Source organism: Amycolatopsis alkalitolerans (assembly GCF_006152065.1).
Classification (GTDB): domain Bacteria; phylum Actinomycetota; class Actinomycetes; order Mycobacteriales; family Pseudonocardiaceae; genus Amycolatopsis_E; species Amycolatopsis_E alkalitolerans.
In genome coordinates, this window is the sequence record NZ_VDFW01000006.1 from 1 (window position 1) to 112,476 (window position 112,476).

The following is a 112,476-nucleotide window of genomic DNA, read 5'->3' on the forward strand; positions in this document are numbered from 1 at the left end:
TGTCTCATTGTCAGACACGCAGGCGCCACACAGACCCACTTGACATCAACTCGCAAGCCCTAACTACGCGGCATTGGGGTTAACCGCTGCCGGTTGGTCCGAATGCAGTAGCGTGAGCGCGGTCTGGAGGGGGAATGAATGCGGAAGGTCGCCGGCCGGGCGCTCGTGCTCGGCTTCTTCGCCACGGTTTCAGTCGGTCTGGCACTGCCGGGCACCGCCGTCGCGGACACCGATCCCGCGCTCTCGGGTGACTGCGCGACCACCCTCGGCGCGAATTCCGGCCAGGCTCTCACCCTCGACGCGGGCGCGCCGCTCAACCAGCCCCACGTGCTGACCCTGGGCACGGGCTCGAACGCGGCGAACTCCCCGGCGCTGCATCTCGACGTCGCCGATCTGGCCAAGACGGTCAACCTCGGCCACGTGCCCGCCACGCGCGCCGTCGCCGACGCCTGCACCGGCGCGCAGGGGCTGGTCAACTCGCTGTCCGCCACGACACAGACCCTGCTCGGCGGTGGTGGGAAGGTCGCGCCGCCACCGGCACCGCCGGGCGGGTCACCGAAGCCGCCGTCGCGCCAGCCGCCCGTTGGTGCGGCGAGCCCGGCCGATCTCGGCGCCGTGCCGCTGCCGCTGAACGCGACTTCCCCGGCCGCCGCGGCCGACCTGTCCTCGGTCATCGCCCCGCTCTCGATCGCGCCGGTGGCGCAGGGCGTCATCCCGCCCACCGGGGCCGTCCCCGGCCAGGTGCCGCCGGATTCCGGCAGCGCGCAGGCCCTGCCCGCGGCCGCGACCGCCCCGGCCAAGCTGCCGCTGCTACTGGCGGCCATCGCGCTGGCGCTGGCCGCGGCCGCGCTCGCGCACTACTGGCTGCGCCGCCGGCCGGGCTGAATTAGTCCGCCGGAATCCCGTCACTCCGTTCGGTCATCGTCGTTGTTCCAGTGAGTGATGCCGTCACCGGAGGGCACGGATGCAGGGTCGAACGCGTAAAGCCGCCGCGGTCGGGGCGGCGGCATTCGTACTGGCCGGCTCCGCGTTGCTGGCCACCCCCGGCACCGCGAGCGCGGCCACCATCACGGCGAAATGCGGTGACACGGTCACAGCGCACCCCGGTGACACCATCCAGAGCCCGCTCGGCCTGACGACCGTGACCGACGGCCTCACCTCGCTCGTCGGCGGCCTCCTGTCCGGGCTGTGCAAGATCACCGTCAACGTGGTCGACACCGTGGTCGCGCCCGTTCCCGTCGTCGGCCCGCCGGTCGCCGGCGCCGTGGACAGCACCGTCTCCGGTGCGACGAACACGGTCAGCGGCGCGGTCGGCACGGCCGGGAAAGCACTGACGGGTGGCAGTCAGCCCGCGCAGCAGAACCCGCCGAGCGATGGTTCGTCGCAGTCCGGCCCGAGCGGTGGCAGCAACGGCAACCAGAGCACCGGCCTGGCGAGCATGATTCCCGGATCCAGCAGCCCGGTCCTGGGCGGTGGCGACCCGGCGATGTTCACCATGCTGCCCTTCGGGGCCTCGGGTTACGCGCCGATGCGCGACTACAGCGGCATCCCGTACGCGCTCGCCGGGCTGTTCGCCCCCTCGCCCGGAGTCCGTTACGGCGGGCAGATCCCCGGTTACGCCCCGGAGGTCGGCTCGCTCGGTGACGGGTCGAGCCAGCAGAGCCGGCCGGTGCAGAACGCCGGGCAGGCACAGGCCCTTCCGGCCGATCACGGTCCCGTGCCCGGCGGCTCGACGCTGCCGATGCTGATCGCGGTACTCGCGCTTTCCGGTGTCAGCGCGGCGCTTGTGCGGACCTGGGTGCTGCGCCCGACCGCTACTCGTTAGTATCTCCGTGGCCTGCCGATCGTTGTCCCGACTTGAACGGCGTCCACCGGAGGGAAAGCACCTGTGCGCATGAACCTGTTCAGGACGACGCGCCGGGTGCTCGTCGCCGGTGCGCTCGCGGTCATGTTCGGTGGCGCGGTGTTCACCGGGACGGCGTCCGCCAGCACAGTGCTCGCACAGGGCTGCACGGGCAGTGTCGTCGGCAATATCGGTGACGAGATCGCCGTGCAGGGCAAGGACGTCGCGGACCTGGTGCGTGCCGGCGCGAAGGAGCAGGAGATCTTCCTGCACCTCAACGGGGTCAACCCGGACGGGCTGGCCGACACGATCACCAAGGCGGGCGCGCTGCCCGTCGGTTCGGTGCCCAACGCCGCGAACGGCAGCATCACCGGGGACAACGTCGCCACCGCCGTGGCCGATGCGCTCAAGAACGCCGACGGGCTCGGGTTCTCCGCCGACCAGAGGCAGAAGACGCTGAACTCGATCAGCACCAAGGTCGCCGGCAACTGCGGGATGACCGTGTACGCGGGCAACTACTCCTCGCCGACGACGCTGCCTTCGAGCGGCGCGGTGCCGCCGCCTGCCACGACGCTGCCCACGAGCTCGCCGAGCACGGCGATCGCGCCGCCCCGCGACTACGGCAACATTCCCGCGGCCGTGCCCGGGGTCGCCGTCTCGCCCGGCGCGCGGTACCCGACCAGTGCCCCGATCGCCGGCCTGCCGACGCCGGAGGTCCTGCCCGGCAGCCCGACCGGCCAGACCGACGTCCGCAACGCCGGGGAAGCCGACGCGATCGCGGCCCCGCCCTCCTCCGGCACGGTGCAGTTGCCCATGCTGCTCGCGGTCGTCGCGCTCGCCGGAGTCAGCGCCGCGCTCGTCCGAACCTGGGTGCTGCGAAAACTGTCATAGCCGCCCGTTACTCTGGTACGCGGCAAACCCTCCTGCCACGGACAGTCCGTGGCCGCGAAGCCCACAGGAGGTGAGTGGTTGTGTCGCGCCATTACGAGGTAATGGTCATCCTCGATCCGACGCTCGACGAGCGCAACGTCGGCCCCATGCTGGACACGTTCCTCAACGTGATCCGCACGTCCGGCGGCAGCGTGGAGAAGGTCGACGTCTGGGGTCGCCGCCGGCTGGCCTACGAGATCAAGAAGCACGCCGAGGGCATCTACGCCCTGCTCGACGTGAACGCCGAGCCCGACGCGGTCAAGGAACTCGACCGGCAGCTGTCGCTGCAGGAGAACGTCCTGCGGACCAAGGTCGTGCGCAAGGTCGCGCCGCGCAAGGCCGCCAAGATCGCGGCGAAGGCCTGAGGCGATCATGGCCGGAGACACCGTGATCACCGTGGTCGGCAACCTGACCGCCGACCCGGAGCTGCGCTTCACCCCGTCCGGAGCAGCGGTCGCGAACTTCACCGTGGCCTCGACCCCGCGCACCTTCGACCGCCAGAGCGGTGAGTGGAAGGACGGCGAGGCGCTGTTCATGCGCTGCAACATCTGGCGCCAGGCGGCGGAGAACGTGGCCGAAAGCCTCACCCGCGGCGCGCGCGTCGTGGTGCAGGGCCGGCTCAAGCAGCGTTCGTTCGAGACCAAGGAAGGCGAGAAGCGCACCGTCGTCGAACTCGAGGTCGACGAAATCGGTCCGTCGCTTCGCTACGCCACCGCCAAGGTGAACAAGGTCAGCCGGGGCACCGGTGGCGGCGGCGGATACGGCGGTGGCGGTGGCGGCAGCAGCAGCGCGCCCGCCGACGATCCGTGGGGTTCGGCCCCGCCTGCCGGGGGCGGCGGCGGTTTCTCGGAAGAGCCCCCCTTCTAACCAACCACTCTTTTCGATTTCACCAGGAGCACCACCGTGGCCAAGCCACCCGTTCGCAAGCCCAAGAAGAAGGTCTGTGTGTTCTGCAAGGCCGAGCAGAAGGGCCGCCCGGAATTCATCGACTACAAGGACACCAACCTGCTGCGGAAGTACATCTCCGACCGGCTCAAGATCCGTGCCCGGCGGGTCACCGGCAACTGCAGCCAGCACCAGCGTGACATCGCCATCGCGGTCAAGAACGCCCGCGAGATGGCGCTGCTGCCCTACACCTCGACCGCACGCTAAGGAGGCACGTCAATGGCGAAGATCATTCTGACCACCGACGTGACCAACCTCGGCGGTCCCGGCGACATCGTCGAGGTCAAGGACGGGTACGCGCGCAACTACCTGCTCCCGCGGGGCTACGCCATCGTGGCCACCAAGGGCGCGGAGAAGAACATCCAGACCATCCGCCGCACCCAGGACGCGCGCCGGATCCGGGACCTGGACCACGCCAAGGAGATCAAGAACCAGCTCGAGCAGCTGGGCACCGTCGAGCTCACCGCCAAGGCGGCCGAGGGCTCGCGGAAGCTGTTCGGCTCGGTCACCACCGCCGACATCGCCGCGGCGATCAAGGCCGCCGGTGGCCCGCTGCTGGACAAGCGCATCCTGGACACCCAGGGGCACATCAAGACCGTCGGCAAGCACCAGGTCAGCGCGAAACTGCACCCGAGCGTGCAGGCGGCCGTGCGGATCGAGATCAAGGCCGGTCAGTAACCCGGTCACCAGCGACGAGAAGCCCCCTTTTCAGCCGGAAAGGGGGCTTCTCGCTTTCGCGCACGGGAACCGCGGGGGCTGCGCTAGCATCCAAGATGCTGATCTCGCCCGCAGTGGGATGTGAAGGGGATTCGCCGCCATGACGCAGCCAAACCCGGCCAATATGCCGGTGGACACGCTGACCTCGGTGCCGCCACCGGCCCCGATCCAGGTCGGCAAGAACGGTAGCCCTGGCGGATACAAGTTCGACCCCGATCAGGTCCAGGACGTCATCAACAAGTGGCAGACGCTGCTGGACGACGTCAACGAAGACATCAGGGAAGCCAAGACCATCGCACAGGTTCAGGCGCCCGGGAAAGAGTTCGCCAGCGGCGACTTCATCCAGAAGGGCGCGGGTCCGTCTGGTGACACGCTGCTGCAGCAGCACGAGCGCATGCAGGAGTACATCACCAACTACATCAATGCGCTCGAGAAGGCCAGCGGCAAGATCGCTCAGTCTGATGACGAAGCGCGGCAGAAGGCCGCGCAGCAGGGACGGGAACTCACATGAGCAAGACCCGGGCCATCCAGCTCGGTGCGGCCGCGCTCGCGGCCGCCGGTGCGCTGTCGGCCTGCTCCGGCGGCACCGACGTCGGCAGCATTCCCCCAGCCACCTCGGGCGCTGCCGCGTCGAGCAGCTCGGCCGAACAGCTCGCGCCTCGGGTGCCCAGCCCACTGCCCACGGACGCGCTGGTGACCAACCCGTGCACCGGCGCGCTGTCCGTGGATCAGGTCTACAAGCAAGGCCTCAACAGCCCGGGCACTCCGCGTCAGAACCAGCAAACCGGCCCCAGCTGCACGTGGAAATCAGCCGCCTATGACGTCAACTCCGTCTCGATCACAGCGGTCACGCCCAACAAGAACGGGCTCAGCGACATCTACGCGAACAAGCCGAAGGACAAGTACTTCGAGCCAACGACCATCGCCGGATATCCGGCTGTCTACGCCGATGTCCAGGACGGTCGCTCGGACGGCGAATGTTCGCTCTGGGTCGGCGTGACCGACCAGCTCGCCGTGTATGTGCTGACCCAGCTCGGTGCTGGTCCGAACAAATCGAACCCGTGTCCGGTGGCCGAACGGGTGGCCACCGCGATGGTGCAGCACCTGCAGGGCTCATAGGAGGGGATGGGCGAAATGGGTAATCTCGCGGGAGAGGGTATGGCCATCGGTACGGTGATCATGCCCGGAGCGGGCACCGTGATCGGTGGGATGACCGGGGGGCTCATCAGCCTGTTCTCCAGCCCGGAAGCGCAGCAGCAGCAGGCCAATGTCGGCGGCCGCTCGATCGACGCGCGGCAGATCTGGGAGCAGATCCATCCCGGCAGCTCGGATTCGCTGCACGACGGGGCCAAGGCCGCGGGCACGCTCCAGTCGGTGCACGACAATCGGGCGAGCCAGATCGACGCGATCAACAAGGCGATGGATGCCGCCTGGCAAGGTGACGCTTCGCAGCAGGTGCAGGCCGGTGCGCACCCGCTCGGCGTCTGGCTGCGCGACTCGTCGGCCAACCTGCAGAAGAGCGGCACCTACCTGACCGACCAGGGCCACGCCTTCGACAGCGCGAAGTCCCAGGTGCAGGAGATCGCCGCGACGCCGCCGCATGAGAGCTTGCTGGACCATGTGAACCCGTTCAGCGACAAAGAAGACGAGATCAACAAGTACAACCAGCAGGGCCAGACGAACGTCCAGGCGTTCCAGAACTACTACAACGCCAGTGCGCAGAACGCGGCGGGGATGCCGCAGTACAGCGCGTGGACGGGCAACAACTTCTCCAGCAACAACCCGAACAATCCGAACAACCCCAGCAACAACCCGAACATCGGCACCACGCCGCCGCCGAGCGCTAGCCTCCCGCCGAGCGGTCTCGGCAACCCGCCCAACATCGGGAACACGCCGCCGCGTTACAACACGAAACTGCCCAGCACAACCGACCCGAACCAGGGCAAGTACCAGACGAGCCTGCCCAACACCGACAGCTACAAGCCGCCGGCCTGGAACGACGCCACCACGGCGGCCGGGTACACCCCGAGCACCACGAACCCGGACTTCAGCAGCGGCTTCGGCCCCTCCGGGTCCGGGTCGGGTTCCGGCTCCGGCGCCGGCTCTGGCGGGTACGGCGGTGGTTCGCTCGCCGGCGCGGGCTTCGGTCCGGCCGGTTCGCTCGGCGGCGGTGCGAGCACCGGAGCCGGTGCCAGCGGTGCGGCCGATGGCGCCGCGGGTGCGGGCCGTGGTGGCGTTGGCGGCGGGGCCGGGGCGAGCGGTCGCGCCGGCTCTCCGGGTATGGGCGGGATGGGTCGCGGCGCCGGCGGTAAGGGCGGCGACGACGAGGAGCACCAGACCAAGTACCTCGTCGGCGACGACCCCAACGAACTGTTCGGCACCGACGAGCTGACCGCGCCACCGGTGATCGGCGAGTGAAGTGCTGAACGCTCCGATCAAGCTCGCCACCCCGATCCTGCTCAACCTGATCCGCCGTCGCGGCGGCGAGCCGCATCCGACGCTGTCGGGCATGGCCGTCTGGTACGACGAGGACGCGCAACGCGCGGCGGACCAGGAGGTCAACGCGCTGCTCACCCAGCACGGGCTGATGGGCGCCCGCGGGATGGACCGCGGGCTGCTCGACGCGATCGAGTCGATCTCGCGCCCTCAACTGGAGTACTACGGCTGGTTCGAAGGCGCGTTCTCCGACGCACCGAGGAAGTTCGCGGTGCTCGCCGGTAGCGGAGCAGGCGGCGCGTTCGTGCTGGTACGCGATATCGGCGAGGAAGCGGTGGTCCTCGTGGCCCAGCGCCCCGAGGGAGTGCTGGCGGGATTCATCGACCAGATCCCGGCCGCCCGCCCGGCGCCCGGCCAGCCGCTCGTCACCACCAAGGCGGAGTTCCTCGCCGGCCGCGACGCGCAGCCCGAGGGCGAGTACACCGTCATGCGCTCGGCACGCGACACCTCTCGGCCCGCGCCCGCCAAGGAGATGAAGCGGCTCATGGAGGCGCCCCGCACGGGCGCCGGGACGCTCTACGTGGCCGCGCGGAGCCGCAGCGGCAGCAGGCGCCGGTGTGAACGGCCGCTGAACTTCGTGGATACGGCCGAAGGCCGCTGGTTGATGGAGGAGCGTCCTGCTCGCGGGGACGCTCTCGTCGTGTTCACGCCCGCATCGCCGCAGGTCCTCGGCGAGCGGTTACGGAACGCACAGAGTGCGCTCGGCTGAACGTCGAACCGGCCACCCACATAGCCCATCCGGTTGACTGCCTACCGTCGGTAGCATCCATCCACAGGCAGGCCGCGCCGGATCGGCCGCGCGCCGGCACGACACGCCGAGCGACCGTACTCCCACGACACGCCGACGAGTTTTCCGCGAAGTTTTCCACAGCTTTCCCACAGGCCGTGAGCTGGGGAAATAGCGAAAGACCCGCTGGGTATCCCCAGGTTGTACACAGCCAACGGCCAACTTGTGATTCATTGCGGCCACCCTTCCACAAGTTGTCCACAGGCTGTCCCCAGACGATCAACAGGCAGGTTTGCCTTGCTCCTTCCGGGCGATCTAGCGTGCCCGCGAAGTGGTAGCGCACAGTGCGCGACACGCCCGCCGTCCGGGGTGGGCACCGGGCCGGAAGATCCGGCATAATCGAACTGGTGTTCGTTTGACGAGGAGGTGTCCGCGCGGTGGCGCTGACGGACGACCGCGGTCCCGCCTACCCGTCCGACCCCGGGCCGGAGGATCCCGGACCGCGGAGCGGGGAGTTCGACCGGCAACCGCCCCAGGACGTGACTGCCGAGCAGTCCGTGCTGGGGGGCATGCTGCTGTCCAAGGACGCGATCGCCGACGTCGTCGAAGAACTGCGCCCCGGCGACTTCTACCTGCCGAAGCATCAGGCGGTCTACGACTGCGTCCTCGATCTCTACGGCCGCGGCGAACCGGCCGACCCGATCACCGTGTCCGCGGAGCTGGAACGGCGCGGCGAGCTGGCGCGCGTCGGCGGCGCGCCGTACCTGCACACGCTGATCGCGACCGTGCCGACGGCGGCCAATGCCGGGTACTACGCGGAGATCGTGGCCGAGAAGGCGATCCTGCGGCGGCTTGTCGAGGCCGGCACCCGGATCGTGCAGTACGGCTACGGCGCGGCGAACGAAGGCGGCGAGATCAACGAGGTCGTCGACCGCGCGCAGGCCGCCATCTACGAGGTCACTGAGCGACGGACCAGTGAGGACTACGTCGCGCTGGAGGAACTGCTCCAGCCGACCATGGACGAGATCGACGCGATCGCGTCCCGCGGGGGCACCGCGCAGGGTGTGCCCACCGGGTTCCTGGACCTCGACGAGGTGACCAACGGGCTGCACCCGGGCCAGATGATCATCGTCGCCGCCCGGCCCGGTGTCGGCAAGTCGACACTGGGCCTGGACTTCGCGCGCTCGTGCTCGATCAAGCACGGTATGTCCAGCGTCATCTTCTCGCTGGAAATGAGCCGCATCGAGATCGTGATGCGCATGCTCTCGGCCGAGGCCAGGATCCGGCTCGCCGACATGCGTGGCGGCCGCATGTCCGACGACGACTGGACGAGGCTGGCGCGGCGGATGAGCGAGATCAGCGAAGCGCCGCTGTTCATCGACGACTCGCCGAACATGACCATGATGGAGATCCGCGCGAAGGCCCGGCGGCTCAAGCAGCGCAACGATCTCAAGCTCGTGGTCGTGGACTACATGCAGCTGATGACCTCCGGCAAGCGCGTCGAATCGCGGCAGCAGGAGGTCTCGGAGTTCTCGCGGCAGCTGAAGCTGCTGGCGAAGGAGCTCGAGGTACCGGTGGTGGCGATCAGCCAGTTGAACCGTGGTCCCGAACAGCGCACCGACAAGCGCCCGATGCTGTCGGACCTGCGCGAGTCCGGTTCGCTCGAGCAGGACGCCGACATGGTGCTGCTGATCAACCGGCCGGACGCGTGGGAGCGGGACGACCCGCGCGCCGGCGAGGCGGACCTGATCCTCGCGAAGCATCGTGCCGGCCCGACGAGCACGATCGTCGTGGCGCACCAGTTGCACTACAGCCGGTTCACCGATCTCGCGCAGGGTTGATTCGCCGAAGGTGAGGCCCTACGACGGCACCGCGAGCCCGCGGCGGCGGAGGCTTTCCTCGACGCGGAGCCGTTCGATCTCACGCTCCAGCCCCTCGGGCACGGTGTCGAGCCAGTGCTGTTCGCCGACGGCGTGGCACGCCTGGGCGAGCAGCGCGTCGTAGGCCTGGTTCGTCGCGCGGCGGCGTAACTCCGGAGAGTTCGGCGGCAATTGCTCCAGCACCCGGTGCACGCGACGCAGATCCGCGGCGAGCCGTTCGATGGGCGGCCCCTCCGGAAGGGGCCGGCGGCCGCGGTGCCGCTCCCCGATCGAGTCGACGAGCCGGGGGACCTTGGACCCCAGCCAGAACACGACGGGCGGTACGGCGCAGACCGCCAGGTAGATGAGCACGTTCCCGATCGGGACTGCCATGGCTCAGGATAGGCGCCGCCACCCGGTCCCTCGCCACACTTGACCGGTTCCGTGGAATATCGACCGCTCCCCGTGCGTCCGGTACAGTGTTGTTGAAGATTCAAACACATGGAGGCTGCGATGGGTGCGACTCCCGTGCTCTACCTGAGCCATGGCGCGCCACCGCTCGCCGACGACGCGACGTGGACCCGGCAGCTCGCCGGCTGGTCGGCGAAACTGCCACGGCCCAAGGCGATCCTGGTCGTCTCGGCGCACTGGGAAGAGGCGCCGGTGACGCTCGGCGCCACCACGACCGTGCCGCTGGTCTACGACTTCTGGGGCTTCCCCGAGCACTACTACCGGGTGACCTACCCGGCGCCCGGCGCTCCGGAGCTGGCCGACGAAGTGCGCAAGCTGCTGAACGGTCCCGGCACCCCGGTGCACGACGCGCCAGATCGCGGTCTGGACCATGGCGCGTACGTACCGCTGGTCGAAATGTATCCGGATGCGGACATCCCGGTACTCCAGCTGTCGATGCCGTCGCTCGACCCGCGGGAACTGTTCGAGCTGGGCCGGAAGCTGGCGCCCCTTCGCGATGACGGGGTACTGATCATCGGCAGCGGATTCTTCACGCACAATCTCTCGGCGATGCGTCAGGTCCGCGACACCGATGGGCAGCCGCCGCGCTGGTCCGCCGAGTTCGATCACTGGGGTGACGAGATGCTGCGCGCCGGGAATGTCGACGCGCTTCTGGACTTCCAGCGCAAGGCACCCGCCGCCACACTCGCGCATCCCCGGATCGAGCATTTCGCGCCGTTGTTCGTCTCGCTCGGCGCCGGTGACGGGGACGCCAGGCCCGAGACCGTGATCGACGGCTACTGGTACGGCCTCGCGAAACGCTCGATCCAGCTGGGCTGACAGCGAAACGGGTCCGGGAGCGCCGTTGCTCCCGGACCCGCGATTCATGCCAGCCAGATCACGCCTGGATGTGCATCCCCTTGCCGCTGACCGCGTCGGTCACCTTGGACAGCACCGCGGTGGGGTTCGCGGCGTCCAGGCTCGGCATGGCGGGCAGGTCGCCCTGCAGGGCGGGCAACTCGGCCTGCGGCAGCAGTTCGCCGATGGTCGGCGAAGGCAGGTTCGCACCGGGCAGGGTGCCCGGCGTCACCGGCAGCGAGGGAAGCGCACCGCTCAGACCGCCCACGGCGGGCACCGACGGCAGTGAGGGCAGGCCGCCGGTGGGCAGTGCGGGCAGGTCCGCCCGCTCGGACTTCTGCATCGCCGGGAGCTTGGGCAGGCTCGTGGCCCCCAGCTCCGAGGTGGTGATCGGCAGGTCGATCTGCGGCTCGTGACCCGCGACCGAGATGTCGGTCGCGTTGTGGGTCACCGAGGTCACCACGCCGAGCAGACCGACCGGCACGTCGAAGACCTGCGCCACGACACCGATCGGGAACTGCTTCTTCAGCCCGGACAGCGCCTTGACCGAGGTGGGGCTGGTGGTGTCGGTCCCGCCCACCGTGCCGGTGGTGGTGTTGTCCGCCACCGCGTGCGCGACCCCGCCCAGCGAAGCCGCGACGCCGAACACCTGGGCCACCGCGGCCACCGGCACATCGAAGATGTCGCCGGAGATCGCGCCACCCACACCCGAGGTCGTGATGTCGCCGCCCGAGGTGGTCTGGGTGCTGTTGATCCCGGTGCCGTGGGTGACCCCGGTCAGGCTCGCCGCGTCACCGAAGACCTGCGCGATCGGCATCAACTGGCCACTGATCACGTTGCCCGCGATCGAGCCGCCGTCGCCGTTGGTCTGCGAGTTGCCACCGGCGGTGGAGGAGACGTCGTTGGTGGCGTCGCCACCGGTGACGCCACCCCACACCGCGCCGACGCCGAACGCGTCGGCCGCGGCGGCCGCGGGCACCTGGATGATGTTGCCGGCCACCGAGCCGCCCTCACCGGTCGCGGAGGCGTCGCCACCGGCGGTCGAGTCGCTCATGTTCTGGCTCTCGCCGAACCCGTTGCCGATCCACGCGCCACCGATACCGTGCAGCGCGGTGGGCAGGGACACCGGCACCTCGCCGATGTTGCCGGCCGCGAAGCCCTTCTTGCCGTTGGCGTTGAGGTGGCCGCCCGCGGTCGAGGTGGTGTCGGTGTCGGCCGAGCCGTGGCCCTGGCCGATCCACGCGCCCCCGATACCGAACGCCTGCACCGGCGCCGAAACCGGGACGGAGACCAGGTTCGCGCTGCCGGCGCCGTGGTCGTCCTGGGTGTTGCCGCCGCCGCCGGCGGTGACGTCCTTGGTCTCGCTCGCGGTGCCGCTGCCCTGGCCGATCCAGGAGCCGCCGACGCCGAACACCTCGGCAGGCACGGACGTCGGGACCTGCACGACGTTGCCGCCGCCGGTCGAGTCGTTGCCCTGGCTGCCGTTGTAACCACCGGCCTTGACCGTCTTGTTCTCGGTGGCCGAACCGGACGCGTTACCGATCCACGACCCGCCGACGCCGAACACCTCGGCGGTGCCGGCCGGCTGCGCGCTCGCGCTGTTGCCGCCGAGGAAGCTGCCGTTGCCGTTGGTGTAGGTGCCGGAGCCCGCGGTCGCGTTGACGGTGTTGTCGCAGCCGCCCGCGTTGGCGTTGCCGATCCAGGTGCCACCGACGCAGAACACCTCGACGGGCACGGCGGCCGGGGCGTCGGCGATGTTGCCGGATCCGGCCGAGTTCTGGCCGCTGGTCGAGGAGAAGCCTCCAGCCGTCGCGGTGCTGCCCATGTTCGTAGCCTGGCGGTCGGCACCGCTGCCGGCGGTCGAGTTGCCGACCCAGGCCGCCGCGTTGCCGACGACCGTGCCCGGCGCGGCGGGCTGCGGCTGCGCGATGTTGCCCGACAGGAACGACGTGTCGCCGTCGGTCTGGATGTAGCTCGGGATGTCGTTCATCCCGGGCCGGGTTCCGCCCGCGTACGCGTCGGCGTTGGCGCTACCGGCCGAGTCCGCGTCGCCGCCCCACGAGACGGCGTTGTTCGAGGCCTTGAGCGGCAGGGCGACCGGCGCACCGCCGACGTTCCCGCTGCCCGCGCCCTTCGACCCGTGGCTCTCGATCGAGCCGCCGGAGCAGGCCTGGCTGTTGCCGCTGAAGTCCGTCTCGGCGTGACCGAGGAACCAGCCGAGCGCGTTGCCGGACACCTGCACCGGGGTGGCGCCCTGCGGGGCGACCACGTTTCCGGCCAGCCCGCCGTTGGTGCCGTCGGTGGTCGTCTCGCTGCCGGTGGTCGCGGACTGGGTCGCGCTGCCGGAGGTCTTGCCGCTGCCGCCGAGGCCGAGCGCGTTGCCCGAGATCTGCACCGGCAGGGCCCAGTCGAGGTTGACCACGTTGCCGGCGAGGCCGCCGCCCGCACCGCTGGTGTTCACATCGGACTGGTGCTCGTAGGTCTGGGTCTCGTCGGAGTCGACCGACGCGTTGCCCAGCACGCCCAGTGCGTTACCGGTGATCTGGATCGGCAGCGCGACGTTGCCGACGACCTTGTTGCCCATCATCGGGTCGCCGTTCGAGGTGACCGACGGCTGGGCGTCCGCGCGCTGGCCGGCCTTGCCGAGTGACTGGCCGAGCTGCTGGGTGGCCGCGGTGGCCTTCGAGGTGACCTGGTTCGCCGTGTTCACCGCCGGGGCGGCCGCCTTGTACGCCTCGGTCTTCGTGACCGGGGCGAGCGCCTTGTTGACCTTGTCGGTGACCGGCTTGGTGCTGATCTCCTTGTGCATTTCCGGCAGGTTGACCTGCTTGCCGAGGGTCCCGATCGCGTTGTGCGAGATGTCGACCGGAACGCTCGCGGTGACGTCGAGCGGGCCGGCCGGCATGTCGGGGTTGACATTCTCGTCGGCAGACGCGATGCCGGTGCCCAGCATCATCAGGCCACCCGTGACCAGCGCGGTCTGAAGTCCGCGCTTTGCCCAGGTCTGCATTGAGACTTTCTCCTTTTCCTTGGGTTCCCTTGCGGGGCTTGTGGAATGGGTGAACTCACCCGGGTCGCGAACGTCGGTTCGCGAGGGACAAGCGGGGTGCGGGGAACGCGCTGCCGGCAAAGGAGGCACGGCGGACAGGGCGCGTTCAGCTACCCCGCCGTGTGTCAGTCAGGCGTGACGCCGGGCTGAGCGCCCGGCTGAACCGGCGTGTGCCGGAGGCCGAAGCGGACGGCACGCAGGCCGCTCGCGTCGACAACGGTGACCGCGTTGGCGGGAACGCCGAAGAGCGGACCGTCGAGATGACCGCCGGCGGCGGAACCGCCGGGCGTCGAGGGGACTCCGGACGGGGCCAGCGGGCCACGCGCCGGGTCGAACGGGAACGGGTCGGGCTGTGCGCCGCCCGGCCTCTTGGGCTCGTTCCGGGAACCGAGATGGCCCGCGGGGAATTGCTCCCGGGGCAGTGTGGTCGCGACCGGACCCATCGGGCCGGCGGGCGCCGGAGCACTCGCGACCGCGACCGGCGGCTCCACCTGCGTGTGCTGGTGGCCACCACCGTGTGTGCCGGGCAGGGCCGGCAAGTTGATCAGCGCTGAACCGTCCGGGCGCAGGAAGTTCCAGAAGCCCGGCGGCGGGGTCAGCGCCTGGCTGATCACGCGCGGCGCGTCCTGCGGCTCGCGGGTGATCTGCTCCGCGGAGCCGAGCAGGCGGTCGGCCGGGTTGAGCACCGCATACTGGGTGAACTGGTGCATGGCGTCCCGGACATCGCCGGCGGCCTCTGCGCCACGGGCGATGCTGTCGGGGGACTGGACACCGGTGCCGAGGCGGACGGCTGCTCCTGCCGAGTCGCCCGCCAACTGCTCGGTGCCGAGCAGGACGTCGTCACCGGTGCCGAGCACGGCGTCGGTGACCGGGGTGGCCTGCTCGCTCGTCACGTCTTGAGCCGGGGCGGGGGGCGCGGTCGCGGCGGAGGCCGACGCGGTGCCGATCGCCCACGCCGCGGCCGTGCCGGCGACGGCGCCGCCGACCACGAGCAGCGCACGTCCGAGCCAGCGGCCGGCGCGTGCCGGACCCCGCTCCACGGACGTGTGTTGCTGCTTCACCGATCTCCTGCCGAGAAAATTCACTACCGTATCTGAAACGAATTCGAATGGGTTCGCCTCGATACGAAACGGCCTTGCACCGAAGACATAACCAAAACTCGGGACGCGCGTGCACGTTCGACACGACTTGATCGCACGATCGTGTGAAGAACTCCGCGTGTGGTCCAACCTGACCGACCGTGCCCGACGGTCGGATCGATAGAAATGGCCCGCCCGGGTGGATCCTGCCCGGGCGGGCCATTGTCAGCGGGAGAGGATTCAGCCGAGCGAGCCGGCGGCACCCTGGATGATCGACGGGATGGCACCAGCCCACGCGGAGCTGAGCAGGCCCGCGGCACCGGCGCCAAGGAGCGCGCCGGACTGGTTCCAGGCGTTCACGTAGTCGGCACCGGTCGGGTGCGACGGCACGGCCACCGGAGCGGTCAGTTCGTCGGCCGAGGCGACACCGCCGGCGAGGCCCAGAGCACCCGCCGAGAGGGCGAGGACGGCGACGGTGCGGGTGAGGGTCTTGCGCATGGAACTGTTCCCTTCTGTTGGTGTTACTTCGTGGTGATGGCGACGATTCAGCCGACTGAGCCGGTGGCGCCCTGGATGATGGACGGGATGGCTCCCGCCCACGCGGAGCTGATCAGGCCTGCCGCGCCGGCGCCGAGGCAGGTGCCGGACTGGTTCCAGGCGTTGACGTAGTCGGCACCGGTCGAGTTGTCCGGGACGACCGCAGGGCAGCCGATGCCACCCGTGCCGGGCTCGGATGGGGCCGGCTGCTCGGGCGCCGGTGCGGGCTGCTCAGGCGCCGGTGCGGGCTTTTCGGGGGCAGGTGCGGGCTTTTCGGGGGCCGGCTGCGGCGCCGGGAAGCAACCGCACCGCGGGTCGAACTGAACCGCTCCCGACGCCTCGTGCGCGGTGTTCGTGGCCGCCAGCGCCGGGGAGCCCGCGGCCCCCAGTGCCAGCACACCGGCCGCGGCCGCCACCGTCGTGACGACTACCTTACGGGCCTTGCTGAACTTCACGAGTTCTCCTCGAATTGCTACACCGGCTTCTGATTCGCTCGTGTTCTCGAATTAGCCACCGGCGGGTTGGCTGCGGGAATCCGTGCCTCCCACGCCGAGAACGTTAAACATCCTCGCAATCCTTTTTCCACCCCGCTTACCTGATCGTGTGGCACCTGATAGGAGGAATGATCCGGACGGTCAAAGGGCATGACAAAATACGTACTCACCCATATCGGAAGTACGCCGAGAATGCTGCGAATTACGAAAAGGAATCGGGTTACGGCGCCGTTCGGCCGCCTCTGGCGGGCATCTGTCGCGTCATGTCGCGCACTGGCTCCCGTGAAGTCTGGATCATGCTGTCTGTGGAAGATTCGCAGACAACCCGGCCAGCCCGCACATCGTGCACGGGTAGTTGGCCTGATCGGGTGATCTCGACACCTCCGCCGGGGTAGCCGGCTTCCCGGCTCGTCCGAAACGCCCAACTCGCTAGGGTGAGCGAGTGACCGACCGCGAGGTGCCCCCGTTCCCCGGCGAAGACTCCGTCGCCACCAGCGCCGTGCCGAAGGGGCTCCGGGTCGCCGCCGCGCTGGCCTGGCGGTTCCTGCTGGTGATCGCGGCGCTGTACGTGATCATGTGGCTGCTCGGCCGGCTGTCGGTCGTCGTGATCCCGGTTTCGATCGCCCTGCTGCTGTCCGCGCTGCTGGCGCCGGCCGTCGCGCACCTGGTCAAGGTCAGGGTGCCACGCGGGCTGGCCACCGCGATCGTGCTGATCGGCGGGCTCGCGGTGCTCGGCGGGCTGCTCGCGTTCGTCGTCATCCAGTTCACCGACGGCCTGCCCCAACTGCAGCAACAGCTCAACAACAGCCTTGGCCAAGTCCGCGACTGGCTGATCAACGATCTGCACCTGCGCCAGGAGCAGATCCAGCAGTTCATCGACAATGTGATCGGCTTCCTGCAGAACAACCAGGCGACGATCACGACCGGCGCGCTGACCACGGCAGGCACCGTCGGCGAGATCCTCACCGGGTTCCTGCTGACGCTGTTCGTGACCATCTTCTTCCTCGCCAGCGGCAGCCAGATCTGGACGTTCCTGATGAAGGCCGTTCCGCAGCAGGTCCGCGCCCGCGCCGATGTGGCTGGCCGCCGCGGGTTCGCGTCCCTGGTCGCGTTCGTGCGGGCGACGGCCGCGGTCGCCGTCGTGGACGCGGTCGGGATCGGCATCGGGCTGTGGATCGTGCGGGTGCCGCTGGTCGTGCCGCTCGCGACACTCGTGTTCCTCGCCGCGTTCGTCCCGATCATCGGTTCGGTGGTCGCCGGCACGGTCGCCGTGCTGGTCGCGCTCGTGACGAACGGTTTCGTCACCGCGCTGATCGTGCTCGGCATCGTGATCCTGGTGATGCAGTTGGAAAGCCATATCCTGCAACCGCTGCTGCTCGGCCGCGCGGTCAAGCTGCACCCGCTCGCGGTGGTGCTCGCGATCGCGGTCGGGCTGGTGGTCGCGGGGATCGCGGGTGCGCTGCTCGCCGTGCCGCTGCTCGCGGTGCTCAACGCGGGCATCCGTTCCCTGCTGCACGAGACGGATCCGCATCCGGAGGAGGTGGACGTGCTGCACGATAGGGATGTGCCAGCGGCGGCCACATCCACGGACGATCCGGCCGAAGTCGTGGACGAGCCCGAGAAGTCATGACCAAGCGGTTCGGGCCGACCGCGGTCGAACCGGCCACCCCGCTGTGGTGGGGCGGGATCGCGTTGCGGGTGCTGACCTGGTTGTTCGCGCTCGGCGCGGTGATCGTGCACCAGAACGACTTCCAGCGCCCGGCGCTCGCGTGGATCGTGCTCGGCGCCATGGCCGTGTGGACGGTCCTGACCGGCCTCGTCTACTCGCGCGAGGCGTTGCGCTGGCGGTGGCGCTGGTTCGTGGTCCTCGACGTCGTGGTCGTGTGCGGGCTGATGCTGACCTCGCCACTGATCCTCAGCCACACCCAGCTGTCCGGGGTGGACCCGCTGATCACCACGGTGTGGGTGGCCGGGGTGCCGGTGGCCGCCGGCACCCGGTTCGGCGGCTACGGCGGGATGGCCGCGGGTCTGGTCGTCGGCGCCGCGACGGCCGTGGCGCGGCAGGCGTTCACCCTCGACGTCGCCCGCGACGGGGTCCTGCTGGTCGCGACCGGCCTGCTGATCGGGATGAGCGCCACGACCGCGCGCCGGTCGGCCGCCGCACTGGCCGAGGCCTGGCGCAGGGAGGTGGCGAACGCCGAACGGGAACGGCTCGCGCGCTCGATCCACGACAGTGTGCTCCAGGTACTCGCCCGCGTCCGCCGGCGCGGCGCGGAGGTCGGCGGGGAAGCGGCGGAACTGGCGGCGCTGGCCGGTGAACAGGAGATCGCGTTGCGAGCGCTGGTGTCCACCGAACCGAGCGGCGCGGGCACCGGCGAAGCAGACCTGCGAAGGGCACTGCAACTGCTCGCGTCGCCGAAGGTGCAGGTCGCGGCGCCCGCCGGGGACGTGCTGTTGCCCGCCGCCATGACGGCCGAACTGGTCGCCGTCGCACGCGAGGCCCTGTCCAATGTGGACAAGCACGCGCCCCGCGCGCGGGTGTGGATCCTGCTGGAGAACCTCGCGACGGAGATCGTGCTCACCATCCGCGACAACGGACCGGGCATTCCCGAAGGCAGGCTCGCGGCGGCGGAAGCCGCGGGACATCTCGGGGTGGCCCGGTCCATGCGTGGCCGGGTGGCCGAGCTGGGTGGGACGATCTCGCTGGAAACCGGTCCCGATCGCGGGACCGAATGGGAGGTTCGGGTGCCGAAGGCGGGAACGAAACGATGATCTCGGTGATGGTCGTCGACGATCACCCCATCTGGCGTGACGGCGTCGCGCGGGATCTGACCGAGAACGGGTTCGACGTCCGCGCGACGGCGCCCGATGCCACCGCCGCGGTGCGCATCGCCACCGCCGTGCGTCCCGACGTGGTGCTGATGGACATCAACCTCGGCGGGACCTCGGGCGTGGACGCGACGCGCGAGATCACGATGGCGCTGCCGGACACCCGGGTTCTCGTGCTGTCGGCGAGCGGCGAGCACACCGATGTCCTCGAAGCGGTGAAGGCGGGCGCGTCCGGTTATCTGGTGAAGTCGGCGTCGGCGCGGGAGCTCGTCGAGGCGGTCGAACGCACCGCCGAGGGCGATCCCGTGTTCACCCCTGGCCTGGCCGGACTCGTGCTCGGCGAGTACCGGCGAATGGCCGACACTCCGGACGACGGGGCGCCCCCGCCACGGCTGACCGACCGCGAGACCGACGTCCTGCGCCTGGTCGCGAAAGGGCTCACGTCACGGCAGATCGCGGAACGGCTCGTGCTCTCGCACCGGACGGTGGAGAATCACGTGCAGTCGACGCTGCGCAAGCTCCAGTTACACAACCGGGTCGAGCTCGCGCGCTACGCGATCGAGCACGGCCTGGACGCCGACGAGGGGTAAGTCGGGGTTTTTCCCGGATCCGTCCCCGGCTTCGCGCTTCTACCCTCGAAGCCATGGGCGAAGAATCCGAGGCGACGGCCGACCCCCGCAACCTGCGAGTCTCCGATGAGGAGCGCGAGCACGTCGTCGGGGTGCTGCAGAAGGCGATCGGCCGTGGCATGCTCGATCTCGACGAGTTCACCGAGCGCACCGACGTCGTGCTCGCCGCCCGCACGCGCGGCGAGCTGAACGCGGTGCTGGTGGACATCCCGGGGCTGGTGAACCGTGAGCTGGGGGCACCGCCGCCGATGGTGAGCTCCGACCGGCGGCTCGTGCTGTCCGCGAAGTACTCCTCGCTCGTCCGCCGCGGCCGCTGGCTCGTGCCGCCGGAAGTGATCGTGCAGAACAAGTACGGCTCGACGAAGCTCGACTTCACCGAGGCCCAGGTGTCGAGCCCGACGGTGCACATCGAGCTCGACAGCAAATGGGGTTCGGTCGAGGTGACCATCCCCGAGCAGGCCGCGGTCGACCTCAACGCGATCACCGAGATCAAGTACGGCTCGCTCGAGGACAAGACCGGGACGGACGGCCGACCCGGCACGCCGCGGCTGGTGTTCTCCGGGCGCGTACACGGGGGCTCGCTCGTTATCCGGAATCCCCGTCGCGGGCTGTTCTCCTAGCCTCAGCCGGATCCGCGGTTTCGAGTACCCGGGCCGCGATCGCCTCGCACTGGGCGAGAGTGACGCCCGCGAGGCTCGCCCCGACGGCACGGATCGCGGGCACGTTCATCGAAAGGCTGGTCAGGCCGAGGCCGGTGAACACGCGCGCCAGCACCGGGTCGGCCGCCGCCTCGCCGCAGACGCCCGCGGGTTTGCCAGCCGCCTTCGCGGCGGAGCCGATCAGCTCGAGTAACCGCAGCAGCGCGGGCTGCCACGGGTCGTTGAGCTTCGCGACCGCGCCCAGCTGCCGGTCCGCGGCGAAGGTGTACTGGGCGAGATCGTTGGTGCCGACCGAAACGAAGTCGACCGCGGCCAGGATCTCCGTGGCCGACAGTGCCGCGGCGGGTATCTCGATCATCACGCCGGCCCGCGCGATCCCGGCCGCGCGCACGCGCTCGGCGAACCAGGCGGCCTCCGCCGCGGTCGCCACCATCGGTGCCATCACCGAGACCTCGGCCCCGGAATCCTGCGCCGCACCGGCGATCGCCTCGAGCTGACGGTCGAGGACCTCGGGCCGGTCGAACGCGACGCGCAGGCCCCGCACACCGAGCGCGGGGTTGGGTTCGGCTGCCGGGGAGAGGAAGGCGAGCGGTTTGTCGGCTCCGGCGTCGAGCGTGCGCACGATGACGGGCTTCCCGGCGAACGGGGTGAGCACGGCGGCGTAGGCGGCCCGCTGCTCGGCGACGGGCGGTTCGGCTTCCGCGTCCAGGTAGCAGAATTCGGTGCGAAAGAGCCCGACGCCTTCGGCACCCGCGTCCGCCGCTGCCTGCGCGTCGGCGGGCGAGCCGACGTTGCCGAGGACCTTGACGTGATGACCGTCCGAAGTGGTCCCGACGCCGTTCCACTCCGCCGGGCCGGCCGCGACCGCGGTGAGGACCGGCGCGCTGGCCTCGGCCACCTCGACCACGCCCGTGTCGCCGTCGACGAGCAGGGCGTCCGCCTCGAGTGAGAGCAGGCCGCGCACCGCGACGACGGCCGGGATTCCCAATGCCCTGGCGAGGATCGCGGTATGACTCGTCGGGCCGCCCTCCTCCGTCGCGAGCGCGAGCACCTTGGCCGGGTCGAGCCCCGCCGTGTCCGCCGGGGCCAGATCGCGGGCGACGAGCACGCTGGGCGTGGCGAACTCGGGCACCCCCGGGGGCTCGACGCTGAGCAGTTCGGCGACGACCCGGTCCCGCACGTCCTCGATGTCGCGCACTCGCTCGGCGAGGTACCCGCCTGCGGCGGCGAGCGTCTTGGCGAAGCCGTTGGCCGATTCGTAGATCGCGCGCGGGGCGGGCAGCCCTTCGGCAGTCACCAGCCGCTCAGCCTCGCTGATCAGCGCGGGGTCGCCGGCCATCGCCGCCGTGGTGAGCAGGATCGTGGCGGCCTCACCGGAAGCGCCCTCGGAAAGCGCCTCCAGGCGAGCGGCGACGGCCTGCGTGGCCGGGGCGATCCGGGCCGCCTCGGCCTGCGGATCGGCGGGGGCCGGGGCCTTCGCGGGCTCACCGAGCGGTTCGGCGACGCGGACGACGGGGCCGCGCGCGCGACCCGGGCTCACGGCGACTCCGGACAGTGGGGTCATGGTATGAACCTATCTGCAGCGCCTCGCGCTTCCGTTGAGGTGGTGGTGGGGAAGCGGCTGGCGCATATCTTGGTTGGCGAGCGCACGGACATAGGCTTCCACGTCACGGGGAGGCAGGCACACCCCGCGCGCCCTCAGTTTCGTCACCACGGGTAGCACCTCCTGCTCCCACCAGCGCTGGGCCAGCGCGCAGCGATCCCTCAGGTCGTTGCGAAACCCCCACGCCTCCGCGGATTCCGCCAGGCGCAGCCACTGGGCGGGTTCGTCCAGCCACAGCCCGGTACGCACGTCGTCGGGCAGCGGCACACGTTCCAGGAACATCCGCTCCGCGGTCTTCGACGGGAGATCGGCGAGGGTGAGGCAACGGTGCGCGCACGCGATCGTGCAGATCGCGTGCACCTTGGCCCGGATCGTGTCCTGATCCCTCGCCCTGGCCACGGACACGCGGTGGTGCCCGTCCATGACGAAATACAGTTCGCCGAGCCGCACCAGGGACACCGGCGGCAGTTCGCGGCACAGCGCGGCGAGTGCGTCCCAGCGCTCCCGCAGCTTCCGGTTGCGCGGGCGGAACTCGCGGTCGAAGTCGCCGGCCCTGGCGACCGTGCCCACGATCCCGGCGACGGGGACCTCGCGGTAGCCCTCGTCGTGCTCGCTTTGCTTGCCCAGCGCGGCGACCGCCTCGTCGAGCGGGATGATCTCCAGCTCACCCGGTCTGCGTGCGGCCAGCAGCGATTTCAGCTGCGCGAGGTAGCCCTGTCGCCGGAGCGCGTCGAACGTCGCTGGGCTCATGTGCGTCACAACACGGCTCACCCCGCGGACAATTCCTCCGCGGCAGGATAGGAGGGCTGCGCGCCCTGCCGGGTCACCGAGATCGCCGCGACCCGGACCGCCTTGCGGGCCGCGGTTTCGAGCGTGACGCCGGTCGCGAGCGAGGCGGCCAACGCCCCCGTGAACGCGTCACCGGCGCCGGTCGTGTCGACGGCCTCGACCTTGGGGGAGGCGACCTCGGTCAGGCCGTCCCCGGTGATCACGAGTGCGCCACGGGCGCCGAGCGTCACGACCGCGGACCGCGGTCCGAGTTCGAGCAACTTCGCCGGCTCCGCGCCGGATCCCAGCAGCCACGCGGCTTCATGCTCGTTGACCAGCAGTACGTCGAGCGCGGCGAGCGTCCGCGCAGACACCGCGGCGGCCGGCGAGAGGTTCAGCAGCGCGCAGGCCCCGGCCTCGGCGGCGGCCGCGACGGCGCGCTCCACCGTGGGCAGCGGGATCTCCATCGACGCCACCATGACCTTCACTCCGGTCAAGGCGCCCTCGACCGCCGACGGCTCGAGCGCGGCGTTGGCGCCGGGCGAGACGAGGATCGAGTTCTCGCCGTCGGGCGTGACCGTGATGTACGCGATCCCGGTCGGACGGGCGACGGTGGCGAGCAGGTCGGTGCGCACACCCGCGGCGAGGAGCGATTCGGTGAGCATGCGGCCGTACGCGTCATCGCCGACCGCGCCCAGCAACGCGACGTCCGCGCCGAGTTTCGCGGCGGCGACCGCCGTGTTCGCACCCTTGCCACCAGGCAGCACGGTGGTGTCGCCACCCAGGACGGTCTCCCCACCGGACGGGCGCCGTTCGGCGGCCACGACGAGGTCGGCGTTCGCGGACCCGACCACTAAAACTTCTCGCATGGCCGACAGTCTCCACTATTGGCGAATGTGAAGAAGTTTGTAACTTCCGCACCCGAGAATGCGACACTAGAGTGAGCGTCCGGTCAGCGTCACCCGTTTGGGGGAACCTGGCCGCCGGGCCGTCCCGGCGGCCCGGCATCGGACTCTCCTCAGCTGTCCGTTCCCGGTCCCACCGGCGGCGGGCATCGGGTCGCCGGTACCGATCGCGTAGCCCCCCGAGTGATCGGTACCGGCGGCGCCCACGCCGGGCAAACCGAGCTGATCTCGCGTTATCCGCGAATCGGGCGCGCGGAACTTCTAGAATGCTCGAATGGACAAGCCGACGCGCAGGGGCCGCGTGCGCGTGGCGACCGACCAGGACATCCGGCGGACAGCGCGCACTCTGCTCGTCGAGCGCGGGCCGGAGGCGGTGACGCTGCGGGCGATCGCGCGTGAACTCGGCATCACGGCCCCCGCCCTGTACCGGTACTACGGATCCCGCGACGACCTGATCGAGCACCTGCGGCTCGACGTGATCGCCGACCTCGGCGCCGAGTTGAGCGAGGAGGTCGCCGGCCTCACCGACAACGGCGCGCAGCAACTGTTCGCGATCTGCCGCGGGTTCCGGCGCTGGGCGCTGACCCATACCAGGGAGTTCACGCTCGTCTTCGCCTCGCCGACGGGCGAGGTCGGATCCGCGGCAGGCAGCGCGCTGCACCGGGTCGGCGAACCGTTCGGGCGGATCTTCCTCATCGCGGCGGGGCGCATCCTCGCGACCCACCGGCTGACGATCCCGCCGCCGGACGCGGTCCCGCCCGAACTGCGCGAGGATCTCGCCACGTTCCAGTCCGAACTGACGGCGGTGCTGAACGAGTCCGGCGCCGAATTGCCGCCGGACAAGCTGAACCTCGGCACGACGTACGTGATGATCCAGTTCTGGGCACGGCTCTACGGCCACATCACGCTCGAGGTCTTCGGGAACTACCCGATCCCGCTGTCCAAACCGGACGCGGTATTCGACGCCCTGCTAGCCGATCTCGCGCAGCAGATCGGCCTGGAGAGCCCGTACTAGACCACGACGTTGACGAGGCGGCCGGGAACGACGATCACCTTGCGGGGCGCACCGCCGCCCAGCATGGCCGCGATCTTCTCCTCCGCCAGCGCCGCCGACCGCACCGCGTCCTGGCCGGCGTCGGCCGCGACGACGACGCGCGCGCGCACCTTCCCGTTGACCTGGATCGGGTACTCGATCGTGTCTTCGACCAGGTACTGCTCGTCGGCCACCGGGAACGGCCCGTGCACCAGCGAGTCCTCATGGCCCAGCCGGCGCCACAGCTCCTCGGCGATATGCGGGCACAGCGGCGCCAGCATCAGCACCAGCGGCTCGGCCAGCTCGCGCGGGGCGCCCTCGCTCGCGCCGTACACCTTCGTCAGGTGGTTGTTCAGCTCGATCAGCTTGGCGCCCGCGGTGTTGAACCGCAGCTCCGCGTAGTCCTCGCGGACCCCGGCGATGGTCCTGTGCAGCTGCTTGCGGTCCTCGGTCGACGCCTCCGCCTGCGAAACCCGCAGCTCACCGGTCTGCTCGTCGACCACCAAGCGCCACAGCCGCTGCAGGAACCTCTGCGCGCCGACGACGTCCTTGGTCGCCCACGGGCGGGAATCGGCCAGCGGGCCCATCGCCATCTCGTAGAAGCGGAACGTGTCGGCCCCGTAGTCCGCCGACATCTGGTCGGGCGTGACCACGTTCTTCAGGCTCTTGCCCATCTTCCCGTATTCCTGCTTGACCTCTTCGCCGCGGTGGAAGAACTTTCCGTCCTTCTCCTCGACTTCTTCGGCAGGAACGTAGATACCGCGCGAGTCGGTGTACGCGTACGCCTGGATGTAGCCCTGGTTGAACAGGCGCCGGTACGGCTCCTTCGCGGACACGTGGCCCAGGTCGTACAGCACCTTCTGCCAGAACCGCGAGTACAGCAGGTGCAGCACCGCGTGCTCCACCCCGCCGACGTACAGGTCCAGACCACCTGGGTCATGCACACCGTGTTCGGCCGGGCGCGGGCCCATCCAGTACTGCTCGTTCTCGGGCGCGACGAACTCTTCGGAGTTGGTCGGGTCGATGTAGCGCAGCTGGTACCAGCACGAACCCGCCCACTGCGGCATCACGTTGGTGTCGCGGCGGTACTGCTTCGGCCCGTCGCCGAGGTCCAGCGTCACGTTGACCCACTCGGTCGCCTTGGCCAGCGGCGGCGACGGCTCGGAGTCCGCGTCGTCCGGGTCGAACGTCTGCGGCGAGTAGTCGTCGACCTCGGGCAGTTCGACCGGCAGTTCGCTGTCCGGCAACGGGATGGGCGTGCCTTCTTCGTCGTAGACGATCGGGAACGGCTCGCCCCAGTACCGCTGCCGCGCGAACAGCCAGTCACGCAGCTTGTACTGGGTGGTGCCGACCCCGTGGCCGTGTTCCTCCAGCCACTCGATGATCGTCTTCTTGGCCTCGTCGACGGCCATCCCGTCCAGGAAGCCAGAGTTGATCGCCGGGCCCTCGCCGGTGTACGCCTCGCCGTCGAAGTCTTCCGACGGCCGCACGGTGCGGACTATGTCCAGGTCGAACTTCTTCGCGAAGTCCCAGTCGCGCTGGTCCTGCCCGGGCACCGCCATGATCGCGCCGGTGCCGTAGCCCATCAGCACGTAGTCGGCGATGAAGACCGGGATCTCCTTGCCGTTGGCCGGATTTACCGCGGTGACGCCGATGAACACGCCCGTCTTCTCGCGGTTTTCCTGACGGTCCAGTTCGGACTTGCGCGAGGCAGCCAGCCGGTAGGCCTTGACCGCGTCCGCCGGGGTGGCCGCGCCACCCGTCCATGACTGGTCCACAGTGGACGGCCAGGTGGCCGCGGTCAGCTCGTCCACCAGCGGGTGTTCCGGCGCCAGCACCAGGTACGTCGCGCCGAACAGCGTGTCGGGCCGGGTGGTGAAGACCTCGACCTTCTCGTCGCCGGCGGCGAACTTCACGCGCGCACCCCGCGAGCGACCGATCCAGTTCCGCTGCATCGACTTGACCTTCTCGGGCCAGTCCAGCAACTCCAGGTCGTCCAGCAGGCGGTCGGCGTACGCGGTGATCCGCATCATCCACTGGCGCAGGTTCTTGCGGAACACCGGGAAGTTGCCGCGATCGCTCCGGCCGTCGGCGGTGACCTCCTCGTTCGCGACCACGGTGCCAAGGCCGGGGGCCCAGTTCACCGGCGCCTCGGAGATGTACACCAGGCGATGCGAGTCGATGATCTCGCGCTGCTCCTTGCGAGTCAGCTCACACCAGTTGCGGCCGTCCGGAGTGCGGCGCTTGTCCTGCGCGTACTCCTTCTCCAGCTCGAGCACCGGGCGGGCCTTGCCCTGCTTCTCGTCGTACCAGGAGTTGTAGATCTGCAGGAAGATCCACTGTGTCCACCGGTAGTACTCGGGGTCGATCGTGGCGATCCGACGCCGCTCGTCGTGGCCGAGGCCCAGCCTGCGAATCTGGCGCAGGTAGGTTTCGATGTTCTCCTCGGTGGTCTTGCGCGGATGCTGCCCGGTCTGCACCGCGTACTGCTCGGCGGGCAGGCCGAACGCGTCGAAGCCCATGGTGTGCAGCACGTTCCGCCCGATCATCCGGTGGTAGCGGGCGTACACGTCGGTGCCGATGAAGCCCAGCGGATGGCCGACGTGCAGGCCGGAACCCGACGGGTACGGGAACATGTCCTGCACGAACAACTTGTCCGAGGGGAGCGGGGTTTCGGCGAGCGGGCCGACCGGGTTCGGCGCGTTGTAGGAGCCGTGATCGGCCCAGTAGTTCTGCCAGCGCAGCTCGATCCGCCCGGCCAGCTCCGCGTTGTAGCGGTGGCCGGGTGTCTCCTCGGTTGCCTCACTCACACACCAATGGTAGGCCGGGGGTCGAAACGGATAATGACCCGTATCCTGTGCGGGTGTTCGCCATCGCGTTGATACCCGTCGTACTCGGTCTCGTCGTGGCCTGGGGCGGCCTGCTCGGCTGGCGCGAGAAGCTCGCCGACCGCGGCGCCGGCGTCCGCACGGAGGCGACCCTGCGGTCCGAGGACGCGTTCCGGATCGGCAACAAGATCGCCGGCCTGCCGACGATCGTGGCCGGGGTCGTGGGGATCTTCGCGGGCGTCGCCGGGCTCGTCATGCCCACGACGGCGGGCACCATCACCGCGACCGTCGTCGGCGTGGTCGGGATGTTCGCGCTCGTCGTGGCCGGCGGGCTACTCGGGCACCGCGCGGCGCTCACCGTCCCCGAGCCCGTGCCGGCCGGATGTGCCGGCTGCTCGTGCGGGACCTGCGGCGGCTAGTTCCGTTGCAGGTCGCCGGGGTGGGTGGCGAGTAGCGCGGTCGGCACGCCCTGGCGGCGCAGCACCTGACCCCACAGATCCCGGTCCGGCAGCGCGAGGACGTCCGAGGGCAGTGCGGGCACGATGAGCCAGTCCCCCCGGTCGATCTCGCCGTCGAGTTGCCCGGCGTCCCAGCCCGCGTAGCCGGCGAACACCCGCAACCCGCGCACCTTCGGCACCAGCAGGTCCGGATCGGCGTCGAGATCGACCAGCGCTACCGGGCCCCGTACCCCGATCAGGCCGGGCACCGCGGCCGCCGTCTCACCCGCCCGGAGCGCGGCAAGGCACAGCGCGGTCTTCTTCTCCACCGGACCGCCGACGAAGACCGACTGCGGTTCGACCACATGGCGGCCCCAGCTGGGCAGCACGTCGTCGACCGGCACGTCGCTCGGCCGGTTCAGGACGACACCGAGGGTGCCCTCGTCCCGGTGGTCGATGACGAAGACGACCGTCCGGCGGAAATTGGGATCGAACATCGTGGGTGCGGCAACCAGGAGCGAGCCCGGTTCAACCTCGGCGTCCGCTGGCACGCCAGCCATGATCCCACCCCCCGCGCGGAGGACTCGACCGGAGCGGGAACAACACGCCGCCGCGGCCCGTTGGAGTGAGTGGCCGGCGCACTCCGTGTCCCCCGGGCCCACTTGAGAAGAGCCTTTGTGGAATACCGTTCGGCTGGAGCCGCACTGCGCCACGCCGCCGAGAGGCGAGATGGAGTGGGCCGGCCACCTATGTTCGGTGTCCTTTCGGGCCACCTTCCCCACTGCCCCCTCCGTCATCATGTTGGGGGGCCGAGCCCCCCATGCCCCCCGCGGTGCGAGCTTCTCGCCGGGGCGGACGCTGGGCACGTTTCGCTGTGACCAGCATCGGTTTCGTGTGCTTTGGTCCTTGCTCGACACCGTATGCTTTCGTGTTGTGACAGCGAGCGCGGAAGCTGGGGTGAGGCGACTCGGCCCGCGCGCTTACTTCTCGATGCCGGGCTTCCGGCGGCTGCTGTACTCCCGCTTCTCCGCGCAGTGGTCCGATGGCGTCTTCCGCGCCGGGCTGGCCGGTGCGGTGCTGTTCAATCCCGAGCGCGGCGCCGATCCGCTGACCATCGCCGGCGGTTTCGCCGTGCTGCTGCTGCCCTATTCGCTGATCGGCCCGTTCGCGGGTGCGCTGCTGGACCGGTGGGACCGGCGCCGCGTGCTCGTGCTGGCGAACCTGTTGCGGGCACTCGCGGTGATCGCCGCGTCCGCCGCCGTCGGATTCGGCGTGGCGGGCATGGAACTGTTCGTGATCGCACTGATCGTCGAGGGCATCTCACGGTTCGTGGGCTCGGGTATGTCCGCTTCGCTGCCCCATGTCGTGCCGTCGTCCGCGCTGGTGACGGCGAACGCGCTGGCCACGACGCTCGGCGCGATCGTCGCCGTGATCGGCGGTGGTTGCGCGATCCTGCTGCGCTCGCTGTTCGGCGCGGGCAACACGGGTTCGGCGTGGACGACCTCGTTCGCGGTGCTCGGCGCGATTGTCGCCGCGTTGATCGCGTCGCGGTTCGCCCGGGGCAGCCTCGGCCCCGACTCGGTCGACGAACCGGAGGACGCGTTCGTCGCGGTCGCCCGTGGTCTCGCCGACGGTGGCCGGGCCGCGCTCGCGGTGCCGACGGTCACCGCGGGATTCATCGCGCTGTTCGCGCACCGCGCGTCCTACGGGATCTCGTTGCTCCTGACCGTATTGCTGCTGCGGTACTCCTTCCACGACGTGGGTTTCGTCAAGGCCGGCCTGCCCGGGCTCGGGCAACTCGCGGTGATGGCGGCCGCGGGCATCCTGCTCGCCGGCTTCAGCACCCCGCGCCTGGTCCGGAGGTTCGGGCAGCGTCGCGTCGTGACCTGCTCGTTGCTGCTGGCGGCCGCGAGCCAGGCCGGGCTCGGGCTGCCGATGCGGCTGCCGACCGCGCTCGCCGCGGCGTTCCTCATCACCGGTGCCGGGCAGGTGCTCAAGCTGTGCGTCGATTCCGCCGTGCAGCGCGATGTCGGCGACGAGTCCCGAGGGCGGGTGTTCGCCCTCTACGACACTCTCTTCAACGTCACCCAGGTGGTCGCCGTCGCGGTCGCCGCCGCGTTCGTGCCGCTCGATGGCCACTCGCCCGCGCTGCTGATCGTCGCCACCGTCGTGTACCTGCTCGGCGGAGCCGGGTATCTCCTTGCCGTCAAGCGCAATCCGCGAGTCTGAGCGCCCGTTCTCGCTTAGAGTGATCGCGATGGACGCCAGACCCGGTCAACCCCTCGCCGTCACCTTCCGGCACGCACGAGTGGTCGATGCGCATCGCGCGGGCGAGGTCCCGGTCGTGGACCGGGCGCAGGTGCCCGAAGAGGAGATCCCGCGGGTGCTGCGGTACCTGGAACGGCAGCCTGCGGTCCTGGTCGGCAGCGGGCTGGGGCCGGACATCTTCAGCGGCGGCACGGAGTCCGACGTGCCGGAGAGCTACCACACCGACGGCACGTGGGTCTGGCACGCGTCGGTGCCGCATTACCTGCGCAAGTACGGCACCCCGCCGGAGCCGGCGTTCCTCGAGCACATCCGTGCGCAGGAGTTCCAGCCCCCGTATGTCGACAAGTTGCTCAGACGCACCGCGGCCGCCGATCTGCTCGGCAGGCCACGGCCCCGCGCCGACCCACGGGATCTCGGCCCCACCAGCGGGGACGTCGCCGCCGCACTCGAAACGCGGGTGGATCCGGACCTCGACGATCCGGCGCTGCTCGTCGTGCTGGCGCAGCGCCTGGGCGAGCAGGGGGTCTGGCCGGACGCGTACCGGATCGCGGCGCGGGCAGACCAGGCGTGGTGCCTCAACGCGACGGAGAGGGGGTGGGAGGTCGCCTGGCACGAGGATTCCGCGCCGGCCGAACCTCGCTACTTCGACCACGTTCAGGATGCGGCCCAGTTCCTGCTCGGCGCGCTGTTGCTGCACCCGGCCCGGAGAACCGGCGGCCTCGAGACACCGCTGGAGACCGCCGCCGAACTCGCCGACTGGCCGATCCAGCCGACCGAGGGGGAGCCACCGCTGACGCTGCTGCGCAACAAGCGCCTCGTTCGTCTGGGCGCGGGCACGGTGGTGCTGCGGTTCGGCGGCGACGGCGGGAACCTGGTGCACCACGACGAAGCCCGCTTCCCGACCACCTCGCTCCCGATCGAGCGGGAACGGCAGGAACGCAAGTACCGGCTGTGCCGGCCACTGTCGGTGATCCTCGGCATCGCGGTGCCGTGGGCGAAACTGCCCGGTGGGGCCGTGAGCTATGTCCTGCCGAAGGCAATTCGCGACCACGTCGCCGAAGGCGCCATCGAGCGCGTTGTCGGCTAGGTTTGACTGGTCTTTCACAAGGGGGAGTAGTGCGGTATCGAGTCGAGCTCACCGGCCAACCGGACGGGCTGTACGGGGTGTGGCAGGGCCGCGCCTTCCAGGCGGAACGGTCCACGGCGGACGGCACGCTCCTGCTCGCCGCCGCCCCCGACGAGGAACCGCCCGAGGATTTCGACACCGAGTGGCAGTCCCGCCCGGCGAAGGTGATCGCGCAGGACCAGGCCGAGGCCACCTTCAGCCTGCACACCCACTGCCTGTTCGACGACGAGGTCTTCGAGGTGGCCGCCGACCGCGACCCGCGATCGCTCACGCTGCGCTGGGCAGGTCGCGACGAGGTGCGCGCACGCCAACTGGGCCTGGCGGACCTGACCGCGACGGCGACGCTCGACGAGATCAGCGCCTTGTGGCAGGAGCGGCACGACTTCCCGGGCACGGCCGGGCCCGAACCCGGCACGGGGGAGCCGGAGGCCCTGGTCCGGGCGATCGCGCGCTCGGTGCGCACGATCCTGCCCGACGGCTGGGAGCGCGTGGCGGCGCAGTTCCGGCAGGTGGGTGAGTACGCCGAGATCGAGATCAGGGCGGTCGGCGACGGCGAGTCGGTGTCGCTGTGCGCGCCGCCGCGGCTGGGGCAACTGTTCGCGCAACTGCGGTCGGCGATGTACCGGCCGGAGACCGGCACCTGGTTCAAGGGCACTCTCACGCTCGAAGCACCGTCGTCGTTCCAGTTCGACTACGACACCACGAACGAGCCCACCTGGCGCCAGTCCCCGGTGGGCCGGCTGACCGCCCGCGTCTACGAGGCGGAGCTGGAGCGGTACCCGCGGGATCGCAAGCAGGTGCCCGACTGGCTGGCGGCCAAGGCCGGCCTGCCGGTGGACGTGACGTTCCGGCAGGCACGGTTGCCCGAGCGGCCGCAGGCGTTGCCGCAGGAGGAGATCCGCCCGGTGCTCGACTACCTGTATCGCGCGTCGGTGGTGGTGAGCAGGCCGGGACGGCTGCCGGACACGGTCAACCCGGGTGGACCCGCCGACGTGCCGGACGCGTTCCACACCGACGGCGCGTGGATCTGGCCGGCCGCGGTGCCACATTACCTGCGCAAGTACGGGATCCCACCGGAGCCGGAGCTGCTGGAGCGGATCCGCGCGAGTTCCTACCGGGTGCCGTACCTGTCCACCGAACTGCGGACGGCGGCGGAGGCCGAGGTGCTCGGACAGCCGCATCCGCCGGCCGTCGCGGCGCCCGAACCCGACGCGGTCACGCTCATCGACCGCGGTGCCGAACCGCCGCTGGGGCTGCGGGCTTCGGAAGTGCTCGCGGTGCTGGAGCGGCGCCTGGCGGAGTACGGGATCCCGCCGTCGGCGTATTCGATCGGCGAACGGGTGGAGGGCGTGTGGAGCCTGCACCGGACGAAGACGAGCTGGGAGGTGCTGGGACCGGACGCCGGTGAGCCGGCGGCGTTCGCGCATGTCGAGGAGGCGGCGCGGTTCCTGCTGGGCTCGTTGCTGCTTTACCCCGCGAGGACACCGGAGCAGGAATCGCTGGAGTGGCCGATCGCGCCGCTGCGCGGCGAGCCCCCGCTCACCTTCTTCCGCGCCAAGCGGATGATCGTGCTCCCGGCCGGGACGACGTTGGTGCGCTTCGGGAACGAAGGGGGCAACCTCCTGCACGACCCGTCGACGCGGTTCCCGGAGGCTTCGCTGGCGCCGGAACGCGAGGGGCTGCGGCAGCTGTACCGCCTGGTCAGGGGCCTGCTGACGCTGACCGGCGTGACCTTGCCGTGGGGCCCGATGCCGGGCGGCGCGGTCGGGTACCTGCTACCGCTCGCCATCGGACAGCACCTGGAGGCGGGGGCGCTGGAGCGGGTTTAGCCGCGCTTGCTACCGCGGCATCCACAACGTCACCCTCGTCCCGCTGCCCGGGCTCGACTCCACCGTCGCCCGGCCGCCCGCCTCGGCCAGCCGCGCCGTGATCGACTCACTGATGCCGAAGCCCGCGGGCCGGTTGGACTCGTCGAAACCCTTGCCGTGATCGCGGATCACCACGGTGATCCCGCCGTCCTCCTCGTCCACCCGCACCACGACCTGATCGGTGCCCGCATGCTTCAGCGTGTTCCGCATCGCCTCTCGCGCGGCGTCGCGGATGGCCAGCTGCCGCACCTCCGACAGCGTTTCCTCGTCGAGTTCCGCCATCACCAGCTGTGCCCGCAGTCCCTCGCGCGCCATCTCCGCCGCCAGCGCGGTGAGCTTCTCACCCAGCGGGCGCGCCGCTTCCTCGTCGGACTCGCGTTGCGCCGTCTCGATCAGCTGCCGCACCTCGATCGCCTGCGCGCGAGCGATCCGGCGCACCTCCTCGAGTTGCCGTTCCGGTTCGCCTTGCCGGGGCAGCGCCAGCAGCTCCAGCGTCTGCAGCACCGAGTCGTGCAGGGCACGGTGCTGCCGTGCCCGCTCGGCGAGCCGGCCGTTCCGGATCCCGTACGCGAGCGCCAGCCGTGTACCGAGGCCGAGCAGCACGAGTGCGCCGGTCGCGGTCAGCACGACCCCGAGCATCGTACCGAGATCGGCGAACCCTTGTTTCACGTTGAACATGCCCGTGCTGGCCCACCACGCGAGCATCCGCAACGGGATGCTCAGCACCATCAGCCCGGCGCCGTAGCCGAGTCCGAGCACGAGGGTGAGCAGGGCGATCCCGCCGAGCAGTTCCTTGCCGGGCACCTGCATCGCCGCGTCGAAGGACGAAGCCGGCACCGAGATCGCGACCACCAGGTACGCGATCAGCGTGAAGGCCACGTCGAACGCCAGCAGGCGCATCATCGCGCCACCGTGGAACGGCGCCGTCCGCACCAGCCACCGCAGGCCGAGCACGTTGAGCAGCACGCACAGCGCCGCCACCACGACGACCGCGGCGGAGTCACCGCCGCCGGCCAGGAACTCGCCCAGCGCGCCGAGCACCGCGACGATCCGGTACGCGAGCGGCACCATCGCGACGTACCGTGTCGCGCGCAGCAGCAGGTTGTCGCGCACCGCCGGGTCCACCTGACCCGCCATGGTGCGCATCCGCCGCAAGGCGCTGACCGGCGCCGGGTCGGCCATCCCCTCGTCGAGGTCGCTCGTCGCGGTCGCCATCGCGGGCGCACCGCGGCGCAACAAAGTCACCAGGAACCCGGCTCGTTGGGAGGTCACGTCACTAGAGTCCCCCGAAGGTCCGCGGGGGTTACGGGATGCCGTTCTCCTCGGCCCACCTCCGCAGTTCGGCCACCGCCTCGTCATGCGTGAGGGGACCGCGGTCGAGCCTCAGCTCCTTGAGGTACCGCCAGGCCTTGCCGACGAGCGGACCGGGCGGCAGCCCGAGCAGCTTCATGATCTCGTTGCCGTCGAGGTCCGGGCGGACGCGCGCGAGGTCCTCCTCCTCGGCGATCCGGGCGATCCGCTCCTCCAGCTCGTCATAGGTGCGCTGCAGCGCGGCGGCCTTGCGCTTGTTGCGGGTCGTGCAGTCGGCCCGCACCAGCTTGTGCAACCGCTGGAGCAGCGGGCCCGCGTCGGTGGCGTACCGGCGGACCGCCGAGTCCGTCCACTCGCCCCTGCCGTACCCGTGGAACCGCAGGTGCAGGAACACCAACTGGCTCACGTCGTCGATGATCTGCTTCGAGTACCTCAGCGCACGCAGGCGCTTTCGCACCATCTTCGCGCCGACGACCTCGTGGTGATGGAAGCTCACCCCGCCGCCCGCCTCGAACCGGCGGGTTGCGGGCTTGCCGATGTCGTGCAGCAGCGCGGCCAGGCGCAGCACCAGGTCCGGACCGTCCTGTTCGAGCGCGATCGCCTGCTCCAGGACGGTGAGCGAATGCTGGTAGACGTCCTTGTGCTGATGGTGCTCGTCGATGGCCAGCCGCATGCCGGGCAGTTCGGGCAGCACCCGTTCGGCGAGCCCGGTGCCGACCACCAGCTCCAGCCCGCGGCGCGGATGCTCGCCGAGCAGGAGCTTCGACAGCTCCGCCTGCACGCGTTCGGCGGTGATCCGCTCGATCTCACCCGCCATCGCGGTCATCGCCTCGGTCACCCGGGGCGCCGGCGAGAAGTCCAGCTGCGAGACGAACCGCGCGGCCCGCAGCATGCGCAGCGGGTCGTCGGCGAAGGACTCCTGCGGCGTGGCGGGCGTGTCCAGGACCCGTTGTGCGAGGGTGTCCAGCCCGTTGTGCGGGTCGACGAACTCCTTTGTCGAGATGTCGATCGCCATCGCGTTGACGGTGAAGTCGCGGCGCAGCAGGTCGCCTTCGATGGTGTCGCCGAAGGTCACCTCCGGGTTGCGGCTCACGCGGTCGTAGGTGTCCGCGCGGAACGTCGTGATCTCCAGGGTCGAACCGCGTTTGGTCACCCCGACCGTGCCGAAGTCGATACCGGTGTCCCATACCCCGTCGGCCCAGCCGCGGACGATCCCGAGAATCTGCTGTGGCCTGGCGTCCGTGGTGAAGTCGAGGTCGGCCGACAGCCTGCCGAGCAGCGCGTCACGGACGCTGCCGCCCACGAGGTACAGCCGGTGACCGGCCTTGGCGAACAGACCGGCCAGCTCGTCGGCCAAGGGCGAGATCCGCATCAGCTCGATCACCGCATTCCGCTTGGCAGCGAGTTCGTTCACGGGGACAGACACAGGGAACCAGCCTACCGATCGACCGAAAGTGAGGGTGCAACTACGCGTTCGAGACCGCTGAGCGTGTGCAACGACTAGCATCGCAGCATGTCTGGATCGGCCGGTCACTCCGGTGGCGGCAAGCCGCGACGCAGGTCGCGACGCCGCCGCGGCAGGAAGATGACCACGGTCGACGAGACCTCGGCCGGCGGCCTGGTGGTCGACGAGGACCGGGAGCGGGCAGTGCTCATCGGCCGCCTCGACCGCGGCGGCAAACTCCTGTGGTCACTGCCCAAGGGTCATATCGAAGAAGGCGAGACGGTCGAAGAGACGGCGCTGCGCGAAGTCAAGGAGGAGACCGGGATCAGCGCGCGCGTGCTGTTCCCGCTCGGCACGATCGACTACTGGTTCGTGGCCGAGCGCCGGCGGGTGCACAAGACAGTGCATCATTTCGTCCTGGAAGCCGTCGGCGGCGAGCTCTCCGACGAAGACGTCGAAGTCACCGAGGTGGCCTGGGTCCGCATCGCGGACCTGGAGGACAGGCTCGCCTACACCGACGAGCGTGCCCTCGTGCGCAAGGCCCTCGAACTGTTCGCGGGTGAAGAGCCGGCGACCGAAGGAGTCGGAGAGTGAAGCGGTTCGCCGCCGTCATGTCGGTCGCGATCCTGATCGTCCTGCTCGCACCGCTGTCGGCCGGTGCGCAGCCGGCCACGGACGCGCCGACCCGGTTGCGGCTGGACGTCACGCAGATGAACCCGCGCACGGTGACGTCCACCTCCACCACGCTCACCGTCAACGGCACCGTGACGAACACCGGCGACCGCCGGATCAGCGATCTGCAGGTACGCCTGGAGCTCGGCGAAAAGCTGGGCACCGAACGGCGCGTGCGCTCGGCGATGTCGGGCAACCCGGCCGCCGCGATGTCCAGCACCAAGTTCCTCGACGTCGAACCCGGCACGCTCGAGCCGGGGCAGACCGGTCAGCTGAACATCACCGTGCGCCTCGACGGCTCCGCCAACGGGCTGCACGTGAGCGGCCCCGGCAGCTATCCACTGCTGGTCAACGTCAACGGCACCCCGGACTACGGCGGAGCCGCCCGGCTCGCGTCGTTGAGCCTGCTGCTGCCGGTACTCGGCGCACCCGGCAGGACCGACGCGCAGCCGCCAAGCCGGCCGGCCGAGGTCACCGTGCTGTGGCCGATCACCGACACCAGGCCGCGGATCGTCGCGGCGCCGTTCAACGGTCGCGTGGTGCTGGGTGACGACATCCTGGCCGGTGAGCTGCGCCCCGGTGGGCGGCTCGACGCGCTGGTCTCCTCGGCGCTCGCGGCGCAGGACGATCCCCGGCTGCGCCGGGCGCTCTGCTACGCGGTCGACCCCGACCTGCTCGACACGGTGGACGCGATGAGCCACGGCTACGACGTCCGCACCCCCACGGGCAACGTGCCCGGTTCCGGGGCCGAGGCGGCGAAGGCCTGGCTCGCCTCGCTGCGCCGGCTCGTGGCGAACCAGTGCGTGGTCCAGCTGCCCTACGCCGACGCCGATCTGTCCGCGCTCGCGGGTGTCCGCGGCGGCGATCTGATGAACTACGCGCTCAACACCAGTCAACACGTCCAGCAGCTCATCGGCGCCCAGCCGCTGCCGGGCGTGCTGTGGGCGAACGGCCCACTCGACTCGGCCGCGCTGGGCTCCTTGCAGGCCAACGGAATCAACACGCTCATCACGGATCCAGCCGATCTGTCGTCCGGCAGTGCCGGCGCTGGCGTGACGATCAAAGGCACGTCGCTGCGCGGGCAGCCGGTCGACTCGCTGGTCTCGACCGGTCTCGCCGGCGTCTCGGGAGGATCCGCTTCGACCCCGCCCGACGATCCGGCGGTCGGCGCCCAGAACGGGCTGGCCGCGCTGGCGTACCGCGGGATGACCGGGGGCGGCGGCTCGGTGCTCGTCGCGCCGCCGCGGCGCTGGTCTCTCCCGGAAGCCGAGCTGAGCCAGCTGCTCCAGTCGCTGGGCGAGCTGCTGGACCGCCAGTTCCTGTCCGCGGCCTCGCTTCCCCAGTTGCTGCGCACCGCCCCGTCGGGCAGCGCGTCGATGAACTACACCGCCGAAGACGTCGCCGCGGCCACTCCCGCGCAGGTCACCGACTCGATGAGCACGGTCGAGAGCACGATGGCCGATCTGCGCGCCGCGATGGCCGTCGATCCGGCCGCCCAGGTCGACCCCGACCAGCTGCTGATGCCGCTGCGCTACGCACTCGTCCGCAACTGTTCGACCGCCTGGCAGGGCAGCGGCGACGCGGCCGAGGTCTCCGCGAACGACTCCCGCACCGAGTTGCGTGCCCTGCTCGGCCAGGTCACCGTGGACACCCCCGCGGTACCGATCTCGCTCGCCTCGGGCTCCGCGCCACTGCCGGTGTTCCTCAGCAACACGCTGCCCGTGCAGGTCGCCGTGCGGATCACGCTCAGCAACAGCAACGGCCTGCGCACGGGTGACATCGGCGACCAGTGGCTGCCGGCCGGGCTGAGCGCGAACCGCAAGGTCACCATCCCGGCCGAGGCGCTGCGGGCCGGCCGGTTCAGCATCACCGTCGCGCTGACCACGCCGGACGGCACCCCGCTCGGCAACCCCGCGCGGTTCGAACTGCGCTCGAACCAGTACGGCTGGGTGACCCTCGTGCTGACCATCGCCGGCGGGGTCGCGCTCGTCCTGCTGTCGGGGCGGCAGATCTATCGCCGGATCCGGGCGCGCAACGGCGGATGATTACCCTGGAGTGACCGTATCGACCGCCGGAGATGGGGCACGCGTTGGAGAGAGAGCCGGGGTGGCCACCCGAGCGTCCCGCCGAACGTGTCACGCGGCGGGCGCCGGACCGTAACCCGCCGCCGGAACAACCCACGCGGCGGGTACCACCGCCCACGAACGGGCGCCGCGGGCAGCCTCCGCCGCGCGGGCAGCAGGGCCAGCTGCCACCGGCCCGGCAGCAACCGCCGCGCCAGCCGCCGCCGCGCCGCCAGCCGGTCCGGCCGTGGCGACAGGAACAGGCGCAGCAGGACAGCATGCCGTTCGGCGCGCCGCCGCTGCAGCCGAACGATCCTGACGCGACGGTGTTCATCCCACGGATCGGCGGGGTGCCGGCCAGCTCAAAATGGCCGGTCGCCGACCCCGACTCGATGCGCCCGTACGACTCGCTGGCCACCCGGATGCTCCCGCGCCTGCCGGGCACGGCCTCCGGTCCGGCCGCTGGTTCCTCGTTCGGCGAAGGTCCCGGCCTCGACGCGACCGGTTACCTGCCGAAGGTCGAGAAGCCGGCCGTCGCGACGCCCTCATTGGCGAAGTCCAGCAGCAAGATGGCGGTCGCTTCGCTGGTCAGCCGGATCACCGGCTTCCTGTGGAAGATCATGCTGGTCTGGGCGGTCGGCACCGGGGTCGTCAACGACTCGTTCAACATCGGCAACACGCTGCCGAACCAGGTCTTCGAACTGCTGCTCGGCGGCGTGCTCAGCAGCGTCGTGGTGCCGCTGCTCGTGCGGTCGCAGGACGATCTGGACGGCGGCGAGGCCTACACGCAGCGCATGCTGACACTGGGCTTGGTGGTCCTGCTCGCGGGCACGGTCATCGCCGTGATCGCCGCGCCCGCCATCACGTCGCTGTACCTGGAGCACGGGGGCAAGGCCAGCCCGGAGCTGACCACGGCGTTCGCCCGGCTGCTGCTGCCGGAGATCTTCTTCTATGGCGTCTTCGCGCTGCTTTCGGCGATCCTCAACGCGAAGCACATCTTCGGGCCGACGGCGTGGGCACCGGTGATGAACAACCTCGTGGTGATCGTGACGCTGTCGCTGTTCATGGCGCTGCCCGGCAAGATCAGCTTCGACCCGGTGCACATGGGCGAACCGAAACTGCTCGTACTGGGCATCGGCGTGACGATGGGCATCGTGGTGCAGGCGGTCATGCTGGTGCCGCCGTTGCTGCGCACCGGGTTCCGGTTCAGGTGGCGCTGGGGTATCGACCGCCGGATGAAGGAGTTCGGCGGGCTCGCGATGTGGATCCTTGGCTACGTCGCGGTCAGCCAGATCGGGCTGACGATCAACACCCGGGTCCTGACCAGCGGTGATCCCGGCGGCGTGACCATCTACTCCAACGCCTGGCTGCTGTTCCAGCTGCCCTACGGCGTCATCGGGGTTTCGCTGCTGACCGCGATCATGCCGCGGCTGAGCCGCAACGCCGCTGACGGCGACACCCGCAAGGTCGTCGCGGACCTGTCGTACGCCTCCCGGATCTCGACGGTCATGCTCGTGCCGATCGCCGCGGTGATGAGCGTGATCGGGTCCTCGATCGGCGTCGCGCTGTTCAGCGGCGGGGCGAACTCGACCACGGAGGCGGGGCGGCTCGGCGAGGCGCTGGCGATCTCCGCGTTCGGCCTGCTGCCGTACGCCCTGGTCATGCTGCAGCTGCGGGTGTTCTACGCGATGAAGGACGCGCGCACCCCGACGCTGATCATGATCGTGATGACGATCGTGAAGATCCCGCTGCTGTACCTGTGCCAGGCGCTGCTGTCCGACCAGAACATCGTGCTGGGCGCGATGATGGTGAACTCGCTGACGTTCGTGATCGGCGCGATCATGGGTCAGGTCTGGCTGTGGGTGAGCCTCGGCAACCTGCGCAGCAAGCGCGTGCTCGGGGTCATCCTGTTCACCGTCGTGGCGAGCGGGCTCGGCGTGGTGGCGGCGGTGCTGGCCGGCGCGATCGTGCCGGACTTCGGCCCGCGGATCACCGCGTGGATCAAGGTGATCCTGCAGGGGATGGTCGGGCTCGGCGTGTCGTTCGGGGTGCTCGCGGCGCTCAAGGTCGAGGAACTGGCCCCGGCCACGAAGCGCATCACCCGTTTGATCAAGCGCCGGTAACAATTGACACACGGATACGCCTGAATGACCGGTCGTACTCGCGTACGCTCGACTGTTGTGCGCGAAAGAGAGAGCCTGGGGTGAACGAGAAGCGGAGTGAGCAGGTCGGAGTCCGCGCGCGGGGAGGGTCACTCGCGCCCGGAAGTGTCGTCGGTGACGGCAGGTACCGGCTCCTTGCCCAGTTCGGCATCGACGAACGCGCGGGCGCTCATCTCTGGCGGGCCCGGGACGGCCAACTGCGCCGCGACGTCGCGCTGACGATGCTGGTCGGCGACCCGGCGGACGCCGAAGCCGCCCGCGCCGCCCGCCGCACCCTCGAACGCGCCGCCCACGCCGCGAAGTTCAATCACGACGCCGTCGCGCGCGTGCTCGATGTGCTCAGCCTCGGCAGCGGCATCACCTCGGGCGAGGGGCTGCTTGGCGTCGTCGTGACGGAGTGGACCAAGGGCACCGACCTCATCGACCTGGTCGCCGAGCATCCCGTCGCACCGCTCACCGCGGCGCGGATGGTGCAGAAGCTGGCCGAGGCGGTCGAGCGTGCGCACCACTCGGGCCTCGTGCTCGGCCTCGACCATCCCCAGCGCCTGCGGCTCACTGCGGACGGCACGCTCCGGCTGGCCTTCCCGGGTCCGCTGCCCGATGCGACGCTGCGCGACGACGTCAAGGCGATCGGCGCGGTGCTGTACCTGCTGCTGACGGGCCGCTGGGCGCTGCCGGGCGGGCCGGCCGCGATCCCGGCGGCGCCGCACGCGCCGAACCAGCGCCTCGTCCCGCCACGTTCGCTGGTGCCGTCGGTGCCTGCCGAGCTGTCTTCGCTCGCCGTCCGCACGATCGAGGACGGCGGCCACGGCGGGATCCGCACCAGCGCGGCGATCCTGCGCGCGCTCGAACTCGCGGCGGAGGCCGAGGAGCGCACGCAGCTGATCAACGCGGCCGGGGTGAAACCCGAAGACGACGGCACGATCTGGACCACGAAGAAGCCGGTCAAGGACAAGGCGCGGCGCCGCAAGCTCGCCCTGGGCGTGACCGTGCTGGTCGTCGCCGCGGTCGGCATCCTGGCCTGGCTCGGCATGCTCGCGATCAGCTTCTTCCAGGACAGCCCGAACACCGGTCCGCCGATCAACGTCGCCGCGCCGACCACAACGGCCGCCCCGCCGAGTTCCGCGGCGCCGCCGCCGGCGAGCAGCCCGGCCGGGCAGCCGAAGATCGGTGCCCCGGTCGAGCCGGCGAGCGCCACCGTCTACAACCCGGACGGCTCCGGGGACAACACCAGCCGCGCGAAGTACCTGATCGACGGCAACCCCGGCACGTCATGGCGCACGGACCAGTACCGCCAGCAGCTCCCGACGATCAAGACGGGTGTCGGGATCCTCGCGAGCTTCGACAACCCGATCAACCTGGCGAAGGTGACGATCGCGGGTGGCAGCGAGGGCACGCAGGTCGAACTGCGGGCGGCCGACTCGAACGACCCCGATTTCGGCTCGACCCACGTGCTCGGAACGGCCACCCTCAACGGCCCGTCCACCGACATCACGCTGCCGCAGCCCCAATCGGGTCAGTACTTCATCATCTGGATCACCCACCTGAGTGGCGATGGTGGGAAGTACCAGTCCCAGATCGGCGAATTGACGTTCTTGCCCGCCCAGTAGTGTGTCGCGGGTGACCGCAGCCGTACCGACGGACGCCGAACTGATCGCGGCCCATGCCGCTGGTGATGGCTCGGCGTTCAGTGAACTGGTGCGGCGGCATCGGGACCGGATGTGGGCCGTCGCGCTGCGCACGCTGCGTGACCCCGAAGAGGCGGCCGACGCACTGCAGGACGCCTTCATCTCCGCGTTCCGGGCCGCCGGCAACTTCCGCGCCGAATCCCAGGTGACCACTTGGCTGCACCGGATCGTGGTGAACGCCTGCCTCGACCGCATGCGCCGAAGGCAGGCGCGCCCCACGGTCCCGCTCCCGGAAACCGGGCAGGGCGAGCCCGCCACCCCGCGCGATTCGATGGCCGATCGGGAGACCAAGCTGGTCGTCCAGGCCGCGCTCGACCAGTTGCCCGAGGACCAGCGGGCACCGATCGTGCTGGTCGACGTCGAGGGCTACTCCGTGAGCGAGACCGCCAAGCTCCTCGGGATCGCCGAAGGCACGGTGAAGAGCAGGTGTGCTCGAGGTCGCGCCAAGCTCGCGAAGGTTCTCGGACATCTGCGGAACCCGGATGCGATTGCGAACGTCCCAACTTCCGAAAGCAAACGCCGAGGGGAGGCTCGATGAGCGGCGTGGCCGGGAATCTTCGGGCCGAGCGCGGGCAAGCACGGGAGGGACGATGACGGACGAGAGTCGGGGGATCGGGGCCGCCGGCCCGCCCTGGTCTGTCGATCTGCTTGCCGACCTGCACGCGGGCGTGCTGGACGAGCGTGAAGCGGCGCAGCTGTGGCCGCGCGTGCAAGCCGACCCGGAGGCGCGGGCCGTCATCGAAGCGCTCGAAGTGACCACCGCGGATCTGGCGAGCCTGGCCTCCGCGCCGGCGCCGCCGATGCCCGCGCACGTGGCAGCCCGGATCGACGCCGCCCTCGCCTCCGAAGCACGGGGGCTCGCGCCGGTGGTGGATCTCGCCGCGGCGCGGCGGCGGCGCAACAAGCGCATCGGCTGGGTCAGCGGCGTGGTGGCCGTCGCCGCGGCCGCGGTGGCCGCCGTCGCCATCGTCGTGCCCGGTTCTTCGAACACCACCGGCACCCCGGTCGCGGAGCCGCCGTCGAGCAGCCAGCCGGGCGGCTCCGAGCTGGCCATCCGCAGTGACCAGCCGCAGGCCGCGGTCGGGCGGCTGAGCACCGGCGTGAAGGACTACGGCCCGCTCGGTGACGCCAACGGGCTGAGCACCTGCCTGCAGCAGGCCGGGTTCGCGGCGACGGCTTCGCCGATCGGGGTCCGGCCGGGCACGGTCGACGGCAAGCCCGCCGTGCTGGTGCTGCTCACCACGGGCAAGCTGGCGGAGTTCCGCCTCGTCGCGCTTTCGCCCGAATGCGGCCCGAAACCCCTGCTCGACCAGGTCGTGGGCAAGTAGTTTTTCACCAGGCGCGACGGGCGTCACCGCCGGGAACACCTGACCTTACGATCGTGTTGAGCCTGGTACGCAGGTCACGACGAGTGGAGGTCACGGGTGGCAGCGGAAAACGTTCGGAACCTGATCATCGTAGGATCCGGACCGGCTGGGTACACGGCGGCGGTGTACGCCGCGCGAGCACAGCTCGAGCCACTGGTGTTCGAGGGTTCCCAGTTCGGTGGCGCGCTGATGACGACGACCGAGGTGGAGAACTACCCGGGCTACAAAGACGGGATCCAGGGTCCCGACCTCATGGACGAGATGCGCAAGCAGGCGGAGCGCTTCGGCGCGGAGCTGCGCGCGGAGGACGTCGAAGAGGTCGAGCTGACCGGTGAGACCAAGTACGTGACCGCGAACGGCGTCCGCTACGCGGCCAAGGCCGTGGTGCTCGCGATGGGCGCCGCCGCGCGCTATCTGCACGTGCCCGGCGAGCAGGAGCTGTTGGGCCACGGAGTGTCGGCCTGTGCGACCTGTGACGGGTTCTTCTTCCGCGACCAGGACATCGCGGTCATCGGTGGTGGCGACTCGGCCATGGAGGAGGCGACCTTCCTCACGAAGTTCGCGAAGTCGGTGACCGTCATCCACCGGCGCGAGGAGTTCCGCGCCTCGAAGATCATGCTGGCGCGCGCCCGCGCGAACGACAAGATCCGCTGGGCGCTGAACAAGCAGGTCGCCGAGGTGCTGGGCGACGGCAAGGTGCAGGGGGTCAAGCTGCGTGACACCGTGTCCGGCGAGGAGTCGACGCTGGATGTCACGGGCTTCTTCGTCGCCATCGGCCACGACCCGCGCAGTGCGCTGGTCAAGGGCCAGGTCGAGCTCGACGAGGACGGCTACGTGCTGACGAAGGGCCGGACCTCGTACACGAACCTGCCCGGGGTGTTCGCCTCCGGCGACCTCGTCGACCGCACCTACCGCCAGGCGATCACCGCCGCGGGTTCCGGCTGCAGCGCCGCGATCGACGCGGAGCGCTGGCTCGCCGAACACGCCGAAACCGAACACGCCGAAACCGCACCGGAACTGGTCGGCGGCGGCTACGGTCCGGCCAACTGACCAGCTGGCTCCATATCCCACAGGTAAGGAGAAGATCCATGTCCGACACCGTGAAGGTGACCGACAACTCGTTCGCGGACGACGTGCTGACCAGCGAGACCCCGGTGCTGGTCGACTTCTGGGCGCCCTGGTGCGGGCCGTGCAAGATGGTCGCGCCCGTGCTTGAGGAGATCGCGACCGAGCACAAGGAAAAGATCAAGATCGCCAAGCTGGACATCGACGAGAACCCGGGCACGGCGCGCGACTACCAGGTGATGTCGATCCCGACGCTGATCCTGTTCCAGGGTGGCAAGCCGGTGAAGCAGATCGTCGGGGCGAAGCCGAAGGCCGCGCTGCTCTCGGATCTTTCCGACGTTCTCGCCTGAGCGAGGCAACCTGAACCCGGGGGCCCGCGTCTTCTCTGGACGGCCCCCGGGTTTCTTGCTGCCTTCGACAAGGCCGGCTGACGCACCCACCGGCCCTGCGTGATCACGCAGAGTCCACAAGGCAGAATAGGAGTCCGGGCCAGCTGCCCGAAACTGTCTGTGCCGCACCGGATTCGCCACGCCGGTGCCCAAGGAAGAGCGAGGAGTGCATGCGGGTACTCCGCCGCGGTGACGCCGGTGAAGACGTCGCTGAGATCCGGTCGATGCTGATGTCGCTGGGCCTGCTCAAGACGATTGGCGAGCGGGACGGGCAGGTGCTCTTCGATCACGAGGTCGAGCGGGCCGTCCGTGGTTTCCAGCAGCGCCGGGGCCTGATCACCGACGGCGTCGTCGGGCCCGCCACGTACCAGGTGTTGCGCGGCGCGACCTATCACCTGGGCAGCCGCCCGCTCGCGTACCTGATTTCCGCTCCCGTGCACGGTGACGACGTGTTCGCCCTGCAGGACCGGCTCACCGAACTGGGGTACGACGCCGGCCGCCCGGATGGGCTGTTCGGCGGTCGTACCGAGAAGGCGCTGCGGAACTTCCAGCGCGACTACGGCCTGACCGTCGACGGCATCTGCGGTCCGGCGACGGTGCGCGCGCTGCGCCAACTGTCCCCCCGGGCACGTGGCGGCCGCCCGGTGTTCCTGCGCGAGCAGGAGCAGGTACGGCAGGCGGGGCCGCGGCTGCGCGGCAAGCGCATCGTGATCGACCCGGGGCACGGCGGTCCGGACACCGGCGTCGTGGTCGACGGTGTGCGTGAAGCGGATCTGGCCTGGGATCTGGCGCGCCGCCTCGAAGGCCGGATGAAGGCCACCGGCATGGAGGCGCTGATCTCGCGCGGCCCGGACGCCGGCCCGACGGAAGCCGATCGGGCGGCGTTCGCGAACGAAGCCGGGGCGGATCTGTTCCTGTCGTTGCACTGCGATGTGAACCAGTCGCCGCACGCCCAGGGCGTCGCGACCTTCCACTTCGGCAACGGGTACGGCACGACGTCCACCGTGGGCGAGTTGCTCGCGGGCTACATCCAGCGGGAACTCGCGGCGCGGACCGGCCTGCTGGACTGCCGGACGCATGCGAAGACCTGGGAGATCCTGCGCCTGACCCGGTGCCCGGCGGTCCGGATCGAGATCGGCTACCTGAGCAACCCGAACGACCGGGCCCGGATGTCCGACCCGGCGTTCCGCGATGTGGTCGCCGAAGGCATCCTCGTCGCCGTGAAGCGCCTGTACTTGCTGGGCGAGGGCGACCAACCGACCGGCACGTTCACGTTCGCCGACGTGCTGGCCCACGAGCTCGCGAAAGCGGAGTAGCGGTCCCGCCGGTATCATCGCTGTGGACAAGTCGACAGATTCGTCCACAGACTTGTGGACAACTATGCGCGCAGCGTGCTCGGTTCAGCCGTTTGGACGGTCACCTGGCCGAGCAGGCGCTCGAGGGCGGCCTCGACGTCTTCCTTCCAGGAGATCGCCGAGCGCAGTTCCAGGCGCAGCCGCGGCCACTTCGGGTGCGGCCGGACGGTCTTGAACCCCACCGCGGTGAGGAAGTCCGCCGGAATGACGCACGCGTGCGCCGTCGCGTCGGTCACCGGCTCATCCGGTTTCGCGTCGCCGAACGCTTCGATCGCGCGCACACCACGGCGCGTGAGATCCTTTGCCACCGCCTGGACCAGCGTCCGGCCCAAGCCGCCGCCGCGGAACTCCGGCAGCACGTGGAACCCGGTCAGCAGCACGGCGTCGGCGCTGGGCGGGGAGGTCGGGAACGCGCTGGCCCTGGGCACGGCGCTCGGCGGTGCGTACAGCACGAACCCGACCGGCAGGCTGTCACTGAAGATGAGCCGGCCGCACGAGCCCCATTCCAGCAGCACGCTGGACACCCAGGCTTCCTTCTCCACCTCGGTCGAGCCGTACTCCTCGGCCTGGGCCCGCAGGTGCGGCGCCACCTCCCAGTACACGCACCGGCGGCACTGCTTGGGCAGCAGGTCCAGATTGTCCAGCGTGACGCCCACGACGCGACGCGACACCAGACCTCCCAGATGACGTTCACGACCGGCCGACGGGCGTGCTGAACCGCCACAAGGTTTCGACCGCCCCTGCAGCATAAGCGGATGTGACACAGGCCGAAAGGCCGCGAAAGTCACAAGGACGGGTGGTTACACTCGACGAACTGACCGCCGACTCGCTTGCGAAGTGCCATGACTGCCTCCACGCCCGACAGATCCGGCCGACACAACCTCGACCCGCACCTGGACCGGTACGCCGCCCGGACCGCCGGGATGACGGCGTCGGAGATCCGAGCGTTGTTCGCGGTGGCGAGCAGGCCCGAGGTGGTTTCGCTGGCGGGCGGGATGCCGAACCTCGCCGCGCTCCCGCTGGACAGCCTCTCCGCCCAGATCGGCGAGTTGATCGCCGAAGACGGGCTCGTAGCGCTCCAGTACGGCTCCGCGCACGGCATCCCGGTACTGCGCGAGCAGATCTGCGAGATCATGGCTCTGGAGGGGGTCTCCGCCCATCCTGACGACGTCGTGGTGACCGTCGGCTCCCAGATGGGCCTCGACATGGTCACCCGCCTCTTCTGCGACCCGGGCGACATCGTGCTCGCGGAGGGACCGTCGTACGTCGGGGCGCTCGGGTCGTTCGCGGCGTACCAGGCGCAGGTCGTGCACGTCGCCATGGACGACGACGGGCTGGTGCCGGAAGCCCTGCGCGAAGCGCTCGCCCAGGCCGGGAAAGCCGGCAAGCGCGTCAAGTTCCTCTACACGATCCCGAACTTCCACAACCCGGCCGGTGTGACGCTCGCGGTCGAGCGGCGGGCGGAGATCCTCGAGATCTGCCGGGCGCATGGCGTTCTGGTGGTCGAGGACAACCCGTACGGCCTGCTCGGCTTCGACGGGCAGACGTACCCGGCGCTGCGCTCGCTCGATCCGGACAACGTGGTCTACCTGGGCTCGTTCTCCAAGACGTTCGCCTCGGGGCTGCGCGTCGGCTGGGTGCTCGCGCCGCACGCGGTGCGCGAGAAGCTGGTGCTCGCGGCCGAGTCCGCGACGCTGTGCCCGCCGACGCTGAACCAGATGATCGTTTCGCGTTACCTGGCCACCCACGACTGGAAGGGCCAGATCAAGACCTTCCGCGAGAACTACCGCGAGCGCCGCGACGCGATCCTCGGCGCGCTCGACCAGCACATGCCGGCCGGCTGCGGCTGGACCAGACCCGAGGGCGGGTTCTACGTCTGGGTGACCGTGCCGGAGGGCGTCGACACCAAAGCCATGTTGCCGCGCGCGGTCACCGCCCGCGTCGCCTACGCGTCGGGGACGGGCTTCTACGCCGACGGGTTCGGCAGCAGGCAGATGCGGTTGTCCTACTGCTACCCGACGCCGGAGCGGATCCGCGAGGGCGTGCGGCGGCTCGCCGCGGTGCTCGAGTCCGAAATGGACCTGGTCCGCACGTTCGGTAACGTCAGCATGAAGCCGATTTCCGGGCCGGAGAATCCGGCCCCGGACACGGCCTGATCGCTGTCCACAATAGACATTCAGGGGAGTACGGCGTGGTGATGCCCACCGTCGCAGTTCTAGCAGGCGGGCTCTCGCACGAGCGAGACGTCTCCCTGCGTTCCGGCAGGCGGCTGTCCGCCGCCCTGCGCGCGCAGGGACTGACCGTCGAGGAGTGGGACACCGACGCGGGTCTGCTGAACCGCCTCCGCACCGAACGTCCCGACGCGGCGGTGATCGCGTTGCACGGCGGCGAGGGGGAGAACGGCTCGGTCCAGACCATCCTGGAGATGCTGAAGGTGCCGTATGTCGGCACGAGTTCGCAGGGCTGCCGGCGCGCGTGGGACAAGCCGACCGCGAAGGCACTGATCGCCGACGCCGGGTTCTCGACCCCGGCCTGGGTCGCGCTGCCCAACAGCACCTTCCGGGAACTGGGTGCGCAGGAAGTGCTGGACGCGATCGTCGAACATCTCGGCCTGCCGCTGATCCTCAAGCCGGACCAGAGCGGCTCCGCGCTGGGCACGCAGGTGGTCAGGGACGCGTCGGAGTTGCCTGCCGCGATGGTCGGCTGCTTCGCGTACGGCGACACGGTCCTGGCCGAGCGGCTCATCGACGGGACTGAGATCGCGATCGGGGTCGTCGAGCGTGACGGCGGCCCGCAGGCGCTGCCGGCTGTCGAGATCGTGCCGGAGAGCGGGGTCTACAACTACACCGCCCGCTACACCGCCGGGCTGACCGACTTCTTCTCGCCGGCCCGCCTGACCGAAGAACCGGCCAAGGCGGTCGGCGAACTCGCCGTCGCCGCGCACCGGCTGCTCGGCATGCGCGACATCTCACGGACCGACGCGATCGTCGCGCGCGACGGCACGGTGCAGTTCCTCGAAGTGAACTCGTCGCCCGGGCTCACAGAGACCTCGACTGTGCCGATGGCGATGGAATCGGCCGGGACGAGCCTCGGCGAGGTCTTCGCCGACCTCGTCACCCGCGCCATCGACCGCGCCTGACCCCCTCGCCGGTCGCGAAGGGGCCTCCGGCTATTCATCACCGTGACGAAATGACCTGGTGTCATTCCTCATTGGAATCAGGTGTCCGAATTGTCGCATCCGGCGCCATCAGGGCCACGATCCGCTCCAGATCGTCGACCGAGCCGAACTCCACGACGATCCGGCCCTTCCGGCGACCGAGGTCGACCTTGACCCGGGTGTCGAACGTGTCGGAGAGGCGGGTCGCCAAGTCCTGCAAACCGGGAGCCTGCATCGCCTTGCGCGGCTGCGGTTTCGGCTTGGCCGGCGCCTCGCTCTTCTTCAGCGTCACCGCTTCCTCGGTCGCGCGGACGGACAGGCCCTCGGCGACGATGCGCGTCGCGAGCTCCTCCTGCGACTCGGCTTCCTCCAGGGAAAGCAGTGCGCGTGCGTGCCCGGCCGAGAGCACCCCAGCGGCGACCCGGCGCTGCACGGGGAGGGGGAGCTTCAGCAGGCGGATGGTGTTCGTGATGACGGGGCGGCTGCGGCCGATCCGGCCGGCCAGCTCCTCGTGCGTCACCTCGAACTCGTCGAGCAGCTGCTGGTACGCGGCCGCCTCTTCGAGCGGGTTCAGCTGGACGCGGTGGATGTTCTCCAGGAGCGCGTCCCGCAGCATGGCTTCGTCGGCGGTCTGGCGGACGATGGCTGGGATCTTCTCGAGCTCGGCCTGCTGCGAAGCACGCAACCGGCGCTCGCCCATGACGAGCTCGTACTCACCGTCAAGCAGTTCCCGGACGACGATGGGCTGCATGAGCCCGAACTCGCGGATCGAGTGCTCCAGTTCGGCGAGCGCGTCCTCGTCGAACACCTGCCGCGGCTGCTTCGGGTTCGGCTTGATCGCCTCGACGGGGACCTCGCGATAGACCGCGCCGGCCACCTCGCCGCCGGTCACTTCCATCGCGTTGTTCGCGGCGAACCAGTCCTTGTCGCCGTTGCGCGAAGGCGGCTCGAGCCGGACCTCTGGTTGCTCGCCGACCGCCGGTCCGGTGGGAATCAGCGCCGCGAGGCCGCGGCCGAGCCCTCCTTTGCGCTCCGTCATAACGTTCCGCTCCTCGATCCGTTGGTGCTTCCGCGTTCGGCGATCTCCTTCGCGGCGTCCACATAGCTCATCGCGCCGCGCGAGCCCGGGTCGTACGCCAGCACGGTCTGGCCGTAGCTGGGCGCCTCCGAGACCTTCACATTGCGAGGGATGACCGTCTTGAGGACGACGTCACCGAAGTGGCCGCGAACCTCGGCGGTCACCTGGTCGGCCAGCTTCGTCCGGCCGTCGTACATCGTGAGCAGGATCGTGGACACGGACAGGCCGGGATTCAGATGCTTCTGCACGAGATCGATGTTGCTCAGCAACTGCCCGAGGCCTTCCAGCGCGTAGTACTCGCACTGGATCGGGATGAGCACCTCGCGCGCCGCGACCATCGCGTTGACCGTAAGCAGGCCGAGCGAGGGCGGGCAGTCGATGAAGATGTAGTCCGCGCCGATCTGGTCGATGGCCTCGACCGACAGCGCCTCCTTCAGGCGGGACTCGCGGTTCTCCATCTCGACGAGTTCGATCTCGGCACCGGCGAGGTCGATCGTCGCGGGCACGCACAGAAGGTTGGGCGACTGCTCGCTGACGGCCGCCGCGTCCGCAAGCGGAACCTCGCCGAGGAGGACCTCGTACACGGAGGGGGTGCCCGAGCGGTGGTCCACGTTGAGCGCCGTACTGGCGTTGCCCTGCGGGTCGAGGTCGATCACCAGTGTCTTGAGCCCGTGCACCGCGAGCGCGGCGGCGAGGTTGACCGCACTGGTGGTCTTGCCGACCCCGCCCTTCTGGTTGGCGACCGTCAGAACCCGGCGGTTGTCGGGACGGGGGAGCATATTCGATTCGGGATGCAGAACGCGCGCTGCGCGCTCGGCCTCTTCGGCGATCGGAGTCCAGTCTGCTGCAGGCGGGGTCACCGGCCGAGCCACCTCTCAGGTATCGACATTCCACCGCGCACACCGCACGGTTTCACGTGGAACATGGCCATCTTTTCATCCCGCCCGCTTCGACCGGACACCGACAGTGTTTCGACGGCGTTTCCCGTGCGCCGACGCCTGCGGGCGGATTCGCTCGACAATCACAACGGTGGTGGGGACCTCCACGAGGCCGGCTCCACATTCGGAGACCGTCGGCGTACCGCCGCTGGCCCGAGTTACCGCGTCCGCGTCGCGGGCGACTTCGTCCCGCGCGCTGGCCCCCTTCATTGCAAGCATCATGCCACCCTCGCGGAGAAGGGGGAGGCACCAGCCCACCAGCCGGGCCAGGGGAGCGACCGCCCGGGCGGTCACGACATCCACCGTCCCGATCTCCGCCCGCACCGCCTTCTCCTCGGCTCGCCCCCGAAGGACGCGCACATCCAGATCGAGGTCGTCGACCACCTCGGTCAGCCACTCGACGCGACGCGCCATCGGCTCCACGAGCGTGATCCGAAGGTCCGGCCGCGCGATCGCGAGCGGGATTCCCGGAAGGCCGGCGCCGGAGCCGACATCGACCACCTCGACCTCCGGCGGGATGCGCTCACCGATCACCGCCGAGTTGAGCAGGTGCCGTTCCCAGAGCCGGTCGACCTCACGGGGACCGATCAGGCCGCGCTCGACACCGTGCCGCTCCAGTAGCGCAGCGAACCGTTCGGCCCGGCTCAGTCCGGCACCGAACACCTCAGCAGCCGCGCGTCTGACGTCCGCCACTCCTCACCCCGTTTCACGTGAAACCTGCGTCGGCGCCAATTGTCCCCGACGCCAACATCAAGAGTGGGAGGCGGACCCGTTTCACGTGAAACGGGGCGCATAAAGAAACGGCCCGCCGTATTCCCGGCGGGCCGTTTCCGAATCCTGGTTCGTCAGTCCTCGTTGTCGGGGAGCACCACGACGCGACGCTTGGGCTCCTCGCCCTCGCTCTCGCTCCGCACACCCTCCACCGCCGCCACGGCGTCGTGCACGACCTTCCGCTCGAACGGGCTCATCGGCTGGAGTCGCACCTTCTCACCGGAGGCCACCACCGACTCCGCGGTGGAGCGGCCGAGTTCGCGCAGTTCCGCCCGGCGCCCCGCCCGCCAGCCGGCGATGTCCAGCATCAGCCGGCTCCGCGTACCGGTCTCCTGCTGGACCGCGAGCCGCGTCAACTCCTGCAGCGCCTCGAGCACCTGGCCCCGGCTGCCGACCAGCTTCTCCAGATCGTCCCCGCCGTCAATGCTCACCACCGCGCGACCCGCTTCGACATCCAGATCGATATCGCCGTCGTAGTCCAGCAGATCCAGCAGGCGTTCGAGATAGTCCCCCGCGATGTCGCCTTCCCGAACCAGCAGTTCCGCGTTGGTCGGACCGCTCTCTTCGGCCTCGGCACTACCCTCGGCCTCGATCACCTCGACCGTCTCAGACATCTTTCGTCTCCTCTCCCGGGGAAGCCGTCAGCGACGCTTCTGCCCCGAGCCTTTCTGTCCTGGATTCTTGCCGCCCGATGCCGGTTTCTTCCGCTGCTGTGCCTGCCCGGCCCTCGGGCGCTGCGGCTGCTGGGCGAACCGGTGTGGCGAGCCGGCCTTGGCGTTCCGCTTGCTGCCGTTCGACGAAGCGTCGTCGGTTGCCGATTCGCTCTCCTCGGCGGCGGGCTTGCTCTGCTGCGCCGGCTTCTGGCCGGGCTTGGGCTTCGCGCCGGGCTTCGGGGCGAGCGAGTCGCGCTTCTCTTTCGCTTCGACCTTCTTCGCTTCCTCTTCCTTGTCGATCCGCGTGTAGACCAGACGCTGCTGCATCAGGGTCCAGCCGTTGTTGGACAGCCAGTAGACGAGCAGGCCGATCGGGAAGAACGCACCGAAGACGAGCACACCGAGCGGGAAGATGTACATCGTCAGCTTCTGCATCATCGCGGTCTGGGGATTCCCCTGCGCGGTGACCGTCTGCCGTTGCGCCGAGTGTCGCGCGGTCAGGTGGGTCAGGATGCTCGCCAGGATCATCAGCGGGATGGCGACCGGGGCGACGTTCCAGTTCCAGCCGCCGCCGGTACCGCCGAGAACCGACGCGTGGTGGATGGCGTCACCGATGTTGACCCCGAACAGCTTGGCGTGGATGTAGGAATCCACCCCGGCCTGATCGAAGAAGTAGTTGTTGGTCTTCGGGCTGCCGTCCTTCGGCTGGATCGAGAACGCGCGCAACACCCAGTTCAGACCGATGAACGCGGGGATCTGCAACACCATCGGGAGGCAACTGCCGAGCGGGTTGACACCGTGCTCGCGCTGGAGCTTCTGCATCTCCTGCGCCTGGCGCTGCTTGTCGTTCGCGTACTTCTTCTGGATCTTCTTCAGTTCCGGCGCGAAATCCTGCATCTTCTTCATCGACCGGACCTGTTTCACGAACGGCTTGAACATGATGCCGCGGACCGTGAAGGTCAGGAACATGATCGCCAGGATCCAGGCGATCGCGTTGTTGTCCCCGAAGACGAAGCCGAAGACCTTGTGCCAACACCAGAGGATGAAGGACACGGGGTAGTAGATGAAGTCGAGCACTGAGCTACTCCTCGGTTGAGAAACCAGGTCTGGTGTGGCGCCAGGAGAACTTCTCGGGCACCGGGTCGCGGCCGGGCATCGTCCACGGGCCGCATCGCAGCAACCGGCGCACCGCGAGATACGAACCGCGAGCGGCGCCGAAGCGGGTCAGGGCCTCAACCGCGTACGTGCTGCAGCTCGGGTAGAAGCGGCAGCTCGGCGGGAGGAAGGGGGAGATCCATCTGCGATAGAGGCGAAGCGGGAGCAGCAGAACCCAGGCGACGGGGCCCGGGCGGTTGACATGCTGGGTCTCGTCGCCGATCGCGGTCGTGTTCTCGTTCACACCGCAGGCCCATCGTCGTCGTGGTCGCCGGACCGGTCGGGGCGCCGGTCCTTCAGGAGGCTCAGCCGCTTGAGCGCCGCGTCGAGGTCCGCGCCGAGTTCCGCGCTGGACGCCGTCGCCGCCGGCGGCAATGCCCGTATCACCAACGCCGTGGCGGGCGGCACGGTTCCGAGACGAGCCGCGACCAGATGCCGCAGCCGCCTGCTCACCCGATGCCGGACCACCGAATTGCCGACAGCCTTGCTCACCACAAGACCCGCCCGCGACGGTGCCGCGGACGGGTCTTGGGCCTGCAACGCGTGAACGACCAGACGCCGCCGCCCCGCACGGGACCCGCGGCGCATCACTTCGCGGAAGTCCTCACTTCGCCGCAGACGCGCGGCCGCGGGCAGCATGGGATGCGCCTGGCGGTGGCGCGATCAGGCGGACAGCTTCTCGCGGCCCTTGCGACGACGGGCCGAAAGGATCGCCCGGCCGGCACGGGTGCGCATGCGCAACCGGAATCCGTGCGTGCGGGCGCGTCGGCGGTTGTTCGGCTGGAAGGTGCGCTTACCCTTGCTCACGACTCTGCTTCTCCTGGTCTCGACATACCGGCGGCGCCAAGCCACCGTCAGGTCTGGTGTCCCCGGACTCGCGAACGCGGACACGCGAAGGCGCCCGCGGCAAGCGGGGTACTTTACGAGAGTACGCACTCGCTTCGGTGACCTGGCAACCGGCCCCCGCCAGTACGGTCGAGGATCGACTGGCGACGGCGCGTAGAGCGTGGAATCCTTCTCCCACACGGCGTCTTGTCTGACAGCGCGAGGCTTGTTAGCGTGTCTCCTCTTGAGTCACCCCGTCCGTGGGGCTCGGCGCCGCCGACGAAAAGGTGTGGAGGCTCTGGCTGGCGTAGGTTGCACCCGCAGATGGAGTCGCTGCGGGTCGCCGTACATTAGTGCACAGTTGTGGACAACTCTGTGGATGACCGCTGCGCGCGGTCATCGTCGTTGCCGCCGAAGCCGCTCGATGGAGTGGGCCGGTAGCCGGCGAGGGTGATTTCGTCTGGGGTGGACGAGGGGAGGGGAGCGAAGTCGGTGTCCGAGCACCAGATGAACCTGGGTGTCGTCTGGGAGCAGGTCGTCCGTGAACTGTCGGACGGCACCCTGTCCCCCCAGCAGCGCGCATGGATGCGCGTCACGCGGCCGATCGGCCTGCTCGATGGCACCGCGTTGCTCGCCGCACCGAGCGACTTCGCGAAGGAGGCGATCGAGCGCGCGCTGCGCGAGCCGATCACCCACGCGCTGTCGCGGCGTCTCGGCCGTCCCGTGTCACTCGCGGTCAAGGTCGACAGCACAGAGGTCGCCCCGGCGCCCCAGGCCCAGTACGCTCCGTCACCCGCGCGAGCGGAAAACGGCGCCCCCGACGCGCCGCCGCTCCCGCCGGTGATGCCTCCGCTGGACGACGGCATGCTCCCGCCCTTGCACCGCACGCGCGCGGGGGCCGAGCCGGCGCCTCCCGAAGACGACGGCGAAGACGAGGTCGACGAAGAGGGCGACGCGCTCGCCGCCGCGCACGAAATCTGGCCGATGTTCTCCGGGCAACCGGCCGCCGGCCAGCCCTACACGGCGCCCGCGCAACCGCAGACCTCGAAGACGCGCCTGAACGAGAAGTACACCTTCGACACCTTCGTGATCGGTGCCTCCAACCGGTTCGCGCACGCGGCCGCCTTCGCGGTCGCCGAAGCGCCTTCCCGCGCGTATAACCCGCTTTTCATCTGGGGCGAGTCCGGGCTCGGCAAGACGCACCTGCTGCACGCCGTCGGGCACTACGCGCAACGGCTGTTCCCCGGGATGCGCGTGCGCTACGTGTCGACCGAGGAATTCACCAACGACTTCATCAACTCGCTGCGCGACGACCGGAAGGTGGCCTTCCAGCGCCGCTACCGCGACATCGACATCCTGCTCGTCGACGACATCCAGTTCCTGGAAGGCAAGGAAGGGACTCAGGAGGAGTTCTTCCACACCTTCAACACGCTGCACAACGCGAACAAGCAGATCGTCGTCTCCTCCGACCGGCCCCCGAAGCGCCTGGAAACGCTGGAAGACCGGCTGCGCACGCGGTTCGAGTGGGGACTGATCACCGACATCCAGCCGCCGGAGCTCGAGACGCGGATCGCGATCCTGCGCAAGAAGGCCGCGCAGGATCGGCTCGCGGTGCCGGGCGAGGTGCTGGAGTTCATCGCCTCCCGGGTGGAGGCGAACATTCGCGAACTCGAGGGCGCGCTCATCCGCGTCACCGCGTTCGCCTCGCTGAACCAGCAGCCGGTCGACGTCGGCCTTGCCGAGATCGTGCTGCGCGATCTCATTCCGGATTCGCAGGCGCCGGAAATCAGCGCGGCGACGATCATGGCGACGACCGCCGAGTTCTTCGACGTGACGATCGACGATCTGTGCGGTCCCGGAAAGACCAAGGCGCTCGCCACCGCGCGCCAGATCGCGATGTACCTGTGCCGCGAACTGACCGACATGTCGCTACCGAAGATCGGGCAGACGTTCGGCGGCCGCGACCATACGACGGTCATGCACGCGGACAAGAAGATCCGCAAGGAAATGGCGGAGCGGCGCCGGATCTACGACCAGGTGCAGGAACTGACCTTCCGGATCAAGCAGCGCGCGCGCCAATAGCCGCGCGCACACCGCAGCCCGCTATTCCTTCGCGTCGTGCGCGATCCGTTGCACGATCAGCACATCCGAGTGTTCAAGTAGGACAGTCGCGGATGGTCGCGGCGCGCTCGCCGCTTGTGATGCCGGCAACGAGAGTGCATCGAAAAAAGATCTCGGTAGCTCACAGGGGTGAAGAAACAAGTGCCGCGGTGGTGCGCGGTGGCTGGGCACAACTGCGCTCACAACTGGGGAAGATCATGTGGACAACTGTGGATGGATGTGGACGGGTTGAGCGCCGCGCGAACTTGTCCACGGATCGCCGAAACTGTCCACCGCGCGTGCTCCCCAGCTGTCCACATGCCGCCGCGCCGTCCGACCTGCGACGACACCAGCTGTCCACACAACCCACAGCCCCTATTACTGTTACTGCCCTTGTTCTTCTCAAGAAAATCTTCTAGAGCGAAAACAGGTGGCTGTGGACTTGGGGACAAGCGCCACCACGTCGACAAGTCGATCGCCTGCCCCGAATGACGCCGGGCCGGGTCACGTTCTAACGTGGGTATCCACACCCAAGCCCGCACGTCGTTGGCGACATCGGCTCCGGGCTCCACCACACGCGAGATCCCTGGTCAGCGCGCTGCGCACCGCACGTCCAGGGCCGTTTGCCGACCTTCTCGAGCCAAGGGGTGGCTCGGCTGTCGAAAGGATGGGCGCATGAAGATCCGCGTCGAGCGAGATGGGCTGGCCGACGCCGTCGCTTGGGTCGCCCGCAGCCTGCCGTCGAGGCCGCCGGTTCCCGTACTGGGCGGCGTCCTCCTCGATGCCGGTTCCGACGGGACGACCGACGCACTCACGGTGTCCGGCTTCGACTACGAGGTCTCGGCCACGGTCGGGGTCCCGGCGACGATCGCCGACGGCGGCCGGCTGCTCGTGTCCGGACGGCTACTCGCCGACATCACCAAGTCACTACCCGCTCAGCCGGTCGAGATCTTCGTCGACGGCGCCCGCGCCTCCATCACGTGTGGCAACGCCCGGTTCTCCCTGCCGACCATGCCGGTCGAGGACTATCCGGCCCTGCCGGCGCAGCCCGCGCTCGCCGGTGAGGTCGCGGGCGACGTGTTCGGCCAGGCGGTCACCCAGGTCGCCGTCGCCGCCGGCAAGGACGACACGCTCCCGATGCTGACCGGCATGCGGCTGGAGATCTCCGGCAACTCGCTCACCCTCGTGGCCACCGACCGGTTCCGCCTCGCCATGCGCGAGTTCACCTGGGAACCGGCCCAAGGGCTCGACGACGCGGCGGTCCTCGTCCCGGCGCGCACGCTCGCCGAAGCCGCGAAGTCGCTCGCCGCGAGCGGAGCCAAGGTCGCCCTGAGTCTCGCCAGCGGCGAGGGCCTACTCGGTCTCGCCGGCTCCGGCCGCTACACCACCACCCGGCTGCTCGACGCGGAGTTCCCTCCGTACCGCCAGCTGCTGCCGTCCCAGCACACGTCGCGCGCGGTGATCGACGTCGCACCGCTTTCGGAGGCGATCAAACGCGTCTCGCTGGTCGCCGAACGGGGCACCCAGGTAAGGCTGGAATTCGCGGACGGCCTGCTCCGGCTTTCCGCGGGCGGTGACGACGAAGGCAGCGCCGAAGAGGAGCTGCCGGTGGACTACGAGGGCGAACCGGTGACGATCGCGTTCAACCCGGGCTACTTCGTCGACGGTCTCGGCGCCCTGCACGCCGACCGCGCGGAGCTCACCTTCACCACCCCGAACCGGCCGGCTTTGATCAAGCCGGCAGACGAGCAGGGCCAGGTCGTTCCTGGTTACCTCTACTTGTTGATGCCGGTCCGCCTACCCGGCTGACCGGATACGACCGACAAAGGGGATTTTTCGATGGTGCAGCTGGGACTCGTCGGCCTCGGCAAAATGGGCTTCAACATGCGCGAGCGGCTCCGGGCCGCCGGGCACGAGGTGGTCGGCTACGACCGCAACGAGGCTGTGAGCGACTCCTCTTCGCTGGCGGACATCGTGTCCAAGCTCGCCGGCCCGCGCATCGTATGGATCATGGTGCCCGCCGGGGGGCCGACCAGGGACACCGTCGCCGAGCTCGGCGAGCTGCTGTCCGAGGGCGATCTCGTGATCGACGGCGGCAACTCGAAGTTCACCGATGACAAGCACAACTCCGAGGTGCTGGCCGCGAAGAAGATCGGCTATCTCGACTGCGGGGTCTCGGGTGGCGTGTGGGGCAAGGAGAACGGCTACGGCCTGATGGTCGGCGGCGCCGCCGAGGACGTCGAGCGCGCGATGCCGATCTTCGACACGCTGCGCCCGGAAGGCCCGCGCGAGGAAGGGTTCTCGCACGCGGGCTCCGTCGGCGCCGGTCACTACGCCAAGATGGTCCACAACGGCATCGAGTACGGCATCATGCAGGCCTACGCCGAGGGCTTCGAGCTGCTGGAAGCCGCGAAGGTGGTCGAGGACGTGCCCGCGGTGATCAAGGGCTGGCAGCGGGGCACCGTGGTCCGGTCCTGGCTGCTCGACCTGCTGGTCCGCGCGCTCGACGAGGACCCGGAGCTGGACGACCTCGAAGGGTACGTCGAGGATTCGGGCGAGGGCCGGTGGACGCTGGAGGAAGCGATCAACAACGCGGTGCCCGCGCCGGTGATCTCGGCCGCCCTGTTCGCCCGGTTCTCCTCCCGACAGAAGGACTCCGCGGCGATGCGTGCCGTCGCCGCGCTGCGCAACCAGTTCGGCGGGCACTCGGTCAAGAAGGCCGGTCAGTAGGGCGCGCGCCTTGTACCTCCGTCATCTTCAGGTCACCGACTTCCGCTCCTGGGAGCACGCGGACCTGCCGCTGACGCCGGGGCCGACCGTGCTGGTCGGCCCGAACGGCCGGGGCAAGACCAACCTGCTGGAGGCGGTCGGCTACCTCGCGACGCTCGGTTCACACCGGGTCGCCACCGACGCGCCGCTCGTCCGGCACGGCTGTGAGCGCGCCCTGGTCCGGGCAGCCGTGGTCAACGAGGACCGCGAGCTGACCATCGAACTCGAGATCACGCCGGGCAAGGCGAACCGCGCGCGGGTCAACCGCGGCGCGGTCGGCAAACCGCGCGACATTCTCGGCATCCTGCGCACGGTGCTGTTCGCGCCGGAGGATCTGGCGCTCGTGCGCGGCGATCCCGGTGAGCGAAGGCGGTTTCTCGACGAGTTGCTCGTCCTTCGCGCGCCTCGCTGGGCCGGGGTCCGTTCGGACTACGAACGGGTGCTGCGGCAACGGAACGCGTTGCTGAAGACAGCGGGAAAGAGAAAGGGAGCGCGCGAAGATCCGTACGCGCTCTCGACGCTGGAGGTGTGGGACAACCACCTGGCGGCTGCCGGCGCGCAGTTGCTCGCCGCCAGACTCGACCTTGTCGCGGACCTGGGGCCGCACACTTCCGCCGCCTATGCCGGGGTCGCGCCCGACTCGCTGCCCGCGACGATTTCCTACCGGTCGAGTCTCGGTGACGCGCTGCCCACCGGGTACGGAAAACCTGGCGGGGAACGTGCCGATCCGGACAAACTGACCGGTATCCTGACCGCGGCGCTCGGTGACGCCCGCCAGGCCGAGCTCGAACGAGGGGTGAGCCTGGTCGGGCCGCACCGGGACGAACTCGAGCTGGTGCTCGGCGAGGCGCCGGCGAAGGGGTACGCGAGTCATGGGGAGTCGTGGTCGTTCGCGCTCGCGCTGCGGCTCGGGTCGTATGAGCTGCTGCGCAGCGAGAACGGGGAACCGGTGCTGCTGTTGGACGACGTGTTCGCGGAGCTCGACCGGCGCCGCCGCGCACGCCTGGCCGAGGTGGCGGCCGGCGCCGAGCAGGTGTTGATCACCGCGGCGGTGGACGAGGACGTCCCCGGGGAGCTGTCCGGCACCCGGTTCACGATCTCGAACGGGGAGGTCAGGCGTGGTTGAGGAGGAACCCACAAGATCCATTCGGGCACCGGGCGTGACCGGCGCCACACAATTTACCCACCGATCTGGGGACAAGTCTGTGGACAGTGTGGATAACCCGGTGAACGAGTCATCGCCGCGGGTGATCAAGGGGCTGAACGAGTCAGCTGGCGTGACACCTACGGGGACTGGCTCAGCGGACGAAACTGCATCCACAACACAGAGTGACACGGCTGCTGGGCCGAACGTGTCCGGCCGCGATCTGGCGCGGCAGGCCCTGGCCGCCGCACGGGCGAAGGCCGAGGCGAGGGGTGTGGAACCCGGCGTACGGAAGCGTACGGCAGGGGCCTCCGGCCAGAATCCGCGGCGCCGCCGTTGGTCCGGACCAGGCGCCGACCCGCGTGACCCGCAGCCGATCGGCCGCGTGATGTCGCGGCTGGCGACCGATCGTGGCTGGTCACAGCGCCTCACCGACGGTCAGGTTTTCGGCCAGTGGGCGAAACTCGTCGGTGAGGAGGTCGCTGAGCACGCCCAGCCGGTCTCCCTGAAGGACGGTGAGCTCACCGTCCGCGCCACGTCCACCGCCTGGGCCACCCAGCTACGCCTGCTGCAGGGGCAGTTGCTCACCAAGATCGCCGTCGCCGTCGGGCACGGCGTCGTCAAGCGGATGCGTATCCATGGGCCCACCGCACCCAGCTGGCGCAAGGGCGCCAGGCACGTCTCCGGACGAGGTCCCCGCGACACGTACGGCTGAGCCTGCCAGAGAGCCCCGGCCACGAGATCGGCTGGGCGCGTGGGCCCAGTAGACGCTGAGATCTGAACGCGCCGTGATGCCTCGACATAACGCAGAGCCAGGTCGGCACTCGTCCGGGTTTGAGTTCGTGGCTCTGTGAGGAAATCAGGGGTGTCCTTGCCGCACCTGAGCGGAGGTGGCCAAGTAGAATAGACAGGGAGCGGGGATCCCTTGGGCGAGACTGAGGAGAAAGCAGGCCTGTGGCAGCCAAGCAGAATGACTACAACGCGTCCTCCATCACCGTGCTCGAGGGGCTCGAAGCCGTCCGGAAACGTCCCGGGATGTACATCGGCTCGACCGGCGAGCGCGGTCTGCACCATCTGGTGTGGGAGGTCGTGGACAACTCTGTCGACGAGGCGATGGCGGGGTTCGCGACCAAGGTCGAGGTGACCCTGCTGGCCGACGGTGGGGTGCGGGTGGCCGACGACGGCCGCGGCATCCCGGTCGAGGAGCACCCGGTCCACAAGAAGCCGACGCTGGAGATCGTGCACACGGTGCTGCACGCGGGCGGCAAGTTCGACAGCGAGAGCTACGCCGTGTCGGGTGGTCTGCACGGTGTGGGCGTCTCCGTGGTCAACGCACTTTCGGCCGCGCTCGACGTCGAGGTACGCCGCGACGGCAAGACCTGGCGTCAGCACTACGACCGGTCCGAGCCGGGCGAACTGATCGAGGTCGGCGAGACCAGCGAGACCGGCACCACCACCACGTTCTGGGCGGACCCGGAGATCTTCGAGACGACCACGTACAACGCGGAGACGGTCGCACGGCGCCTGCAGGAGATGGCCTTCCTGAACAAGGGCCTCTACATCAGCCTGCGCGACGAGCGGGTGACCGAGGAGGACGCCGAGTCCGACGTGGATGGCCAGCAGGCCCGCGTCAAGGAGCGCGCGTTCCACTACCCGGGCGGGCTCGAGGACTTCGTCAAGCACATCAACGGCAGCAAGGACCCGATCCACCCCAGCGTGATCTCCTTCGACGCGAAGGGTGACGGCCTCGAGGTCGAGGTCGCGATGCAGTGGAACAACTCGTACACGCCGTCGGTGCACACGTTCGCGAACACGATCAACACGCATGAAGGCGGTACGCACGAGGAAGGCTTCCGCGCCGCGCTGACCCGTGTCGTCAACGCGTACGCGCGTGACAAGAAGCTGCTCAAGGATAAGGACGAGAACCTCTCCGGCGAGGACGTGCGCGAGGGCCTCGCGGCGATCGTGTCGATCAAGCTCGCCGAGCCGCAGTTCGAGGGCCAGACCAAGACGAAGCTCGGCAACAGCGAGGCGAAGTCGTTCGTCCAGACCAAGACGAACGAGTGGCTTGCGGACTGGTTCGAGCGCAACCCGAGTGAAGCCAAGACGGTCATCAACAAGTCGGTCGCGAGCGCGCAGGCGCGGATGGCCGCGCGGCGCGCGCGGGATCTGGTGCGCCGCAAGGGTGCGCTGGAGATCGGCGGCCTGCCGGGCAAGCTGAAGGACTGCCAGTCCACCAACCCGGAGGAGTGCGAGCTCTACATCGTCGAGGGTGACTCGGCCGGCGGCTCCGCCAAGGAGGGCCGGGAGTCGCGGTTCCAGGCGATCCTGCCGATCCGCGGCAAGATCATCAACGTGGAGAAGGCCCGGATCGACCGGGTGCTCAAGAACAACGAGGTCCAGTCGCTCATCACCGCGCTGGGCACCGGTATCCACGACGATTTCGACATCTCGAAGCTGCGCTACCACAAGATCGTGCTGATGGCCGACGCCGACGTGGACGGCCAGCACATCCGGACACTGCTGCTGACGCTGCTGTTCCGGTTCATGCCGCAGCTCATCGAGCACGGCTACGTGTATCTCGCCTGCCCGCCGCTGTACAAGATCAAGTGGCCGCGGTCGGAGCCGGAGTACGCCTACTCCGACAAGGAGCGCGACGGTCTGCTCGCGGCCGGCGCCGAGGCCGGCCGCAAGCTGCCGAAGGACGACGCGATCCAGCGCTACAAGGGGCTCGGCGAGATGAACGCCGAAGAGCTGTGGGAGACCACGATGGACCCGGCGCACCGGCTGCTGCTGCAGGTCACGCTCGACGACGCGGCCGCGGCCGACGAGCTGTTCACCGTGCTGATGGGTGAGGACGTGGAGGCGCGCCGCACCTTCATCACCCGCAACGCCAAGGACGTTCGCTTCCTCGACGTCTGATCGAAGCCTCCACTTAGCACTGTCCACTCGAGAAGGACCTCATGACGGAAACCTTGCCGCCGGATCACGACCGCACCGAGCCGGTCGACATCCAGCAGGAGATGCAGCGCTCGTACATCGACTACGCGATGAGCGTGATCGTGTCGCGGGCGCTGCCGGACGTGCGCGACGGCCTCAAGCCGGTACACCGCCGCGTGCTCTACTCCATGTACGACTCGGGTTTCCGGCCGGAGCGCGGATACAACAAGTGTTCGCGCGTCGTCGGCGATGTCATGGGCAACTACCACCCGCACGGTGACTCGGCGATCTACGACGCGCTCGTGCGGCTGGCCCAGCCGTGGTCGCTGCGGTACCCGCTGATCGACGGCCAGGGCAACTTCGGCTCGCCGGGCAACGATCCGGCGGCCGCGATGAGGTACACCGAATCGCGGCTGGACCCGCTCGCGATGGAGATGCTCCGCGAGATCGACGAGGAAACCGTCGACTTCTCGGACAACTACGACGGCCGCACGCAGGAGCCGGACGTCCTGCCGTCCCGCATTCCCAACCTGCTGGTCAACGGCACCTCGGGGATCGCGGTCGGGATGGCGACCAACATCCCGCCGCACAACCTGCGGGAGGTCGCCGAAGGTGTCATCTGGTCGCTGGACAACCCGGAGGCGAGCGAGGACGAGCTTCTCGCCGCGCTGCTCATGCGCATCAAGGGCCCGGACTTCCCGACGAAGGGCCTGATCCTGGGCACCTCCGGGATCGAGGAGGCCTACCGCACCGGCCGTGGTTCGGTCCGCATGCGCGCGGTGGTCGAGGTCGAGGAGGACGTCAAGGGCCGCACGACGCTCGTCGTGACGGAACTGCCGTACCAGGTCAACCCGGACAACCTGGTGGAGAACATCGCCTCGCTCGTGCGCGACGGCAAGATGACCGGCATCTCCGACATCGCCGACGAGTCGAACAGCCGTCGCGGGATGCGGATCGTGGTCACGCTCAAGCGGGACGCGGTCGCGAAGGTGGTGCTGAACAACCTCTACAAGCACACCCAGCTGCAGTACAACTTCGGCGTCAACATGCTGGCCTTGGTCGACGGCGTGCCGCGCACGCTGCGCCTGGACCAGGTGGTCCGGCATTACGTCAACCACCAGATCGACGTCATCGTCCGGCGGACCCGGTACCGGTTGCGCAAGGCCGAAGAGCGGGCCCACATCCTGCGTGGTCTGGTCAAGGCGCTGGACATGCTCGACGAGGTCATTGCGCTGATCCGGCGGTCGCCGACCGTCGAAGAGGCGCGCACCGGCCTGATCGAGCTGCTGGACATCGACGAGATCCAGGCGACCGCGATCCTCGACATGCAGCTGCGCCGGCTGGCCGCGCTCGAACGTCAGAAGATCATCGACGAGCTGGCCAAGATCGAGGTGGAAATCGCGGACCTGCGCGACATCCTCGACAAGCCCGAGCGGCAGCGGCAGATCGTCAAGGACGAGCTGACCGAGATCGTCGAGAAGTACGGCGACGAGCGGCGCACCCAGATCATCCCGTTCGACGGGGATGTGTCGGTCGAGGACCTGATCGCGGTCGAGGACGTGGTGGTCACCATCACGCGCACCGGCTACGCCAAGCGCACGAAGACGGACCTGTACCGCTCGCAGAAGCGCGGCGGCAAGGGTGTGCAGGGCGCGCAGCTCAAGCAGGACGACATCGTGCAGCACTTCTTCGTGTGCTCCACGCATGACTGGATCCTGTTCTTCACCAACAAGGGACGCGTCTACCGCGCGAAGGCGTACGAACTGCCCGAAGCGAACCGCGCGGCGCGGGGTCAGCACGTCGCGAACCTGCTGGCCTTCCAGCCGGACGAGGAGATCGCCCAGGTCATCGAGATCCCGAACTACGAGGTCGCGCCGTACCTGGTGCTCGCCACCCGCAAGGGCCTGGTCAAGAAGACCAAGCTGACCGACTTCGACTCGAACCGTTCGGGCGGGCTGATCGCGGTCAACCTGCGCGAAGGTGACGAACTCGTCGGTGCCGTGCTCGCCGGGCCCGAGGACGACCTGCTGCTGGTCTCGGCGGAAGGACAGTCGATCCGGTTCCACGCGACCGACGAGGCGCTGCGGCCGATGGGCCGGGCCACCTCGGGTGTGCTCGGCATGCGGTTCAACGACGGAGACGAACTGCTGGCGCTGAACGTGGCCGTGACGGACAAGTTCCTGCTGGTCGCGACCGACGGCGGGTACGCGAAGCGGACGCCGATCGAGGACTACCCGGTCCAGGGCCGTGGCGGCAAGGGGGTGTTGACCATCCAGCACGACCGGAAACGTGGCAGGCTGGTGGGCGCGCTCATCGTCGACGAGGACGACGAGTTGTACGCCATCACCTCCAACGGCGGGGTCATCCGGACCGGTGCCGAACAGGTGCGCAAGACGGGCCGGCAGACCAAGGGCGTGCGGCTGATCAACCTCGCGGAGGGCACTACCCTCCTGGCGGTGGCACGCAACGCCGACGAGCCCTCGGACGTCGGTAATGGTGAAGGCAACGGCAACGAGACCGAAGCACAGGCCCAGCAGCCTGAAGCGTGAGGATTATTGAGTGACTTCGCCCGAGAACCCGGAATCGACCACGGCCGCCGGTGACAAGGCGACGCCGCCCTGGCAGCGGCTGAGCAAGGACAGCGGCAACGGTACGGCCGAAAGTGCCACGCAGTGGCTCCCGAGCGGCCAGCCCGGCGAAAGTGTGCTTCACTCGGAAAAAGGCGGTGGCAACCAGACGGTGGTCACCGGCACCGCGGCGGCCGGGCTGTTCGGCGGTTCGGCCGACTCACGGGAGGACGTACTAGGCGGGCTGAGGGGGCAGGAGACGGTGACCGTGCCGGGCACCGCGACCAAGGGCCGCGGGACACCGAGCGCGCTGCGGCGCCCGGGCCGAGGCCCGCGGCGAGCCAGCCTGCAGGTCAAGCGGTTCGACCCGTGGTCGGTGCTGAAACTGTCCCTCGTACTCGGCGTCGCGATGTTCTTCGTCTGGCTCGTCGCGGTCGGCGTGCTGTACACGGTGCTCGACGGCATGGGTGTCTGGGACAAACTCAACGGCACCTACTCGTCGCTGGTCTCCGGTGACGGCACCAGCAGTTCCGCCCAACCGCTCATCAGCGCGGGCCGCGTGTTCGGCATCGCCGCCATCCTCGGCGCGATCAACATCGTGCTGCTCTCGGCACTGGCCACCGTGAGCGCGTTCATCTACAACGTGTCCGCCGACCTGGCCGGCGGCCTCGAAGTCACCCTCTCCGAACGGGAGTAGCGGGCATCCTGTAGGCTTTTCTCGTTCCCGGGGCCCATAGCTCAGGCGGTTAGAGCGCTTCGCTGATAACGAAGAGGTCGGAGGTTCAAGTCCTCCTGGGCCCACCTTCCCGGTGTCCTTATCTCTCCCGGGGCGACCCCCCGGACCCCCGCGGTGCGTGCTCCTCGTCCTTGGCGGGCGCTGGGCGCGAGTTGTGTTGACCAGCATTCGGTTTCGGTTTGCCCACTGTCTGTGACCTGCGGTTCTTGTGTGGTGTGACGGTTACGCTGCGGCGGGTGATCTTGGTGTGGCCTCGATTACGTGACACCTGATTGCTTTTCCGCGCTTGGTTAGTGTCCCTGATGGGGCAGTGACGAGCGACGGGAGTGTGTGATGTTCGGCCGCCTAATGCGGAGGGATGGCCGGCAGGGGGAGCCGGTCACGTTCGACTCCGGTGCCGGGTTGGTGAGCGCGCGTGTGCGCGACGAGAGCGGGCGGCCGCTGGCCGGCGCCGAGATGGTGTTGCGGCACAAACGGACGCAGCGCACCGCGCGGGCGACGGCGGACGGCTTCGGGCTGGTGGTGAGTACGGTCTCGGCGGGGTTGTACTCGGTGTCGATCAGCTCCGGCGGGTACCGCGAGTCCGTGCACACGGTGGAGGTCATCAGTGGCGACCACACCGCACTCGGCGAACTCGCGTTGCAGCCCGACGCGAGCCTGCGGCTGCCCGAGCCCGGCGAATGGCTCATCGACCAGGACCACACGTCGGTCCAGTTCGTGGCCCGGCACATCGGGTTGTCGCGCGTGCACGGCCGGTTCACGGATTTCCGCGGCAGCATCAACGTCGGCCACCGGATCGAGGACTCCTCCGTCGAGGTGATCATCGACGCGGCCAGCATCGACACCGCGTCCGCCCAGCGCGACGAACATCTGCGATCGGCGGATTTCCTCGACGTCGAGAACTACCCGAGGCTGCATTTCTTCAGCAACCGCATCCAGCGTGCCGCCGGTGACCGCTGGTTCCTCGACGGCACGCTCAACCTGCGCGGAGCCAGCCGCGGCGTCCGGCTCGAGGCCGGCTATCTCGGCCTCCGCTCGTGGAACGGCGACCGCCTCGGCGCCCGCGCGACCACGGAACTGCACCGCGAGGACTTCACCATCAACTGGCAGCAGACGCTGGCCAAGGGACTGGCGGTGGTCGGTTCGACGGTGGAGATCCAGTTGGACATCCAGGCGGTGCGCGGCTGAGTCACGCCACGTCGGCGACGACGCACGCCACGTTATCGGCGCCGCCACCGCGATTCGCGCGCTCGACGAGTTCGCGCACCGCGGCGGCCGGGTCAGGGATGCCGGTCACGATCTCGCGCAGGGCCTCGAAAGTCAGCGCGGTGTACAAGCCGTCTGAGCACAACAAGTAGCGATCACCTGGCTCAGCGTCGCGTAACTCGACATCGGGCTGGGCTGCCTCGCCACCGTGGAGGGCTTTCACCAGCAGGGCCCGCTGCGGGTGCGAAGCGGCTTCGGCGGGGGTGAGGCGACCTTCGTCGATCATCGACTGGACGACCGTATGGTCCTGGGTGATCTGGCTCAGCTGTCCTTCACGCAGCAGGTACACCCGCGAATCTCCGATATGGACCAAGGCCAGCTGGGAACCGGACCAGAGCATGGCGGTGAGCGTCGTGCCGACGTTCTCACCGAGTTCGCGCACGGCCGAGCCGGCGCTTTCGACCGCGTCCGACAGGGCGTTGAGAAGCTGGCCGGCGGGCACGGTCGCGTCCAACGGTTTGAGCGCATCGATCGCGGCGGCGCTGGCGAGGTGCTCCTCGGACTCGGCGCCGAACCCATCGGCGACGGCGAGCAGGTGCGGGCCCGCGTACGCGACGTCTTGGTTCGACTCCCGAACGAGGCCGCGGTCGGCGCGGGCGGCGTACCGCATGGTCAGTGACGACGACATGATCGCTTCCTTTCTCGACAACTGTTCGATGAGGAAGGAAGCCAGCCTCGCCCGTGACCGGACCTCGGCCTCGACTTCTTGCCAGTACACCGCGATTTCCCTTGCGGCGTCAGCATTTTCGAGCTCGCAAACGGTCTTGATCCGCGCGAGCGGCATGCCGAGCCGCCGGAGCCAGGCGACCAGCCGGGCACGTTCGAGCTGCTCCGGCGAATAGAAGCGGTAGCCGGAAAAGGGATCGACGGACACCGGCCGCAGCAGCCCGAGCTCGTCGTACAACCGCAACGCCTTCGGCGACAGGCGGGCAGCCCGTGCGAAGGCCCCGATGGTCAGCAGTCCCATGCTCGCCCTCCTCATGCCGTCAACCCTGCGGTCTGCCCTGAGGTCAAGGTCAACCATGGTTCCACGTGGAACGGGTGTCACTGCCGGTGTCTCCGGCGGGTCCGGTAGCATCTTGAAGTCAGCGGAAACGTCGAAAAAGGGGCTTCAGGGTGAAGAAGCTGTTGGCGCTCGCGGTCGTCGCGGGTGGTGTGCTGTTCGTCATCAAGCGCAACAAGAACGCCAAGACCGAGGGCGACGTCTGGCGCCAGACCACGGCCTCCACGGACAAGCCGCTGGGCGCCGTCTCGACCAACGGCACCGCACCGGCCCACGCCGCGGGCGCCGGCCACAACAACTGAACTTCGCGCGGGTCCGCCCGCGCTCCGGGGCTGTAGCTCAATTGGTAGAGCACTGCCTTTGCAAGGCAGGGGTCAGGGGTTCGATTCCCCTCAGCTCCACGGAGCCATGCCGTATCCGGAGAACACCGATAACCACTTCGTTATCGATCCGGACAAGTACGACTTCTACGTGATGGACTGCTACCGGCACGTCGGCGAAGACCGCCTGGCCAGTGCTCTCGCCTCTGAAGTCATCCGGTCAAGCACCGACGCTCACGGGCGCCGCGCTCAGAGTCCGTCGCCCGGATGGCCGTTCGCGCTTTACCGATCGGAGCGGATCTCACGCCGAACGTGCACGTTGAAAGCCTGGAGAGCCTTCACGACATCCGCCTGCTCTGGCACGTTCTTGTCCTTCCTCTGCCATGCAAAACTTGCGGGGGCGCTGGCGGATTCGCGTGTCTCGTCACGACACAGCAAATGCATGATCGACCTGCCGGTCTGCAGCTTGTCCTGCCATGCCACGCGGTCCGCTGGAGTGAGGCGGCTCTGGTCACTGCTGTCGCGCTGGGATTCGTAGAGGTGCGAAACAGCGGCGATGAGGTCTGCCGCGCTCTTCAACTTCTGTTCCCGCAGCCAACTCCGGTGTTCGTTGCGGCTTTTGAGCCAGGCGCCGAGCAACACGCCAGCCAAGCTGACGGCCGCCCCCACAACGCCCGCCAATATGTTCCACACGCAACCCACCCACTTCACTAGACTCCGACGGACCCGATCTTTGTACCCCAACGTGGCCTGGTGGGGAGCTGTCGGCAGTGGCTGACCCGCTTCCCGAAGCAAGGGCCGATCCTGCCTTTTCAGCGGCGAGGTGCCTGACTGTGGTTGAGGCGGTCGGTGAGGAAGGCGAGGATCTCATCCCTGGCCTTAAGCGTGGGATGTCCTTCCTCGTCGACGAGGTGGGCGGTGACGACGCTGTGGGGGGACCCGACCACGTCGCGTAAGAACGGGGGCGAGTTGGTGTTCGCGAAACTGCCTGGCAGGACGCGACCGTCGAAGGCGTCGCCGAGGAGTGCTTGGTAGGCGGCGAAGCGTTGGCCGGTGCACCAGCGGTCGTTGTCGAACCGGTAGGCGAGAACCGTCAGTCCATCGCGCGTGATGCGATCACGGACTGCGTGTGCGTCCTCGTCGCTGATCTCGAGTCCGGCCGCGTCGTCAAGTGGCAGTGACGGGTGGTTGACCACCGGCGCGATGACGGCTGGCTCGAGTGCCATGGTGAGTGCGAAGTTGCCGGTGAAGCACAGACCGATCGCACCGACTCCCGGGCCGCCGCATTGGGCGTGGGCCTGGCGTGCGAGCCCGCGTAGCCACACCGTGACGGGGCTGGTGCCGCCCTTGGCGAAGGCGCGGAACTCGGCGCTGACGCACGCGCGACGCACAACCTCGCGACCACCCTCGAGGGTGGGATAGGCGCCGTCGGTCCCGAAGAGCGAGGGGAGGTAGACGGTCAAGCCGGCATCCCGCACCCACCGCGCCAGCCGAAGGACGTCAGGGCTGATGCCTGGCATCTCCGGCATCAGCACCACGGCGGGCCCGGAACCGGCGACGTACACCGTCTTGACCACCCCGTCCACGTCCACTTCTCGACGGGAGAAGTCCGTGATCGCGTCATCAAGGCGTCGGTTGCCAGCGCTCATGCCGACAGCGTGCCCTGCTGTGCCGCACGAGGCGATAGGCCAGATCGCCAAGTATCACGGTAATCTCGCCAAAGACGTGGTGGTGAGGAGGCGGGCGTGAGCGCACTGCGGATTGGTGTCCTGGCTTATCCGGGTTGCTTCGCATCCGAGGTGTTCGGCGTGCCCGACCTGTTGACGATGGCCACCCGCATTGCTGGTCCGGACCACGCCGGATACGAGGTGTCGATCTTTTCGCCGCGCCGTCGCGTCGTCGCATCGGGTGGTGCGGCGTTGGCCGTCTCTCCGCTGCGCGAGGTAGACGTCCTTGTCGTACCGGGGTTCGAACTTTCGCCGGGCCTCGACGTGGACGCGAAGCTTGCGTCGCTCGCCCCTGAAGTTGCGGCGATCCGCACACACGCGACCGCAGGCAATGCGCTGGTGTCGATCTGTGTCGGTGCGTTCCTGCTTGCCCAGGCAGGAGTTCTGCAGGGCCGCCGGGCTACGACGGCATGGCTATTCGCGGACGACCTGGCTCGACGCTGTCCTGACACTGACGTGCGCTCCGAACGTCTCGTTGTTACCGACACGGGGGTGACGACGACAGCGGCCTTCAGCGCTATGTACGACTTCGCGCTGGAACTGATCCGCGAACACAATGGTGCCCGCGTAGCACGGACGACCGCGCGGGTGGCGCTCGTCGACGACGCGCGATCGTCCCAGACTCCCTACGTTGACGCGGACCTTCTTCCCCAGCCCGGAAACGAGTTCTCCCGCAGGGTCATGCGATGGCTCGACCAGAACCTTGCGGCCCGATACGACCTCGTCGCGCTGGCCGGAACCTTCAATGTCAGCACTCGGACGTTGCTGCGGCGCTTCGCCGACGAGACAGGCCAGAGTCCGCTCGACTACCTGCAGGCGTCGCGCGTCCGTCGCGCCCGCCACCTGCTGGAGACGACAGGTCGAACGGTCGCCAGCATCTCCACCGCGGTCGGTTACCGGGACGCCGGCACCTTCGCGGCTCTGTTCGCCCGGCGTACGGGACGCCGCCCAAGGGACTACCGCGCAGCCTTCCGGCAACCTTCCCCTCGGCGCGACGATGAGTTCTTCGCCCGGGAGAAGTCTGTACCGCCATGACGACACACATCCTCGAAACCCCCGAAGCGGATCTCGCCTACGACGTGCACGGACCGGCCGGCGAAAACCCGCCGCTGGTCATGATCGGGCACCCGATGGCCGCTGACGGTTTCGGCGCGCTGGTCTCCTACGTTCCGGATCGCACGGTGGTCACCTACGACCCGCGCGGTATCGGCCGGAGCATCCGCAAGGACGGCCGCGCCGACCACGACCCGACCGTCCAGGCGCGCGACGTGCACGCGATCATCGGCGCGCTCGGCGCAGGGCCGGTCGAAGTGTTCGGCAGCAGCGGCGGGGCGGTGACCGCGCTCGCGCTCGTCGCGGCGTATCCGCGTGACGTGACCACCCTGGTCGCGCACGAGCCGCCGCTTGTCCCGGTGGTTCCGGACGCCGAGGCGGCCGAGCGGGCCCGCGCGGGCGTCCGGGATGCGTACGAGGCCAAGGGCTTCGGCGCCGGAATGGCGGCGTTCATCGCGATGACCTCGTGGCAGGGCGAGTTCACCGACGACTATTTCGCCCAGCCGCCGGCAGACCCCGCCCAGTTCGGGCTGCCCGACAGCGACGACGGCACCCGGGACGACCCGCTGCTTTCCGACCGGTCCTGGGCCCTGAGCAGCTACCGCCCCGACATCGAGGCGCTGGCCGCGGCGCCGACGCGCGTCGTGATCGCCGTGGGCCAGGAGTCCGCGGGCGTCTTCACCGGACGCGCCGGGGCCGCCACGGCCGCACTGCTCGGTCAGCAGCCGACGGTCTTTCCCAGCCACCACAGCGGTTTCCTCGGTGGTGAGTCCGGGTACGCCGGCCAGCCCGAGGCGTTCGCGCGAAGGCTCCGCGAGATCCTCAGCTGACCTCGTCCAGGATCGCCGCCAGCTCGGCCGGGCGGTCGAACATCGGCCAGTGCGAGCCGCCGAGCAGATCCCGGTGGTCCCAGTCGCCGTTCGCCATATGCCGGAACGCCGGCACGGTGGCGGCCATCGCCCTGGCCTGTTCCGCCGGGAAGCTGCACATCACATGCAGCCGCGGCAGCTTCTCCCAGGCGCCGGTCAGCCGCGCCGGGCTGGTCGCGGTGGCCCACGGTTGGGGGACCGATAGCCGCGTGAGCCGCTCCGCGTCGGGCAGTTGCGACCAGGACGGGGGCGGCAGCTGCCAGCCGTGCCCTTCCGTGCGCACCAGTTCGGCGTCGGCCGCCTGCTGCTCCGGCGGGGTGAATTCGGTCTGCGACATGCCGTCCGGCAGCGGTCCGCTGTCGATGAACACCAGCCGCCGGATCCGGTCCGGCATCCGGTCGGCCACGCTCGGGATCACCACCGCACCCGCGTAGCTGTGCCCGACCAGCACCACGTCGTGCAGTTCCTCGTAGCGGATCAGGTTGAGCACATCCGTGACGTGCGTTTCCAGGTCGATATCGGGTCCGGCCAGATGCACCCGCTCGCCCAGCCCGGTGAGGCTGAGCGGGTGGACTTCGTGCCCGCGCGAACGCAGGTCAGCCGTGACCGGGTGCCACGCCCAGGCGCCGAGCCAGAAACCGGGGATGAGTACGTAAGTCGACATGGCACGTACGGTAGGTCCAATACTGGACAGGATCCGCCCGGTATTGGAGAAAATTCATGCCCCGACCGACCGCCCGAGTGCTCGCCCTGCTGGAGATCCTCCAGGCGGGCGGCACCCGCACCGTCGCCGATCTGGCCGGCCGGCTCGGCGTGGACGAACGCACCGTCCGCCGCTACGCCGGCCACCTCGTCGATCTGGACATCCCGGTCCGATCCGTGCGCGGCCGCTACGGCGGCTACCGGCTCGCCCCCGGCTACCGGATGCCGCCGCTCATGCTGACCGACGAGGAGGCGCTTGCCGTGGTACTCGGCCTGGTTGCCGGCCGGCGAGCGGGGCTGGTCACGACCTCGGTCGCCGCGATGGAGAGCGCGACCGCCAAGGTGCGCCGCGTACTGCCCGAGGCGCTCGGCCGCAGGCTCGACGCCCTGCTGGCGACCGCGGATTTCACCGCCCCCGCCCGTCCCGTCGTCACCGCGGAAACGGGCGTGCTGCTCACACTCGCGGAGGCCGCGCGGGATCGCCGGCCGGTTGCGCTCAGCTACACGGCCTGGCGTGGGCGGCGCAGCGAGCGCATTCTGCATCCGTACGGGATGGTCGCCCACTCCGGCCGCTGGTACGTGACCGGCGCGGATTCGGACAGCGGTGAGGTGCGCACTTTCCGCCTCGACCGGATCGAGACCGCCTCGACGCTGGCGGGTTCGTTCGAGGTGCCCGCGGGGTTCGATCCGGGAGCCCGGGTGCTGTCCGGGCTCGCGGAGGTGCCGTACCAGCACGAGGTGTCCGTTCGCGTCCAAGGCACGGCCGGCGAGGTCCGCTCCCGGCTCCCGGCTGGAACGGTCACGATCGAGGAACTGGACGACGGGTGGGTGCGCGTCCGGTTGCGGGCGCAGCGGCTGGAGTGGGTGCCTTCCGTGCTCGCCTGGCTGAACCTGCCCTTCGCGATCGAATACCCGGACGCCCTGCGCGAGCACGTGCACGCGGTGGCCGCCCGCCTGGTCGCGAGTGCCCGCTAGGATTCTGCGGTGACGTGGACCGCGCCTGAGATCCAGTTCGCCGGTGGTTCGACCGCGGCGGACGAACGCACCATGCTCGCCGGGTACCTCGCCTGGCATCGCAGCGTGCTGCTCACGAAATGCGCGGGCCTGACCGGCGAGGAACTGGCCCGGCGCACGGTCCCGCCGTCCACGCTTTCCTTGCTGGGCCTGATCCGCCATCTGGCCAAGGTCGAGCGCATCTGGCTGCGTGAGCGGTTCGCCGGTGAACCGGTCGAACGCCTGCACCCCGGCACGGACACCGACTTCGACGAGGTGGACGCGGCGAAAGCCGCCGAAGACTACGAGCGGCTGCTGGCGGAGATGCGGACCGCGGACAAGATCTTCGCCGGCGCGGCGCTCGACGACACCTTCACCCACGAAGGCGAAACGTTCTCCGTCCGCTTTCTCTACCTGCACCTGATCCAGGAGTACGCGCGGCACAACGGGCATGCCGACCTGCTGCGCGAGCGGACCGACGGGGCCACCGGAGCTTGAGCAAGCGGCGCAGGCAAACCGGCCCGATGCCCGGCGAGTACCCGGTGCGGTTCGGCACCGCGGAACTGCTCGCCGACGCCGACCATCCCGGCGGCTGGCTGCTCAGTGTGGACGGCATCGCGCAGTCCTATGTGGACATCGACGATCCGGAGCACCTGGAGTTCGAGTACGTCCGTCGGATGGGCGATGTCATCGACTGCCTCGGCGATGGCAGGGAACCCCTGGAGGCCCTGCATCTCGGCGGCGCCGGCTGCACCCTGCCGCGTTACGTCGCGGCGACCCGGCCGGGTTCGCGCCAGCTCGTGTTCGACGCCGACGGGCCGCTCATCGAACTCGTTCGCGAGCAACTCGACCTTCGCAGCGTGCCACGCCTGCGTGTCCGGATCTCTGACGGCCGCGCCGGTGTCGCCACCCGCCACGACGACACGGCGGATCTCGTGATCGTCGACGTCTTCAGGCAGGCGAGCATGCCCAGCGACATCGCGACCCTCGAGTTCACCCGCGACGTCGCCCGCGTGCTGCGCCCGCCGGGTGCCTACCTGCTCAACGTGGCCGACGGGCCCGGCCTCATCTTCACCCGCCGGGTCACCGCCACCGTCGCGTCCGTGTTCGGCGAGGTGCTCCTGCTCGCCGAACCGGGCGTGCTGCGCGGGCGCCGGTTCGGGAACGTCGTGCTCGCCGCGTCCGGGACCGAACTCCCGGTGCAGGCCATCGCCGGCCGGGCCGCTTCGGCCGCGTTCCCGGCGAGGTGCGTTGCCGGCGACGACCTGAAATCCTTCTACGGCAAGGCGAAACCTCTCACCGACGCGGACGGGATGGCCGCTCCGATGCCGCCGCCGAAGATACTGCGGCGCGGAGCGTCCCCTTGAGGGGTGGTGGTCGGGTGAGGGGCTGGCGCTAGGACAGGAGTTCCCGGAACCGGTCCGCGGAGACGTTGCCGCCGGAGATGATCGCGCCGACGCGCTTTCCGGTCACCCGAACCTTTTCCGTCAGCAGCGCGGCGACCACGGTGGCCCCGCTGGGCTCGACGACCAGCTTCATCCGGTCGAACAGGAATCGCATGGCGTCGCGGATCTCGTCGTCGGTCACCGTCACGACATGCGACACCAGCCGCTGGTTGATCGCGAACGTCTGCTCGCCCGGCTCGTTCACCGCGAGCCCGTCCGCGATCGTGCGCGGCACCTCGATTCGCACCCGCCTGCCCTCGGCGAACGACCGCTGGTGATCGTCACCGGCGGCCGGTTCCACACCGACGAGTTCCACATCCGGCAGCAACGACGTCGCCGCGACGGCCGTGCCCGCCATGAGACCGCCGCCGCCCATCGGGGCCACCAGCACGTCCACCGCAGCGGCGTCCTCGATGAGTTCGAGCGCCGCGGTGCCCTGGCCGGCCATCACGTCCGGATGCTCGTACGGCGGGATGATCGAATACCCGTGCTGCGCCGCGAGTTCCGCGGCCAGCGTGCTCCGGTCCGCGGTGTAGCGGTCGAACCGGCGGACCTCGGCACCGTACCCGAGCACGGCGTCCACTTTGGATTCCGGCGCGTCCTCGGGCATCAGGATCGTCGCCTTCGTCCCGAGTATCGCGGCGGCGAGCGCGACCGCCTGCGCGTGGTTTCCCGACGAGTACGCGCACACACCCAGCGCCAGTTGCGCACCGGACAGCCGCGACAACGCGTGGTACGCACCGCGGAACTTGAACGCACCCATGCGCTGGAAGTTCTCGCATTTGAGCAGCACCCCCTGCGCGCCGGTACGGGCGTCGAGCGTGCGGGAGGTGTGGATCGGCGTCCGGTGGGCCTGCCCGGCGAGCCTGCCGGCCGCCGCGCGGATGTCCTCGATGTTCACCCCACCATCGTGTCGGCTACTCAGACCCTTTGTCGACATGATTCACTGTGGGACCTATGCGCCGGCTCGTGCTCGCTCTCGGGACCATCGCCGTGGTGGCGACGGGCTGCTCGCAGCCGCCACCGGCACCCAGCCCGAGTCCGGCGCCCCCGGCCCCCGCGCAGCCGCTGCCCGATCCACGGCCGGCCGGCACCGGGCCGTGCCCGTACCTGGCGACCTCCTTCGTCGCCGACGCCAACGGGCAGCACGTCTCGAAGGTCCAGACCTCCGGCGGCCAGCCACCCTCGTGCTTCTTCTACGCCCTGAACGGGAAGCTTCAGTTGACCGTCCAGGTCTACGTCGGCGAAGCGGGCGTCGCCAAGGCGCTCGTGGACAAGGCGGCCCCGATGACCAGCAGCAACCCGGCGAACGAACCGGCAGGCTGGCGGGGTGGCTACGAGCGGACCGACACCGGAGCCGTGTACGCGGTGTCGAAAGCCGGAGCCGCGGTCGTGGTCACCACGAACCAGAAACAAACGGTCAAGGCGAGAACCGTTGCGAAGCAAACAATTTCCGCGCTCGGCCTTTAACACCCAGTGGCTGAAGGTGCAACTCGAAGCTGTACTACGCTTGCCCCCACCTGTGGCCGGGGAGGACCAGCCGCCGTCGGCGTGCAACGGGCCGCAGCGAACTCCGTGTACCTCGAAGTGAAGAAGGACAGACACCCGTGGCTGACACCCTCAAGGAAATCCTGCTCGACTCCAGCAGGCGTCCGGCCGTCGTGACCGACCTGGAGACCCTGGTCGACGCCGAGGTCTCGGACAAGAGCGGCGTTTCAGGTGCCGTCATCAAGACCGGTTTCGCGGCGGTCAAGAAGATCAAGCCGGGCATCATCGGTTCCGCCGTCGACACCCTGCTCGACGACTTCGCCGCGACCCTCGAGCCGTTCTACGCCGACTTCAAGGGCAAGGGCGGCGGCGACTTCGGTGCCTACCTGACCGGTCGCGGCGACGAGGCGGCCGACGCGCTGCTCGGCGTCACCGACGCCCGCGCCGAGAGGAGCAGCCGGGACAGCATCAAGAAGGTCTACTCGAAGCTGCGCCCGAACGGCAAGAAGAACGTCGAGGAAGCCCTTCCCCGGCTCGGCCAGCTGATCGACCAGCACGCCGCCAAGGCCTGACCGGCGGAAACACCGCGAGGCCGCCCTCGGGAACTCCCGGAGGCGGCCTCGACGGTTCGTACTAGTTCTTCTCCGCCGGAGAAGGCGTGGAAACCTGACCGTTCGCCGCGTGCTTCGGCTCCGCGGGCGCGGGTGCGGCCTGCGGCGGCTCCGTCGCGACCGGCGGCTGCTCCTTCGGGCGCAGTGCGTACGCCGCACCGGCGGCGACCAGGCCGATTCCCACCAGCCACGGCCAGCGGCGGCGCTTGCGCTCGCCCTTGGCAGCGGTCTTGGCCTCGGCGAGCGCGGCCTTGAACTCCTTCTTCGCGTCCTTGAAGTCGCGCTTGGCCTTGCGCTTGGACTCGCCGGCCGACTTCGCGGCCTTGACCGCGGCCTTGCGCGCCTTCCGGCCCGGCTTCCGCATCTCGGCGAGCCGGGCGGCCGCCTCCTTGCGTGCCTCCTCGCGGGCCTTCTTGAGCTCCTTGCGGGTCTCGCTCGACCTCTTGGCGAGCTCCTTACGAGCCTTGCGGCCACGCTTGGCCGCTTCCTTGCGGACCTCTTCGGTGTTCTCAGCGAGCAGTTGCTCGGCCGCCTTGCCGGCCTCCACGGCACGGTTACGCAGGCCTCGCAAGCCGGTCCTGACCGGCTCGCCGACCGAGTCTGCGGCTCGGGTCATGGCCTTCACCTCGTCAATCGTCGGGTTTCGTTGTCTTTCCCGTCATCTATCCTGCCCGTTTCCGGCGGATCCCGCTGCGGATGGCACGATGAGGCGCGTGACTGAGAGCAATGAATCCCTCGTTGGTGCGAAGGCCAAGGCCGTTCTGCATACCAACCAAGGCGACATCCGGCTGAATCTCTTTCCTGATCACGCGCCGAAAACCGTGGCCAACTTCGTCGGCCTCGCCGAAGGCACGAAAGAGTACACGCAGCCCAACGCGAAGGGTGAGAAGTCGGGCCCGTTCTACGACGGCTCGATCTTCCACCGGGTCATCTCGGGCTTCATGATCCAGGGCGGTGATCCGACCGGCACCGGCCGCGGCGGGCCCGGCTACCGGTTCGACGACGAGTTCCACCCGGAACTGCAGTTCAACCGCCCGTACCTGCTCGCGATGGCGAACGCGGGCCCGGGCACGAACGGTTCGCAGTTCTTCATCACGGTCGCGCCGACGACCCACCTGAACTTCAAGCACACGATCTTCGGCGAGGTCGCCGACCAGGAGTCGCGCAACGTCGTCGACACGATCGCCAACACGGCGACCGGCAGCGCCGACCGCCCGCTCGACGACGTGGTGATCGAAAAGATCGACATCGAGCGCTGACGCCCGCAAAACGGCATGGAGGCTAGCTTGTGTTTTGAAGCGGCGGAGCCGCTTGCGGTGGGCAAGCAACCGGCGCCGCCGCGGGTTCTCAGGTGGGGCCGCCTGAGGTTCCGCCACGCAAACCACTTCAAAACAGTCTTAGCCTGGAAGTACCGTGAACCAGCCTCCATCACCAGAGACTCCACCGACTGCGCTGCCCGGCTGCTGGTGGCATCCCAGCCGTCCGACCGGGTTGAGCTGCGTTCGCTGCGGCCGTCCCGCGTGCCCCGACTGCCTGCGAGAGGCGGCCGTGGGCGCGCAGTGCGTCGACTGCGTGCAGGCCGGCCGCCGCCAGGACGCCGGGCAGCGCCGTCAGCATCGCGCCGTGGGGTACGGCGCGCGCACGTTCGTGGGCGCCCGCCTGTCCAACCGGCTCGTGGTGACGCCGGTCCTCATCGCGCTCAACGTGCTGGTCTACGGGATCACCGCGGTCGAGGCCCGCAGCCCGCTGAACAACCAGGTCTCCGACCTGTTCGGCGCGTGGGTGCTGTGGCCGCTCGCCGTCGCGGGCGGTGAATGGTGGCGCCTCGTCACCTCCGGGTTCCTGCACTTCGGGCCGCTACACATCGCGGTGAACATGTTCGCGCTGTGGATCATCGGCCGCGAGCTCGAAGTGGCGCTGGGCAAGGCCAGGTACGTCGCGCTGTACGCGATCTCGCTGCTGGGCGGCGGGATCATGGTGTACCTGTTCAGCGCGGTGAACGGGCCGACGGCCGGTGCCTCCGGCGCCATCTACGGGCTGCTCGGCGGCATGCTCATCGCGGTACTGCGGCTGAAGCTCAACCCCGGGCCCGTGATCGGCACGATCGTGCTGAACCTGATCATCACGGTGTCGCTGCCGAACATCTCGCTGTACGGGCACCTCGGCGGGCTCATCGTCGGCGCGCTGGCGACGGCGGCGCTGGTGTACGCCCCGGCGAAACACCGGGTCGCCTGGCAGGTGGGCGCGCTCGTCCTGCTCGTCGTTGCCCTGGTCGGGCTGTACTTCTACCGCGACGCCCAACTGGCGAACGTGGTCTGCAGCGGTGCCGGAGCCCAGATGGAGTGCTCACCGTAACGCGCTGAGCACGTCCAGCACGTCGATCGGGTCGGCGCCCAGCTCGAGCCAGCCGAACACGAACAACTCGTCGCCTGCCGAGATCTCCAGGGTCTTGCTCTCGCGGCCGAGGCGTTTCGTGCTGCGGAGCGACGTATGCGCCTCCGGCCAGCTGAACCGGTGCTCCCCGCGCATCGTTCGGATGCGCAGGCCTTCGACGTCCGCGGCGAGTCTGGGACGCACGAGCAGCCCGTGCGCCGACAGCGCCGCCAGCACCACGGCCGCGACCCCGAACAGCACTGCGCCAGCCTTCTGGCCGTAGAGGAAGGCGCCCGCCAGTGCGACGAGCGCGCCGAGCAGCCCGACCGCGACGAGTGCCGGTCGGGGAGCCCAGCTCGCCGAAGAGTTATCCACAGGGGTTATCCACAATGGGGATGAGTCACACCGCTGTAATTCGCTGTCAATCGGCTGTTCGGGCTAACGGTGATGAACTTCCGCTGACCACGAATCAACGCCAGCGCATCGTCATCAGCAGACCGGAGATCATCAGCGCGAACCCGATCGCGAAGTTCCAGTTGCCCAGGTCGGACATGAAGCTGATCTTGTCGACCGCGATGTAGTTCACCACCAGCCAGGCAAGGCCGACCAGCATCAGACCGAACATCACGATCTTGTAGATCGGGTGCGACGGCCCCGCGGCGCGCACCTTGACCGGGGTGCGCCGGTCGGCAGGCGGGGTGTACGCCGTCTTCTTGCGGACCTTGGACTTGGGCATCGGAACCTCGCGTAATCGGACAACTCGCCGGGGCTGCACGGGGCCCGGAACTGCCGCGGCGCGCAACCACCTCTACCACCACACGTTAACGTAAGCGAGCCTTGGAGAGGAGCGTGCGTGGCGATACTGGACGCACCACCGCCGAAGTCGTCGCCGGGCCCTGGCGCGAAGGCCGTCCGCACGATCGGCGAGCTGCTCATCACCGCTGGTCTGATCGTGCTCCTGTTCGTCGTCTACGAGCTGTACGTGACGGACCTCTTCTCCGCCCAGAAGCAGGCCAGCGCCACTGCCGGCCTGGACGACCAGTGGTCACAGAGCCGCGAGCTGCATCCGGAACTGATCGACGGCAAGGCGTTCGCGAAGCTGTACATCCCGAGCTTCGGCGCCGACTACCACTTCACCATCCAGGAGGGCACGGACCAGGCCGCGCTCGAAATCGGCCCCGGCCACTACAAGGGCACCGCGCTGCCGGGTGAGCCGGGCAACTTCGCCGTCGCCGGGCACCGCGTCGGCAAGGGAGCCCCGTTCAACGACCTGGATCTGCTCAGCTCGTGCGACGCGATCGTCGTCGAGACCCAGACCGACTTCTTCGTGTACCGGGTACTGCCGCATTCCGACGAGATCGCGAACTGGGCCACCGGCAAGGGGAAGCAGCCCCAGTGCGCGAAGGTCAGCACGCTGCGCACGAGCGCGCCAGACGGCGGTCCGTACGGCCAGACGTTCGGTCGCGAGGTCGTCAGCCCCAACGAGGTCGACGAGGTGGCGCCGGTGCCGCATCACCTGACCGACGTGCTGCCCGCGGCGCAGCAGGTCGCGCTGCTCACGCTCACCACCTGCCACCCGCAGTTCTCCGACCGGCAGCGGCTGATCGTGCACGCCGTGCTGACCAACCAGTTCCCGAAGACTCCGGGCGCCACATACGCTCAGTTGCTGCAGGCGATCGGGGAGGCGTAGATGTACGGCTGGATCTGGCGTCACCTGCCGGGACCGGTGGGCGCGAAGCTCGTGCTCGCGATCGTCCTGGTCGCGGCCGTCGTGGCGGTGCTGCTGTTCGTCGTGTTCCCGTGGCTGGACCCGAAGCTGCCGTTCAACCAGGTCTCCGTCACCGGTGGGTAGAGTGGCTCCATGCGAGTCCTCGTGGTCGACAACTACGACAGCTTCGTCTACAACCTCGTGCAGTACCTGGCGCAGCTCGGCGCCGACTGCACGGTCTGGCGCAACGACGTCGTCGAACTCGACCGCATCACGGATTTCGACGGAGTGCTGGTCTCGCCGGGGCCGGGCACGCCGGAGCGCGCGGGCCAGAGCATCGACGTCGTCCGCCGGTGCGCCGCCACCGGGACCCCGGCCCTCGGGGTGTGCCTCGGGCACCAGGCGATGGGCGTGGCGTGGGGCGCCACCGTCGACCGCGCCCCGGAGTTGCTGCACGGCAAGACGAGCCAGGTGCATCACCAGGGGCTGGGCGTGCTGGCCGGGTTGCCCGATCCGTTCACCGCGACCCGCTACCACTCGCTGACCGTGCTGCCGGAGACGATCCCGCCCGAGTTCGAGGTGACCGCGCGGACCGAATCCGGCGTGGTGATGGGGATGCGGCACCGAGAGCTGCCGGTGGAGGGCGTCCAGTTCCATCCGGAGTCGGTGCTGACGCAGGGCGGGCATCGGATGCTCGCCAACTGGATGGCCATCGCCGGGCATGCGGTCGAGAAGTCATTGGTGGACGGTCTGGTGCGCCAGGTCGAGGTGCTGCAGAAGGCCGCGGTTGCGTGACGGCGCTGGTGCGGCTCCACGGCGTCGGTAAGCGTTACGGCCGGGGGAAGCCCGTGCTCACGGGCGTCGAGCTGGAAATCCCGCGTGCAGCCGTGATCGGCATCGTCGGCACGAACGGGTCCGGGAAATCGACCTTGCTGCGCATCCTCGCGCGGGTTTCGGCGCCCTCCTCGGGCACGATCGAGGGTGCGCCGCCGGTCGGTTACGTGCCGGACCGCTTCCCGGCCTCGACCCGGATGAGCGCCCTTGCGTACCTGCGGCATCTCGGCCGGATGAGCGGAGTGTCCGATGTGGACGCCCGGGCGGCCCGGCTGCTAGAGCGCCTGGCGCTGGCCGGTGGTCCGCGCACGCCGATCAAGCAGCTGTCGAAGGGCAACGCGCAGAAGGTGGGGCTCGCGCAGGCGCTGCTCACGGATCCGGACCTGCTGGTGCTCGACGAGCCGTGGTCCGGGCTCGACCCGGCCGCGCACGGTGTCCTCGGCGAGTTGATCGCGGACACCCGCGAGCGCGGGGCGAGCGTGGTTTTCACCGCACACGACGAGGAAGTCGCGCAGCAGCACGCTTCGCGGGTGTTCCGCATGGCTGACGGCGTGTTGCGGGAATCGGCCCCGACGGTGCGGATCGTGCTGCGTGGTGGCGGCGACGTGCCGTGGACCGAGGTGGCGGCGCGCGACGGTGACCAGCTCGAGCTGGCGGTCCCGGCCGAGCGCGTCGACAAGGTGCTGCTGGACGCGTTGCAGCGCGGGTGGTCGGTGCTGGCGGTGGCACGGTGATCCGGTACCAACTGGCGCTGCTCGGCCATTCGCAGCGGTGGCTGCCGCCTTCGTTCGCGTTCGTCGTGGTGCTGGCGATCCTGTACCCCGACGCGGGCGCGCCGGTCATGCCGGAGTTCGCGGTGAGCGCCGGCGCGCTGACCGTGGTGGCGTGCTGGCTCACGATCGCGCTGATCGACGCCGAGGACCCGGTCCAGCGGCTCATCACCCGGGTCCACGCGCGCGGGCTCTCGAGGTTGTTCGGCGGGGTGGTCGTCGCGGTGCTGGCCTGCTGCGCGGCACTCACGGTGGTGTCGCTGACGTGGTCCTCGATGCGGCACGGCGGCGAGCCGGCAGGCGATCTCGAGTTTGGCGTGCTCGCCCACCTGGCCGGGGCCTGCACCGGACTCGCGATCGGGCTGCCCTGCTCGCGGCTGCTGCTGCCGCGCATCGGCTACACGGTGCTCACCGCGCTGGCGGCCCTCGTCGTGGTGCTGCTGGTTCGGTGGATCCCGCTGCTCAACCCGCTGCTCCGCGCGATGTCGTCCGATACCCCGGCAGCGGGTCCGATGGTGCTGAGCGTGGTGAGCTCAGTGCTGGTCCTGGCGGTCAGCGCGACCGGGGTCGCCTACGTCCACCAGCGACGCGGCTGAGAGCAGCATCGCGACCGTGGCGCTCGTCGCGACCACTGCGGTCCGCGCTCGCCGGGACAGCGCGGACGCGGCGAGCGGCAGGGCGGCCCACAGCACGTACCACGGCTGCACGACCGGCCCCGAAACGACCATGACGGCGAAAACCAGTCCCAGGCCCGTCAGCGGGTCCCGCCGGCCGACGAAGATCGTCCAAACCAGCCAGGCCGCGACGAGCACGCCCGCGATCGCGCCGATCCAGACGCATACTCCGATCGCCCGCGTGGTGATGTCCGCGCCCGCCAGCGCGCTCGCGAGGAAACCGAGCTGGTTGGTCGGCGCCAGCCAGCTGTGCACCCGAGCGGACGCGCTCAGCGTGCCGACCCAGCCGAAGCCGAGACCTCGTCCGGGAGATCGCGATCCAAACCGGGCCGTAGGGCGCGGGCGTGTTCTGCCAGTAATGGCTGACCTGCTGCACCACCGGCGAATCCGGGCCCAGCGCATCCAGCGGCCCAAGCCGGTAGGGATCGAGACCCCGTGCCGCGATCACTCCCTGCGCGAGGTAACTGCGCACGTCGCCACTGAACAGGGGGCGCGAGACCAGTAGCGGAAGGCACCACAGCGCGGTGATCCGGTAATCGCAGTGCCGGCGAATCCCGCGACCGGTGGAACCCGGATGTCCACGCGCAGGCCAGCGCTCATCGTCTGGCGAAGTCCCATTGGGAACATGCTGTCGGAGCCGGGGCACGCCGGTGATCCGGGGAATCCCCGGTCCTTCCCTGAGCGGGACCCGGAGTTACGGAGCGAGCGGCCGGCTACGACCCTCGCCCCGACACGGCGATCAGCCGCCGCCGCGGCCTGGTGGGGGGAGGATCCCGCCGCCGGTCGAGGTCGGTGTGGTCGAGCTACTGCTGCTGCCGCTGGTCTGGCCGACGTAGATGGTGACCGTCTGGCTCTTCGTGATCTGCGTGCCCGCGGTCGGCGCGGTGCGAGTGACCAGGCCGTCCTTGCTCGGATCGAACGTGGGGTCGGCCTGCGTGTTCAGCTGACCGTCCCAGCCCGCCTGCGTCAACTTCGCCTGCGCTTCCTGCGGCGTGAGGCCTGTCAGATCCGGCATCGAGATCTGCTGCAGCGAACCGTCGGACACGTACAGCGTGATGGTGCTGCCCTCTGGCTGCGACCCGCCGTTCGGCTTCTGGTTGACCACGATGCCCGCCGGCTGGTCCGACGCCTGCGTCTGCTTCGCGACGGTGAACCCGGCCGCCTTCAACTGGGCCTCGGCCACGCTGGCCTGCTGCCCGGTGTAGTCGGTGACGTTGACCAGGTTCTTCGTCTTGCCGACGGTGATCGTCACCGTCGTGCCCTCGTCGACCGTCGTGCTCGGGCCAACGCTCTGGCGGACGACCTTGCCGTACTGGTTCGGGTCGCTGACGTCGATCTGCGGCACGTTCGGGTCGAGATAGAGCCCGGCCTGCGTCAGCGCCTGCTTCGCCTCGTCCTCGGTCTTGCCGGTCAGGTCCGGCACCGACACCTTCGCCGGCGCGGCGCCGATGCTCAGCTTGATCTCGGTCGAGGTGCTCACCGACATCCCGGCCGCCGGATCGGTGGACAGCGCCTTGCCGACGTCGTCCGGGTTGTTGCACGCCGCCTGCCCGGTCTCGAGCATCTTGCACGACACCGGCACGATCGTGACCTTCGTGAAGCCCTTGTTCCGCAACGTCTCCGTCGCGACGTTCTGCTGCTGGCCCTTGACGTCGGGCACCTGCGCCGTCGCCGGTTTGGTGTCGAACGCCCCCGACAGCCACACGATGAACGCGACCAGCGCGAGCGCGATCACCGTGAAGATCACGGCGGTCCACATGCGGCGGCGACGGCGACGAGCCGGATCCTCTTCGTCATAGCCGTCGCCGTAGTCCTCGTAGTCCGCCGCGTGGCCCGGCGGGCCGCCGCCGGTCAGCACCTGCGTGCGCTCGTCGGCGGTCATCACCATCGGCGCGGACGGGCGCTGCCCGGACAGCACGCGCACCATGTCCGAGCGCATCTCCGCGGCCGACTGGTACCGGTTCGCCGGCCCCTTGGCCAGCGCCTTCAGCACGATCGCGTCCAGTTCCGGCGACACTGCGGGGTTCACCGTGGACGGGGCCTTCGGGTCCTCCCGGACATGCTGGTAGGCAACCGCGACCGGGGAGTCCCCGGTGAACGGCGGCTCACCGGTGATCAGTTCGTACAGCACGCATCCGGCGGCGTACACGTCCGAGCGCGCGTCCACCCCTTCGCCGCGCGCCTGCTCCGGCGACAGGTACTGGGCCGTGCCGATCACCGCCGCGGTCTGGGTCATCGCGGCCTGGCCGTCGTGCATCGCGCGGGCGATCCCGAAGTCCATCACCTTGACCGCGCCATGCGTCGTGATCATGACGTTGGCCGGTTTCACGTCCCGGTGCACGATGCCGTGCCGGTGCGAGAAGTCGAGTGCGGCACAGACGTCCGCCATGACCTCCATCGCCCGCTTCTCCGACATCGGGCCCTCGGTCTTGACGATGTCGCGCAGCGTCCGGCCGTTGACGTACTCCATCACGATGTAGGGGAGCGGACCGTACTCGGTCTGCGTCTCGCCCGTGTCGTAGACGGCGACGATCGCCGGGTGGTTCAGCGCGGCCGCGTTCTGCGCCTCACGCCGGAAGCGTTCCTGGAACTGCGGGTCACGGGCGAGGTCGGCACGAAGGATCTTCACCGCGACCTCGCGCCCCAGCCGGACGTCGGTGCCGTGGTGGACCTCGGACATGCCGCCGTAGCCGAGCGTGTCGCCCAGTTCGTAGCGGTTGGAGAGCAGTCGGGGTGCGCTCATCGGAGAAGGCCTGTCCATTCCGTCCAAGGTGTACTCATCATGCCCCGTAGGTCTTCGGTTCGGTGGGAGGCGGCTGGTCCCGGCTGGGCACGAGGTTCGTCCCGATCTGCCCCGGCGGTGCCGAATCGTCCGACTTCAGCAGTCTGGGTACGAGCAGCGCCGCCGCGACGATGATGCCCGCGACCACGATGGCCAGCACAACCCACAGCGCCGTGAGGTTCCGCCGGCGCCGGCCGGGCATCGGCATCACCCCACTGGGATGACTCATGGGCGGCGCCACGGGTTGCATCACCGGATGGGAGACGGGGCCGACAGGTGTGCCCGGCTGCTGGTTCGGCACGTACGCCTGCACCAGACCGGACGGCGCCGGCAGTGGGTGACCGGCGCGGACGGCGGCGGTGGCGGCCGCGAACTCGCCGCCGGTCCGGTAGCGCTGCCGCGGATCCTTCACCAGCGTCGCCTCGATGAGGGCTCGCGCGCCCGGCGGCACGTCCGGCGGGAGCGGTGGCGGCAGGTCGCGGATGTGCATCATGGCGACCGTCACCGAATGCTCAGACCGGAACGGCCTGTGGCCGGCAAGACATTCGTAGCCGCATACGGCCAGCGAGTACACGTCACTCGCCGGTTCGGCGTCGTGCCCCAGGGCCTGCTCGGGCGCGATGTAGTGGGCCGTACCCATGACCATGCCCGAGCGCGTCACCGGCGCGGCGTGCGCGGCCTTGGCGATCCCGAAGTCGGTGATCTTGACCGAGTTCGCGGGCGTGACCAGGATGTTGCCGGGTTTGATGTCGCGATGCACGAGGCCCCGCTCGTGCGCGGCCTGCAGCGCGGAGCCGGCCTGCTCGAGGATGCCGAGCACCCGGTCGGCGGCGAGGCGCCCTTCGCGCGCGAGGATCCCGGCCAGCGGCTCGCCCTCGACGAGCTCCATGACCAGGTAAGCAATGGATTCGCCCGCTGCGCCCTGCGCCCCACCCGCCCCGGCCGGAGCGCTTTCACCGTAATCGTGCACGGCGGCGATCCCCGGATGGTTCAACGAGGCCGTCGTGCGCGCCTCCGTCCGGAAGCGGTGCAGGAACTCGGCGTCCCCCGACAGCTCCGCCTTGAGCACCTTCACCGCGACGATGCGGTCCAACCGGGTGTCGCTGGCCTGCCAGACCTCGCCCATCCCGCCGACGGCGATCCGGCTGACCAGGCGGTAGCGCTCCGCCACCAGCTGACCCGTGGACAGCATTCGCTACCCACCCCCGAGCAGCGCGTTGATCGTGGCCCGGCCGACGCCGGCGGCGACGGAGCTGCCGGTGGCCTCCAGGCCCCGGTTACCGCCGGACTCCACGACCACCGCGACCGCGATCTGCGGGTTGTCGGCGGGCGCGAAGGCGGTGTACCACGCGTGCGGCGGGGTGTTCTTCGGATCGTTGCCGTGCTCGGCCGTACCGGTCTTGGAGGCGATCTTGATGTCCGGCCTCTTGCCGCCGCCCTTGGTGTTGTCCTCCGAAGCCTCCATCATCTGCTTGAGGATTCCGGCGTTGGCCGACGACAGCGCCGGCGTGCCGGTGAGCTCCTCCGGCGTGAAGCCTTCGAGGTCGGACAGGTCGGGCGCGAGGAGCTTCTTCACCAGCTGGGGCTTCATTGCCATCCCGCCGTTCGCGACTGTCGCCGCGAGCAGGCAGTCCTGCAGCGGGGTCAGCCGCACGTCACGCTGGCCGATACCGCTCTGGTACAGCGCGGCTGTCGAGTCCAGCGCACCGAGCGTCGACGGCACGACCTTCGTCGGGATCGTCAGGTCGGTCTGGCCGATACCGAAGTTCGCCGCGGTCGCGCGCAGCTTCTCCGCGCCCAGCTGACCGGCGAACGTCGCGAACGGGACGTTGCACGAGTGCGCGAGGGCGTCGGCGAAGGTGTTGCCAGGGCACGTCTCGCCGTCGTAGTTCTCCAGCGTCACGCTGGTACCGGGCAGTTGCACGCTCGACGCCTGGCTCACCGGCGTGGAGGGCGTGGCCCCGTTCTCCAGTTCGGCCGAGGCCACCACGAGCTTGAACGTCGAGCCGGGCGGGTACGTCTCCGAGATCGCCCGGTTCAGCATCGGGTTCTTCGGGTCGCTGGTGTACGCCGACCAGGCTTTCTGCTGCGCCGTCGCGTCGTGCGAGGCCAGCGCGTTGGGGTCGTACGACGGCGTCGAGACCATCGCCAGGATCTCGCCGGTCTTCGGGTTCATCGCGACGACCGCGCCGGTGAACCCCTTCGACGTCATCGCGTCGTAGGCGGCCTGCTGGACTGCCGGGTTGATGGTCAGCTGCACGTTGCCGCCGCGCGGGTCCCGGCCGGTGACCATGTCCGACAGGCGCCGCACGAACAGTCGCGGATCCGAACCGGTGAGGATGTCGTCCTCGGTGCGCTCCAGCCCCGCCGAGCCGTAGCGCACCGAGTAGTAGCCGGTGACCGGCGCGTACAGCGGGCCGTTGAGGTACCGGCGCTGGAACTTCAGCTTGTCGTTCGTCGGCGCCACGTCGGCGATCACCTGGCCGTTGAACTGCGAGATGAAACTGCCGCGTTGACGCGCGTACTCGTCGAGCAGTACCCGCTGGTTACGCGGGTCGGTGCGGTAGTCGTCGGCCTTGACGACCTGCAGGTATGTGTTGTTGGCCAGTAGCAGCGCCACCATGACGAGCATGGCGATGCCGACCCGGCGCATGGGCTTGTTCATCCGGCTTCCCCCTGCTCGCCGGCCGGCGGCCGCTGGACCAGCACGGTGTTCGCCTCGGCGAGCGGAGCCTGCTGCGGCGGGGCCTTCGGGCGCGGTTTCGCGGACGGCCGCCGCGCCGCGTCGGAGATCCTCAGCAGCAGGGCCACCAGGATGTAGTTGGCCAGCAGCGACGAACCACCGTAGGACATGAACGGGGTCGTGATGCCCGTCATCGGGATCAGCTTGGTGACCCCGCCGACGATCACGAACACCTGCATCACGATCGAGAAGGACAGGCCGCAGCCGAGCAGCTTGCCGAACGTGTCGCGCACGGCCAGCGCGCTGCGCATCCCGCGGGTGGCGAGGATCAGGTACACCATCAGGATGGCGGCGAGACCGACGAAGCCGAGTTCCTCGCCGAGCCCGGCGGTGATGAAGTCGGTGTTCGCCTCGGGCACGATCTCGGGCCGGCCCGCGCCGAGCCCAGTGCCGCCGACCCCACCGGTACCCAGGCCGAAAAGTCCCTGTGCGATCTGGTAACCGCCGCCCGGCTGGTTGTAGGTGGCCAGTGGGTCGATCCAGTTCGCCACGCGCTGCTGGACGTGGGTGAACAGCTTGTACGCGATGAAGCTGCCGATCATGAAGAAGCCGAGGCCGGTGAAGACCCAGATCGCGCGCTCGGTCGCGACGTAGATCAGCACCAGGACGATGGCGAAGAACAGCAGCGAGGTGCCGAGGTCCTTCTCGAACACCAGAACGAGCAGGCTGACCCCGGCCGCGATCAGCAGCGGGCCGAGGTCGCGGGCACGCGGCAACTCGACCCCGAAGACCTTCTTGCCCGCGATCATGAACAGATCGCGTTTCGCGACCAGGAAGGTGGCGAAGAAGATCATCAGCAGGATCTTCGCGAACTCGCCGGGCTGGATCGAGAACAACGGCAGCCTGATCCAGACCTTCGCGCCGTTGACCTCCGACAGTGAACTGGGCAGGATCGCCGGCAGCGCGAGGGCGGCGATCCCGATGAGGCCGCAGGTGTAGCCGTAGCGCGTGAGCGTGCGGTGGTCCTTCACCAGGATGAGCACCGCGAGGAACAATGCGAGCGCGAGCGTGGTGAACAGCACCTGCTTGGGTGCCGCCGAGCTGTAGTCGTTACCGCTCTGGGTTGCCTTCTCCGCCATCGCCAGGTCGATCCGGTAGATCATCACCAGGCCGATGCCGTTGAGCAGGGCGACCGAGGGCAGGATCAGCGGATCCGCGTACGGCGCCCATCGCCGGACCGCCAGGTGCGCGACCCCGAACAGCGCGAGATAGGCCAGGCCGTACCAGATGATGGAGACTGACAGCTCCTGCTCCTGGTTGGCCTGTACCAGGACGAACGCGCAGGTGACGATGAACGCGGCGAACCCGAGCATGGCCAGCTCGGTACCCCGCCGCGTCGGCAACTCGCGCTGCGGGTTGCTCTGGTAGATCGCGGCTGCGGAGTCGGGCGACGCGGGCTGGCTCATCAGCCACCGCCGCCGGAGGGGGTCGTGGCCGGGCAGCCGGTGCCGGGCAGCCCGGTGCCCGGGGGTGTCGGGGTCGGGCTGGTGCCGGTCGGCTGCTGCGGCGTGCAGTCTTTGAGGGTCTTGTACCGGAGGAAGTTGTTGATGTAGTCGCGGGCGTCCTGCAGGGAGTCCTTCTTGACCCCGTTGCGGACCGCGCTCTGCGCGTCCTGCTGCAGCTCGGGCACGGTCAGCACGTCACACAGCGAACTGCCCGGCGGGCACGAGCCCTCCGCCTCCTGGTGCAGCTGGATCCCGAGGATGCTGCCCGGTACGCCACGGAAGACCGCGACCTCCTGGTTCGGGCCCACACCGACGTAGTACTGGCTGAGTACGAAGTAGCGGGTCGCGATCGCGCCGGCCGCCAGCAGCACGAGCACGAGCACGATGCCGACGAGCCAGCGCCAGCGCTTGCGACGTTTGGCCTTCGGATTCTCTTCGAACTGTTCGGTCAGCTGCGGCGGCGGAGGAGGCGGCGGCGCGGTGAGCGCGCGGGCACGGGCCGCCGGCGAGTCGCCCTGGTGGTTGTAGTCGTCGCTGCCGTCGCCGGCCGCGCCGCCCACGATCGGGGCGTCCTCGCCGAAGTCCACGTCGACCACGTCGGCCACGATGACCGTGACGTTGTCGGTGCCACCGCCCTTGAGCGCGAGCTCGATCATCCGGTCGGCGCAGTCCTGCGGATCCGGGATCTGGATCGCCTCGGCGAGAGTCTCGTCGCTCACCATGCCGGACAGGCCGTCCGAACAGAGCAGGTAGCGGTCTCCGGCACGGGCCTCGCGCACGGTCAGGCTCGGTTCGACCTCATGCCCGGTGAGCGCCTTCAGCAGCAGCGAACGCTGCGGGTGGGTGGCGGCCTGGTCGGCGGTGATCCGACCCTGTTCGAGCAGTTCGTTGACGAAACTGTCGTCACGCGTGATCTGCGAGAACTGGCCGTTGCGCAGGAGGTACGCGCGTGAGTCGCCGACGTGCACCATGCCCAGCCGCGAGCCGGAGAACAGCATCGCGGTCAGCGTGGTGCCCATCCCGTCGAGATCAGGATCGTTCGCCACCAGCTCCGAGATCGCGGCGTTGCCGCCTGACACTGCCTCTCTCAGCTGCGACAGCAGGTCGTCGCCGGGCTCGTCGTCGTCGAGCGGGGCGAGTGAGGCGATGACCACTTTGCTGGCTACCTCACCAGCGGCATGGCCTCCCATGCCGTCGGCGAGTGCGAGCAGGCGCGGTCCCGCGTACACCGAGTCCTGGTTGCTCGAACGCACCAGGCCCCGGTCGCTGCGGGCCGCGTAGCGAAGCACGAGTGTCATGGGCGAAGCTCGATCACCGTCTTGCCGATCCGGATGGGGACACCGAGTGGAACTCGGAGGGGTGCAGTGACCTTAGCCCGGTCGAGGTAAGTCCCGTTTGTGGATCCCAGATCTTCCACGTACCAATCCGTCCCGCGCAGCGAGATCCGCGCGTGGCGGGTCGACGCGTAGTCGTCGTCGAGAACCAGTGTCGAGTCGTCCGCTCGGCCGATCGTGATGGGCCGGCCGTCGAGCGCGATCCGGGTCCCGGCCAGCACGCCGTGCGTCACGATGAGCTGGCGGGGCATCTTGCCCGACCCCTTGGGCCGCTGCTTGTCCTTGCCCCGCCGCAGGCCGGGAATCGCCACCTTCAGCCCGGAGGCCGCGTACAGATCGGACCGCACCACGCGCAACGCGGCCAGCACGAACAGCCAGAGCAGGATCAGAAAGCCCACCCTGGTGAGTTGAACGACCAGCTCTGGCACCTGTTGTGTCAGCTCCCGCCTTCTGTACTCCCGCCCGTGACACCGGTATGCCACGGGGCCCCGCAAGGGTCATTCTGCGGGACAGGGAATACCAGCTTCCCAGCGGCTCGGCCAACCGAATCAGGCAGGTGCCCTGCCGACCGGTTAGCCCTGCGTCCGGAAAACCAGTGACGAGTGGCCGACCCTGATCACGTCGCCGTCGGCCAGTTGCCAGGTCTGCACCGGGGTGCCGTTGACCGTGGTGCCGTTCGTCGAGCCGATGTCCGCGAGCGTCGCGCTCTGGCCGTCCCAGGTGATCTCCAGGTGCCGGCGGGACACGCCGGTGTCCGGGAGGCGGAAGTCCGCGTCCTGGCCGCGGCCGACCACGTTGCCGCCCTGCTTGAGCGAGTACGTGCGGTTGGAGCCGTCGTCGAGCGACAGGCTCGCCTGCAGCTGGCGGTTACCGCCCTGCACGGCGGGCGGGGCGTAGCCCTGCTGGGCATACGGGTCCGGCGCGCCCTGGGGCTGACCGTAGCCACCCTGCTGCGGCTGGCCGCCGTAGCCGCCCTGCTCGTAGCCGGGCTGGGGCTGACCGTAGCCGCCCTGCTCGTAGCCGGGCTGGGCGTAACCGCCCTGGGGCTGCTGACCGTAGCCCTGGTCATAGCCGCCCTGCTCGTAGCCGGGCTGGGGCTGGCCGTAACCACCCTGGCCGTAGCCCTGGTCGTAGCCGCCGCCCTGGGGCTGCTGGCCGTAGCCCTGGTCGTAGCCGCCCTGCTGACCGCCATAGCCCTGGTCGTAGCCGGGCTGGCCGTAGCCACCCTGGTCGTACCCCTGCTGGCCGCCGTAGCCGCCCTGGTCGTACCCGGGTTGTCCCTGCTGTCCGTAGCCGTACTGACCGCCTTGCTGGCCGTACGGGTCACCCTGGTCGTATTGGCCGTAGCCGGGGGGCTGGCTCATTGCTGGGTCTCCTGCGTTGCTGGGTAGAGCTGGCCGTCCTGGATCCGGGCCGCCGCGCGCGCTGACGTCCGGATCGACGGATGAACGGATCTTGAATTGTCCAGTGTGCAGCGCCTCGTTGCGCTCGAGCGAGACTACGACGTCACCATAGGTGTCCCAGCCGTGCTCGGCGAGATGCTGTCCCACCGCTTCCGCGAGCACCGCGGTGACGCGCCGTTCGTCTCCCGCCATGCGGTCATGGTCCGCCTGGCCCAACGAAACCACGTAGTGGTTCGGGGCCAGGAGCCTACCGCCGGCCAGCTCACGAACGTTGTCCTCACTCTCGCGCTCCAGGGCCTGCGCCACCTCCTGGGTGACGACATTGCCGCCGAACATACGCGCGAAGGTGTTCCCCACCAGGCTTTCCAGGCGTCGATCGAAGCGTTCAACGCGGCCCACCGGGTATCGCTACCTCCTCCACACGTGTGCTTTCGCACCCGATCCTATCGGCATCCGGGCCCATCGACACGGGCCCTGCGAAAACGCCTGAGCCCAGCCTGATACAGTTTCCTGGCTGTCGCACTCGGGCGAGTGGCGGAATGGCAGACGCGCACGGTTCAGGTCCGTGTGTCCGTAAGGACGTGAGGGTTCAACTCCCTCCTCGCCCACCCTGTTCGGTGGTGTTCCCACCTTCCCGGTGTCCTTATCTCTCCCGGGGGCCGAGCCCCCGGACCCTGCGGTGCTAGCTCCTTGCGTTGGCGGGCGCTGGGGGCGTTGTGTGGGGACCAGCATCTGGTTGGCGTGGTGTACGTCACATCTATGGCTGCGGTGCGCTGGGGCGAGTGCTGTTTGGGGTGCGGTGGGGCGCGGTACTGTCTGACGTTGACGTGTCTCAGCTACGGGGGAGTCGCGGTGCGCAACCAGTTCGACGGTGAGGCGGAGTCGCTGGTCATGGCCCGCGATATCGGGCAGATCCACTACCACGGCGAGCGGCGGGCCGAGGCACTGTGCCAGGTCCCGGTCACGACCGTGTACTTCACCGACCGCGAGGGCCCGTTCGCCGACCTCGACAGCTGGTTCTCCGATACGACCGGCCCACGGGTCGCGATCATTCGCGGCGAACCGGGATCCGGCCGCACCACGTTCGCGAACCGGTGGGTCGAACAGCACAAGAAGGACTATCCGGACGGGCAGTTCTTCGTCCGGCTCGCCAGCGGTCCCAATGGTCCGGACCGCGAGCGTTCAGCGTTGCGCGAACTGCTCCTCGCCACCGGGCACAGACCGGACGAAATCCCGGACAGCCTGGACGGCCGCGCCGGCTGGTGGCGCTCGTGGACCCGGGGCAAGCGGATCGCCCTCGTCATCGACGACGCGCTGACCGTCTCACAGGTCCGGAGCCTGTTGCCGGGTTCAGGCGGTTCGGCGGTGCTCGTCACGGCAGCCGGCAGCCTCGGTGCGTTGCGCGCTTCGGCGCCCGCGACCTTCATCGACCTCGTTCGCATGCCGGACACGGCCGCCCGTGAGCTGCTCGGCCAGCTTGCCGGCACCGGCCGTCTGGCGGAGGATCCGGACATCATCAAGCGGCTGATCTCGATCTGTGACGGATCGACGATCGCGCTGTGCGTCGTCGGCACGATGCTCGCCGAGCGCCCGGCATCGTGGCTCGCGGCCAAGCTCAGCCGCGACGAGCGGATCCTGCGGGAGCTGTCGAAGAACGAGAGCCTGTCGGTCACCGTCGTCTTCGATGCCGCGTACGAGCGGCTGCCCGAACCGGCACGGGCCTGCTACGAGGCGCTGGGCGCGCATCCCGGGACGGGCGACGTCGGGCCGGACGCTGTGGCCGCGGTCGTCGGGATGCCGGCCGAGGACGCCATCGAAGCGTTGGAGGCGCTCGAAACCGCGCGCTTGGTGACCGAATCGCACGGTCGCTTCCTGATGTCCGGTCTCGTCCGGCGGCATGCGCGCACGAAGGCGGCAGAGCCGGACAAGCTGGTGAGGAATTTCCTCGGCTACTACCTCACCTTCGTCTCGGCGGCCGCGAAGACGTTGCAGCCCAATCGCGTGTGGCACCGGACGATGCTGCCTACCGTCCGGGTGCCGGAGTTCCCCGTCGAGCAATGGCTGGACGACGAGGCCGTCAACCTGCGGGCTGCCGTCGAAGAGGCGTACCGGCTCGGGGAACTCGAGCAGGTGTGCCAGTTCGCGATCGCGCTCTGGGCCTACTACGAACGCGGCGGGCACACCCAGGATCTGGCCGCGGTCAGCGAGCTGGGGATCGAGGCCTCGAAGGCTCGTGGTGACCAGCTCGCCGAATCGGTGCTCGGGGCCCAGTTCGGCTTCGCGCACCTACAACGCGGCGCCGCTATGCAGGCGATCGAGGCCTCGACCAGGGCAACCCATGTGGGCAACGCCGAAGCCGAGGCGACCGCGGTCGAAACCCTCGGGCTGGCGCACCTCGCCAACGGCGAGCCCGAGGTCGCCGAAGGCGTGCTGCGGCGCAACCTTCAGCTGGCGCGCGGAATCGGTGACGGCCGCCGGAGCGCGTTGGCTCGGCTGCATCTCGCGAAGGTCGCGCCTCGCGACGAAGTACCGTCCTTATTGGACGAGGCCGCGGCCGGTCTGCGCGGCGAGCCCTACAACCTCGCGAAGATCGACCTGTGGCGTGGGCGGAGGCTGCACGACGAAGCCGCGCTGCGCCGGGTGCTGGCGCAGGGCAAGCCGAGGGAGCGCGGCGAGGCCTTCATGCAGCTGGCCGAACTGTCCGAAGGGGACACTGCCCGCCAGCACCTCACCGAGGCGCTGGAGATCTTCCGCGAACGCGGGCTCACCGAGCTGACCGTCGAGGCCGAAACCCGGCTTGCCGGCCGGGACTGAGTACGGTCACCGTCGCGGTGTGCCGTTCTTCGCCGGTCACGACTGTCAGCCGCCGGGGGAAATGGCCGTGTACCAGCACGGCCGCGAAAGCGGCGGCGGGTCCGGTGACCTCGTCGAGCCGGAGCAGCGCCCGCCCGGCCGTACCCATCAGCCAGGTCCGGTCGTCGATCCGGGCCGCGGCCACCTGGCAGCCTGGCAACGCGCGCAAGGTGGCCTCGATCCACCGTTCGGGATCCGCCGGACGATCGTGCACGAGGACATCGGCCAGGTCGAGCAGGCGCGCGCTCGGTTCCCGCGTGTCGACGACGAGTTGACCGCCGGCCGGAGCCAGCGCCGGCTCGCGCAGGCCCTCCGCGGCGAATCGGGTCACTTTCGCTTCCGCACCACGGAGTTCGACCAGGACGAGCTGGGCGTGCGCCGACGGCAACGCCACGTCCGGAACGGGTAGCGCGCGCGTTTCGGCGGGTGTGCGAGGTGCGGGGAGATCAAGCCAGCGATAGATCGTCTCGCGGAGCGCGATCGCTGATCTTCGCGGGAGCGAGGTCGTGAGGTCCGTGATGGCCGCGAAAGTATCCGGTTCGTGCCGGGCGAGCAGGCGGTTCAGCTGCGGCTCCGGATCGGCCCCGGCGTCGAACCGGGGGCTGATCTCGAGCAACCGCCCGACCGGCGATTTCGGGTCCACCGCGCCGGTGGGTGCGGTCGCGAGCAGCAGCGGGGTACCGAGCGCGGCGGAGTAGAAGCTGACCGAACCGTGATCCCCGATGGTCAGATCGGCCGCCACCAGCGCGGGTCCCCACAGCAGTTCGCTGGGCAGCACTAGGACACCTGCGCGTGCGCAGTCGGCGAGCCACATCCTTACCTGCCACGGCGAATGGTGCCCGGCGATATTCGGATGGAGCGCGACCACCAGCCGGTAGCCGTCGAGATCCAGCCGGGTCGCGAGCCGGCGCACCAGGTCCGGGTCGGTGCCGTAGAGCGAGGACGCGCCCCAGGTCGAGGAGACGACCACCAGCCGCTGCCCCGGTCGCACCCCGAACGCCTGCCGGTAGGTCTCGCGCAGCGGCAGGCTCGCCAGCATGCGGTCGAAGCTCGGATCGCCGGCGACGACGGCCGCGCCGAGTGCTTGCGGGCAGGCCTCGGCGAGCCGGGTGCGCTGTTCGGCGTGGGACAGCACGATCACCGAGGGGACGGTTTCCCCGCGGTGCAGCAGCCACGGTGACGACAGCCCGAAGACTCCGTTGGTGCCGCCGGTTTCGAGATATTTGTTGTAGCCCATGCCATGTGGCACGACCATCAGCGGCGCGTCGATCTCGTGCAGGTCGCCGCCGTAGCTCGCCGCGATTGCGAAATCGGACCGCCGCCGCAGGGCCTGCTTCCACGGCAGGACCTCGGTGATCCCGGCGCGCGCGAGGAAAGCGCCGGTGCCGCGGGTGAAGGCGCTGGAGCCCGGGCAGGTGAACACGGTCTCGACTCGCGGATCCTCCGCGAACAGCGGGAGGATGTCGAACAGCCGGGTGGCCGCGGTGGTGTTGTGCACCACGGCCAGAACGGTCTTCTCGGCCCGTACCGTGCTCCAGCGATCAACCGACACGACGGCCGATATTGCCAGACGCGCTCAGAAGTGAATGTCGCCGTGGATGTCGCGCGCCTGGACGACCTTTCCGTGCACCTTGCCCGAAATGGTGTTCGTCACGCTTTCGTCGTGGCGCGCCCACTCCGCGCGGAGCGCTTCGCCGAACTCGGGATCCTCACGCGACAACGATTCGAGACGCTCGGCCACGGCTTCGATGGTCTCCGGGGCCTCGGGGGTGGCGGCCTCGAGTTCCGCCACTGCCTCCGGGCTCTTCGCGAACTTCTTCTTGACCAGGTCGTACAGGCTGGTCGCCGCCTTGCCGGCGAGCGCGGCCGCGATGGAGATCAGGATCGGTTCGGGCATTTCCCCACCGTAGTCACGGCGTCCAGTCCGCGTTGGCGCCGCAGACGACCAGGCACGGCAGCGCGCCGGGCACGCGGCCGGCGAGCCAGGCGGCGAAGGGGACGGCCGCGGCCGGTTCGACCGCAAGCCGGAACTCTCGCCACAGCAGGTCGCGCGCGGTGAGGATCTCCTCGTCGCGGACCACGACCGAGTGGGCCCCGCAGGCGGTCAGGATCTCGAACGGCACCTCACCGGCACGGGTCGCGCCCAGCGCCGAGGACGCGACGGAATCCACCTCCGCGTCGACCGGATGTCCGGCCGCGAGCGCCTGATGCAGGCAGCCGCAGTGTTCCGGCTCGACCGCGACCGTGCGCCGCCCGCCCGAACCCAGCGCGATCCCGGCCGCCAGCCCGCCCCCGCCGACCGCGACGGCGATCGTGTCGGCCTCCGGGACGTCTTCGACGATCTCCGCCGCCACCGTTCCCTGACCGGCGATCACCGTCCGGTCGTTGTATGCCTCGACGTAGCGGGCGTTCGTCACCTCGTGCGCCGCCGCGGCGGCCTCGGCGTAGGTGCCGCCCGCGCGCACGAGGCGGGCGCCGGCCTCTTCGATCCGCTGCGCCTTGCTTTCCGGGATCGAGACCGGCGCGTACACGGTGGCGGGCAGGCCGAGGATCGCGGCGGCCGTCGCGACGCCGATGCCGTGGTTGCCGCCCGAAGCGGTCACCACGTGGTCCGGCCGCGTGCCGGTGAGCAGTGCGTTGAGCGCGCCGCGCAGTTTGAAGGAGCCGGTCCGCTGCAGGTGTTCCAGCTTGAGCACGAGCGGGCGGCCGTCGAACTCGGCGCGCAGGACCGGCGTGCGGCGCACGTACGGGCGGATCCGGTCCGCGGCGGCGGTGACCTCGGCGGAGAGGGTGGCTGTCATACCCCACACTCTGCGCGCTCCCGGCCATTAGCCGTTAGCGCGTTTCGCTAAGGCGAGTTAAGCGATACTTACGGCATGCTGTCCGCCGAACGCCTGCGCGTGCTGGTCGAAGTCGCGCACGCCGGGTCCATCGCGACCGCCGCCCGCCGGATGGGGTTCACGCCGTCCGCGCTGTCGCAGCAGCTTTCCCGCCTCGAACGTGAAGTCGGTTGCACGCTGCTGGAACGCCGGCCGACCGGCGCCTCGCTCACCGAGGCGGGCCGCCTGCTGGTCGGCCACGGGGAGTCCGTCGCGGGCGAGCTGCGCGCGGCCGAACAGGCGCTCGCGGCACTGCGGGAACAGCCGGTCGCGCAGCTTGGCATCGGCACCTTCGCCACCGCCGGGCAGGTCCTGCTGCCGCCCGCGCTCCGGGCGTTCCGGGCGGCGCATCCGCGGACCCGCCTGAGCCTGCTCGATCTCGAACCGCCGGACGGCTACGGCCTCGTCGTCTCGGGAGAGCTGGACCTGCTGATCACGCATCGCTATCCGGGAGTGCGGCTGCCGCCCGCGCGAGGCCTCACGCGCCGGCCGCTGCTGTCGGACCGGCTTCGCCTCGTCCTGCCCGCGGATCACCGGCTCGCGACGGCGCGACGGGTCCGGTTCCCCGATCTTGCCGAGGACGACTGGATCTCCGGGGATCCGGAGGCGCCGAGCCGGATCTGCCTGGACAGCCTGATCGAGGAGACGGGCATCGAACCGCGGGTCGCCTACGAGACGCGCGATTACGCCGCGATCCTCGCACTGGTACGGGCCGGGCTCGGGGTCTCGTTCGTCCCGGGCAGCCTGCTCGGCACGGACGCCCGCGACGGGATCGTCGTCCGCGACCTCGCCGGGCGGCGGCCGGTGCGGGAAATCCTTACCGTGCACCGAGAACGACCTCCCGTGCAAGTCACGACGATGGTGACGATGTTGCGGGAGGTCGTTGCCGGGCTCTAGCCGATTTCGACGAGGTCGACCACGAAGATCAGGGTCTCGTTGGGCTTGATCACGCCACCCGCGCCGCGTTCGCCGTAGGCCAGCTGGGGCGGGATGACCAGCTTGCGCCGCCCGCCGACCTTCATGCCCTGCACACCCTGGTCCCAGCCGGGGATGACATGCCCCTGGCCGAGCGGGAAGCGCAGCGGCTGACCGCGATTCCACGAGGCGTCGAACTCCTCGCCCGTCGAATGCGCGACCCCGACGTAGTGCACCGACACGACCTGTCCCGCGCTCGCCTCGGGGCCTTCGCCGACGGTCAGGTCGGTCACCTCGAGTTCGGCCGGGGGCGGGCCTTCCGGCCGGTCCACCTCGGGCTTCTCCAATGCCATGGTTACTCCTCGTCCTCGCGTCGCTGCACCGTATCGGCCTTGTGTCCCGGTTGCACGCCGTAGGGTGGCCGCATGGTGCGTCCTAGAACCCGAGCGGTCACCGCGGGCAGGCCCAACGAGCCCGGCGAGCCGTTGAACACGCCGATCGTCCCGGCGAGCACCTACGTCGCCGGTGGCGATTTCACGTACGCGCGTGAGAGCGGCACGCCGACGTGGGTCGCGCTGGAAGAGGCGGTCGGGTCGCTCGAAGGTGGCCGGGCCACGGCGTTCGCGTCGGGGGTCGCCGCGGTCGCGGCGGTGTTCGAGCTGTTCCCGATCGGCGCGGAGGTCGCGGTGCCGACGTTCAGCTACTCCGGTACCCGCGCCCTGCTCGAGCACGCCGAGAAGCAGGGCCGGTTCACCGTCCGGCAGCTCGAACCGGAGGACACCGGGGCGTGGCGCGCCGCGGGCGACGAGGTGGACGTGCTGTGGATCGAGTCGCCGACGAACCCGACGCTGCACCTGATGGATATCGCCTCGCTCACCGGTCGACACGCGAAGGTGGTCGTGGACAACACGTTCGCGACCCCGCTCGCCCAGCAGCCGCTCGCCGACGGCGCGGACGTCGTGGTGCACAGCGCGACCAAGCTCATCGGCGGGCACAGCGACCTGCTGCTCGGGGTCACGATCGCCGCGGACGAAACGCTCGCCCAGGAGTTGCGTGACGCCCGCACCCGCAACGGTGCCACGCCCGGCGCGCTGGAGGCGTGGCTCGCGCTGCGTGGCCTGCGCACGATGCCGGTGCGGCTCGCGGAACAGTCGAAGACGGCGGCGCTGCTGGCCGAGCGCCTCGAAGCCCACGAAGCCGTGACCAAGGTCCGCTACCCCGGGCAGGGCATGATGATCGCCTTCGAACTCGCGGACGCCCGTGCGGCCGAGCGATTCGTCGGCCGGCTCGAGTTGATCGTGCACGCGACGAGCCTCGGCGGGGTCGAGAGCCTGATCGAGCGGCGGGCGAGGTACGCCGGCGACGCGCACGTGCCGCCAGGGCTGATCAGGTTCAGCGTCGGGCTCGAGGATCCCGAAGACCTCTGGGGGGATCTGGAGAACGCTCTCGGCTGAACGTCCGCCCGGAGAAGGAGGAGGTTTCGTGTTCAAGAGTGCGACCGAGCTGCTGGCGGAGTACCGCGCCGGGACGCTGTCACCGGTCGAGGCGACCGACGCGGTGCTGAACCGGATCGACGAGGCTATCGCGGGTTCTCGCAGATCGACGTGATGAGCGCCACGACGGTGCGTGCGACCGACCCCTTCGACTTCGTCCTTTCGCCGACCTGCCAGGTCTCCGCCCCACCGTCGGACTGGGCATCTCCGACAAACGACGCGCGGCGGCCGTTCGAGCACATCTCGTTCACTGTGCCGGACAACATGTCGGGCCGGCCCGCGGTGTCGGTGAACTGCGGTTACACGGGCGACGGGCTGCCGATCGGGCTGCAGATCGCCGGGCAGCGGTTCGACGACCCGGGGGTGCTCCGGCTCGCTGCAGCATTCGAAGTAATTCGCGGTCGCGGGCGGCGTCCACAGGTGTAATCGGGCGCGGAACTTGAGACCATCGTGTCATGCGCATGGTCTACACCGGGGCGGACGAAGAGGACTTCATCGACGCTCGTCAGCGCCTGCTCGTCGAGCTCGACGCGTGGTCGCAGATGCGGCAGCGGACGATCGATCCCGTGGTCGCCGGCGCCATGCTCGACTACCGGTACGAGCGGGACGGCCTGCTCGGCCGGTGGACAAGAGAAATCCTGCGCGGGGCGCTGCTGACCTGGTTCCCGCGCAAGGTCGTGCTGCTCGATCCGCACTCCTCCGCGGTGCTGACCACCGTCGAGGCGTTGCTGGACTTCCTGGACGACGCGGATCTGTTCGACGAGCGCAGCGAACCCCCGTCGGTGCTGCGGTCGTTCCTGCGCGGTATCGCGGACCGGTTCGACGAGGAGATGAGGGAGCCGTCGAACTTCGGGCTGGCCAAGTTCTGGGCCGTGGCGATGGCCGAGCACGGGATCGACCCGCTCGACGAGTCGGAGGCGCAGGAGTTCATCGACAGCGTGCAGCACGGCGAGGTCGAGGTCGATCAGGACCTGCTGCACGACATCGCCTACCGGCATTACGAGGGTGACCCGGAGGTCGAGCCGCTGGAACCGACGCCGGTGTTCGCGCTGGCCTCGGACGAGGATCTCGCCGGGGAGGCCGGCGGTCTGCCGGTGCTGCGGCGGCTGAGGCGGTTCGTCGGCTGGGTCGGCGACGGCCGGGAACTCGCGGCGAAAGGCAGGCTGTCCGAGTCGGACGCCCGTGACCTGGCCGACTGCATCGGTGATCCCGACCCGGCCGCGCTCGTCTCGCTCGCGAAGACGGCCGGGCTGGTGCGGGTCCTCAAAGGCAGGCTGGTGCGGGTGAAGCGCGCCGAACCGCTGCTGTCGGATCCCCTGGCGTTGTGGCGGGCCTCGTTGCCGCACGTGCTGGCCAGCCGCGACGAGCCGGTCCGGCGCCGTTCGGCGGACCGGATCCTGGCCTATGAACTGCTCGAATCCGTCCAGGCGGACGACGAGTGCGCCACGGTGCCGATGCTGGTGGAGATCCTGGACGATCTCGGCGAGCTGACCTGGCGCAGCGCCGATTCGGCGCCGGTGTTGCGGGTACTGGACCGGCTCGCGGAGTACGGGCTGGTCGAGGTCTGCCCGGCGACGGAGGAACATTACGAGGACCTGATCGACTTCGCGGGAGTCGACTCGGTCGAGGACGTGCCGGAGGAGGAGCGGCAGGTCGTCCGGATGCTGCCGCTCGGCGCGCGAGCGATGTACGACGCGCGAGTGGAGGCCGGCGTCCCGACGCTGACCCTGGAGGACATGTCGGCCGAGACGGCCGAAGTGTTCTTCGCGCGCGTCGGCCCGCTGTCGCAGGAGTCGTTCGACGAGGGCACGCAGCTGTGGCTCGCGGCGCGGCAACCCCAGGAGGCCATCGCCGAACTGTCCGCGCTCGCTCGCCGCACCGACGATTTCGAGCACCGGATGCTCGCCTTCCAGCTGCTCGCGGAGTATGGAGAGCCCGGCGTCGAGGCGATCGCGGACCTGCGCGAGCACTCCGCCGCGGGCCCGGCCGCGCTGAGCTGGCTGCTGGACGCGGGCCTGATCGACGAGAGCGAGGTCCGTGGCCGCGAACGGGCGTACAGCATGGTCGACGTGCTGGCGGCCGGAATCCGCTCGGCGGGCCGGAAGAAGGCGATGGAGGAGTTCGCCGCCCAGCCCCGGCCGGCGCAGCTGCTGTTCCTGGCGGACGCGACCATCTGCGGCCACCCGCACACTCGCGAGGTCCTCGAGTCGATGGTCGTCGCCCACCCGGACCGCATGGTCTCCAACGCGGCCCGGAAGGCCCTCGACTGGCTCCACGAACCGGAGGAGTAGGGACCTCCCTCAGCCTTCCAGCGCCTCCGCGAGCGCGAGCACCCGCTGCGCGTTCTCCACGTGCAGGTTCTCGATCATCCGCCCGTCCACCGTCGCGACGCCGCGGCCTTCGGCCTTCGCGTCCTCGAAGGCCGAGATCACGCGACGCGCCTGCTCGATCTCTTCCGCCGACGGCGCGAAGACCCGGTTGCACGGTTCGATCTGTCCTGGATGGATGAGGGTCTTGCCGTCGAAGCCGAACTGCCGGCCCTGCAAGCATTCCGCTTCGAAACCCTCGACATCCTTCACGTCGTTGTAGACCCCGTCGAGGATGACCTTGCCCGTCGCGCGTGCGGCGAGCAGGCACAGCGAAAGCCCGCCCAGCAGCGGGGCACGGCCGGGCACGAACTCGGCGTGCAACTCCTTCGCCAGGTCATTCGTGCCCATCACGAGCACGGTCAGCCGCTCGCTCGCCGCCGCGATCTCCTCCGCGTGCAGCATCGCCACCGGCGTCTCGACCATCGCCCAGATCTTCGTCTCCTCGGATGCGCCGCCGAGTTCCAGCGCGCGCTCGATGTTGTGCACGTCGCGAGCAGAATTCACTTTCGGCACAACAACAGCAGCGGGCCCGGCCTGTGCGGCGGCGCGCAGATCGGCGTCGTGCCATTCGGTGTCCAGGCCGTTGACGCGGATCGTCACCTCGCGCTCGCCGTACTCACCGACCAGCCCGCACACCCGCTCCCGCGCCGATTCCTTCGCGTCGGGAGCGACGGCGTCCTCGAGATCTAGGATCAGGGCGTCGGCCGGCAAGGTCTTCGCCTTCTCCAGTGCGCGCTCGTTGGCGCCGGGCATGTACAGCGCGGACCGCCGCGGTTTCATGCGAGCGCCTCCTCGGTTGCCTTGTCGTACGCGGCTTTCAGCTCGGCATCACGCGCGGCGAGCGCGTCGGCCAGTTCGGCCACCACCCGGCACTGCTTCACCGACGCGTCGTCCTGCATCTTCCCGTCGATCATCACCGCACCGGTACCGTCGCCCATCGCGGCGATCACGCGGCGCGCCCACGCCACATCCTTCGGTTCGGGGGAGAACACCCGTTTCGCGATGTCGATCTGCACGGGGTGCAGCGACCACGCGCCGACACAGCCGAGCAGGTACGCGTTGCGGAACTGGTCCTCGCAGGCGACCACGTCACGAATGTCGCCGAAGGGCCCGTAGTACGGCAGGATCCCGTGCAGCACGCACGCGTCGACCATGCGCGCGACCGTGTAGTGCCACAGATCCTGCTGGTAGGTGGTGCGGCCGGAGTGCAGATCGTCGCCGGCCGGATCGCTGCGCACGAGGTACCCGGGATGCCCGCCGCCGACGCGGGTCGTCTTCATCCGGCGGCTCGCCGCGAGATCGGCGGGGCCAAGGGAAATCCCCTGCATCCGCGGGCTGGCGCCGGCGATCTCCTCGACGTTGGCCACACCGCTCGCCGTCTCGAGGATCGCGTGCACCAGCAGCGGGCGGCGCAGCCCGGCGCGCGCCTCCAACTGGGCCAGCAACCGGTCCACGTAATGGATGTCCTGCGCGCCCTCGACTTTCGGCACCATGATCACGTCGAGCTTGTCCCCGATCTCGGTGACCAGCGTGATCAGATCGTCGAGCACCCACGGCGAGTCGAGGCTGTTGACCCGCGTCCACAACTGGGTGGCGCCGAAGTCCGTGGCCTTCGCGATCGAGACCAGGCCCGCCCGCGCCGCCTCCTTCCGGTCGGCGCGCACGGCGTCTTCGAGGTTGCCGAGCAGGACGTCGGTCTTCGCCGCCAGATCGGGGACCTTGGCGGCCATCTTCTCGTTGCTCGGGTCGAAAAAGTGAATCATCCTCGACGGCGAGGCGGGTATCTCCCGCACCGGGGCCGGTGCCCCGACCGCGAGCGGCGCGAAGAAGTCCTTCGGCGAACGCATCGATCCTCCAACGCTGTGGTAACCGAGGAGTAACCCTAACCGGCCCAGTGGGTCATCCGCTGTCCACAGTGGAGAAGCCCACGCCGATTGCTCCATTCGGCGGTACGGAAATCCCGTGAGTAGCACCGTTCGGCTGCCCGTCACCCGTTCGGTCGCAGAGTCGGGCCGAAGTCCGATTACCGCTTATCGACCGGTCACCGACCGGCGAGTGCCGCCGATCGCAGCTGGTTCGTCAACCCGGAGACCCCGGGCCGCGGCACTGGTACTCAAGTCATGTGCCACTTTTCACGAGGGGGAAGCGGCACGCACGGCACAGGCGGCAGGGATAACGAGGAGGCGGACTCGTGGCGGTTACACCAGGGCACACCGGCGACGCGGTGGTGGCCGGCAAGAGCCGGTCATTTCCCACCCGGGTGGTCCCGCCCGTCGAGCTTCCGGCGAGTGCCTCGTACCTGGCCGGCGCCGCCGCGGCGCAGCTGGGCTGGAAAGGCGTCGTGCTGCCCGAGGTGACGATGCTCGGCCGCCGCGTGTGCGTGGTCGCGCGGCTGCGCACCGACGTGCACGCCGAGCGGATCGCGTGCGGGATCGGCCCGGTGGCCGACCGCACGACCGTCGCCACCTGGACCTGGCCGGAGTTCGCGGGGACCGCGCCCGCACCGGCCGCGGAGATCGTCGGCGTGCTGTCGGTCGCGCGGCACTGGCGCACCGGGATGGCCGCGACAGTCCCGTTCGCCCGCTACGGCGAGGCCGCGATGGTGCTGCCGACGTCGGCGGTGCTCACCAAGGACTACGTCGAAGGCTGCCTGCCGCGCGCCCGCTCGTACGGCTTGTCCATCGTGTCCGCCGACACCGACGCGACGGTCGCGCTCGACCTGTCCGGGCGGCGCGAGCGCAGTCTGCTCCCGCAGGACGCGGTTTCGCGGTGGATCAACGAGATGGTCTACGAGCAGCTGCTCGCTTCCTACGACCTGCCGGTGGCCTGAGGCCTGAGTAGGGTCGGCCTCATGCGCGTAGTCATCGCGGGAGGCCACGGGAACATCGCATTGCGCCTGGAGCGGCAGCTTGCCGCGAACGGCGATCAGGCGGTCGGGATCATCCGCAACCGCGACCACGCGGCGGACCTGCGCGAGGCCGGAGCGGAACCGGTGGTCCTCGACCTGGAGTCCGTGTCCGCCGAGGAGGTGGCGGAGGTGCTGAAAGGCGCCGACGCCGCCGTGTTCGCGGCGGGTGCGGGACCGGGCAGCGGCATGGCGCGGAAGGACACAGTGGACCGTGGCGCGGCCGCCCTTTTCGGTGCGGTCTGCGAACGGGCCGGTGTCCGCCGCCACGTGCAGATCGGTTCGATGGGGGTAGGCCGCCGACCACGTCCGGGCACCGACGAGGTGTACGCCGCGTATCTACTGGCGAAGGAAGCCGCCGAAGTGGATCTGCGGACGCGGGACCTGGACTGGACGATCCTGCGTCCCGGCCGTCTTACGAACGAGCCACCGGCCGGAGAGGTGCACCTGGCGGAGTCCGTCGAGTACGGCGAGATCTCCCGCGAGGACGTCGCTTCGGTGATCGTCGCGATCCTCGAAGAGGGGCGGACTTTCCGGCGCACCTTCGAAGTAGTGGGCGGCAACACGCCCATCGCCGAAGCGATCACCCGCCTATGACCGGCCAGTCACGCGCCTCGCTCTCGGCGGCGGCTGCGATCGTCCTGGCCGCCGTCGCGGTCAGCGTTGTCCTGCTGGCGGCGCGGAACCACCTGCTGGTGCCCGTGCTGATCTTCGCGGGCGTGATGCCGTTCGTCGCGGTGCTGCTGTCCGGTGTCTCGCTGGCGAGCGCACGTCGCGCCGTCCACGTTGGTCAGCTGCGGCGGCTGCGTGTCGGCATGACCATCCAGGTCGTGGTGGCCGTCCTGCTCGCCGTGCTCGCGGGCTACGCCGCGGCGCTGGACGGCCCGGTCGTTTTCGCCGCCTTCGTCCCCCTGGAGCTCATCGCGATCATCCTCTGTGGACTGAACCTGGTCAGCCTGCCGCGGGCCCCAGAACCCGGTCCAGGTAGGGGTTACTGAACACGCCGGCCGGGTCCACCTCGCCACGGATCCGCACGAAATCGTCGAAACGGGAGTACAGCTTCTGCAGCGCGGCCGCGTCCAGGTTGTGCATCTTCCCCCAGTGCGGGCGCCCGCCGACCTCCGCGACGATGTCCGCGAAACCCGCGAAGTACTCCAGGTACGGCATGCCGACGAACTGGTGGATCGCGACGTACGCCGAATCCCGGCCCTGCGCGGTGGAAAGCCAGATGTCGTCCGCCGCGGCGACGCGCACTTCGACCGGGAACGCGACCGGGTTCTCCAGCCGCGGCACGAGCGCCCGCAGTTCCGCGAGCACCTGGTGGACGGACTCGCGCGGCACGGCGAACTCTGACTCGACGAACCGCACCCCGCGATGAGTGATGAAGACCCTGTGTGAAGTGTCGCTGTACTCGCGGGCCGACAGTGCCGCCGAGGCGAACCTGCCCAGCGGGCGCACCAGCCGCGGCACCGCGCGCCCGATCCGGCACAGCGTTCCGAACGCGGCGTTCTCCATGATCTCGTAGTCGACGAACCGCCGGACCGAGCCCAGCGGTGCGCGCTCGCCGGACGTCCGGTTGTTCCGCTTGACCAGCGCGTCGCGGCCGTAGGGGAACCAGTAGAACTCGAAATGATCGTTTTCGGCGGCGAACTCGTCGAACCCTTCGAGCACCTGGCCCAGCGGTTCGGGCCGTTCTTGTGCGGACAGCACGAACGACGGCTCGCACTGCAGCGTCACCTGCGTGATCACGCCGAGCGCGCCGAGGCCGACGCGGGCGGCGCTGAACAGCTCAGGGCGTTCGTCGGCCGAACACGTCACCACCGACCCGTCCGCGAGCACCAGTTCGAGTTGCACGATCTGCGTGGCCAGCCCGCCGAGGCGCGCGCCGGTGCCGTGCGTCCCGGTCGACACCGCACCGGCGACCGTCTGCGCGTCGATGTCGCCGAGGTTGGTCATCGCGAGGCCGAGCGCGTCGAGTTCGGCGTTCAACTGCCGCAGCGTCGTGCCGGACCGCACGGTGACGCGATAGGCCCCGGCGTCGACGGCGGCGATCCCGGTCCACCCGTTCAGGTCAATCGCGTCGGTCTCCGCGACGGCGATCGGCGTGAACGAATGCCCGGACCCGCGCGCGCGAATCCGCCGCCCCGCCGTCGCGGCACCGGCGACGACCTCGGCGATCTCGGCCGCGCTGCGCGGCGTGTGCACGCGCTGGGGGTCGGCGGTCGCCGTGCCCGCCCAGTTGGTCCACCGGTTCATGGCTAGCCCGTTCCTCTCCGATGGAGAAAACGTAAGTGAAAGATATTCGCTTTTCAAGTCTTGTTGACGTACCGTACTTCCCATGACCACGCCGAACGCGGCTGTATACGACCTGGCCACGAAGGATCTCGATCCTCCGCTGGCCGTCGTCGACCTCGCCGCGTTCGACGCCAACGCCGACGACCTCGTCCGCCGCGCGAACGGGACGCCGATCCGGCTGGTGAGCAAGTCCGTCCGGTGCCGGTACCTCATCGAGCGAGGGCTCGCGAAGCCCGGCTTCGCCGGCCTGATGTGCTACTCGTTGCCGGAGGCGCTCTGGCATGCCGAGCTGGGCACGAGCGAAGACATCCTGGTCGCGTACCCGAGTGTCGACCACGATGCGCTCCGGCGGCTCGCCACCGACGAGCATGCCCGCGCGAACATCACGATCATGATCGACTCGGTCGAGCACCTCGACCTCATCGACGCGGCGGCCGGGCACGAGCACGCCCGCATCCGGGTCTGCATCGAACTCGACGCCTCGTGGCGCCCGCTCGGCCTGGTGCACGTCGGCACCCGCCGGTCGCCGGTGTTCACCCCGCGCCAGGCCGCCGAGCTTGCCCGGAATGTCGTGGCGCGCGGTGGCTTCCGGCTCGCCGGGCTGATGGCCTACGAAGGGCAGATCGCCGGGTTCCCCGATTCGACGGGCGCCCGGACCGACCGCGTGGTGCGCTGGATGCAGCGGCGTTCGGCCGGTGAGCTGGCCCGGCGGCGGGGCGAAGCGGTGAAAGCCGTGCGTGAGGTCGCCGAACTCGAGTTCGTCAACGGCGGCGGTTCCGGCAGCATCGACATGACGTCCGCCGAGGACGCGGTCACCGAGGTCGCGGCCGGTTCCGGGCTGATCGGCTCGACGTTGTTCGACGGGTACACGCGCTTTCACCCGCGGCCAGCCGCGCTGTTCGCGCTCCCAGTTGTCCACAAGCCCACCCGTGGTATCGCCACCCTCTTCTCGGGCGGATATATAGCGTCCGGACCCGCTTCGGCGTCCCGCCTGCCGTCGCCGTACCTGCCGGCCGGGCTCAAGCTGCTGCCGATCGAAGGGGCGGGCGAGGTACAGACGCCGGTACGTGGCAAAGCGGCGCGTGACCTGCGGTTGGGCGACCGCGTGTGGCTGCGGCACGCGAAGGCCGGCGAGCTCGCCGAGCGGTTCACGCACTACCACATCGTGGCCGACGGGCGGGTCGAACGTACGGTGCCCACCTACCGCGGCGACGGGCAGAGCTTCGGTTAGCCAGCAGTCCACATATCCACAGGAATTCGCCAGCCTGTGGACTACTCGCCGAGCCGGCTCGCGAGGTACAGCTTGATCACGTGCTTGGTCTCGTCGACGATCTCCTGATCGCCCTGCGGATCCCGGTGGAAGGCGAATTTCAGCAGCGCGTCCGCCATCTCGATGGCGACCGCGATCGCCAGCGGCAGGTTCTCGCCTGGCTGCTCGATGTACTTGCGCACCAGTTCGGTCAGCGAGTCCGCGATGACCTTGTTGTTGTCGCGGCTCTCGTCCAGCAGTTGACGGTCCACCACGTCCCCGAAGTGCACCTTCGAGAATCCCGGCACCGTCCGGTGCATGTCCAGGTAGATGTCGAGGATCGAGTCGACGACGTCCCACCAGTGCGACGGGTCCTCACCGGCGAGCCGCTCGTTGGTGGCGGCGACGAACCGGTCGAGGTTGCGCTGGGTCAGCGCCTGCACGACGGCGCGCTTGTCGGGGAAGAACTGGTACAACGAGCCGACGGCGACCCCGGCGCGCTTCGCGATGAGCGTCGTGGTCAACGCGTCGTAGCCGATCTCGTCGATCAACTGCGCACTGGCGTCCAGCATCTGCTCGACCCGCTTGGCACTGCGCTGCTGCACGGGCTGCCGGCGCAGCGGGGTCGCCTGGGTGTCCGACACGTTGTGCTCCTTCTGGCCTGCTGAACTGCGACTTTAGCGTGTCGA

General features: G+C 69.4%; 111 protein-coding genes, 3 tRNA genes and 2 pseudogenes. 70 read left to right on the plus strand and 46 right to left on the minus strand.

Translation table 11 applies throughout. The annotated features are described in order from the left end of the window. Positions 1 to 138 precede the first annotated feature (138 nt). The 12 genes from FG385_RS09055 (at position 139) to dnaB (ending at position 9,499) form a co-directional block, all read left to right on the plus strand. Positions 139 to 885, plus strand: coding sequence for a hypothetical protein (locus FG385_RS09055; protein WP_139096194.1), 747 nt, complete (start codon positions 139 to 141; stop codon positions 883 to 885). 79 nt (positions 886 to 964) lie between these two features. Continuing rightward, entirely contained in the window at positions 965 to 1,825 is an 861-nt protein-coding gene (locus FG385_RS09060) for a hypothetical protein (protein WP_139096195.1), read from the plus strand. A gap of 69 nt (positions 1,826 to 1,894) precedes the next feature. After that, positions 1,895 to 2,734, plus strand: coding sequence for a hypothetical protein (locus FG385_RS09065; RefSeq protein WP_139096196.1), 840 nt, complete (start codon positions 1,895 to 1,897; stop codon positions 2,732 to 2,734). Between the two features lie 80 nt (positions 2,735 to 2,814). Continuing rightward, positions 2,815 to 3,138 carry a 30S ribosomal protein S6 gene (gene rpsF, locus FG385_RS09070; RefSeq protein ID WP_139096197.1) on the plus strand — a complete coding sequence of 108 codons (324 nt, stop codon included), beginning with the start codon at positions 2,815 to 2,817 and terminating at the stop codon, positions 3,136 to 3,138. Positions 3,139 to 3,145: 7 nt separating this feature from the next. Further along, the gene (locus FG385_RS09075) at positions 3,146 to 3,640 is read left to right on the plus strand and encodes a single-stranded DNA-binding protein (protein ID WP_139096198.1); all 495 of its coding nucleotides are present in this window, start codon (positions 3,146 to 3,148) and stop codon (positions 3,638 to 3,640) included. Between the two features lie 36 nt (positions 3,641 to 3,676). Continuing rightward, complete coding sequence (gene rpsR, locus FG385_RS09080; RefSeq protein WP_139096199.1) at positions 3,677 to 3,925, plus strand: 30S ribosomal protein S18; 249 nt, start codon at positions 3,677 to 3,679, stop codon at positions 3,923 to 3,925. 12 nt (positions 3,926 to 3,937) lie between these two features. Continuing rightward, positions 3,938 to 4,396 (plus strand): 50S ribosomal protein L9, encoded by a 459-nt coding sequence (gene rplI / locus FG385_RS09085; RefSeq protein WP_139096200.1) that lies wholly within the window; start codon positions 3,938 to 3,940, stop codon positions 4,394 to 4,396. Between the two features lie 139 nt (positions 4,397 to 4,535). After that, entirely contained in the window at positions 4,536 to 4,946 is a 411-nt protein-coding gene (locus FG385_RS09090; RefSeq protein WP_200834378.1) for a hypothetical protein, read from the plus strand. Continuing rightward, positions 4,943 to 5,554, plus strand: a complete 612-nt coding sequence (locus tag FG385_RS09095; protein WP_139096201.1) for a DUF3558 domain-containing protein — start codon at positions 4,943 to 4,945, stop codon at positions 5,552 to 5,554. The genes FG385_RS09090 and FG385_RS09095 overlap by 4 nt, the downstream gene beginning before the upstream one ends. 39 nt (positions 5,555 to 5,593) lie before the next feature. Then, positions 5,594 to 6,853 carry a PPE domain-containing protein gene (locus FG385_RS33840; RefSeq protein WP_160148757.1) on the plus strand — a complete coding sequence of 420 codons (1,260 nt, stop codon included), beginning with the start codon at positions 5,594 to 5,596 and terminating at the stop codon, positions 6,851 to 6,853. A 1-nt stretch (position 6,854) separates the two neighbouring features. After that, positions 6,855 to 7,640: an ESX secretion-associated protein EspG gene (locus tag FG385_RS09105; RefSeq protein ID WP_139096202.1), complete on the plus strand. Its 786-nt coding sequence runs from the start codon at positions 6,855 to 6,857 to the stop codon at positions 7,638 to 7,640. 455 nt (positions 7,641 to 8,095) lie between these two features. Then, entirely contained in the window at positions 8,096 to 9,499 is a 1,404-nt protein-coding gene (gene dnaB / locus FG385_RS09110; protein ID WP_139096203.1) for a replicative DNA helicase, read from the plus strand. 18 nt (positions 9,500 to 9,517) lie between these two features. On the opposite strand, the gene FG385_RS09115 is transcribed toward dnaB, so the two are convergent. Next, positions 9,518 to 9,910, minus strand: a complete 393-nt coding sequence (locus tag FG385_RS09115; protein WP_139096204.1) for a hypothetical protein — start codon at positions 9,908 to 9,910, stop codon at positions 9,518 to 9,520. A gap of 120 nt (positions 9,911 to 10,030) precedes the next feature. Between FG385_RS09115 and FG385_RS09120 the strand changes: the two genes are divergently transcribed. Continuing rightward, a complete protein-coding gene (locus tag FG385_RS09120; RefSeq protein WP_139096205.1) occupies positions 10,031 to 10,807 on the plus strand; it encodes a dioxygenase family protein in 777 nt (258 codons plus the stop codon). Positions 10,808 to 10,865: 58 nt separating this feature from the next. On the opposite strand, the gene FG385_RS09125 is transcribed toward FG385_RS09120, so the two are convergent. The 4 genes from FG385_RS09125 to FG385_RS09140 all read right to left on the minus strand — a co-directional run bounded on the left by FG385_RS09125 (position 10,866) and on the right by FG385_RS09140 (position 15,945). Continuing rightward, positions 10,866 to 13,835 (minus strand): beta strand repeat-containing protein, encoded by a 2,970-nt coding sequence (locus FG385_RS09125; RefSeq protein WP_139096206.1) that lies wholly within the window; start codon positions 13,833 to 13,835, stop codon positions 10,866 to 10,868. Between the two features lie 164 nt (positions 13,836 to 13,999). Next, positions 14,000 to 14,935: a hypothetical protein gene (locus tag FG385_RS09130; protein ID WP_235022472.1), complete on the minus strand. Its 936-nt coding sequence runs from the start codon at positions 14,933 to 14,935 to the stop codon at positions 14,000 to 14,002. A 258-nt stretch (positions 14,936 to 15,193) separates the two neighbouring features. Beyond that, entirely contained in the window at positions 15,194 to 15,451 is a 258-nt protein-coding gene (locus tag FG385_RS09135; protein ID WP_139096207.1) for a hypothetical protein, read from the minus strand. Positions 15,452 to 15,498: 47 nt separating this feature from the next. Then, entirely contained in the window at positions 15,499 to 15,945 is a 447-nt protein-coding gene (locus FG385_RS09140; protein WP_200834395.1) for a hypothetical protein, read from the minus strand. Between the two features lie 481 nt (positions 15,946 to 16,426). On the opposite strand from FG385_RS09140, the gene FG385_RS09145 reads away from it, so the two are divergent. The 4 genes from FG385_RS09145 to FG385_RS09160 are packed head-to-tail and all read left to right on the plus strand — an operon-like array spanning position 16,427 to position 20,062. Then, a complete protein-coding gene (locus tag FG385_RS09145) occupies positions 16,427 to 17,614 on the plus strand; it encodes an AI-2E family transporter (protein ID WP_139096208.1) in 1,188 nt (395 codons plus the stop codon). Further along, positions 17,611 to 18,756 carry a MacS family sensor histidine kinase gene (gene macS, locus FG385_RS09150; RefSeq protein WP_139096209.1) on the plus strand — a complete coding sequence of 382 codons (1,146 nt, stop codon included), beginning with the start codon at positions 17,611 to 17,613 and terminating at the stop codon, positions 18,754 to 18,756. Before FG385_RS09145 ends, macS begins: the two co-directional genes overlap by 4 nt. Next, entirely contained in the window at positions 18,753 to 19,403 is a 651-nt protein-coding gene (locus tag FG385_RS09155; RefSeq protein WP_139096210.1) for a response regulator, read from the plus strand. Before macS ends, FG385_RS09155 begins: the two co-directional genes overlap by 4 nt. 53 nt (positions 19,404 to 19,456) lie before the next feature. Further along, positions 19,457 to 20,062 carry a DUF1707 SHOCT-like domain-containing protein gene (locus FG385_RS09160; protein WP_139096211.1) on the plus strand — a complete coding sequence of 202 codons (606 nt, stop codon included), beginning with the start codon at positions 19,457 to 19,459 and terminating at the stop codon, positions 20,060 to 20,062. Here FG385_RS09160 and ptsP read toward each other — a convergent pair. The 3 genes from ptsP to FG385_RS09175 are packed head-to-tail and all read right to left on the minus strand — an operon-like array spanning position 20,028 to position 23,341. Beyond that, the gene (gene ptsP / locus FG385_RS09165; RefSeq protein WP_139096212.1) at positions 20,028 to 21,665 is read right to left on the minus strand and encodes a phosphoenolpyruvate--protein phosphotransferase; all 1,638 of its coding nucleotides are present in this window, start codon (positions 21,663 to 21,665) and stop codon (positions 20,028 to 20,030) included. The genes FG385_RS09160 and ptsP overlap by 35 nt on opposite strands. A gap of 9 nt (positions 21,666 to 21,674) precedes the next feature. Next, complete coding sequence (locus FG385_RS09170; protein ID WP_235022473.1) at positions 21,675 to 22,454, minus strand: hypothetical protein; 780 nt, start codon at positions 22,452 to 22,454, stop codon at positions 21,675 to 21,677. 17 nt (positions 22,455 to 22,471) lie between these two features. Further along, positions 22,472 to 23,341 carry a ribokinase gene (locus tag FG385_RS09175; RefSeq protein WP_139096213.1) on the minus strand — a complete coding sequence of 290 codons (870 nt, stop codon included), beginning with the start codon at positions 23,339 to 23,341 and terminating at the stop codon, positions 22,472 to 22,474. Positions 23,342 to 23,651: 310 nt separating this feature from the next. Here FG385_RS09175 and FG385_RS09180 point away from each other — a divergent pair, with 310 nt between their 5' ends. Next, positions 23,652 to 24,392: a TetR/AcrR family transcriptional regulator gene (locus FG385_RS09180; protein ID WP_139096214.1), complete on the plus strand. Its 741-nt coding sequence runs from the start codon at positions 23,652 to 23,654 to the stop codon at positions 24,390 to 24,392. Here the strand turns inward: FG385_RS09180 and leuS are convergent. Continuing rightward, positions 24,389 to 27,220 carry a leucine--tRNA ligase gene (gene leuS / locus FG385_RS09185; protein WP_139096215.1) on the minus strand — a complete coding sequence of 944 codons (2,832 nt, stop codon included), beginning with the start codon at positions 27,218 to 27,220 and terminating at the stop codon, positions 24,389 to 24,391. The two genes, FG385_RS09180 and leuS, sit on opposite strands and share 4 nt — an antisense overlap. Positions 27,221 to 27,273: 53 nt before the next feature. On the opposite strand from leuS, the gene FG385_RS09190 reads away from it, so the two are divergent. After that, the gene (locus FG385_RS09190) at positions 27,274 to 27,657 is read left to right on the plus strand and encodes an SdpI family protein (RefSeq protein ID WP_139096216.1); all 384 of its coding nucleotides are present in this window, start codon (positions 27,274 to 27,276) and stop codon (positions 27,655 to 27,657) included. Here the strand turns inward: FG385_RS09190 and FG385_RS09195 are convergent. Beyond that, positions 27,654 to 28,235 carry a YqgE/AlgH family protein gene (locus FG385_RS09195; RefSeq protein WP_139096217.1) on the minus strand — a complete coding sequence of 194 codons (582 nt, stop codon included), beginning with the start codon at positions 28,233 to 28,235 and terminating at the stop codon, positions 27,654 to 27,656. The genes FG385_RS09190 and FG385_RS09195 overlap by 4 nt on opposite strands. Positions 28,236 to 28,665: 430 nt before the next feature. Here FG385_RS09195 and FG385_RS09200 point away from each other — a divergent pair, with 430 nt between their 5' ends. From FG385_RS09200 to FG385_RS09210, 3 genes are read left to right on the plus strand one after another with little or no spacing between them, the layout of a single operon-like run. After that, positions 28,666 to 29,904 carry an MFS transporter gene (locus FG385_RS09200; protein ID WP_139096429.1) on the plus strand — a complete coding sequence of 413 codons (1,239 nt, stop codon included), beginning with the start codon at positions 28,666 to 28,668 and terminating at the stop codon, positions 29,902 to 29,904. Between the two features lie 28 nt (positions 29,905 to 29,932). Further along, positions 29,933 to 31,030, plus strand: a complete 1,098-nt coding sequence (locus tag FG385_RS09205) for a TNT domain-containing protein (protein WP_139096218.1) — start codon at positions 29,933 to 29,935, stop codon at positions 31,028 to 31,030. A gap of 29 nt (positions 31,031 to 31,059) precedes the next feature. Continuing rightward, positions 31,060 to 32,898: a TNT domain-containing protein gene (locus FG385_RS09210; RefSeq protein ID WP_139096219.1), complete on the plus strand. Its 1,839-nt coding sequence runs from the start codon at positions 31,060 to 31,062 to the stop codon at positions 32,896 to 32,898. A 9-nt stretch (positions 32,899 to 32,907) separates the two neighbouring features. Here FG385_RS09210 and FG385_RS09215 read toward each other — a convergent pair whose 3' ends face one another. After that, positions 32,908 to 34,209, minus strand: coding sequence for a sensor histidine kinase (locus FG385_RS09215; protein ID WP_139096220.1), 1,302 nt, complete (start codon positions 34,207 to 34,209; stop codon positions 32,908 to 32,910). Positions 34,210 to 34,240: 31 nt separating this feature from the next. Continuing rightward, entirely contained in the window at positions 34,241 to 35,662 is a 1,422-nt protein-coding gene (locus tag FG385_RS09220; protein WP_407645480.1) for a CCA tRNA nucleotidyltransferase, read from the minus strand. 99 nt (positions 35,663 to 35,761) lie between these two features. Here FG385_RS09220 and FG385_RS09225 point away from each other — a divergent pair, with 99 nt between their 5' ends. The 9 genes from FG385_RS09225 (at position 35,762) to FG385_RS09265 (ending at position 46,414) form a co-directional block, all read left to right on the plus strand. Next, complete coding sequence (locus FG385_RS09225; protein ID WP_139096222.1) at positions 35,762 to 36,286, plus strand: NUDIX hydrolase; 525 nt, start codon at positions 35,762 to 35,764, stop codon at positions 36,284 to 36,286. Next, positions 36,283 to 38,409 (plus strand): DUF6049 family protein, encoded by a 2,127-nt coding sequence (locus FG385_RS09230; RefSeq protein ID WP_139096223.1) that lies wholly within the window; start codon positions 36,283 to 36,285, stop codon positions 38,407 to 38,409. Before FG385_RS09225 ends, FG385_RS09230 begins: the two co-directional genes overlap by 4 nt. 296 nt (positions 38,410 to 38,705) lie before the next feature. After that, complete coding sequence (murJ, locus tag FG385_RS09235; protein ID WP_139096430.1) at positions 38,706 to 40,550, plus strand: murein biosynthesis integral membrane protein MurJ; 1,845 nt, start codon at positions 38,706 to 38,708, stop codon at positions 40,548 to 40,550. Positions 40,551 to 40,630: 80 nt separating this feature from the next. Beyond that, positions 40,631 to 42,199, plus strand: a complete 1,569-nt coding sequence (locus FG385_RS09240) for a protein kinase family protein (protein ID WP_139096224.1) — start codon at positions 40,631 to 40,633, stop codon at positions 42,197 to 42,199. Positions 42,200 to 42,209: 10 nt separating this feature from the next. Continuing rightward, positions 42,210 to 42,815 carry an RNA polymerase sigma factor SigM gene (gene sigM / locus FG385_RS09245; RefSeq protein ID WP_139096225.1) on the plus strand — a complete coding sequence of 202 codons (606 nt, stop codon included), beginning with the start codon at positions 42,210 to 42,212 and terminating at the stop codon, positions 42,813 to 42,815. A 52-nt stretch (positions 42,816 to 42,867) separates the two neighbouring features. Then, entirely contained in the window at positions 42,868 to 43,605 is a 738-nt protein-coding gene (locus FG385_RS09250) for a hypothetical protein (protein WP_139096226.1), read from the plus strand. Positions 43,606 to 43,701: 96 nt separating this feature from the next. Further along, positions 43,702 to 44,694 (plus strand): thioredoxin-disulfide reductase, encoded by a 993-nt coding sequence (gene trxB / locus FG385_RS09255; RefSeq protein WP_139096227.1) that lies wholly within the window; start codon positions 43,702 to 43,704, stop codon positions 44,692 to 44,694. A 38-nt stretch (positions 44,695 to 44,732) separates the two neighbouring features. Then, positions 44,733 to 45,059, plus strand: a complete 327-nt coding sequence (trxA, locus tag FG385_RS09260; RefSeq protein ID WP_139096228.1) for a thioredoxin — start codon at positions 44,733 to 44,735, stop codon at positions 45,057 to 45,059. Positions 45,060 to 45,268: 209 nt separating this feature from the next. Beyond that, entirely contained in the window at positions 45,269 to 46,414 is a 1,146-nt protein-coding gene (locus FG385_RS09265; protein WP_139096229.1) for an N-acetylmuramoyl-L-alanine amidase, read from the plus strand. A 62-nt stretch (positions 46,415 to 46,476) separates the two neighbouring features. On the opposite strand, the gene FG385_RS09270 is transcribed toward FG385_RS09265, so the two are convergent. Beyond that, on the minus strand, positions 46,477 to 47,124 hold the full coding sequence (locus tag FG385_RS09270; RefSeq protein WP_139096230.1) for a GNAT family N-acetyltransferase: 648 nt from the start codon (positions 47,122 to 47,124) through the stop codon (positions 46,477 to 46,479). Positions 47,125 to 47,295: 171 nt separating this feature from the next. On the opposite strand from FG385_RS09270, the gene FG385_RS09275 reads away from it, so the two are divergent. Both FG385_RS09275 and FG385_RS09280 read left to right on the plus strand, forming a co-directional pair. Next, the gene (locus FG385_RS09275) at positions 47,296 to 48,609 is read left to right on the plus strand and encodes an aminotransferase-like domain-containing protein (protein ID WP_139096231.1); all 1,314 of its coding nucleotides are present in this window, start codon (positions 47,296 to 47,298) and stop codon (positions 48,607 to 48,609) included. Positions 48,610 to 48,644: 35 nt separating this feature from the next. Then, positions 48,645 to 49,592 (plus strand): D-alanine--D-alanine ligase family protein, encoded by a 948-nt coding sequence (locus tag FG385_RS09280; RefSeq protein ID WP_139096232.1) that lies wholly within the window; start codon positions 48,645 to 48,647, stop codon positions 49,590 to 49,592. Positions 49,593 to 49,653: 61 nt separating this feature from the next. Here the strand turns inward: FG385_RS09280 and FG385_RS09285 are convergent, their stop codons facing one another. From FG385_RS09285 to rpmH, 8 genes are all read right to left on the minus strand, one after another. Beyond that, complete coding sequence (locus tag FG385_RS09285; protein ID WP_139096233.1) at positions 49,654 to 50,649, minus strand: ParB/RepB/Spo0J family partition protein; 996 nt, start codon at positions 50,647 to 50,649, stop codon at positions 49,654 to 49,656. Then, positions 50,646 to 51,548: a ParA family protein gene (locus FG385_RS09290; protein WP_407645478.1), complete on the minus strand. Its 903-nt coding sequence runs from the start codon at positions 51,546 to 51,548 to the stop codon at positions 50,646 to 50,648. Before FG385_RS09290 ends, FG385_RS09285 begins: the two co-directional genes overlap by 4 nt. Positions 51,549 to 51,623: 75 nt before the next feature. After that, positions 51,624 to 52,319, minus strand: coding sequence for a 16S rRNA (guanine(527)-N(7))-methyltransferase RsmG (gene rsmG / locus FG385_RS09295; RefSeq protein WP_139096235.1), 696 nt, complete (start codon positions 52,317 to 52,319; stop codon positions 51,624 to 51,626). Between the two features lie 152 nt (positions 52,320 to 52,471). Continuing rightward, positions 52,472 to 53,011: a Jag family protein gene (locus tag FG385_RS09300; RefSeq protein WP_139096236.1), complete on the minus strand. Its 540-nt coding sequence runs from the start codon at positions 53,009 to 53,011 to the stop codon at positions 52,472 to 52,474. Between the two features lie 27 nt (positions 53,012 to 53,038). Beyond that, positions 53,039 to 54,127, minus strand: a complete 1,089-nt coding sequence (gene yidC / locus FG385_RS09305; RefSeq protein WP_139096237.1) for a membrane protein insertase YidC — start codon at positions 54,125 to 54,127, stop codon at positions 53,039 to 53,041. Between the two features lie 4 nt (positions 54,128 to 54,131). Next, complete coding sequence (gene yidD / locus FG385_RS09310; RefSeq protein ID WP_139096238.1) at positions 54,132 to 54,449, minus strand: membrane protein insertion efficiency factor YidD; 318 nt, start codon at positions 54,447 to 54,449, stop codon at positions 54,132 to 54,134. Then, the gene (gene rnpA / locus FG385_RS09315) at positions 54,446 to 54,844 is read right to left on the minus strand and encodes a ribonuclease P protein component (protein ID WP_139096239.1); all 399 of its coding nucleotides are present in this window, start codon (positions 54,842 to 54,844) and stop codon (positions 54,446 to 54,448) included. Before rnpA ends, yidD begins: the two co-directional genes overlap by 4 nt. Positions 54,845 to 54,868: 24 nt before the next feature. Next, positions 54,869 to 55,012: a 50S ribosomal protein L34 gene (gene rpmH / locus FG385_RS09320; RefSeq protein ID WP_017985946.1), complete on the minus strand. Its 144-nt coding sequence runs from the start codon at positions 55,010 to 55,012 to the stop codon at positions 54,869 to 54,871. 510 nt (positions 55,013 to 55,522) lie between these two features. Here rpmH and dnaA point away from each other — a divergent pair. From dnaA to FG385_RS09370, 10 genes are all read left to right on the plus strand, one after another. After that, complete coding sequence (gene dnaA / locus FG385_RS09325; protein ID WP_139096240.1) at positions 55,523 to 57,112, plus strand: chromosomal replication initiator protein DnaA; 1,590 nt, start codon at positions 55,523 to 55,525, stop codon at positions 57,110 to 57,112. Between the two features lie 693 nt (positions 57,113 to 57,805). Continuing rightward, positions 57,806 to 58,939: a DNA polymerase III subunit beta gene (dnaN, locus tag FG385_RS09330; protein WP_139096241.1), complete on the plus strand. Its 1,134-nt coding sequence runs from the start codon at positions 57,806 to 57,808 to the stop codon at positions 58,937 to 58,939. Between the two features lie 30 nt (positions 58,940 to 58,969). Beyond that, positions 58,970 to 59,860: a phosphogluconate dehydrogenase (NAD(+)-dependent, decarboxylating) gene (gnd, locus tag FG385_RS09335; protein ID WP_139096242.1), complete on the plus strand. Its 891-nt coding sequence runs from the start codon at positions 58,970 to 58,972 to the stop codon at positions 59,858 to 59,860. Positions 59,861 to 59,870: 10 nt separating this feature from the next. Further along, complete coding sequence (recF, locus tag FG385_RS09340; protein ID WP_139096243.1) at positions 59,871 to 61,025, plus strand: DNA replication/repair protein RecF; 1,155 nt, start codon at positions 59,871 to 59,873, stop codon at positions 61,023 to 61,025. 226 nt (positions 61,026 to 61,251) lie between these two features. Then, positions 61,252 to 61,758, plus strand: coding sequence for a DciA family protein (locus tag FG385_RS09345; RefSeq protein WP_139096244.1), 507 nt, complete (start codon positions 61,252 to 61,254; stop codon positions 61,756 to 61,758). 239 nt (positions 61,759 to 61,997) lie between these two features. Then, the gene (gyrB, locus tag FG385_RS09350) at positions 61,998 to 63,965 is read left to right on the plus strand and encodes a DNA topoisomerase (ATP-hydrolyzing) subunit B (RefSeq protein WP_139096245.1); all 1,968 of its coding nucleotides are present in this window, start codon (positions 61,998 to 62,000) and stop codon (positions 63,963 to 63,965) included. A 41-nt stretch (positions 63,966 to 64,006) separates the two neighbouring features. After that, on the plus strand, positions 64,007 to 66,532 hold the full coding sequence (gene gyrA, locus FG385_RS09355; RefSeq protein ID WP_139096246.1) for a DNA gyrase subunit A: 2,526 nt from the start codon (positions 64,007 to 64,009) through the stop codon (positions 66,530 to 66,532). A gap of 10 nt (positions 66,533 to 66,542) precedes the next feature. After that, positions 66,543 to 67,247 carry a DUF3566 domain-containing protein gene (locus tag FG385_RS09360; RefSeq protein WP_139096247.1) on the plus strand — a complete coding sequence of 235 codons (705 nt, stop codon included), beginning with the start codon at positions 66,543 to 66,545 and terminating at the stop codon, positions 67,245 to 67,247. Positions 67,248 to 67,277: 30 nt separating this feature from the next. Next, positions 67,278 to 67,351, plus strand: a tRNA-Ile gene (locus FG385_RS09365). Positions 67,352 to 67,691: 340 nt separating this feature from the next. Next, positions 67,692 to 68,474 carry a YceI family protein gene (locus FG385_RS09370; RefSeq protein ID WP_235022475.1) on the plus strand — a complete coding sequence of 261 codons (783 nt, stop codon included), beginning with the start codon at positions 67,692 to 67,694 and terminating at the stop codon, positions 68,472 to 68,474. A 1-nt stretch (position 68,475) separates the two neighbouring features. On the opposite strand, the gene FG385_RS09375 is transcribed toward FG385_RS09370, so the two are convergent. Then, a complete protein-coding gene (locus FG385_RS09375) occupies positions 68,476 to 69,519 on the minus strand; it encodes a MerR family transcriptional regulator (protein WP_139096249.1) in 1,044 nt (347 codons plus the stop codon). 149 nt (positions 69,520 to 69,668) lie between these two features. Between FG385_RS09375 and FG385_RS09380 the strand changes: the two genes are divergently transcribed. Together FG385_RS09380 and FG385_RS09385 are read left to right on the plus strand one after the other, a co-directional pair. Next, on the plus strand, positions 69,669 to 69,857 hold the full coding sequence (locus tag FG385_RS09380) for a DLW-39 family protein (RefSeq protein WP_139096250.1): 189 nt from the start codon (positions 69,669 to 69,671) through the stop codon (positions 69,855 to 69,857). A 26-nt stretch (positions 69,858 to 69,883) separates the two neighbouring features. Further along, positions 69,884 to 69,956: transfer RNA gene (locus tag FG385_RS09385), tRNA-Ala, on the plus strand. Positions 69,957 to 70,157: 201 nt separating this feature from the next. Here FG385_RS09385 and FG385_RS09390 read toward each other — a convergent pair. Together FG385_RS09390 and FG385_RS09395 are read right to left on the minus strand one after the other, a co-directional pair. After that, the gene (locus tag FG385_RS09390) at positions 70,158 to 70,568 is read right to left on the minus strand and encodes a hypothetical protein (RefSeq protein WP_139096251.1); all 411 of its coding nucleotides are present in this window, start codon (positions 70,566 to 70,568) and stop codon (positions 70,158 to 70,160) included. A gap of 119 nt (positions 70,569 to 70,687) precedes the next feature. Next, entirely contained in the window at positions 70,688 to 71,524 is an 837-nt protein-coding gene (locus FG385_RS09395) for a dienelactone hydrolase family protein (protein WP_139096252.1), read from the minus strand. A gap of 96 nt (positions 71,525 to 71,620) precedes the next feature. On the opposite strand from FG385_RS09395, the gene FG385_RS09400 reads away from it, so the two are divergent. Together FG385_RS09400 and FG385_RS09405 are read left to right on the plus strand one after the other, a co-directional pair. Further along, positions 71,621 to 72,637 carry a GlxA family transcriptional regulator gene (locus FG385_RS09400; protein ID WP_139096253.1) on the plus strand — a complete coding sequence of 339 codons (1,017 nt, stop codon included), beginning with the start codon at positions 71,621 to 71,623 and terminating at the stop codon, positions 72,635 to 72,637. After that, entirely contained in the window at positions 72,634 to 73,485 is an 852-nt protein-coding gene (locus FG385_RS09405) for an alpha/beta fold hydrolase (RefSeq protein ID WP_139096254.1), read from the plus strand. Before FG385_RS09400 ends, FG385_RS09405 begins: the two co-directional genes overlap by 4 nt. On the opposite strand, the gene FG385_RS09410 is transcribed toward FG385_RS09405, so the two are convergent. Beyond that, the gene (locus tag FG385_RS09410) at positions 73,478 to 74,188 is read right to left on the minus strand and encodes an alpha/beta fold hydrolase (RefSeq protein ID WP_139096255.1); all 711 of its coding nucleotides are present in this window, start codon (positions 74,186 to 74,188) and stop codon (positions 73,478 to 73,480) included. The two genes, FG385_RS09405 and FG385_RS09410, sit on opposite strands and share 8 nt — an antisense overlap. A gap of 56 nt (positions 74,189 to 74,244) precedes the next feature. Between FG385_RS09410 and FG385_RS09415 the strand changes: the two genes are divergently transcribed. The 3 genes from FG385_RS09415 to FG385_RS09425 are packed head-to-tail and all read left to right on the plus strand — an operon-like array spanning position 74,245 to position 76,586. Further along, a complete protein-coding gene (locus FG385_RS09415; RefSeq protein WP_139096256.1) occupies positions 74,245 to 75,201 on the plus strand; it encodes a helix-turn-helix transcriptional regulator in 957 nt (318 codons plus the stop codon). A 9-nt stretch (positions 75,202 to 75,210) separates the two neighbouring features. Then, on the plus strand, positions 75,211 to 75,717 hold the full coding sequence (locus tag FG385_RS09420) for a DinB family protein (protein WP_235022476.1): 507 nt from the start codon (positions 75,211 to 75,213) through the stop codon (positions 75,715 to 75,717). Positions 75,718 to 75,743: 26 nt separating this feature from the next. Next, complete coding sequence (locus FG385_RS09425; RefSeq protein ID WP_139096257.1) at positions 75,744 to 76,586, plus strand: spermidine synthase; 843 nt, start codon at positions 75,744 to 75,746, stop codon at positions 76,584 to 76,586. Between the two features lie 28 nt (positions 76,587 to 76,614). On the opposite strand, the gene FG385_RS09430 is transcribed toward FG385_RS09425, so the two are convergent. Next, on the minus strand, positions 76,615 to 77,604 hold the full coding sequence (locus tag FG385_RS09430) for a pyridoxal-phosphate dependent enzyme (RefSeq protein ID WP_139096258.1): 990 nt from the start codon (positions 77,602 to 77,604) through the stop codon (positions 76,615 to 76,617). A gap of 17 nt (positions 77,605 to 77,621) precedes the next feature. Here FG385_RS09430 and FG385_RS09435 point away from each other — a divergent pair, with 17 nt between their 5' ends. Both FG385_RS09435 and FG385_RS09440 read left to right on the plus strand, forming a co-directional pair. Continuing rightward, positions 77,622 to 78,134, plus strand: coding sequence for a DUF2020 domain-containing protein (locus FG385_RS09435; RefSeq protein ID WP_139096259.1), 513 nt, complete (start codon positions 77,622 to 77,624; stop codon positions 78,132 to 78,134). A 137-nt stretch (positions 78,135 to 78,271) separates the two neighbouring features. Beyond that, a complete protein-coding gene (locus tag FG385_RS09440; RefSeq protein ID WP_139096260.1) occupies positions 78,272 to 78,724 on the plus strand; it encodes a DUF6918 family protein in 453 nt (150 codons plus the stop codon). A 61-nt stretch (positions 78,725 to 78,785) separates the two neighbouring features. Here the strand turns inward: FG385_RS09440 and FG385_RS09445 are convergent, their stop codons facing one another. Continuing rightward, complete coding sequence (locus tag FG385_RS09445; RefSeq protein ID WP_139096261.1) at positions 78,786 to 79,379, minus strand: hypothetical protein; 594 nt, start codon at positions 79,377 to 79,379, stop codon at positions 78,786 to 78,788. An 88-nt stretch (positions 79,380 to 79,467) separates the two neighbouring features. Between FG385_RS09445 and FG385_RS09450 the strand changes: the two genes are divergently transcribed. Further along, positions 79,468 to 80,022, plus strand: coding sequence for a peptidylprolyl isomerase (locus FG385_RS09450; RefSeq protein ID WP_139096432.1), 555 nt, complete (start codon positions 79,468 to 79,470; stop codon positions 80,020 to 80,022). A 289-nt stretch (positions 80,023 to 80,311) separates the two neighbouring features. Next, on the plus strand, positions 80,312 to 81,118 hold the full coding sequence (locus FG385_RS09455; protein WP_327436826.1) for a rhomboid family intramembrane serine protease: 807 nt from the start codon (positions 80,312 to 80,314) through the stop codon (positions 81,116 to 81,118). Here FG385_RS09455 and FG385_RS09460 read toward each other — a convergent pair. Both FG385_RS09460 and crgA read right to left on the minus strand, forming a co-directional pair. Beyond that, on the minus strand, positions 81,110 to 81,511 hold the full coding sequence (locus tag FG385_RS09460) for a PH domain-containing protein (protein WP_139096263.1): 402 nt from the start codon (positions 81,509 to 81,511) through the stop codon (positions 81,110 to 81,112). The genes FG385_RS09455 and FG385_RS09460 overlap by 9 nt on opposite strands. Before the next feature lie 94 nt (positions 81,512 to 81,605). Then, positions 81,606 to 81,872 (minus strand): cell division protein CrgA, encoded by a 267-nt coding sequence (gene crgA, locus FG385_RS09465; protein WP_139096264.1) that lies wholly within the window; start codon positions 81,870 to 81,872, stop codon positions 81,606 to 81,608. A gap of 117 nt (positions 81,873 to 81,989) precedes the next feature. Between crgA and FG385_RS09470 the strand changes: the two genes are divergently transcribed. The 5 genes from FG385_RS09470 to FG385_RS09485 are packed head-to-tail and all read left to right on the plus strand — an operon-like array spanning position 81,990 to position 85,044. After that, positions 81,990 to 82,826, plus strand: a complete 837-nt coding sequence (locus tag FG385_RS09470) for a class E sortase (protein WP_139096265.1) — start codon at positions 81,990 to 81,992, stop codon at positions 82,824 to 82,826. Next, on the plus strand, positions 82,827 to 82,988 hold the full coding sequence (locus FG385_RS34325) for a hypothetical protein (protein WP_200834379.1): 162 nt from the start codon (positions 82,827 to 82,829) through the stop codon (positions 82,986 to 82,988). Positions 82,989 to 82,997: 9 nt separating this feature from the next. Continuing rightward, positions 82,998 to 83,639 (plus strand): aminodeoxychorismate/anthranilate synthase component II, encoded by a 642-nt coding sequence (locus FG385_RS09475; RefSeq protein WP_139096266.1) that lies wholly within the window; start codon positions 82,998 to 83,000, stop codon positions 83,637 to 83,639. Between the two features lie 5 nt (positions 83,640 to 83,644). Continuing rightward, positions 83,645 to 84,412: an ABC transporter ATP-binding protein gene (locus FG385_RS09480; RefSeq protein ID WP_139096433.1), complete on the plus strand. Its 768-nt coding sequence runs from the start codon at positions 83,645 to 83,647 to the stop codon at positions 84,410 to 84,412. After that, positions 84,409 to 85,044, plus strand: coding sequence for a hypothetical protein (locus FG385_RS09485; protein WP_139096267.1), 636 nt, complete (start codon positions 84,409 to 84,411; stop codon positions 85,042 to 85,044). Before FG385_RS09480 ends, FG385_RS09485 begins: the two co-directional genes overlap by 4 nt. Here FG385_RS09485 and mptB (FG385_RS09490) read toward each other — a convergent pair. From mptB (FG385_RS09490) to FG385_RS09525, 9 genes and pseudogenes are all read right to left on the minus strand, one after another. After that, complete coding sequence (mptB, locus tag FG385_RS09490) at positions 84,982 to 85,377, minus strand: polyprenol phosphomannose-dependent alpha 1,6 mannosyltransferase MptB (RefSeq protein WP_139096268.1); 396 nt, start codon at positions 85,375 to 85,377, stop codon at positions 84,982 to 84,984. The genes FG385_RS09485 and mptB (FG385_RS09490) overlap by 63 nt on opposite strands. 49 nt (positions 85,378 to 85,426) lie before the next feature. Next, positions 85,427 to 85,768 (minus strand): annotated as a pseudogene (gene mptB, locus FG385_RS35585) (polyprenol phosphomannose-dependent alpha 1,6 mannosyltransferase MptB); the annotation flags it as partial. Positions 85,769 to 85,861: 93 nt separating this feature from the next. Next, entirely contained in the window at positions 85,862 to 87,865 is a 2,004-nt protein-coding gene (gene pknB, locus FG385_RS09495) for a Stk1 family PASTA domain-containing Ser/Thr kinase (protein ID WP_139096269.1), read from the minus strand. A gap of 37 nt (positions 87,866 to 87,902) precedes the next feature. Next, entirely contained in the window at positions 87,903 to 89,096 is a 1,194-nt protein-coding gene (locus tag FG385_RS09500; protein WP_139096270.1) for a serine/threonine-protein kinase, read from the minus strand. Between the two features lie 3 nt (positions 89,097 to 89,099). Next, entirely contained in the window at positions 89,100 to 90,569 is a 1,470-nt protein-coding gene (locus FG385_RS09505; RefSeq protein ID WP_139096271.1) for a peptidoglycan D,D-transpeptidase FtsI family protein, read from the minus strand. Further along, on the minus strand, positions 90,566 to 92,053 hold the full coding sequence (locus tag FG385_RS09510; protein ID WP_139096272.1) for an FtsW/RodA/SpoVE family cell cycle protein: 1,488 nt from the start codon (positions 92,051 to 92,053) through the stop codon (positions 90,566 to 90,568). Before FG385_RS09510 ends, FG385_RS09505 begins: the two co-directional genes overlap by 4 nt. Next, positions 92,053 to 93,390: a PP2C family protein-serine/threonine phosphatase gene (locus FG385_RS09515; RefSeq protein WP_139096273.1), complete on the minus strand. Its 1,338-nt coding sequence runs from the start codon at positions 93,388 to 93,390 to the stop codon at positions 92,053 to 92,055. The genes FG385_RS09510 and FG385_RS09515 overlap by 1 nt, the downstream gene beginning before the upstream one ends. After that, positions 93,387 to 93,854: an FHA domain-containing protein FhaB/FipA gene (locus FG385_RS09520; protein ID WP_139096274.1), complete on the minus strand. Its 468-nt coding sequence runs from the start codon at positions 93,852 to 93,854 to the stop codon at positions 93,387 to 93,389. Before FG385_RS09520 ends, FG385_RS09515 begins: the two co-directional genes overlap by 4 nt. Before the next feature lie 144 nt (positions 93,855 to 93,998). Then, positions 93,999 to 95,228 (minus strand): DUF3662 and FHA domain-containing protein, encoded by a 1,230-nt coding sequence (locus FG385_RS09525; RefSeq protein ID WP_139096275.1) that lies wholly within the window; start codon positions 95,226 to 95,228, stop codon positions 93,999 to 94,001. A gap of 126 nt (positions 95,229 to 95,354) precedes the next feature. Here FG385_RS09525 and FG385_RS09530 point away from each other — a divergent pair. Beyond that, positions 95,355 to 95,437: transfer RNA gene (locus tag FG385_RS09530), tRNA-Leu, on the plus strand. A gap of 214 nt (positions 95,438 to 95,651) precedes the next feature. After that, positions 95,652 to 97,643 (plus strand): AAA family ATPase, encoded by a 1,992-nt coding sequence (locus FG385_RS09535; RefSeq protein WP_160148758.1) that lies wholly within the window; start codon positions 95,652 to 95,654, stop codon positions 97,641 to 97,643. Here the strand turns inward: FG385_RS09535 and FG385_RS09540 are convergent. Genes FG385_RS09540 through FG385_RS09550 form a run of 3 tightly spaced genes read right to left on the minus strand, consistent with a single transcriptional unit; the run spans position 97,594 to position 100,483 of the window. Continuing rightward, on the minus strand, positions 97,594 to 99,234 hold the full coding sequence (locus FG385_RS09540; RefSeq protein ID WP_139096277.1) for a hypothetical protein: 1,641 nt from the start codon (positions 99,232 to 99,234) through the stop codon (positions 97,594 to 97,596). The genes FG385_RS09535 and FG385_RS09540 overlap by 50 nt on opposite strands. A gap of 24 nt (positions 99,235 to 99,258) precedes the next feature. Next, positions 99,259 to 99,579, minus strand: coding sequence for a hypothetical protein (locus FG385_RS09545; protein WP_139096278.1), 321 nt, complete (start codon positions 99,577 to 99,579; stop codon positions 99,259 to 99,261). A 13-nt stretch (positions 99,580 to 99,592) separates the two neighbouring features. Continuing rightward, positions 99,593 to 100,483 (minus strand): serine/threonine dehydratase, encoded by an 891-nt coding sequence (locus tag FG385_RS09550; protein ID WP_139096279.1) that lies wholly within the window; start codon positions 100,481 to 100,483, stop codon positions 99,593 to 99,595. 75 nt (positions 100,484 to 100,558) lie between these two features. On the opposite strand from FG385_RS09550, the gene FG385_RS09555 reads away from it, so the two are divergent. Further along, a complete protein-coding gene (locus FG385_RS09555; RefSeq protein ID WP_139096280.1) occupies positions 100,559 to 101,458 on the plus strand; it encodes a LysR substrate-binding domain-containing protein in 900 nt (299 codons plus the stop codon). Here the strand turns inward: FG385_RS09555 and FG385_RS09560 are convergent. Further along, complete coding sequence (locus FG385_RS09560; RefSeq protein ID WP_139096281.1) at positions 101,455 to 101,829, minus strand: FKBP-type peptidyl-prolyl cis-trans isomerase; 375 nt, start codon at positions 101,827 to 101,829, stop codon at positions 101,455 to 101,457. The genes FG385_RS09555 and FG385_RS09560 overlap by 4 nt on opposite strands. Positions 101,830 to 101,901: 72 nt before the next feature. Here FG385_RS09560 and FG385_RS09565 point away from each other — a divergent pair, with 72 nt between their 5' ends. The 4 genes and pseudogenes from FG385_RS09565 (at position 101,902) to FG385_RS09575 (ending at position 105,260) form a co-directional block, all read left to right on the plus strand. Then, positions 101,902 to 102,930, plus strand: a complete 1,029-nt coding sequence (locus tag FG385_RS09565; RefSeq protein WP_139096282.1) for a trans-sulfuration enzyme family protein — start codon at positions 101,902 to 101,904, stop codon at positions 102,928 to 102,930. 28 nt (positions 102,931 to 102,958) lie between these two features. Beyond that, positions 102,959 to 103,084 (plus strand): hypothetical protein, encoded by a 126-nt coding sequence (locus FG385_RS35290; RefSeq protein WP_268815917.1) that lies wholly within the window; start codon positions 102,959 to 102,961, stop codon positions 103,082 to 103,084. Further along, positions 103,057 to 103,395 (plus strand): annotated as a pseudogene (locus FG385_RS09570) (amidase family protein); the annotation flags it as partial. The gene FG385_RS35290 and the pseudogene FG385_RS09570, both read left to right, overlap by 28 nt. 29 nt (positions 103,396 to 103,424) lie before the next feature. After that, on the plus strand, positions 103,425 to 105,260 hold the full coding sequence (locus tag FG385_RS09575; RefSeq protein ID WP_139096284.1) for a hypothetical protein: 1,836 nt from the start codon (positions 103,425 to 103,427) through the stop codon (positions 105,258 to 105,260). A 9-nt stretch (positions 105,261 to 105,269) separates the two neighbouring features. On the opposite strand, the gene FG385_RS09580 is transcribed toward FG385_RS09575, so the two are convergent. Together FG385_RS09580 and FG385_RS09585 are read right to left on the minus strand one after the other, a co-directional pair. Further along, positions 105,270 to 106,118 carry an HpcH/HpaI aldolase/citrate lyase family protein gene (locus FG385_RS09580; protein ID WP_139096285.1) on the minus strand — a complete coding sequence of 283 codons (849 nt, stop codon included), beginning with the start codon at positions 106,116 to 106,118 and terminating at the stop codon, positions 105,270 to 105,272. Next, positions 106,115 to 107,185 (minus strand): HpcH/HpaI aldolase/citrate lyase family protein, encoded by a 1,071-nt coding sequence (locus FG385_RS09585; protein WP_139096286.1) that lies wholly within the window; start codon positions 107,183 to 107,185, stop codon positions 106,115 to 106,117. The genes FG385_RS09580 and FG385_RS09585 overlap by 4 nt, the downstream gene beginning before the upstream one ends. Positions 107,186 to 107,529: 344 nt before the next feature. Here FG385_RS09585 and FG385_RS09590 point away from each other — a divergent pair, with 344 nt between their 5' ends. Genes FG385_RS09590 through FG385_RS09600 form a run of 3 tightly spaced genes read left to right on the plus strand, consistent with a single transcriptional unit; the run spans position 107,530 to position 109,241 of the window. Next, positions 107,530 to 108,168, plus strand: coding sequence for a hypothetical protein (locus FG385_RS09590; protein WP_139096287.1), 639 nt, complete (start codon positions 107,530 to 107,532; stop codon positions 108,166 to 108,168). Positions 108,169 to 108,189: 21 nt separating this feature from the next. Then, a complete protein-coding gene (locus FG385_RS09595) occupies positions 108,190 to 108,840 on the plus strand; it encodes an NAD(P)H-binding protein (RefSeq protein WP_139096288.1) in 651 nt (216 codons plus the stop codon). Next, positions 108,837 to 109,241 (plus strand): hypothetical protein, encoded by a 405-nt coding sequence (locus FG385_RS09600; protein ID WP_139096289.1) that lies wholly within the window; start codon positions 108,837 to 108,839, stop codon positions 109,239 to 109,241. Before FG385_RS09595 ends, FG385_RS09600 begins: the two co-directional genes overlap by 4 nt. On the opposite strand, the gene FG385_RS09605 is transcribed toward FG385_RS09600, so the two are convergent. Then, on the minus strand, positions 109,195 to 110,499 hold the full coding sequence (locus FG385_RS09605; protein WP_139096290.1) for a D-arabinono-1,4-lactone oxidase: 1,305 nt from the start codon (positions 110,497 to 110,499) through the stop codon (positions 109,195 to 109,197). The two genes, FG385_RS09600 and FG385_RS09605, sit on opposite strands and share 47 nt — an antisense overlap. 82 nt (positions 110,500 to 110,581) lie before the next feature. On the opposite strand from FG385_RS09605, the gene FG385_RS09610 reads away from it, so the two are divergent. Then, complete coding sequence (locus FG385_RS09610; protein WP_139096291.1) at positions 110,582 to 111,769, plus strand: amino acid deaminase/aldolase; 1,188 nt, start codon at positions 110,582 to 110,584, stop codon at positions 111,767 to 111,769. A 41-nt stretch (positions 111,770 to 111,810) separates the two neighbouring features. Here the strand turns inward: FG385_RS09610 and FG385_RS09615 are convergent, their stop codons facing one another. Then, the gene (locus tag FG385_RS09615) at positions 111,811 to 112,431 is read right to left on the minus strand and encodes a TetR/AcrR family transcriptional regulator (RefSeq protein ID WP_200834380.1); all 621 of its coding nucleotides are present in this window, start codon (positions 112,429 to 112,431) and stop codon (positions 111,811 to 111,813) included. Positions 112,432 to 112,476: the final 45 nt, after the last annotated feature.

What these genes read in the sequence shown, in the direction of transcription:
- FG385_RS09600 (WP_139096289.1), top strand. Translation starts at nt 108,837, where the DNA reads ATGACCGGCCAGTCACGCGCCTCGCTCTCGGCGGCGGCTGCGATCGTC.
- FG385_RS09155 (WP_139096210.1), top strand. Translation starts at nt 18,753, where the DNA reads ATGATCTCGGTGATGGTCGTCGACGATCACCCCATCTGGCGTGACGGC.
- FG385_RS09275 (WP_139096231.1), top strand. Translation starts at nt 47,296, where the DNA reads ATGACTGCCTCCACGCCCGACAGATCCGGCCGACACAACCTCGACCCG.
- FG385_RS09450 (WP_139096432.1), top strand. Translation starts at nt 79,468, where the DNA reads ATGAGGCGCGTGACTGAGAGCAATGAATCCCTCGTTGGTGCGAAGGCC.
- FG385_RS09565 (WP_139096282.1), top strand. Translation starts at nt 101,902, where the DNA reads ATGGTGCGTCCTAGAACCCGAGCGGTCACCGCGGGCAGGCCCAACGAG.
- FG385_RS09115 (WP_139096204.1), bottom strand. Translation starts at nt 9,910, where the DNA reads ATGGCAGTCCCGATCGGGAACGTGCTCATCTACCTGGCGGTCTGCGCC.
- FG385_RS09405 (WP_139096254.1), top strand. Translation starts at nt 72,634, where the DNA reads ATGACGACACACATCCTCGAAACCCCCGAAGCGGATCTCGCCTACGAC.
- FG385_RS09550 (WP_139096279.1), bottom strand. Translation starts at nt 100,483, where the DNA reads ATGACAGCCACCCTCTCCGCCGAGGTCACCGCCGCCGCGGACCGGATC.
- FG385_RS34325 (WP_200834379.1), top strand. Translation starts at nt 82,827, where the DNA reads ATGTACGGCTGGATCTGGCGTCACCTGCCGGGACCGGTGGGCGCGAAG.
- FG385_RS09200 (WP_139096429.1), top strand. Translation starts at nt 28,666, where the DNA reads ATGCCGGGCTTCCGGCGGCTGCTGTACTCCCGCTTCTCCGCGCAGTGG.
- FG385_RS09425 (WP_139096257.1), top strand. Translation starts at nt 75,744, where the DNA reads ATGCCCGGCGAGTACCCGGTGCGGTTCGGCACCGCGGAACTGCTCGCC.
- gnd (WP_139096242.1), top strand. Translation starts at nt 58,970, where the DNA reads ATGGTGCAGCTGGGACTCGTCGGCCTCGGCAAAATGGGCTTCAACATG.
- FG385_RS09120 (WP_139096205.1), top strand. Translation starts at nt 10,031, where the DNA reads ATGGGTGCGACTCCCGTGCTCTACCTGAGCCATGGCGCGCCACCGCTC.
- FG385_RS09095 (WP_139096201.1), top strand. Translation starts at nt 4,943, where the DNA reads ATGAGCAAGACCCGGGCCATCCAGCTCGGTGCGGCCGCGCTCGCGGCC.
- crgA (WP_139096264.1), bottom strand. Translation starts at nt 81,872, where the DNA reads ATGCCCAAGTCCAAGGTCCGCAAGAAGACGGCGTACACCCCGCCTGCC.
- pknB (WP_139096269.1), bottom strand. Translation starts at nt 87,865, where the DNA reads ATGAGCGCACCCCGACTGCTCTCCAACCGCTACGAACTGGGCGACACG.
- FG385_RS09195 (WP_139096217.1), bottom strand. Translation starts at nt 28,235, where the DNA reads ATGGCTGGCGTGCCAGCGGACGCCGAGGTTGAACCGGGCTCGCTCCTG.
- FG385_RS09515 (WP_139096273.1), bottom strand. Translation starts at nt 93,390, where the DNA reads ATGACACTCGTGCTTCGCTACGCGGCCCGCAGCGACCGGGGCCTGGTG.
- FG385_RS09075 (WP_139096198.1), top strand. Translation starts at nt 3,146, where the DNA reads ATGGCCGGAGACACCGTGATCACCGTGGTCGGCAACCTGACCGCCGAC.
- FG385_RS09265 (WP_139096229.1), top strand. Translation starts at nt 45,269, where the DNA reads ATGCGGGTACTCCGCCGCGGTGACGCCGGTGAAGACGTCGCTGAGATC.
- FG385_RS09510 (WP_139096272.1), bottom strand. Translation starts at nt 92,053, where the DNA reads ATGAGCCAGCCCGCGTCGCCCGACTCCGCAGCCGCGATCTACCAGAGC.
- FG385_RS09375 (WP_139096249.1), bottom strand. Translation starts at nt 69,519, where the DNA reads ATGGGACTGCTGACCATCGGGGCCTTCGCACGGGCTGCCCGCCTGTCG.
- FG385_RS09505 (WP_139096271.1), bottom strand. Translation starts at nt 90,569, where the DNA reads ATGAACAAGCCCATGCGCCGGGTCGGCATCGCCATGCTCGTCATGGTG.
- FG385_RS09475 (WP_139096266.1), top strand. Translation starts at nt 82,998, where the DNA reads ATGCGAGTCCTCGTGGTCGACAACTACGACAGCTTCGTCTACAACCTC.
- ptsP (WP_139096212.1), bottom strand. Translation starts at nt 21,665, where the DNA reads ATGACCCCACTGTCCGGAGTCGCCGTGAGCCCGGGTCGCGCGCGCGGC.
- murJ (WP_139096430.1), top strand. Translation starts at nt 38,706, where the DNA reads ATGCCGTTCGGCGCGCCGCCGCTGCAGCCGAACGATCCTGACGCGACG.
- rplI (WP_139096200.1), top strand. Translation starts at nt 3,938, where the DNA reads ATGGCGAAGATCATTCTGACCACCGACGTGACCAACCTCGGCGGTCCC.
- gyrA (WP_139096246.1), top strand. Translation starts at nt 64,007, where the DNA reads ATGACGGAAACCTTGCCGCCGGATCACGACCGCACCGAGCCGGTCGAC.
- FG385_RS09575 (WP_139096284.1), top strand. Translation starts at nt 103,425, where the DNA reads ATGCGCATGGTCTACACCGGGGCGGACGAAGAGGACTTCATCGACGCT.
- FG385_RS09410 (WP_139096255.1), bottom strand. Translation starts at nt 74,188, where the DNA reads ATGTCGACTTACGTACTCATCCCCGGTTTCTGGCTCGGCGCCTGGGCG.
- FG385_RS09430 (WP_139096258.1), bottom strand. Translation starts at nt 77,604, where the DNA reads ATGTCGACAAAGGGTCTGAGTAGCCGACACGATGGTGGGGTGAACATC.
- FG385_RS09500 (WP_139096270.1), bottom strand. Translation starts at nt 89,096, where the DNA reads ATGCTGTCCACGGGTCAGCTGGTGGCGGAGCGCTACCGCCTGGTCAGC.
- FG385_RS09300 (WP_139096236.1), bottom strand. Translation starts at nt 53,011, where the DNA reads ATGTCTGAGACGGTCGAGGTGATCGAGGCCGAGGGTAGTGCCGAGGCC.
- trxA (WP_139096228.1), top strand. Translation starts at nt 44,733, where the DNA reads ATGTCCGACACCGTGAAGGTGACCGACAACTCGTTCGCGGACGACGTG.
- FG385_RS09395 (WP_139096252.1), bottom strand. Translation starts at nt 71,524, where the DNA reads ATGAGCGCTGGCAACCGACGCCTTGATGACGCGATCACGGACTTCTCC.
- FG385_RS09435 (WP_139096259.1), top strand. Translation starts at nt 77,622, where the DNA reads ATGCGCCGGCTCGTGCTCGCTCTCGGGACCATCGCCGTGGTGGCGACG.
- FG385_RS09585 (WP_139096286.1), bottom strand. Translation starts at nt 107,185, where the DNA reads ATGCGTTCGCCGAAGGACTTCTTCGCGCCGCTCGCGGTCGGGGCACCG.
- FG385_RS09250 (WP_139096226.1), top strand. Translation starts at nt 42,868, where the DNA reads ATGACGGACGAGAGTCGGGGGATCGGGGCCGCCGGCCCGCCCTGGTCT.
- FG385_RS09135 (WP_139096207.1), bottom strand. Translation starts at nt 15,451, where the DNA reads ATGCGCAAGACCCTCACCCGCACCGTCGCCGTCCTCGCCCTCTCGGCG.
- FG385_RS09180 (WP_139096214.1), top strand. Translation starts at nt 23,652, where the DNA reads ATGGACAAGCCGACGCGCAGGGGCCGCGTGCGCGTGGCGACCGACCAG.
- FG385_RS09125 (WP_139096206.1), bottom strand. Translation starts at nt 13,835, where the DNA reads ATGCAGACCTGGGCAAAGCGCGGACTTCAGACCGCGCTGGTCACGGGT.
- FG385_RS09610 (WP_139096291.1), top strand. Translation starts at nt 110,582, where the DNA reads ATGACCACGCCGAACGCGGCTGTATACGACCTGGCCACGAAGGATCTC.
- FG385_RS09555 (WP_139096280.1), top strand. Translation starts at nt 100,559, where the DNA reads ATGCTGTCCGCCGAACGCCTGCGCGTGCTGGTCGAAGTCGCGCACGCC.
- FG385_RS09175 (WP_139096213.1), bottom strand. Translation starts at nt 23,341, where the DNA reads ATGCGAGAAGTTTTAGTGGTCGGGTCCGCGAACGCCGACCTCGTCGTG.
- FG385_RS09205 (WP_139096218.1), top strand. Translation starts at nt 29,933, where the DNA reads ATGGACGCCAGACCCGGTCAACCCCTCGCCGTCACCTTCCGGCACGCA.
- FG385_RS09545 (WP_139096278.1), bottom strand. Translation starts at nt 99,579, where the DNA reads ATGCCCGAACCGATCCTGATCTCCATCGCGGCCGCGCTCGCCGGCAAG.
- FG385_RS09225 (WP_139096222.1), top strand. Translation starts at nt 35,762, where the DNA reads ATGTCTGGATCGGCCGGTCACTCCGGTGGCGGCAAGCCGCGACGCAGG.
- FG385_RS09595 (WP_139096288.1), top strand. Translation starts at nt 108,190, where the DNA reads ATGCGCGTAGTCATCGCGGGAGGCCACGGGAACATCGCATTGCGCCTG.
- FG385_RS09285 (WP_139096233.1), bottom strand. Translation starts at nt 50,649, where the DNA reads ATGACGGAGCGCAAAGGAGGGCTCGGCCGCGGCCTCGCGGCGCTGATT.
- dnaN (WP_139096241.1), top strand. Translation starts at nt 57,806, where the DNA reads ATGAAGATCCGCGTCGAGCGAGATGGGCTGGCCGACGCCGTCGCTTGG.
- FG385_RS09065 (WP_139096196.1), top strand. Translation starts at nt 1,895, where the DNA reads ATGAACCTGTTCAGGACGACGCGCCGGGTGCTCGTCGCCGGTGCGCTC.
- FG385_RS09160 (WP_139096211.1), top strand. Translation starts at nt 19,457, where the DNA reads ATGGGCGAAGAATCCGAGGCGACGGCCGACCCCCGCAACCTGCGAGTC.
- FG385_RS09560 (WP_139096281.1), bottom strand. Translation starts at nt 101,829, where the DNA reads ATGGCATTGGAGAAGCCCGAGGTGGACCGGCCGGAAGGCCCGCCCCCG.
- FG385_RS09055 (WP_139096194.1), top strand. Translation starts at nt 139, where the DNA reads ATGCGGAAGGTCGCCGGCCGGGCGCTCGTGCTCGGCTTCTTCGCCACG.
- FG385_RS09090 (WP_200834378.1), top strand. Translation starts at nt 4,536, where the DNA reads ATGACGCAGCCAAACCCGGCCAATATGCCGGTGGACACGCTGACCTCG.
- FG385_RS09605 (WP_139096290.1), bottom strand. Translation starts at nt 110,499, where the DNA reads ATGAACCGGTGGACCAACTGGGCGGGCACGGCGACCGCCGACCCCCAG.
- FG385_RS09170 (WP_235022473.1), bottom strand. Translation starts at nt 22,454, where the DNA reads ATGAGCCCAGCGACGTTCGACGCGCTCCGGCGACAGGGCTACCTCGCG.
- FG385_RS09415 (WP_139096256.1), top strand. Translation starts at nt 74,245, where the DNA reads ATGCCCCGACCGACCGCCCGAGTGCTCGCCCTGCTGGAGATCCTCCAG.
- FG385_RS09445 (WP_139096261.1), bottom strand. Translation starts at nt 79,379, where the DNA reads ATGACCCGAGCCGCAGACTCGGTCGGCGAGCCGGTCAGGACCGGCTTG.
- FG385_RS33840 (WP_160148757.1), top strand. Translation starts at nt 5,594, where the DNA reads ATGGCCATCGGTACGGTGATCATGCCCGGAGCGGGCACCGTGATCGGT.
- rnpA (WP_139096239.1), bottom strand. Translation starts at nt 54,844, where the DNA reads ATGCTGCCCGCGGCCGCGCGTCTGCGGCGAAGTGAGGACTTCCGCGAA.
- FG385_RS09580 (WP_139096285.1), bottom strand. Translation starts at nt 106,118, where the DNA reads ATGAAACCGCGGCGGTCCGCGCTGTACATGCCCGGCGCCAACGAGCGC.
- macS (WP_139096209.1), top strand. Translation starts at nt 17,611, where the DNA reads ATGACCAAGCGGTTCGGGCCGACCGCGGTCGAACCGGCCACCCCGCTG.
- FG385_RS09060 (WP_139096195.1), top strand. Translation starts at nt 965, where the DNA reads ATGCAGGGTCGAACGCGTAAAGCCGCCGCGGTCGGGGCGGCGGCATTC.